This is a genomic window from Bradyrhizobium guangdongense, assembly GCF_004114975.1.
GTDB classification, from domain to species: Bacteria; Pseudomonadota; Alphaproteobacteria; order Rhizobiales; family Xanthobacteraceae; genus Bradyrhizobium; species Bradyrhizobium guangdongense.
Genome location: NZ_CP030051.1, coordinates 1,253,215 through 1,368,557 on the forward strand (window position 1 = coordinate 1,253,215; position 115,343 = coordinate 1,368,557).

At 61.9% G+C, this 115,343-nt stretch carries 98 protein-coding genes, 1 tRNA gene and 1 pseudogene (2 of these 100 only partly in view); 64 read left to right on the top strand and 36 right to left on the bottom strand.

Translation table 11 applies throughout. The annotated features are described in order from the left end of the window. The 16 genes from X265_RS06015 to X265_RS06090 form a co-directional block, all read left to right on the top strand. Nucleotides 1–825, top strand: the 3' portion of a protein-coding gene (locus X265_RS06015) for a lytic transglycosylase domain-containing protein (RefSeq protein WP_006018722.1). It extends 6 nt beyond the left edge of the window; 825 of the gene's 831 nt are visible here — the last part of the coding sequence; the start codon falls outside the window, past its left edge; its stop codon occupies nucleotides 823–825. 385 nt (nucleotides 826–1,210) lie between these two features. Then, on the top strand, nucleotides 1,211–2,974 hold the full coding sequence (locus tag X265_RS06020) for a relaxase/mobilization nuclease domain-containing protein (protein ID WP_006018724.1): 1,764 nt from the start codon (nucleotides 1,211–1,213) through the stop codon (nucleotides 2,972–2,974). Between the two features lie 36 nt (nucleotides 2,975–3,010). After that, nucleotides 3,011–4,999 carry a conjugal transfer protein TraG gene (locus X265_RS06025; protein WP_006018725.1) on the top strand — a complete coding sequence of 663 codons (1,989 nt, stop codon included), beginning with the start codon at nucleotides 3,011–3,013 and terminating at the stop codon, nucleotides 4,997–4,999. 6 nt (nucleotides 5,000–5,005) lie between these two features. Beyond that, a complete protein-coding gene (locus X265_RS06030; RefSeq protein WP_006018726.1) occupies nucleotides 5,006–5,431 on the top strand; it encodes a ribbon-helix-helix domain-containing protein in 426 nt (141 codons plus the stop codon). Nucleotides 5,432–5,564: 133 nt separating this feature from the next. Then, a complete protein-coding gene (locus X265_RS06035) occupies nucleotides 5,565–6,893 on the top strand; it encodes an MFS transporter (RefSeq protein WP_006018727.1) in 1,329 nt (442 codons plus the stop codon). A 228-nt stretch (nucleotides 6,894–7,121) separates the two neighbouring features. Further along, complete coding sequence (gene trbB, locus X265_RS06040; protein ID WP_006018728.1) at nucleotides 7,122–8,036, top strand: P-type conjugative transfer ATPase TrbB; 915 nt, start codon at nucleotides 7,122–7,124, stop codon at nucleotides 8,034–8,036. A gap of 1 nt (nucleotide 8,037) precedes the next feature. Beyond that, a complete protein-coding gene (locus tag X265_RS06045; RefSeq protein WP_006018729.1) occupies nucleotides 8,038–8,361 on the top strand; it encodes a TrbC/VirB2 family type IV secretion system protein in 324 nt (107 codons plus the stop codon). Continuing rightward, nucleotides 8,361–8,624, top strand: coding sequence for a VirB3 family type IV secretion system protein (locus X265_RS06050; RefSeq protein ID WP_006018730.1), 264 nt, complete (start codon nucleotides 8,361–8,363; stop codon nucleotides 8,622–8,624). Before X265_RS06045 ends, X265_RS06050 begins: the two co-directional genes overlap by 1 nt. Before the next feature lie 10 nt (nucleotides 8,625–8,634). Beyond that, nucleotides 8,635–11,076, top strand: a complete 2,442-nt coding sequence (gene trbE / locus X265_RS06055; protein WP_006018731.1) for a conjugal transfer protein TrbE — start codon at nucleotides 8,635–8,637, stop codon at nucleotides 11,074–11,076. Continuing rightward, nucleotides 11,073–11,801, top strand: coding sequence for a P-type conjugative transfer protein TrbJ (gene trbJ / locus X265_RS06060; protein WP_006018732.1), 729 nt, complete (start codon nucleotides 11,073–11,075; stop codon nucleotides 11,799–11,801). The genes trbE and trbJ overlap by 4 nt, the downstream gene beginning before the upstream one ends. Before the next feature lie 50 nt (nucleotides 11,802–11,851). Beyond that, nucleotides 11,852–12,172 (top strand): putative entry exclusion protein TrbK-alt, encoded by a 321-nt coding sequence (gene trbK-alt, locus X265_RS06065; RefSeq protein ID WP_347339907.1) that lies wholly within the window; start codon nucleotides 11,852–11,854, stop codon nucleotides 12,170–12,172. Beyond that, on the top strand, nucleotides 12,169–13,392 hold the full coding sequence (trbL, locus tag X265_RS06070) for a P-type conjugative transfer protein TrbL (RefSeq protein ID WP_006018734.1): 1,224 nt from the start codon (nucleotides 12,169–12,171) through the stop codon (nucleotides 13,390–13,392). The genes trbK-alt and trbL overlap by 4 nt, the downstream gene beginning before the upstream one ends. 100 nt (nucleotides 13,393–13,492) lie before the next feature. Next, complete coding sequence (gene trbF / locus X265_RS06075; RefSeq protein WP_006018735.1) at nucleotides 13,493–14,176, top strand: conjugal transfer protein TrbF; 684 nt, start codon at nucleotides 13,493–13,495, stop codon at nucleotides 14,174–14,176. Next, nucleotides 14,173–15,207: a P-type conjugative transfer protein TrbG gene (trbG, locus tag X265_RS06080; RefSeq protein ID WP_006018736.1), complete on the top strand. Its 1,035-nt coding sequence runs from the start codon at nucleotides 14,173–14,175 to the stop codon at nucleotides 15,205–15,207. The genes trbF and trbG overlap by 4 nt, the downstream gene beginning before the upstream one ends. Continuing rightward, nucleotides 15,204–16,415: a TraB/TrbI/VirB10 family type IV secretion system protein gene (locus X265_RS06085; protein WP_006018737.1), complete on the top strand. Its 1,212-nt coding sequence runs from the start codon at nucleotides 15,204–15,206 to the stop codon at nucleotides 16,413–16,415. Before trbG ends, X265_RS06085 begins: the two co-directional genes overlap by 4 nt. An 8-nt stretch (nucleotides 16,416–16,423) precedes the next feature. Then, entirely contained in the window at nucleotides 16,424–16,663 is a 240-nt protein-coding gene (locus tag X265_RS06090; RefSeq protein WP_006018738.1) for a DUF2274 domain-containing protein, read from the top strand. On the opposite strand, the gene X265_RS06095 is transcribed toward X265_RS06090, so the two are convergent. The 5 genes from X265_RS06095 to X265_RS06115 all read right to left on the bottom strand — a co-directional run bounded on the left by X265_RS06095 (nucleotide 16,636) and on the right by X265_RS06115 (nucleotide 22,570). Continuing rightward, complete coding sequence (locus X265_RS06095) at nucleotides 16,636–17,592, bottom strand: LysR family transcriptional regulator (protein ID WP_013500405.1); 957 nt, start codon at nucleotides 17,590–17,592, stop codon at nucleotides 16,636–16,638. The genes X265_RS06090 and X265_RS06095 overlap by 28 nt on opposite strands. Nucleotides 17,593–17,651: 59 nt before the next feature. Continuing rightward, on the bottom strand, nucleotides 17,652–18,281 hold the full coding sequence (locus tag X265_RS06100; protein WP_006018740.1) for an acyl-homoserine-lactone synthase: 630 nt from the start codon (nucleotides 18,279–18,281) through the stop codon (nucleotides 17,652–17,654). An 81-nt stretch (nucleotides 18,282–18,362) separates the two neighbouring features. Next, nucleotides 18,363–19,091 (bottom strand): LuxR family transcriptional regulator, encoded by a 729-nt coding sequence (locus tag X265_RS06105; protein ID WP_013500406.1) that lies wholly within the window; start codon nucleotides 19,089–19,091, stop codon nucleotides 18,363–18,365. 330 nt (nucleotides 19,092–19,421) lie between these two features. Then, nucleotides 19,422–21,014, bottom strand: a complete 1,593-nt coding sequence (locus tag X265_RS06110) for a GMC family oxidoreductase (RefSeq protein ID WP_006018742.1) — start codon at nucleotides 21,012–21,014, stop codon at nucleotides 19,422–19,424. Nucleotides 21,015–21,322: 308 nt separating this feature from the next. Next, the gene (locus tag X265_RS06115; protein ID WP_006018744.1) at nucleotides 21,323–22,570 is read right to left on the bottom strand and encodes a CaiB/BaiF CoA transferase family protein; all 1,248 of its coding nucleotides are present in this window, start codon (nucleotides 22,568–22,570) and stop codon (nucleotides 21,323–21,325) included. A gap of 187 nt (nucleotides 22,571–22,757) precedes the next feature. Between X265_RS06115 and X265_RS06120 the strand changes: the two genes are divergently transcribed. From X265_RS06120 to X265_RS06135, 4 genes are read left to right on the top strand one after another with little or no spacing between them, the layout of a single operon-like run. Beyond that, complete coding sequence (locus X265_RS06120; RefSeq protein WP_006018745.1) at nucleotides 22,758–23,918, top strand: ABC transporter ATP-binding protein; 1,161 nt, start codon at nucleotides 22,758–22,760, stop codon at nucleotides 23,916–23,918. Then, nucleotides 23,878–25,239 (top strand): ABC transporter substrate-binding protein, encoded by a 1,362-nt coding sequence (locus X265_RS06125; RefSeq protein WP_006018746.1) that lies wholly within the window; start codon nucleotides 23,878–23,880, stop codon nucleotides 25,237–25,239. Before X265_RS06120 ends, X265_RS06125 begins: the two co-directional genes overlap by 41 nt. Nucleotides 25,240–25,271: 32 nt before the next feature. Further along, the gene (locus X265_RS06130) at nucleotides 25,272–26,144 is read left to right on the top strand and encodes a carbohydrate ABC transporter permease (protein ID WP_006018747.1); all 873 of its coding nucleotides are present in this window, start codon (nucleotides 25,272–25,274) and stop codon (nucleotides 26,142–26,144) included. Next, complete coding sequence (locus tag X265_RS06135; protein ID WP_013500408.1) at nucleotides 26,141–27,127, top strand: carbohydrate ABC transporter permease; 987 nt, start codon at nucleotides 26,141–26,143, stop codon at nucleotides 27,125–27,127. Before X265_RS06130 ends, X265_RS06135 begins: the two co-directional genes overlap by 4 nt. Before the next feature lie 87 nt (nucleotides 27,128–27,214). Here the strand turns inward: X265_RS06135 and X265_RS06140 are convergent, their stop codons facing one another. Then, nucleotides 27,215–27,943, bottom strand: a complete 729-nt coding sequence (locus X265_RS06140) for a FadR/GntR family transcriptional regulator (protein ID WP_006018749.1) — start codon at nucleotides 27,941–27,943, stop codon at nucleotides 27,215–27,217. A gap of 202 nt (nucleotides 27,944–28,145) precedes the next feature. On the opposite strand from X265_RS06140, the gene gor reads away from it, so the two are divergent. The 7 genes from gor to glcF all read left to right on the top strand — a co-directional run bounded on the left by gor (nucleotide 28,146) and on the right by glcF (nucleotide 37,834). Continuing rightward, complete coding sequence (gor, locus tag X265_RS06145; protein WP_006018750.1) at nucleotides 28,146–29,531, top strand: glutathione-disulfide reductase; 1,386 nt, start codon at nucleotides 28,146–28,148, stop codon at nucleotides 29,529–29,531. A 215-nt stretch (nucleotides 29,532–29,746) separates the two neighbouring features. Next, complete coding sequence (locus tag X265_RS06150) at nucleotides 29,747–31,303, top strand: class I adenylate-forming enzyme family protein (RefSeq protein WP_006018751.1); 1,557 nt, start codon at nucleotides 29,747–29,749, stop codon at nucleotides 31,301–31,303. Between the two features lie 25 nt (nucleotides 31,304–31,328). After that, the gene (locus X265_RS06155) at nucleotides 31,329–32,783 is read left to right on the top strand and encodes an NAD-dependent succinate-semialdehyde dehydrogenase (protein WP_006018752.1); all 1,455 of its coding nucleotides are present in this window, start codon (nucleotides 31,329–31,331) and stop codon (nucleotides 32,781–32,783) included. A gap of 127 nt (nucleotides 32,784–32,910) precedes the next feature. Continuing rightward, the gene (locus X265_RS06160; RefSeq protein ID WP_006018753.1) at nucleotides 32,911–33,780 is read left to right on the top strand and encodes a VOC family protein; all 870 of its coding nucleotides are present in this window, start codon (nucleotides 32,911–32,913) and stop codon (nucleotides 33,778–33,780) included. 87 nt (nucleotides 33,781–33,867) lie between these two features. Continuing rightward, complete coding sequence (locus X265_RS06165; RefSeq protein ID WP_006018754.1) at nucleotides 33,868–35,304, top strand: FAD-linked oxidase C-terminal domain-containing protein; 1,437 nt, start codon at nucleotides 33,868–33,870, stop codon at nucleotides 35,302–35,304. A 15-nt stretch (nucleotides 35,305–35,319) separates the two neighbouring features. Next, nucleotides 35,320–36,510, top strand: coding sequence for a glycolate oxidase subunit GlcE (gene glcE / locus X265_RS06170; RefSeq protein ID WP_006018755.1), 1,191 nt, complete (start codon nucleotides 35,320–35,322; stop codon nucleotides 36,508–36,510). A 16-nt stretch (nucleotides 36,511–36,526) separates the two neighbouring features. Beyond that, the gene (glcF, locus tag X265_RS06175) at nucleotides 36,527–37,834 is read left to right on the top strand and encodes a glycolate oxidase subunit GlcF (RefSeq protein WP_006018756.1); all 1,308 of its coding nucleotides are present in this window, start codon (nucleotides 36,527–36,529) and stop codon (nucleotides 37,832–37,834) included. A 27-nt stretch (nucleotides 37,835–37,861) separates the two neighbouring features. Here the strand turns inward: glcF and X265_RS06180 are convergent, their stop codons facing one another. Genes X265_RS06180 through X265_RS06200 form a run of 5 tightly spaced genes read right to left on the bottom strand, consistent with a single transcriptional unit; the run spans nucleotide 37,862 to nucleotide 43,507 of the window. After that, nucleotides 37,862–38,902, bottom strand: coding sequence for an ABC transporter ATP-binding protein (locus X265_RS06180; protein ID WP_006018757.1), 1,041 nt, complete (start codon nucleotides 38,900–38,902; stop codon nucleotides 37,862–37,864). After that, a complete protein-coding gene (locus X265_RS06185; protein WP_006018758.1) occupies nucleotides 38,899–39,879 on the bottom strand; it encodes an ABC transporter ATP-binding protein in 981 nt (326 codons plus the stop codon). The genes X265_RS06180 and X265_RS06185 overlap by 4 nt, the downstream gene beginning before the upstream one ends. 21 nt (nucleotides 39,880–39,900) lie before the next feature. Beyond that, on the bottom strand, nucleotides 39,901–41,574 hold the full coding sequence (locus X265_RS06190; protein ID WP_237863166.1) for an ABC transporter substrate-binding protein: 1,674 nt from the start codon (nucleotides 41,572–41,574) through the stop codon (nucleotides 39,901–39,903). Nucleotides 41,575–41,631: 57 nt separating this feature from the next. After that, nucleotides 41,632–42,534, bottom strand: a complete 903-nt coding sequence (locus X265_RS06195) for an ABC transporter permease (protein ID WP_006018760.1) — start codon at nucleotides 42,532–42,534, stop codon at nucleotides 41,632–41,634. A 4-nt stretch (nucleotides 42,535–42,538) separates the two neighbouring features. After that, nucleotides 42,539–43,507: an ABC transporter permease gene (locus X265_RS06200; protein WP_230551318.1), complete on the bottom strand. Its 969-nt coding sequence runs from the start codon at nucleotides 43,505–43,507 to the stop codon at nucleotides 42,539–42,541. A gap of 359 nt (nucleotides 43,508–43,866) precedes the next feature. Here X265_RS06200 and X265_RS06205 point away from each other — a divergent pair, with 359 nt between their 5' ends. The 7 genes from X265_RS06205 (at nucleotide 43,867) to X265_RS06235 (ending at nucleotide 50,091) form a co-directional block, all read left to right on the top strand. Further along, nucleotides 43,867–45,519 carry an FAD-binding oxidoreductase gene (locus X265_RS06205; protein ID WP_006018762.1) on the top strand — a complete coding sequence of 551 codons (1,653 nt, stop codon included), beginning with the start codon at nucleotides 43,867–43,869 and terminating at the stop codon, nucleotides 45,517–45,519. Nucleotides 45,520–45,531: 12 nt separating this feature from the next. Then, complete coding sequence (locus X265_RS06210; protein WP_006018763.1) at nucleotides 45,532–46,212, top strand: glutathione S-transferase N-terminal domain-containing protein; 681 nt, start codon at nucleotides 45,532–45,534, stop codon at nucleotides 46,210–46,212. A gap of 35 nt (nucleotides 46,213–46,247) precedes the next feature. Next, on the top strand, nucleotides 46,248–46,589 hold the full coding sequence (locus tag X265_RS06215; protein ID WP_006018764.1) for a non-heme iron oxygenase ferredoxin subunit: 342 nt from the start codon (nucleotides 46,248–46,250) through the stop codon (nucleotides 46,587–46,589). A 184-nt stretch (nucleotides 46,590–46,773) separates the two neighbouring features. After that, the gene (locus X265_RS06220; RefSeq protein WP_237863165.1) at nucleotides 46,774–48,108 is read left to right on the top strand and encodes an aromatic ring-hydroxylating oxygenase subunit alpha; all 1,335 of its coding nucleotides are present in this window, start codon (nucleotides 46,774–46,776) and stop codon (nucleotides 48,106–48,108) included. A 9-nt stretch (nucleotides 48,109–48,117) separates the two neighbouring features. Continuing rightward, on the top strand, nucleotides 48,118–48,618 hold the full coding sequence (locus tag X265_RS06225) for an aromatic-ring-hydroxylating dioxygenase subunit beta (protein ID WP_006018766.1): 501 nt from the start codon (nucleotides 48,118–48,120) through the stop codon (nucleotides 48,616–48,618). A 146-nt stretch (nucleotides 48,619–48,764) separates the two neighbouring features. Next, nucleotides 48,765–49,946 carry an NAD(P)/FAD-dependent oxidoreductase gene (locus X265_RS06230; protein WP_006018767.1) on the top strand — a complete coding sequence of 394 codons (1,182 nt, stop codon included), beginning with the start codon at nucleotides 48,765–48,767 and terminating at the stop codon, nucleotides 49,944–49,946. A 76-nt stretch (nucleotides 49,947–50,022) separates the two neighbouring features. Continuing rightward, the gene (locus X265_RS06235; protein WP_244438006.1) at nucleotides 50,023–50,091 is read left to right on the top strand and encodes a DUF2274 domain-containing protein; all 69 of its coding nucleotides are present in this window, start codon (nucleotides 50,023–50,025) and stop codon (nucleotides 50,089–50,091) included. 313 nt (nucleotides 50,092–50,404) lie between these two features. Here the strand turns inward: X265_RS06235 and X265_RS06240 are convergent, their stop codons facing one another. Genes X265_RS06240 through X265_RS06255 form a run of 4 tightly spaced genes read right to left on the bottom strand, consistent with a single transcriptional unit; the run spans nucleotide 50,405 to nucleotide 53,324 of the window. Next, complete coding sequence (locus X265_RS06240; protein WP_013500415.1) at nucleotides 50,405–50,881, bottom strand: type II CBASS E2 protein; 477 nt, start codon at nucleotides 50,879–50,881, stop codon at nucleotides 50,405–50,407. Next, nucleotides 50,882–52,039, bottom strand: a complete 1,158-nt coding sequence (locus tag X265_RS06245) for a nucleotidyltransferase domain-containing protein (protein WP_244659255.1) — start codon at nucleotides 52,037–52,039, stop codon at nucleotides 50,882–50,884. A gap of 38 nt (nucleotides 52,040–52,077) precedes the next feature. Then, complete coding sequence (locus tag X265_RS06250; RefSeq protein WP_006018770.1) at nucleotides 52,078–53,094, bottom strand: CBASS cGAMP-activated phospholipase; 1,017 nt, start codon at nucleotides 53,092–53,094, stop codon at nucleotides 52,078–52,080. Between the two features lie 5 nt (nucleotides 53,095–53,099). Then, nucleotides 53,100–53,324, bottom strand: coding sequence for a DUF2188 domain-containing protein (locus tag X265_RS06255; protein ID WP_006018771.1), 225 nt, complete (start codon nucleotides 53,322–53,324; stop codon nucleotides 53,100–53,102). Nucleotides 53,325–53,458: 134 nt separating this feature from the next. Here X265_RS06255 and X265_RS06260 point away from each other — a divergent pair, with 134 nt between their 5' ends. After that, on the top strand, nucleotides 53,459–53,773 hold the full coding sequence (locus X265_RS06260; RefSeq protein WP_013500416.1) for a helix-turn-helix domain-containing protein: 315 nt from the start codon (nucleotides 53,459–53,461) through the stop codon (nucleotides 53,771–53,773). A 10-nt stretch (nucleotides 53,774–53,783) separates the two neighbouring features. Then, on the top strand, nucleotides 53,784–54,665 hold the full coding sequence (locus X265_RS06265) for an ImmA/IrrE family metallo-endopeptidase (RefSeq protein ID WP_006018773.1): 882 nt from the start codon (nucleotides 53,784–53,786) through the stop codon (nucleotides 54,663–54,665). Nucleotides 54,666–55,110: 445 nt separating this feature from the next. Here X265_RS06265 and X265_RS06270 read toward each other — a convergent pair whose 3' ends face one another. Next, nucleotides 55,111–56,481 (bottom strand): tyrosine-type recombinase/integrase, encoded by a 1,371-nt coding sequence (locus X265_RS06270; RefSeq protein ID WP_006018774.1) that lies wholly within the window; start codon nucleotides 56,479–56,481, stop codon nucleotides 55,111–55,113. A 211-nt stretch (nucleotides 56,482–56,692) separates the two neighbouring features. Beyond that, nucleotides 56,693–56,777 (bottom strand) — tRNA-Leu (locus tag X265_RS06275). 213 nt (nucleotides 56,778–56,990) lie between these two features. Between X265_RS06275 and X265_RS06280 the strand changes: the two genes are divergently transcribed. Continuing rightward, nucleotides 56,991–57,533, top strand: a complete 543-nt coding sequence (locus X265_RS06280; RefSeq protein WP_128964018.1) for a disulfide bond formation protein B — start codon at nucleotides 56,991–56,993, stop codon at nucleotides 57,531–57,533. Here the strand turns inward: X265_RS06280 and X265_RS06285 are convergent, their stop codons facing one another. From X265_RS06285 to X265_RS06295, 3 genes are read right to left on the bottom strand one after another with little or no spacing between them, the layout of a single operon-like run. Next, the gene (locus X265_RS06285) at nucleotides 57,534–58,265 is read right to left on the bottom strand and encodes an ABC transporter ATP-binding protein (RefSeq protein WP_128964019.1); all 732 of its coding nucleotides are present in this window, start codon (nucleotides 58,263–58,265) and stop codon (nucleotides 57,534–57,536) included. Beyond that, nucleotides 58,262–60,031 carry a branched-chain amino acid ABC transporter ATP-binding protein/permease gene (locus X265_RS06290; RefSeq protein WP_128964020.1) on the bottom strand — a complete coding sequence of 590 codons (1,770 nt, stop codon included), beginning with the start codon at nucleotides 60,029–60,031 and terminating at the stop codon, nucleotides 58,262–58,264. Before X265_RS06290 ends, X265_RS06285 begins: the two co-directional genes overlap by 4 nt. 5 nt (nucleotides 60,032–60,036) lie before the next feature. Continuing rightward, the gene (locus X265_RS06295) at nucleotides 60,037–61,077 is read right to left on the bottom strand and encodes a branched-chain amino acid ABC transporter permease (RefSeq protein WP_164938445.1); all 1,041 of its coding nucleotides are present in this window, start codon (nucleotides 61,075–61,077) and stop codon (nucleotides 60,037–60,039) included. A 178-nt stretch (nucleotides 61,078–61,255) separates the two neighbouring features. Here X265_RS06295 and X265_RS06300 point away from each other — a divergent pair, with 178 nt between their 5' ends. The 8 genes from X265_RS06300 (at nucleotide 61,256) to X265_RS06335 (ending at nucleotide 69,344) form a co-directional block, all read left to right on the top strand. Further along, the gene (locus tag X265_RS06300; RefSeq protein ID WP_128964021.1) at nucleotides 61,256–61,777 is read left to right on the top strand and encodes a MarR family winged helix-turn-helix transcriptional regulator; all 522 of its coding nucleotides are present in this window, start codon (nucleotides 61,256–61,258) and stop codon (nucleotides 61,775–61,777) included. 146 nt (nucleotides 61,778–61,923) lie between these two features. Beyond that, nucleotides 61,924–62,193: a transcriptional regulator gene (locus X265_RS06305; protein ID WP_128964022.1), complete on the top strand. Its 270-nt coding sequence runs from the start codon at nucleotides 61,924–61,926 to the stop codon at nucleotides 62,191–62,193. A gap of 40 nt (nucleotides 62,194–62,233) precedes the next feature. Then, nucleotides 62,234–64,234, top strand: a complete 2,001-nt coding sequence (gene hyfB / locus X265_RS06310; RefSeq protein WP_128964023.1) for a hydrogenase 4 subunit B — start codon at nucleotides 62,234–62,236, stop codon at nucleotides 64,232–64,234. After that, entirely contained in the window at nucleotides 64,231–65,187 is a 957-nt protein-coding gene (locus X265_RS06315; protein WP_128964024.1) for a respiratory chain complex I subunit 1 family protein, read from the top strand. Before hyfB ends, X265_RS06315 begins: the two co-directional genes overlap by 4 nt. 3 nt (nucleotides 65,188–65,190) lie before the next feature. Continuing rightward, nucleotides 65,191–65,853, top strand: coding sequence for a hydrogenase-4 component E (locus X265_RS06320; RefSeq protein ID WP_128964025.1), 663 nt, complete (start codon nucleotides 65,191–65,193; stop codon nucleotides 65,851–65,853). Beyond that, complete coding sequence (locus X265_RS06325; RefSeq protein WP_128964026.1) at nucleotides 65,850–67,286, top strand: hydrogenase 4 subunit F; 1,437 nt, start codon at nucleotides 65,850–65,852, stop codon at nucleotides 67,284–67,286. Before X265_RS06320 ends, X265_RS06325 begins: the two co-directional genes overlap by 4 nt. A gap of 3 nt (nucleotides 67,287–67,289) precedes the next feature. After that, nucleotides 67,290–68,816, top strand: a complete 1,527-nt coding sequence (locus X265_RS06330; RefSeq protein ID WP_128964027.1) for a hydrogenase large subunit — start codon at nucleotides 67,290–67,292, stop codon at nucleotides 68,814–68,816. Between the two features lie 3 nt (nucleotides 68,817–68,819). Continuing rightward, complete coding sequence (locus tag X265_RS06335) at nucleotides 68,820–69,344, top strand: NADH-quinone oxidoreductase subunit B family protein (protein WP_128964028.1); 525 nt, start codon at nucleotides 68,820–68,822, stop codon at nucleotides 69,342–69,344. Nucleotides 69,345–69,448: 104 nt separating this feature from the next. On the opposite strand, the gene X265_RS06340 is transcribed toward X265_RS06335, so the two are convergent. The 9 genes from X265_RS06340 to X265_RS06380 form a co-directional block, all read right to left on the bottom strand. Further along, complete coding sequence (locus X265_RS06340) at nucleotides 69,449–70,732, bottom strand: glycerate kinase type-2 family protein (protein ID WP_128964029.1); 1,284 nt, start codon at nucleotides 70,730–70,732, stop codon at nucleotides 69,449–69,451. A 185-nt stretch (nucleotides 70,733–70,917) separates the two neighbouring features. Beyond that, complete coding sequence (locus tag X265_RS06345) at nucleotides 70,918–72,147, bottom strand: ABC transporter substrate-binding protein (RefSeq protein ID WP_128964030.1); 1,230 nt, start codon at nucleotides 72,145–72,147, stop codon at nucleotides 70,918–70,920. A gap of 225 nt (nucleotides 72,148–72,372) precedes the next feature. Further along, on the bottom strand, nucleotides 72,373–73,599 hold the full coding sequence (locus tag X265_RS06350; protein WP_128964031.1) for an ABC transporter substrate-binding protein: 1,227 nt from the start codon (nucleotides 73,597–73,599) through the stop codon (nucleotides 72,373–72,375). A 120-nt stretch (nucleotides 73,600–73,719) separates the two neighbouring features. After that, entirely contained in the window at nucleotides 73,720–74,949 is a 1,230-nt protein-coding gene (locus tag X265_RS06355) for an ABC transporter substrate-binding protein (protein WP_128964032.1), read from the bottom strand. 39 nt (nucleotides 74,950–74,988) lie between these two features. Then, a complete protein-coding gene (locus X265_RS06360; protein ID WP_128964033.1) occupies nucleotides 74,989–76,008 on the bottom strand; it encodes a branched-chain amino acid ABC transporter permease in 1,020 nt (339 codons plus the stop codon). Nucleotides 76,009–76,010: 2 nt separating this feature from the next. Further along, a complete protein-coding gene (locus tag X265_RS06365; RefSeq protein ID WP_128964034.1) occupies nucleotides 76,011–76,889 on the bottom strand; it encodes a branched-chain amino acid ABC transporter permease in 879 nt (292 codons plus the stop codon). A gap of 12 nt (nucleotides 76,890–76,901) precedes the next feature. Next, nucleotides 76,902–77,615, bottom strand: coding sequence for an ABC transporter ATP-binding protein (locus X265_RS06370; RefSeq protein WP_128964035.1), 714 nt, complete (start codon nucleotides 77,613–77,615; stop codon nucleotides 76,902–76,904). Next, nucleotides 77,612–78,409 carry an ABC transporter ATP-binding protein gene (locus X265_RS06375; protein ID WP_128964036.1) on the bottom strand — a complete coding sequence of 266 codons (798 nt, stop codon included), beginning with the start codon at nucleotides 78,407–78,409 and terminating at the stop codon, nucleotides 77,612–77,614. Before X265_RS06375 ends, X265_RS06370 begins: the two co-directional genes overlap by 4 nt. Nucleotides 78,410–78,475: 66 nt before the next feature. Beyond that, entirely contained in the window at nucleotides 78,476–79,342 is an 867-nt protein-coding gene (locus X265_RS06380) for an IclR family transcriptional regulator (RefSeq protein ID WP_164938976.1), read from the bottom strand. A gap of 131 nt (nucleotides 79,343–79,473) precedes the next feature. Here X265_RS06380 and X265_RS06385 point away from each other — a divergent pair, with 131 nt between their 5' ends. From X265_RS06385 to X265_RS41240, 8 genes and pseudogenes are all read left to right on the top strand, one after another. Next, nucleotides 79,474–81,570, top strand: coding sequence for a 3-hydroxyacyl-CoA dehydrogenase NAD-binding domain-containing protein (locus X265_RS06385; RefSeq protein ID WP_128964037.1), 2,097 nt, complete (start codon nucleotides 79,474–79,476; stop codon nucleotides 81,568–81,570). A gap of 145 nt (nucleotides 81,571–81,715) precedes the next feature. Then, a complete protein-coding gene (pimA, locus tag X265_RS06390; protein WP_128964038.1) occupies nucleotides 81,716–83,392 on the top strand; it encodes a dicarboxylate--CoA ligase PimA in 1,677 nt (558 codons plus the stop codon). Beyond that, complete coding sequence (locus tag X265_RS06395; RefSeq protein ID WP_128964039.1) at nucleotides 83,389–84,576, top strand: acetyl-CoA C-acyltransferase; 1,188 nt, start codon at nucleotides 83,389–83,391, stop codon at nucleotides 84,574–84,576. Before pimA ends, X265_RS06395 begins: the two co-directional genes overlap by 4 nt. Before the next feature lie 17 nt (nucleotides 84,577–84,593). Beyond that, nucleotides 84,594–85,784: a pimeloyl-CoA dehydrogenase large subunit gene (pimC, locus tag X265_RS06400; protein WP_128964040.1), complete on the top strand. Its 1,191-nt coding sequence runs from the start codon at nucleotides 84,594–84,596 to the stop codon at nucleotides 85,782–85,784. A gap of 183 nt (nucleotides 85,785–85,967) precedes the next feature. Further along, on the top strand, nucleotides 85,968–87,110 hold the full coding sequence (pimD, locus tag X265_RS06405) for a pimeloyl-CoA dehydrogenase small subunit (RefSeq protein ID WP_128964041.1): 1,143 nt from the start codon (nucleotides 85,968–85,970) through the stop codon (nucleotides 87,108–87,110). Between the two features lie 163 nt (nucleotides 87,111–87,273). Continuing rightward, the gene (locus X265_RS06415) at nucleotides 87,274–88,047 is read left to right on the top strand and encodes an SDR family NAD(P)-dependent oxidoreductase (protein WP_128964043.1); all 774 of its coding nucleotides are present in this window, start codon (nucleotides 87,274–87,276) and stop codon (nucleotides 88,045–88,047) included. A gap of 251 nt (nucleotides 88,048–88,298) precedes the next feature. Beyond that, complete coding sequence (gene glpK / locus X265_RS06420; RefSeq protein WP_128964044.1) at nucleotides 88,299–89,804, top strand: glycerol kinase GlpK; 1,506 nt, start codon at nucleotides 88,299–88,301, stop codon at nucleotides 89,802–89,804. A 37-nt stretch (nucleotides 89,805–89,841) separates the two neighbouring features. Further along, nucleotides 89,842–89,961, top strand: a pseudogene (locus X265_RS41240) (GNAT family N-acetyltransferase); the annotation flags it as partial. Nucleotides 89,962–90,093: 132 nt separating this feature from the next. Here the strand turns inward: X265_RS41240 and X265_RS06430 are convergent. Next, the gene (locus X265_RS06430) at nucleotides 90,094–91,041 is read right to left on the bottom strand and encodes a threonine/serine dehydratase (protein ID WP_128964045.1); all 948 of its coding nucleotides are present in this window, start codon (nucleotides 91,039–91,041) and stop codon (nucleotides 90,094–90,096) included. Nucleotides 91,042–91,196: 155 nt separating this feature from the next. On the opposite strand from X265_RS06430, the gene X265_RS06435 reads away from it, so the two are divergent. Next, a complete protein-coding gene (locus X265_RS06435; RefSeq protein ID WP_128964046.1) occupies nucleotides 91,197–91,826 on the top strand; it encodes a glutathione S-transferase family protein in 630 nt (209 codons plus the stop codon). Nucleotides 91,827–92,089: 263 nt separating this feature from the next. Here the strand turns inward: X265_RS06435 and metH are convergent, their stop codons facing one another. Together metH and metF are read right to left on the bottom strand one after the other, a co-directional pair. Continuing rightward, nucleotides 92,090–95,941: a methionine synthase gene (gene metH / locus X265_RS06440; protein WP_128964047.1), complete on the bottom strand. Its 3,852-nt coding sequence runs from the start codon at nucleotides 95,939–95,941 to the stop codon at nucleotides 92,090–92,092. A gap of 7 nt (nucleotides 95,942–95,948) precedes the next feature. Then, nucleotides 95,949–96,869: a methylenetetrahydrofolate reductase [NAD(P)H] gene (gene metF, locus X265_RS06445; protein WP_164938446.1), complete on the bottom strand. Its 921-nt coding sequence runs from the start codon at nucleotides 96,867–96,869 to the stop codon at nucleotides 95,949–95,951. A 391-nt stretch (nucleotides 96,870–97,260) separates the two neighbouring features. Between metF and X265_RS06450 the strand changes: the two genes are divergently transcribed. Beyond that, nucleotides 97,261–98,277, top strand: a complete 1,017-nt coding sequence (locus X265_RS06450; RefSeq protein WP_128964049.1) for an LLM class flavin-dependent oxidoreductase — start codon at nucleotides 97,261–97,263, stop codon at nucleotides 98,275–98,277. Between the two features lie 126 nt (nucleotides 98,278–98,403). On the opposite strand, the gene X265_RS06455 is transcribed toward X265_RS06450, so the two are convergent. Both X265_RS06455 and X265_RS06460 read right to left on the bottom strand, forming a co-directional pair. Next, nucleotides 98,404–99,264: a prephenate dehydratase gene (locus tag X265_RS06455; RefSeq protein ID WP_128964050.1), complete on the bottom strand. Its 861-nt coding sequence runs from the start codon at nucleotides 99,262–99,264 to the stop codon at nucleotides 98,404–98,406. A gap of 21 nt (nucleotides 99,265–99,285) precedes the next feature. Beyond that, nucleotides 99,286–100,026 carry a 3-deoxy-manno-octulosonate cytidylyltransferase gene (locus X265_RS06460; RefSeq protein ID WP_128964051.1) on the bottom strand — a complete coding sequence of 247 codons (741 nt, stop codon included), beginning with the start codon at nucleotides 100,024–100,026 and terminating at the stop codon, nucleotides 99,286–99,288. Nucleotides 100,027–100,246: 220 nt separating this feature from the next. Between X265_RS06460 and X265_RS06465 the strand changes: the two genes are divergently transcribed. The 7 genes from X265_RS06465 (at nucleotide 100,247) to arsA (ending at nucleotide 111,192) form a co-directional block, all read left to right on the top strand. Beyond that, nucleotides 100,247–100,801, top strand: coding sequence for a c-type cytochrome (locus X265_RS06465; protein WP_128964052.1), 555 nt, complete (start codon nucleotides 100,247–100,249; stop codon nucleotides 100,799–100,801). Between the two features lie 212 nt (nucleotides 100,802–101,013). Continuing rightward, on the top strand, nucleotides 101,014–102,921 hold the full coding sequence (locus X265_RS06470) for an extracellular solute-binding protein (protein WP_128964053.1): 1,908 nt from the start codon (nucleotides 101,014–101,016) through the stop codon (nucleotides 102,919–102,921). 14 nt (nucleotides 102,922–102,935) lie between these two features. After that, nucleotides 102,936–104,807, top strand: coding sequence for an extracellular solute-binding protein (locus X265_RS06475; protein WP_128964054.1), 1,872 nt, complete (start codon nucleotides 102,936–102,938; stop codon nucleotides 104,805–104,807). A 2-nt stretch (nucleotides 104,808–104,809) separates the two neighbouring features. Beyond that, complete coding sequence (locus X265_RS06480) at nucleotides 104,810–105,919, top strand: microcin C ABC transporter permease YejB (protein WP_128964055.1); 1,110 nt, start codon at nucleotides 104,810–104,812, stop codon at nucleotides 105,917–105,919. After that, nucleotides 105,919–107,097, top strand: coding sequence for an ABC transporter permease (locus X265_RS06485; RefSeq protein ID WP_128964056.1), 1,179 nt, complete (start codon nucleotides 105,919–105,921; stop codon nucleotides 107,095–107,097). Before X265_RS06480 ends, X265_RS06485 begins: the two co-directional genes overlap by 1 nt. A 7-nt stretch (nucleotides 107,098–107,104) precedes the next feature. Next, on the top strand, nucleotides 107,105–108,742 hold the full coding sequence (locus X265_RS06490; RefSeq protein WP_164938447.1) for an ABC transporter ATP-binding protein: 1,638 nt from the start codon (nucleotides 107,105–107,107) through the stop codon (nucleotides 108,740–108,742). A gap of 692 nt (nucleotides 108,743–109,434) precedes the next feature. Continuing rightward, complete coding sequence (gene arsA, locus X265_RS06500; protein WP_128964058.1) at nucleotides 109,435–111,192, top strand: arsenical pump-driving ATPase; 1,758 nt, start codon at nucleotides 109,435–109,437, stop codon at nucleotides 111,190–111,192. 76 nt (nucleotides 111,193–111,268) lie between these two features. Here the strand turns inward: arsA and X265_RS06505 are convergent, their stop codons facing one another. Further along, nucleotides 111,269–112,123, bottom strand: a complete 855-nt coding sequence (locus X265_RS06505) for a C40 family peptidase (RefSeq protein ID WP_128964059.1) — start codon at nucleotides 112,121–112,123, stop codon at nucleotides 111,269–111,271. After that, nucleotides 112,116–113,489, bottom strand: coding sequence for a leucyl aminopeptidase family protein (locus tag X265_RS06510; RefSeq protein ID WP_128964060.1), 1,374 nt, complete (start codon nucleotides 113,487–113,489; stop codon nucleotides 112,116–112,118). The genes X265_RS06505 and X265_RS06510 overlap by 8 nt, the downstream gene beginning before the upstream one ends. Before the next feature lie 202 nt (nucleotides 113,490–113,691). Between X265_RS06510 and X265_RS06515 the strand changes: the two genes are divergently transcribed. Together X265_RS06515 and X265_RS06520 are read left to right on the top strand one after the other, a co-directional pair. Beyond that, entirely contained in the window at nucleotides 113,692–113,895 is a 204-nt protein-coding gene (locus tag X265_RS06515; protein ID WP_128964061.1) for a hypothetical protein, read from the top strand. Between the two features lie 269 nt (nucleotides 113,896–114,164). Next, a protein-coding gene (locus tag X265_RS06520) for a metallophosphoesterase family protein (RefSeq protein WP_128964062.1) crosses the window boundary here: on the top strand, nucleotides 114,165–115,343 show its 5' portion. The gene runs 330 nt beyond the window's last position; 1,179 of the gene's 1,509 nt are visible here — the first part of the coding sequence; it begins with the start codon at nucleotides 114,165–114,167; its stop codon lies off the right edge, out of view.

Genomic DNA, 115,343 nt, shown 5'->3' on the forward strand with positions numbered 1-115,343 from the left:
ATTCGACGTGTTCTCCTCGCCATGCCCTTGTTCGATCGATTGCGGGATCATTCCTCCGTCTCGATCGATGTCTGCAAGGCTGGCGCGAGCCCGACCGCGTGCTTGGGTCGGTTGGGCACGCGCGTTTGTGCAGTCGTGCCCGTGATGCTTCTTCTGACCGCGTTCGACGGTGCTGCTTTGGCCCAGAGCGGATCAACCGCCCAGCCGGCGATCAGTCAGACCGCTCACTCATTTGCCGGCTTCATCAATGAAGCCGCACAACGCTTTGCGATTGCGCCGAACTGGATCCGATCAGTCCAACGCATCGAGAGTGCTGGTGACGTGCACGCCAGATCGCCAAAAGGCGCAATGGGCCTGATGCAAATCATGCCAGCGACTTGGGCGGAACTTCGTGTGCGCTACAATCTCGGGAACGACCCCTACGACCCGCACGACAACATTCTGGCCGGTACGGCGTACTTGCGCGAACTGCTCGATCGGTATGGCTCGCCTGGCGTGTTTGCGGCGTACAATGCGGGACCATCTCGCTATGAAGAGCATCTTGCGGGCGGCTCTCTGCCAGACGAGACGCGAGCATACGTCGCAAAGCTTGCAAATCTGCTTGCCGTCGAACTGCCGCCGAGGTGGACGTCCGGCGGACAGTCATCAGCAGCTGCGACGCTATTCGTCACGCGATCCGATCTCATGAAGACGCGTGATCGGTTGTTGGCGCTCATGCCGTCTAGCGGTGTCACGACCGCGTTCTCGGCGCCCGATGTTTCGCCCATGGTCCCCCGGCCAATTGGCATGTTCGTCCCTCGATCGGATTCGGGAGTATCGCGATGACCAGGTGTGCGGGTTCGCAAGCTGATGGTGTATGGGCGATGCCTTCGGCCCGCGCTCTACTCGTCGCTTCGCTCCTCACCGAGCCACCCTTCGGGTGTCTCGGCCCTTCGGGTAACGATCGCTATCGCAAGCGCTCGGAAGCAGTGGGGGCTTCGCGAGTTGGCGGCCAGGTCGCGGTGGCTCTTTCGGGAACCGGCGACCCGGAGACCACGACGGCAGGACGGCGAGATAAAAGGGGCTCGCCGCTCGAACCGCAAGCCATTGACATGGCTTGGGTTCCGGCGTGCCGGTCGGTCGGGGCGCGTGCCGCGCCTTGGATTTTTAAGAATGAGATCAACTACATTTTCGGCACTCTACGCGTTTTGGCGTCCTTCGAGGCGCAGTCATGACCACGGGCGACAGCGATCTGCGTATCCGGCCCGGGCGCATCCGCAGTACCCGCGCGCCGAAGCCGAAAAGCTTCATCAATCAGGTGCTACGCGCGGCGAAGAAAACCGGACACACCTCGGGTCAGACCCCGGCCGGCAGGCGTTCCGCGGCCCATGGGCGTTCGACGTTTGGCCGCGGGCGCCTCGCCTTTAGCCGGGCGAGATTGTTCAGCCCGACGCGGCGCGTTGTGGTGAAGGCGCGCGTGGTTCGCCACAAAGGACGAGCCTTCCGCTCAGCGCCGCTGACGGCCCATCTCTCGTATCTGAAGCGCGATGGCGTGACCCGGAGTGGTGAGCGGGCCGAGATGTTTGATGCCCGCGGCGACGGCGCCGATAGCGCGGCGTTTGCCGAACGCTGCAAGGACGACCGTCACCATTTCAGGTTCATTGTCTCGCCGGAGGACGCCGGCGATATGACCGACCTGAAGGCCTTCACCCGCGACCTCGCCAAGCAGATGGAAGCCGACTTTGGCACGCGACTGGATTGGGTGGCTGTCGATCATTGGAATACCGACAATCCTCACGTCCATCTTCTCGTTCGGGGGGTCGACGAAGAGGGCGCTGATCTCGTGATCTCCCGCGACTACATCAGCCGGGGCCTGCGTTCACGCGCCGAGGAATTGGTCGCGATCGAACTGGGTCCAAAACCGGAGCACGAGATCCGCAATTCGCTGGAGAGGGAAGTCTCGGCGGAACGATGGACGCGGCTCGACCGGGAGGTCCGACTGGCGGCGGAAGAGACCGGGTATATCGATCTTCGACCCAAGAATCCCGGCAGCGCGGATCCTGAGATCCGCCGCCTGATGGTTGGCCGTCTTCAGCACCTCGAGAAGATGGGCCTTGCCGCATCCGCCGCACCAGGGGAGTGGATGGTCGGACTCGAGGCCGAGCGCAGCTTGCGCGACCTCGGCATGCGCGGCGACATCATCAAGACCATGCACCGCGCCTTTACCGAGCGCGGGGAAGCGCGCGGCGTCGCCGACTTCGTCATCGAGGGTGGACAGCCGACGTCTCAGCTTATGGGACGACTGGTCGAGCGTGGATTGCATGACGAACTGACTGGCGAGGCCTACGCCCTGATCGACGGGACCGACGGACGCGCGCACCACGTGCGCTTTCGAGGTATCGAGGCCTTCGAACATGCTCCGCCCGTTGGGGGAATCGTCGAAGTCCGACGCTTCGGTCAAGCCGGCGATCCACGGCCGACCGTGGTGCTCGCCATCCGCTCCGATCTCGATCTTGCCGAGCAGGTCACCGCAAAAGGCGCGACCTGGCTTGACCACAGGCTGGTCGAACGCGACTCCATGCCGCTTGCCATGGGCGGATTCGGCCGAGAGACGCGCCAAGCCATGGAAGCCCGTACCGAGCATCTGATCCGGGAGGGCCTAGCGCGGCGGCAGGGCCAACGCATCATCTTGCAGCGCAACCTCCTGAACACGTTGCGCCAGCTTGAACTGGACCAGGTGGCCGCAAAAGTCTCGGCCGACACCAGCCTCCCTTACGTGAAGTCCGAATCCGGGGAGCATGTGGCGGGGACATATCGCCAGCGTCTGACGCTCGCCTCGGGACGCTTCGCCATGATCGACAATGGGCTCGGCTTCCAACTCGTGCCCTGGTCGCGCGAACTCGAAAGGAGGCTCGGCCAACACGTCACCGGCGTCGTGAAGGACGGCGGTGGAATCGAATGGGGCTTTGGTCGCAAGCGCGACCTCGGTCTCTAACAATCGCACCAATCCAGCTGCGGAAGGGCGTTCGGGATGTCCGGAACCAAAATCCTTTGGGGGCAGGTGATCGTGGTCGGCCTGATCGTTTTGCTGGCCATCTGGGGAGCAACCGAGTGGACGGCCTGGCGGCTCGCCTGGCAACCGGAGCTTGGGCGGCCCTGGTTCGAACTGTTGGGCTTCAAGGTCTATTACCCGCCCGTCTTCTTCTGGTGGTGGTTCGTCTACGACGCCTATGCGCCACGGGTCTTTGTCGAAGGAGCCTTCATTGCGGCGTCGGGGACCTTCGTTTCGATCGCGGTGGCGATCGGCATGTCGGTTTGGCGGGCGCGCGAAGCCAAGAATGTCGCGACCTATGGGTCGGCGCGCTGGGCTGGTGCGGACGAGGTTCGAGCGGCGGGACTTCTCGGTCCGGATGGTGTGGTGCTCGGCAAGCTCGACCGCGACTACCTTCGCCACGACGGGCCGGAGCACGTGTTGTGTTTTGCACCCACCCGATCCGGCAAGGGTGTCGGTCTTGTCGTCCCCTCGCTCCTGGCTTGGCCCGGCTCGGCCATCGTTCACGACATCAAGGGCGAGAATTGGCAACTGACCGCGGGCTTCCGCTCGCGACACGGCCGCGTCCTGTTGTTCGATCCCACCAACCCAAAGTCCTCAGCCTACAATCCGCTGCTCGAGGTCCGGCGCGGGGAATGGGAGGTTCGCGACGTCCAGAACGTGGCCGACGTCCTGGTCGACCCCGAAGGCTCCCTCGACAAGCGGAACCACTGGGAGAAGACCAGTCATTCGCTCCTGGTCGGCGCCATACTCCACGTTCTCTATGCCGAGGCGGACAAGACCTTGGCCGGCGTCGCCGCCTTCCTGTCCGATCCGAAGCAGCCGATCGAGACCACGCTGAGGGCGATGATGACTACACCGCACCTTGGCGAGCAGGGCGCCCATCCCGTCGTCGCCTCGACCGCGCGCGAACTCCTCAACAAATCCGAAAACGAACGCTCCGGCGTCCTATCCACCGCGATGTCGTTCCTCGGGCTCTACCGCGATCCCGTCGTGGCCCAGGTGACCTGTCGCTGCGACTGGCGGATTGCCGATCTGATCGCAGATGGTCGCCCGACGACGCTTTACCTCGTGGTGCCGCCGTCGGATATTTCTCGGACCAAGCCGCTGATCCGTCTGGTGCTGAACCAGATCGGCCGGCGCCTGACCGAGGATCTACACGCCCGCGACCGTCGGCATCGAGTGCTAATGATGCTCGACGAGTTCCCGGCGCTGGGGCGGCTGGATTTCTTCGAGTCTGCGCTCGCCTTCATGGCGGGGTACGGCATCAAGAGCTTCTTGATCGCGCAGTCGCTCAACCAGATCGAGAAGGCCTACGGGCCTAACAACGCCATCCTCGACAACTGTCACGTCCGCGTCAGCTTCGCGACCAACGACGAGCGGACCGCCAAGCGGGTATCGGACGCGCTCGGGACCGCGACCGAGATGCGGGCCATGAAAAACTATGCCGGCCATAGATTGAACCCGTGGTTGGGGCACTTGATGGTCTCGCGGCAGGAGACGGCCAGACCTCTCTTGACCCCGGGCGAGGTCATGCAGCTTCCACCGATGGACGAGATCGTCATGGTGGCGGGTACGCCGCCGATCCGGGCGAAGAAAGTTCGCTACTACGAGGATAGGCGGTTCACCGAGCGGGTTCTGCCGCCGCCAAATCCGGCGAGCGCCGGCCGATCATCGAGAACGGACGGTTGGTCAGCGCTAGGACCATTGAAGCCGACGGCGGGTCCAACTGACAAAGCCGCGGAGGTCGAGGAAGACACGGCGAACAGCGGACTCCGTCGCGAGCCCGAACTCCCCGATCACGTCGCGATCGCCAAGGAGACGACCGAACCGACGCCGGCAGAAGAATTTGCCGCCGTTCTTGACGATGACGAGGATGGGGTCCGCCAGTCCCGGCTCATACGCCAGCAGATGCGCGGCGTTGCGCGTCAGGTCGCCATGGACCCGAATGACGGTATGGAGCTCTGAGGCATTATGCGCGACCGGATGAACGTCTACTTCCCGCCAGAACTGCTGAAACAGATCTCAGAGCTCGCCGATCGCAAAAGACTTTCTCGGTCGGCGATCGTGGAAGCGGCAGTTGTTTCGTTTCTGTCCCCGGATGGAGCGGACAGGCGAGAAGCGGCGTTTACCCGGCGCCTCGATCGGCTGTCGCGCCAGATGCAGCGGCTGGAACGCGACGTGGGCTTGACGGCCGAAAGCTTGGCGCTCTTCATCCGCTTTTGGCTGACGATCACGCCGCCGCTACCCAACGACGCACAGGCTGCCGCGCAGGCAAAGGGCAGGGATCGTTTTGAAGGATTTGTCGAAGCACTCGGGCGCCGTTTGCAAAAGGGGCAAAGCTTTCTCCGGGAGATTCCAGAAGACATCGGTCGTCAGGAACCGGCCGAAGAAACTTGAGAGAGCCACGTAGACAGACCATTTCGCGGATCCTTCTTATTCTACGCCACCCTACGACCGCAGGGATTTACCCGAACTGACGAAAAGCTGGTCGCGCTATCGGCTCGCACGAGCTGACAGCAAGAGGGCCAGCATGCAAATTTCCGGGACATGGCGTCTCATCTCGCGCGTTTTTCTCCCGTTTGCTGCTGGATACTATCTTTCGTATCTGTATCGAACGATCAACGCTTTGATCGCCAGTCATCTCAGCTCGGATACCGCGCTCGGGACTGCCGACCTCGGGTTGCTTACGTCAGTCTATTTCCTGATATTCGCGGCGGCTCAGATCCCTGTCGGTATATTGTTGGATCGCTTTGGTCCGCGTCGCGTCCAGAGTGTTCTGCTCTTGCTAGCCGCAGCGGGCGCCGGACTCTTCGCGATATCGACCGGTTTCCTGTCGCTTTTGATCGCGCGTGCAATGATCGGGCTTGGCGTGGCGGCGGCGTTGACCGCAGGACTGAAGTCGATCGTCCTTTGGTTCCCCAGAGAACGAGTTGCCTTGCTTAACGGCTACATGATCATGCTGGGATCGCTAGGAGCGGTGACCGCTACGGTTCCCGTAGAATACCTACTCGCTTGGATGAGCTGGCGGCAGCTCTTTGAGATCCTAGCGGCGGCGACCGGCGCGACGGCCATTTTCATCTATGTCGTGGTTCCCGAGCGGGGCATTGTCCCATCAGCAGCCTGCGCCACTCTTAGCTCCGTTTTCAGCGATCGGCGCTTCTGGCGAATGGCCCCGTTGTCGGCGACTTGCGTCGGATCAGCCTGGTCTCTGCAGGGGCTGTGGGCATCACCGTGGCTGATCGACGTGGAGAGGCTTGATCGCACAAGTCTCGTCAGACAGCTGTTTACAATGTCCGTCGTACTAAGCGGCGGTGCCTGGTTGTTCGGTATGGCCGTCCATTACATCAAACGCAAAGGAATCGGAGCGGAGGCTATATTAGTGGTGGTTGCAGTGCTGTTCATCGCAGCCGATTCAGCCTTGATCTTGCGAGCGCCCCTGCCGTCCATCCTGCCCTGGTCGGTTGTCGCAATTGCCGGAACGGCAACCGTGGTCAGCTTCGCGGTAATAGCGGATTACTTTCCGCCGGAGCTTGCTGGTCGTGCCAACGGCGTCTTGAACGTCCTGCACTTTGGTTGGGCATTTCTGGCACAATACGCGACAGGCCTGATCCTGGAGCAATGGCACACGATCGATGGCCATAGGTCCGTCCAGGCCTATCAGGTCGCGTTCGGCCTCAACGTAGCGCTGCAGATCGCAGCCTTGGTCTGGTTCGCGCTGCCTTGGCGTAGAGTCTGCGCTTCATGGATGAGTTTAACTTCCCGCTCCACGCCAGCCTCTGTTTCCAATGGTGTCAAGTCGGTCGGCTTGTACGAGAATTCGCCCATCCTGATACCCGCGGACGACGGCGCGGAGTGGTGAGCGATAGCTCTTAGCGGACTGGTACGATTGAGCAGGAGTCCAATATCAGTTCTCAGTCTTCCTTTTTCTACGCCAGTCTACGATCACCGAAAGCGCTTGTTGCGCCAACTCCATAGGTGCTTTTTCTAATCATCCCATCTGAGGGCCCTTTGCGGACGCTCTCACTGGGTGGGGACGACGGTGCCAAGCCATTCCATTCAATCGGAAGCGAATTCGCGCGGCGCGCGCATGCTTCGTAGTGCGCTTGGCACAGCGATTGCCGGCTACCTCGAAGATGAAGCGATCATCGAGGTGATGCTCAATCCGGATGGGCGGTTGTGGATCGACAGGCTGTCGAGTGGCTTGATCGACACAGGCAAAACTCTCTCCGCAGCGGATGGCGAGCGCATTGTTCGCCTGGTAGCGCACCACGTAGGTGCGGAGGTGCATGCCGGGGCGCCACGGGTTTCGGCAGAACTGCCTGGAACTGGTGAGCGCTTCGAAGGCCTTTTGCCTCCGGTCGTTGCCGCCCCGGCCTTTGCTATCCGCAAGCCAGCGGTCGCGGTGTTTACCCTCGACGATTACGTCGCCAAGGAAATCATGACCTCGGAGCAGGCCGAGATCCTGAAGAGCGCGGTCGCCGCACGGAAGAACATCCTCGTCGCCGGGGGAACGTCGACCGGCAAGACGACTCTGACAAATGCGCTCCTGGCCGAAGTGGCAAAGACTGCCGATCGGGTCGTGCTGATCGAAGATACGCGCGAACTGCAGTGCACAGCGCCCAACCTTGTCGCTTTGCGTACCAACGATGGCGTGGCGACGCTATCGGACCTCGTTCGCTCCTCGCTGCGACTGCGTCCTGACCGTATTCCGGTCGGCGAGGTCCGCGGTGCCGAAGCCCTCGATCTGCTCAAGGCCTGGGGTACCGGGCATCCCGGTGGCATCGGGACCATTCATGCTGGTACCGCGCTCGGTGCCCTGCGGCGGCTTGAGCAACTCATTCAGGAAGCCGTCATCACGGTTCCGCGTGCCCTGATCGCCGAGACCATCAACGTTATCGCCGTGCTGGCGGGGCGTGGCGCTGATCGTCGCCTCGTTGAGCTCGCGCTCGTCCGGGGGCTTGGAGCTGCCGGCGACTACAGCCTTTCAACAGCAGGAGACTGACATGCGTCAGCAAATTCGTTTTCTTCGAGGTGCATCGGTGGCCGCCTTCGGCACGGTGCTTTTGGCGGCGGCGCCGGCATGGGCCGCTGGTTCGAATATGCCATGGGAGCAGCCGCTCAATCAGATCCTGCAATCGGTTGAAGGTCCGGTTGCCAAGATCATCGCGGTCATCATCATCGTCGTGACCGGGCTCACGCTCGCGTTCGGGGATTCGTCGGGTGGTTTCCGCCGGCTGATCCAGATCGTGTTCGGCCTGTCGATCGCATTTGCCGCCTCGAGCTTCTTCCTATCGTTCTTCTCCTTCGGCGGCGGCGTGGTGGTTTGATGGATGAACCGGTCACAGGTTTTGTCGTGCCCGTTCACCGCGCACTCACTGAGCCGATTCTGATGGGCGGCGCGCCGCGGTCCGTCGCGATCGTGAACGGCACGCTTGCTGCGGCCCTTGGACTTGGATTGCGGCTCTGGATCGCGGGTCTCATCCTCTGGTTCATCGGCCACATGGCCGCCGTCTGGGCCGCCAAGCGCGATCCCGCATTTGTCGATGTCGTGCGCCGACATCTGCGCATTCCCAGCCACCTCAACACCTGAGCGCTCCGCCATGATGAACCTTGCCGAATATCGTCATTCCAACGCGCGTCTCGCCGACTTCCTGCCCTGGGCAGCTCTCGTCGACGAGGGAATCATCCTGAACAAGGATGGTTCTTTCCAACGGACAGCAAAGTTCCGGGGACCTGACCTCGACAGCGCGGTGCCGGCCGAACTCGTTGCCGTCGCCGGTCGTCTGAACAACGCCTTGCGCCGCCTCGGATCCGGCTGGGCCGTGTTCGTTGAGGCGCAGCGTCATTCTGCGGGCGCTTATCCTCCAAACACCTTTCCGGATGTCGCGTCTGCGCTGGTCGATGCCGAACGCAGAGCGCAATTCGAGGAGGCAGGTGCCCACTACGAGTCCAGTTATTTCCTGACCTTCCTCTATCTGCCGCCGGAGGAGGGAGCGGCTAAGGCGGAGCGATTGCTCTATGAAGGTCGCGACCGCACCGTTGGAGCAGATGCCCGGGAGGTGTTGCGCGGCTTTATCGATCAAACCAACCGCGTGCTGCAACTCGTCGAAGGGTTCATGCCGGATTGCGCCTGGCTCGATGATCAGGCCACGCTGACCTATCTGCACTCGACGATCTCGACTAAGCGTCACCGCGTTCGCGTGCCCGAAATTCCCATGTACATCGATGCGCTTTTGGCCGACCAGCCACTGACCGGCGGGCTTGAGCCGATGCTGGGTTCAGCGAACGTGCGGGTCTTGACGATTGTCGGCTTTCCGGGCGCGACGACCCCGGGGGTCCTGGACGACCTGAATCGCCTGGCATTCTCGTATCGTTGGTCGACGCGCGCAATCATGCTCGACAAGACCGATGCCACCAAGCTGCTGACCAAGATTCGGCGGCAGTGGTTCGCCAAGCGAAAATCCATTGGCGCCATTCTCAAGGAGGTCATGACCAACGAGGCGTCGACGCTGCTCGATACCGACGCCCACAACAAGGCGATCGACGCCGACGCGGCGTTGCAGGAACTGGGGTCGGATCAGATCGGACAAGCCTTTGTTACGGCCACCCTCACTGTGTGGGACCGAGATCCCAACGCTGCCGATGAAAAGCTGAGGCTGGTCGAGAAGGTCATTCAGGGCCGCGATTTCACCTGCATGATCGAGACGGTGAACGCTGTCGAAGCCTGGCTCGGTAGCCTGCCGGGACATGTCTATGCGAATGTGCGGCAGCCACCGGTCTCGACGCTCAACCTCGCCCATATGATTCCGATGTCAGCCGTGTGGGCCGGTGAGGCGAGGGATCTGCACTTCAAGGCGCCGGCACTCCTGTTTGGCAAGACTGAGGGATCGACGCCCTTCCGATTCTCTCTCCACGTCGGCGACGTCGGCCACACCCTCGTGGTGGGCCCGACCGGCGCCGGAAAATCCGTTTTGCTGGCTCTGATGGCGTTGCAATTCCGCCGTTATCCGAACTCTCAGGTCTTTGCGTTCGACTTCGGCGGTTCAATTCGGGCGGCTGCGCTCGCCATGGGTGGCGACTGGCATGATCTCGGCGGTGCATTGTCAGACGGGGACGAAAACCCCGTCGCCCTGCAGCCGCTGGCCTGGATTGAGGATCCTTCCGAGCGCGGATGGGCGACGGAATGGATCGGCGCGATCCTGGCACGGGAAAAGGTCGAGATCACCCCGGAGGTCAAGGATCATCTGTGGTCGGCACTGACATCTCTCGCTTCGGCGCCGAGGGAGGAGCGGACCCTGACGGGCTTGTCAGTCCTGCTCCAATCGAACTCTCTGAAACGCGCCTTGCAACCTTATTGCCTCGGCGGACCTTCCGGGCGCTTGCTCGACGCCGAATTCGAGCGCCTTGGCGAAGCCTCGGTCCAGGCGTTTGAGACCGAAGGTTTGATTGGAACGGGTGCTGCGCCGGCCGTGCTGTCGTACCTCTTCCATCGCATCGGGGGCCGTCTCGACGGCCGGCCTACACTCCTTATTGTCGATGAAGGTTGGCTTGCCCTCGATGACGAGGATTTTGCGGGGCAACTCCGGGAATGGCTGAAGACGCTTCGGAAGAAGAACGCGTCCGTCATCTTCGCCACACAGTCGCTTTCTGACATTGATGGCTCCGCGATAGCACCGGCGATCATCGAAAGCTGCCCGACGCGCCTGTTGCTGCCGAACGAACGGGCGATCGAACCGCAGATCACCGCCATCTACCGCCGCTTCGGACTCAACGATCGCCAGATCGAACTTCTGAGCCGGGCAACGCCAAAGCGCGACTACTATTGCCAGTCTCGTCGCGGCAACCGGATGTTCGAACTTGGCCTTGGTGAGGTTGCGCTCGCCTTCACCGCAGCCTCTTCCAAGACAGACCAGGCAGCCATCGCGCAGCTCCTTGCCGAACATGGACCTGACGGCTTCGTGCCCGCCTGGCTCCAGCACCGCGGCGTCGCCTGGGCCCTCGACCTGATCCCCAACCTCGTCAATCTGGAGAAATCGCAATGAGACCTCTTGGCCTATTGGCGACCACGGCCGCCTTCGCGCTGCTGCTTGGCGTCACGGTGCCTGCACGGGCGCTGATCGTCTTTGACCCCACCAACTACGTCCAGAATGTCCTGACGGCCGCGCGGGAGCTCCAGCAGGTTAATAATCAGATCACCTCGTTGCAGAACGAGGCACAGATGCTGATCAATCAGGCAAGGAATTTGGCAAGCCTGCCGTATTCATCGCTGCAGCAACTGCAATCATCGATCCAGCGGACCCAGCAATTGCTGGCCCAGGCCCAGCGGATCGCCTACGACGTTCAGCAGATTGATCATGCCTTCTCGACAAGTTACGCGCCAGCGACCAGCAGCCAATCGAACCAGTTGCTGATCTCCAACGCTCAGTCACGTTGGCAGAATTCCTATGCCGCAACGCAAGACGCGCTTCGCGTCCAGGCGGGCATTGTTGGCAACCTCGACACCAATCGCATCCAGACATCCGCGCTCGTAACGTCAAGCCAGGGTGCCAGCGGCGCGCTGCAGGCAACGCAGGCTGGCAATCAGATTCTCGCGCTGAACGCGCAGCAGCTCGCCGACCTCACCGCCGTCGTGACGGCGCAAGGTCGGGCGCAGAGCCTTGAAGCGGCTCAGCGCGCCTCGGCCCAGGATCAGGGACGAGAACAGCTTCGTCGGTTCCTGACTCCGGGACAGGGCTATCAGTCATCCAACGTACAGATGTTCCACTGATGACGGACATAAGGGCATTCAAGGCGTTGTCGCTGCTTACGACAATCGGCGTGTTGGTCGTCACTGCCTGCACGATTCAGCTTCGCGGTGGTGACGAGCAGCCCGCGCTGCCGAAGGCCGCGCAGACGACAGATGCAACCAGCTCTGACCTCGCACGCTGCCGCAGCGTCACTGCGGAGGAAACGGCAGGTTATCAGCATTGCAGGCAGGTCTGGGCCGAAAACCGGCGACGCTTCTTGGCCAAGAAATCTGGTGCCGCGGTTCGTGGCCAAGAAGAACCCGCCGCTGCGTTGGCGCCGGCCCCAAAGGATCAGAGCCGGATCCCGCAGGGATATCTGCTACCGGCGACACCTGAGGCGAGCAAGCCATGACGGGTACGGGGATTATCGACCAATTCCTGGAAACGTTCACGCGATATATCGACAACGGCTTCGGCCTGCTCGGTAGCGACGTCGGCTATCTCGCAACGACCCTTGCCGCGATCGACATCACGCTTGCTGCGTTGTTCTGGAGTTGGGGGCCGGACGAAGACATCGTCGCGCGCCTCGTCAAGAAGACGCTCTTTGTAGGCGTCTTTGCCTATCTAATCGGTAATTGGAACAGTCTGGCACGCATCGTTTTCGAGAGCTTTGCCGGCCTTGGGCTAAAAGCATCAGGCGCAAGTCTCTCCGCGTCGGACTTCCTTCGGCCGGGAAAGATCGCTCAAGTCGGACTTGACGCTGGCCGACCGCTGCTCGATTCGATCTCCAATCTGATGGGCTACATCAGTTTCTTCGAGAATTTCGTCCAGATCGTCGTTCTCCTGTTTGCCTGGATCGTGGTGCTGCTCGCCTTCTTCATTCTGGCGATCCAACTCTTCGTCACCCTGATCGAGTTCAAACTCACGACGCTGGCCGGCTTCGTGCTCATTCCCTTTGGGTTGTTTGGCAAGACAGCCTTCGCGGCAGAGCGGGTCTTGGGCAACGTCATCTCTTCAGGGATCAAGGTCTTGGTCCTGGCCGCCATCGTCGGCATCGGCTCGACTTTGTTCTCGCAGTTCACCGCTGGCTTTGGTGGCAATCAGCCGACCATAGAAGACGCGATGACCCTGGTCCTTGCGGCGCTCTCCTTGCTTGGCCTGGGCATCTTCGGTCCTGGAATCGCCAACGGCCTGGTGTCGGGTGGGCCTCAGCTCGGTGCCGGTGCCGCGGTTGGAACAGGCCTTGCTGCCGGTGGCATTGTTGCGGCGGGCGCGGGTCTTGCCGCCGGCGGTGTTGGTCTCGCTGGCGGCGCGATTGCGGGCGCCGCGCGCGGTGGTGGCGCTGTCATAAGGGGAGCGTCAGCCGCCTATCGAAGCGGCGGCCTTGCTGGCGTCGCTGAGGCGGGCAGCTCGGCTGCCATGAGTCCATTGCGTCGTGCAGCGGCTGCCTTCGGGGGCGAGCAAGCTGGCGAGCAGGCCGCAAGCGCTTCGGCCGAAGGGCTGCCCGATTGGGCGCGCCGCATGAAGCGCGCCGAGACTATTCGGCATGGTGCCTCGGCTGCTGGTCACGTCCGCTCGGGCGATCATGGTGGCAGCGGCTCCTCCGTCGATTTGTCCGAAGGAGAGCGCTGAGACGCATCACCGCACTTTCGCCACCCGCCACGCGGCAGCGCCTCAAACCCAGACACTACACGGCTCAAAGCCGATCACTTGATCTCAGGGGCAATCATCAATGATCAAACGACCATTAGTTCACTACGGGCGCATGCCCGAACCGATCACGCCTTATCAAAAAGCAGCCCAAGTTTGGGACGAACGCATTGGATCCGCCCGCGTGCAAGCCAAAAACTGGCGGCTGATGGCGTTCGGTTGTCTCATACTGTCAGCCGGTCTCGCTGGTGGGTTGGTCTGGCAATCAAGCCATGGGTCGATCACGCCCTGGGTGGTCGAAGTCGACCATCTTGGCCAAGCCCAGAGGGTTGCGCCGGCCAACTTCGACTATCAACCGACTGATGCGCAGATCGCCTACCATCTGGCGCGCTTTATCGAGGATGTCAGAGGTCTGCCGGCCGACGGCATCGTTCTACGCCAAAACTGGCTCCGGGCCTATGATTTTACGACCGATCGCGGCGCCGCTGCGCTCAACGACTACGCGCGGAACAATGACCCCTTTGCCAAGCTCGGTAAGGCGCAAATCTCCGTCGACGTCTCGAGCGTCATTCGCGCGTCGTCGGAAAGCTTTCGGGTCGCATGGACCCAGCGCACCTATGACAACGGTTCGCTGAGCTCGACCGAACGCTGGACCGCAATTCTCACCATCGTGATCGAGATGCCCCGCGATGCCGAACGCCTGCGCAAGAATCCCCTTGGCGTTTACGTCCGCGCCATCAACTGGTCAAAGGAGTTGAGTCAGTGACCAAGACGCCGTTTGACGTTTATTCGAAGCGCCCCGCCCCGGACTGCGGGATCGGTCCCACTTGGCCCGCGTTCTTGACCGCGAAGCGAGCAGTTTTGTTTGCTCTCCTGCTTGGTTCCTCGGCGCTCGGTGGGTGCGCGACCTACATTCCTCCGGAGATCAGCTATGACGCCGAAGTGCCTCCGTTACCGGCTACGCCGGTGGCTCTCGACGACAGATCGCGACCGCTTCACATTCCACCCCTCTGGAAGCCGGCTCTCGGCGGCAAGTCGGGAGGGAAGGAAGACGCTGAACCTGTGAGCCGGGTTGAGACAGCAAATAGCGCGGCCCGGGTCGAACCGCGCAAGCGAGGGTATTTCAACGCAGCGCAAATCTACGCCTACAGTCCTGGGGCGCTCTATCAGATTTACGCCGCGCCGGGGCAGATCACGGATATCGCGCTCGAGGAAGGAGAACTTTTGACGGGATCAGGGCCGATCGCGGCCGGAGATACCGTACGCTGGGTCGTGGGCGATACCGAGAGCGGGAGCGGCGACACACGGCGCGTCCATATCCTGGTCAAGCCGACCCGAGCCTCGATCGAGACCAACCTGGTGGTCAATACTGACCGGCGCACCTACCTGATTGAGCTCCGCTCTCGCGAGCGGCCGTACATGCCATCCGTTGCTTGGTACTATCCTGAGACGGTACGCGAACGGTCGCGTTCAGCTGCTCTGAAGCCCGTTCTTCCGGACCCAGCGCAGCGTATCTCCCGCTATTCCATCGAAGGCGACAGTCCTCCCTGGCGGCCGCTAGCCGCATATGACGATGGCCGCAAGGTCTACGTCGAATTCCCGCTCGGCATCGTGCAGGGCGAAATGCCTCCGCTCTTTGTCATCGGCCCAGACGGCAAGACAGAACTCGTCAACTATCGCGCCTACGGCAATGTGTTGATCGTCGATCGGCTGTTTGCGGCCGCCGAACTCCGGCTCGGCGGTGAGCACCAGCAGAAGGTCAGGATTGTCAGGACCGACGGGAGACCGTCGTCATGAACACCCGGAATGAAAACGATCACGAGCAAGCAGTTCCGCCGGAGACACAAGCGGAGCAGTCCGAAAGTTTCCGCTTGAGAGCGGAGCATCCGCGCGTGACGCGGTTGTCGCGGAAGGTCTTGGCTGGCGGGAGCGCGGTTGCCCTGCTTGTTATCGGCGGAGCAGTGTTGTGGTCACTTCAGAGCAATCGTGCTCGAAATCAGGCGGCCGATGAGCTTTACAGCACCGACCATCACAATGTTGCCGACGGCATTACGACCCTGCCGAAGGACTATGCTGGCGTTCCGCGCCAGCCAATCCCGCAGCTTGGTCCGCCGCTCCCCGGTGACCTCGGTCGACCGATCCTTGCCGCTCAAGGCCAGTCGCCGACGAGCGGCGCTGATCCGGACCAGCAGCGCCGGGATCAGGAGACCGAAGCAGCCCGCATCAGTCATCTGTTCGCTTCGACCAATGGACGAGAAGTGCGTCCGTCCGCGACTGCGGCTGTTGGAAGCGAGCGGGTCGTGCCACCGAACGCAACGAGCACCGGCGACGATGGATCTGTGCAAAACGGTCAGGACCGGAAGCTTGCCTTCGTCAACGCCTCTGTGGACCGTCGCACGGTAAGCCCTGACCGCATCACCAGGCCGGCCTCACCGTATGTCGTGCAGGCTGGGACGGTCATTCCGGGTGCCCTGATCACCGGGATCCGATCAGACCTTCCGGGCCAGGTTACAGCGCAGGTAACCGAAAATGTTTTTGATACCCCGACCGGCCGCTTTCTGCTTGTGCCTCAGGGAGCGCGTCTGATCGGCATCTACGATAGCCAGGTCACTTTCGGCCAGTCCCGCGTCCTGCTCGTCTGGACCCGGCTGATCATGCCGAACGGACGTTCTATCGTTCTCGAGCGGCAGCCTGGCGTTGACGCTGCCGGGTATGCAGGCCTCGAAGACCAGGTCGACAATCACTGGGGTGAGCTGTTCAAGGCTGCGGCCCTATCGACGTTTCTGGCGGTCGGGACCGAACTGGGTGCCGGCTCGGACACCAACAGCAACGACAGCGCAATTATCCAGGCCTTGCGACACGGCGCCTCGGACTCACTGAATCAAACCGGACAACAGGTGGTTCGGCGCAGTCTCAACATCCAGCCGACCCTGACGATCCGCCCGGGTTTTCCGGTTCGTGTCATCGTCAACCGGGATCTCCGCCTCGAGCCTTACACAGGATGACAACCTCAATGACGAAGCTGAAGATCGCCGCCGTCCCAGACGACAAGCCGGTGAAGGTGACCGCGGAGTTGCCTGCATCCGTCCACCGGGACCTTGCTGCGTACGCGGAGGCAATCGCGCGTGAAACGGGTCAGCGCGCCGATCCAACAAAATTGATCGCGCCGATGCTGGCGCGGTTCATGGCGGCTGACCGAGGATTCGCCCGTCTACGACGCGCGTGTCAATCGCCGAGAGATGGGGAGGAATAGCGCTCCGCCAGCATTTCGAGAAAGCGGTTGAGGGCTGGATTCTCGTTGTCAGCGCACCAGTGTGCAGAAAAGCCGATATGGCTTGATCCTGTCCCGTCCCGTAGTTCGCGATATTTCAGTCCGGCGAAACTCGCGCCCATATCGGACTCCATGACGAGGCTAATGCCTAGTTTCATACTGACGAGACCCTTGATCATGCTTCGGCTGACGTCGTGTCGGTCGATCTTGGGCCGATCGTCCGTAGATACAAATTTCGATATGATGAGATCTTCAAACTCGCGGCTGGAATCGTGATGGCTTAGTAGTACGGTTTCGTCGCGAAGATCGGTCCAATAAACCGCGTCGCGCGCCGCCAAAGGGTGATCCTCAGGCAATGCAACGAGGACGCGTTCGCTCCAGACCCTGAGCGTCTTGTTGTCCGATGATGGCGTGTCGCTCGTAACGATGAGAACGTCGAGTGTTCCGCTCCGGAGCGCGTTCATAAGCAAAGTGCGCGGCCGTTCGGCTATAGCGAGTTCGATCCGAGGAAATCTCGTTCTAAAGTCGAGGAGGGTAGTCCGCAGATTGCCTGCTGAAATCGACGTGCAGAAGCCGACCGAAAGGTGGCCAGTTTCGCCACGACCAATTGATCTGCCGGTTGCAACGAGTGTATCAACCTGCTCCAGCACCATTCTTGCGATCCGCACGACTACTTTACCAGCAAGTGTTGGCTGGACTCCCGCGGTCGACCGCTCAAACAAGCTGGTCCCGACTAGGCGCTCGAGTTGGCCAATGGAGCGGCTCACGACAGAATGTGGAATGGAAAGTAATTCAGCGGCTTGCCGAAGACTTCCACAGTCGTTGGCAACGACTGCAAACCGAAGCAGGCGCAGGCCGATGACGGGCATTCCGGTCGTGCGCTGCTGGTTGTCAATGTTGTTGATTTCCATCATGCCTGTAGCCCGTCAGTAGGCGAAACTGCGTCCCAGGGGTCCGCTGTGCGACCGTTCTAGGCGACGCGCAATACAGGCGCCCAGAGCACTGGCCCGGAAAGTCCGCCTGCCCCACGGAGTTTCGCGAGCGCCGCACTGGAGATATCCAGATATCCAGCGACGGCGAGAGTGTTCCCAATCTTAGAGGGAGCGCCGATTCGACGTAGCGGCCACCCAGCGCGCCGCAGGATCCTTTCCATTCGGGCGTCGGTAACGGTAACAATATCGCTCAGATGCCGCGAAAGCCCAAATTCCACCATGCCAGCAAACAACTCGTAGGTGGCACAAGCTATTCCGTGTTCTCCTTTTGGTGTGTCGAGTCTAGCGTCGATCGCAAAGCGGCTGCTTTCCCATATCTGCGGACTCATGGGCATCGGCTGACCATTCAGAAGCGCGGGAAATGTGTCGCGGAGCATCGTCGGTCCCTTGGTTGGAAGCAGGCGGACGCAGCCTTGTACCCGGCCGTCGTCCGAGAGTTGGGCGAGGTATGCCGGATGCAACGAGTCGAACTTGTCAACTTCCATGTCGCCGCTAATTTGAACGTCCCAGTCCATCCGGACCTTGAAGACGCGATGTCGTAGTTGGTGTATTGCAAAGAGCGTATGGGAGAATTCGCCGTACCAAGGCTCCGTGATGAGCTGAATCATGACATCCTCCAAGGTTGCCATGATTCTTTGAGGCGAAGTTACGCTAAGAAGCATCACCCCTAGTTGTGGGAGGAGTTCGCCTTAGTTTTGCTGTTCTCGTTTGGCAGCGGCCACGCGTAGTGCCGCTTGAACAACGGTTCGCACTCCCAATTTTGCTTTCGCGTTGTTCAGGTAAGAGATAGCAGTGTGATGCGATATTCCCAGAATGCGTCCGATGTCCCAAGCGCTCTTGCCGCGGGCGGCCCACTCCAGACATTCGAACTCGCGGGCGGACAAAGCTGCTCCATCAACACGAAGATCGCTCGCGAGTTTGCGGCGAACGTGTGAGTGGAAGAACATCGCCATCAACTGAAGCATTCGAGGGTTCGACGTGACGAAGCGTTCGAATTGAGCTTCCCGTTGGTTGCCGGCAAAGGTGACGGCGGCAACGGGGCCGTGTCCGTCATGGATAGGAACGGTGAATCCTAGCCGAATGCCATATTGGGAGGCTTCGTCCAGCAACCGCTTCTGTGCCGGCGAAAGATATCGTTCGGTCGATCCGATTCCCCAGCGAAACGGCTCGGTGTCCCGTAGCGCCTGCATGATAACCGGATCGATCCGTTCGTAGTGGCTCCTTAGGTAGTGTGAAGTCCACTCCTTTGGGTATGTCGACATAAGACGGGGTGTCCCATCGAGCTTTTGCGGTAGCGCGAGGTACGCAAAGCAAGACAGGTCGAGAGCCGCGGCTGTGACGGCCATGGCTCCCGAAAGCTCTGCTTGATCTTCAGCGCTCGAAAGATGATCAATGAAGTCTTGAAATATGCGATGCATGTCGAGCTAGGTTAGGTGGCGTCGGTACTTGATCTCCGGCACGGCTGTCCCGGTTAAACCTTCCTTATCGAACGGTCAGAGCAGCACGGACATCGTTGACGATTGCGGGTGATGTCCAAAAGGGTACTCAAATCCATAAAAGAAGCCCGGGACCCGTCATCGGACCCCGGGCAGTCTAGGGAGGACGCCCTCAGGCGCTTGCTGCCATTTACTGACACCTTCGCGTCAGACCGCCGACAACGAGCGGGACCACGGGAAATCAAGCGATGGCCTGTGCGATGAAAGGCAGGGTTTCAGATTGTTCCTGCCATTGAGGGAGAGAACATTGGGTCACTTCCCGGCAATCAACTCTGCAGCTTTCTCCGCCATAGCCATGATCGGCAGATTGGTGTTTCCGCTGATCACGGTCGGCATAAGTGAACCGTCGATAACGCGTAGATTGTCGATGCCCCGAACCCGAAGCTTGCTATCGACCACGGCGTCGCGATCCTCACCCATGCGACATGTTCCGACCGGGTGGTAGATCGTTTCTGCGCGGGCTCGTATCCACTTTTTGCGGGATTCCGTGCTGGTAAACGGATCGATATCGAGTTTGCGCTTAATGTGTTTTCGGAGCGCCGGCTGATCGATGATCTCGCACATCTGCCGAACGCCTTCTTGCATGCTGACGAAATCACTTTCATCGGATAGAAAGCGGGGGTCGATCGCCGGCGCGACGAAGGGATCGGCCGACCGCAGGCGCAGCGTTCCACGACTCTTCGGACGAAGCTGGCATACGCGAATGGCAAAGCCGTGCGGGACGCGCTCGCCCTGCGGCGGGTTTCGCAGCGCGACGATGAGATGAGCCTGCCACTCAGGCCACGATGAGGTTTTATCGGGCCCCCAGAAGGCTCCGGCTTCGACCCCCTGTGAGGTGCCGGGCCCCGTGCCTCGGAGCATATATTGTGCGCCGGCCAAGGCACCTCTGAACAATCCGATGTACGGCGTCAGTGTGATCGGCTGCGACGCCTCCAATCGAATTGCGCAATCCAAATGATCTTGCAGATTGCTTCCAACGCCGGCGGAATCGAGCACCGGCTTGATGCCGAGTGAACGGAGGTGATCGGCCGGTCCAATTCCTGACAGCATCAGTAATTGCGGCGAACCAATGGCCCCGGAAGTCAGCAAGACTTCTCGTTCGGCCGAAACGGTGACCTCACGCCCGTTGTGGTCAATGACAACACCCCGAACGCGCGTGCCTTCGACCGCGAGGCGCCGAACCTGAGTGTTGGCCATGATGGTCAGATTGCTTCGTCCTTTCCCCTGGTCGAGAAACTTGAAAGCACCTGAACGCTTGCCGTCTGAAATCGTAAGTTCGTAGAAGCCTGCGCCCATCTGAGACGGACCATTGAAGCCGTTGTTCTCGGGGAGGCCTGCCGACTTGGCGCTCTCAATAAATGCCTTCGAGATTGGATGCTGCAACACGCCATAAGAAAGTCGGATCGGACCCGAATAACCTCGGTCCTGATCGGGCTGGGACGTTACCTGGGCGGCGTCCTCGATTTTTCTAAGGTAGGGGCGGAGGTTTTCGTACCCCCACCCACGACAGCCTTGCGCTTCCCATGAGTCGTAATCCTGAGGATTTCCCCGGATCGCAATCATGGAGTTGATGGCGGACGACCCTCCCACCACCTTGCCACGGGGAATATAGATCTTGCGATTGTTGAGTTCGGTCTGCGGTTCGGTCCAAAATTGCCAGTTATGCTTCGGACTCGTGTAGAGCACGCGAATGCCCGCCGGCATGTGAACGAAGATTGAAGAAGAGGGACGTCCGGCCTCGAGCAGCAACACCTTGACGTTGGGATCTTCGCTCAATCGAGCGGCGAGCACGCATCCTGCCGATCCTGCGCCGACAACGATATAATCGTATTTCGAGAGCTTCATCCTCCGTCCCCTATTTCAAAAGCCGACGATCGGTTCGTTTTTGCGACCAGTTTCGCCAAGGTCAGGCCTTCCCGACTTGCAAAAGCCATCGCCAAACTATAATTGGTCCTACCAATCAGGTCGATCCAATTATAGCGACGAAGGCCTGGTAGTCAACGGAGAGCTCGTCTCATGTTTCAATACCGGAGGATCGTGGCCGCGTTCCTGCTCCTCGGCGCAGGGCTCGCCGTTTTGCTGCTCGCTCCTGCCAAACCTGCCATCCAGCCGGACCAAGAGACGATTCGACGAGTGATATGGGCTCTTGGCCCCTAGCCGACTTCGGGACGTCCGATATCGATGATCCGTCGCTCACTTAGATCTTGGATGGCCGCCGAGTCGTACTTCAGTATCGACTTGAGGATGTTTGCAGTATCCTCGCCTCGCCGCGGCGGTCCTTTGGCATATTCGATCTTCGTTCCGGAAAACTTTATCGGATTGGCGACGAGAGGGGCTGTTGTTCCGGAAGAATGAGGAAGATTGACCTGCATCTCCCGATGGATAACCTGAGGGTGAGCGAACACCTGATCCAGCCGGTTGATCGGTGCGCAAGGCACGCCCACGGGCTCCAGAATGGAAATCCAATGCTGGGTCGTCTGCTGTATCAGATGCGCATCGAGTAGGGGGATGAGTTGATCACGATTCTTAAGCCGGTCGGTGTTAGTGACGAAACGGCTATCGGTTGCCAGGCCGCTTAAACCAGTAGCTGCACAGAACTTCCGGAATTGCTGATCATTACCAACGGCGAGCACGAAGGAACCGTCGCTGGTTCTGAAGACCTGATATGGAACGATGTTTGGATGCGCGTTGCCGAACCGTTTCGGCGGCGTGCCGGTCGTGAGGAAATTCAAATTTTGGTTGGCGAGAACCGCGACCTGGACGTCCAGCAGTGCCATGTCGATATGCTGTCCTTCTCCGGTGCGTTCGCGATGCAGTAATGCGGAGATGACGCCGGCGGCGCTATACATGCCAGTGAGAATATCGACGATCGGAACCCCGACCTTCTGCGGACCCCCGCCTGGCTTGTCATCACTCTCTCCGGTAATGCTCATCAGGCCGCCGATGGCCTGAATGGCCATATCGTATCCTGCGACGTCCTTCATCGGGCCGGTCTGGCCATAGCCGGTGATGGAACAGTAAATGATGTCAGGCTTGACCCTTTTAAGCGCCTCGTAGTCGAGGCCGTAACGCGCCATGTCGCCGACCTTGTAGTTCTCGATCACGAGATCGGCTTGCTGGGCAAGTGCGCGCACAATGGCGCTACCCTCGTCAGTCGATATATCGACGCATATCGAATGCTTGCCGCGATTGGCGCTCAGGAAATACGCGCTTTCGGTCGTATCAATTCCACCGTCTTTCCGCAGAAAGGGCGGGCCCCACTGCCGCGTATCGTCGCCGGTGCCAGGGCGTTCGATCTTCCAAACCTCGGCTCCTAGATCAGACAGCAACTGCGCTAACCAAGGCCCCGCGAGGATTCTCGAAAGATCCAGCACTCGATAACCTGCCAACGGTCCAGCCATCACGCTTCCTTGAAGTCTGCGGGTCAAATAGCCGCGCGCCGTGCGAGGCCGCACTAACTATATGTGGAGCGACCAGATTGGTCAAACCAAATGCTGCTTGACACCGCGCATCACGCGACATACGGTCCTGCCAAATTGGTTTAACCAATTAATGAAAATACCGGGAAGAACGTGAAGGTCTGGCTGTATGGCGCGAGTAACTCTCCAGAATGTCGCGAAATCCTTTGGAGGAGATCGAGGGCCATGGGCCGTTCAGGACTTTTCGTTGGATATTGCCGATGGCGAACTGGTCGTGTTCGTCGGCCCGTCCGGCTGCGGCAAGTCCACGACGTTGCGAATGCTCGCCGGTCTAGATGACGTCACATTCGGCAAGATTCTGATCGACGGAAGGGACGTCACCGCGCTTCCGCCGAAAGATCGCAACATTGCGATGGTTTTTCAGAACTACGCTCTCTATCCACAGAAGACGGTCTTCGAAAACATGGCCTTCGGCCTTCGGGTCCGTAGGACGCCACAGCAGGAGATCGATCGTCGGGTGCGCAGCGCGGCATCAAGTCTCGGATTGGAGGCCCTGCTGGAGCGCAAGCCACGCCAATTGTCGGGTGGTCAGATGCAGCGCGTAGCGCTTGGTCGCGCGTTAGTCAGAGATCCCGACGTATTCCTCCTCGACGAACCCCTCTCGAACCTTGATGCGAAGCTGCGGGTCCGGACGCGAGAAGAGATTGCGACGCTACACGCCCGATTGGGCGCGACGATGATATTTGTTACCCACGATCAGGTCGAGGCCATGACGCTCGGCGATCGTATCGTGATCATGCGTGACGGATTCATCCAACAGGCGGGCAGTCCGCTTGACCTTTATGATCGGCCCGCGAACGCCTTCGTGGCGACTTTCATCGGGTCTCCAGAGATGAACCTGATTGATGGCGGGTTGATGCGCGACGGGGGCGCGCTCGTAATGCGCTCCGGCGGTTTGAGCGTCAACTTGCCTGCCCAGTCATTCTCCGAAGCGGAAAGGGATGTCACGCTTGGCATTAGGCCCGAGCACATCGAGCGCGCGGAAACCTCCACGGCTTTTGAGCTGGTAGTCGGCTTGGTCGAGCAAATCGGCGCGCAAACCTATGTGCTGGGTAAGATCGATGGCAACAAAATCCGCGCGGTATTTGCTCGGGACGATGCGCTGAGGGCGGGCGACCGAATTTTTGTGAATTTGTCTCAAGAGAAGTTGCACCTGTTCTCGCGCGAGAGCGGCAAGACACTGAGGCGGACCTCGACGAAAGGCGAAAATGGCAACGGGAGAGAACTTCATGGACAAGCTCAGCTTAGGCGCGCCGAGTTCCAAGGCTAACGTGAGCGACATCGATCGGCGGCGTTTTCTCAAAACGACGGCTGGTGCAGCGGCTGGCATCGCGGGCTCACTTTCCGCGCCCTATGTCAACGCACAGTCCGGGGTAACGCTTCGCATTTTGAACGCTGAAACGACTGCTGCGAGCCAATCGGCCTTGCGCGATGCGTGCAATGAATACGAGAGCAAGTTCGGCGTAAAAATCGTCGTCGACTCGACGCCGATTAGTGGTGGTTATGCGAAGTCGATGGCGGCCATCAATGCTGGCGCTCCTTACGATATCGCCACGGCGGGATACATTGCGCACATCTTGCAATACGCGATGGCGGGTCACATCGTGCCGTTGACGGATCTTGTCAAAAAATATTCGTGGGGGAAGCAGGGAACCTGGTCATATAAGGGAGAAAATTGGTTCTATCCCTATGACTACAATTTGGTGACGGTTTTCTACAGAAAAGATCTGTATCAGGAGAAGGGCCTGAAGGTTCCCAACACATGGGCCGAGTTCCTTGAGAATTGCCGGGCGCTGACTGTCGCGAAGGATGGCAACATAGAGCGAGGGGGGTGCGTCATACCGCTCGCGAGTGACAGTGCCACCAACTGGGCGAGCTTCGGCAACTTGTTTGCAGACGCGCCGAAGTTTTATGACGACAAGTGGAACGTCGTTCTCGATGCGCCGGGGAATGCCGGACCGACCGGCCGTTTTCTCGATCTATATGCCGATCTTTATAAAACGATGCCGGCTGGCATGAACACGGTCAGCTATGCTGAGCTGATGAGTCTTTTCGCGACGGGAAAGGTTGCGCATACCGTCTATTCGGGCCGCGTAGTCGAGGCGCTGGAAGCTCGCAATCCGGACCTCGCAAACAAGTATGGTATTTTCGCTTCTCCAGACAGTGCTGGTAAGCAGAACGCACTGTCCTTCGCCTTCGATGGCTTTATTCTTTACAAGACTAAGCAGACTGAGGCGGCCTTTAAGTTTCTACAATGGTTTATTGACGCGCACTATATTCGCTGGCTGCACTCCGCCTGGATGAATTTCCAACCGGCGCGATTGGACATTTACGAAGATCCACGGTGGAAAAATCATCCGATGATTCAGAAGCATTGGGCGACGATGGAGCAGATGAAGTCGTTCATTGATGAAGACAGCAAGACGGTTCTTAACTCAATAGATATGACGGGTCCGTCGTTTGATCTGCGACCGTGCAAGGTCTTTGATGCGAACATTATGCCGGAGATGCTGCAAAATCGGGTTCTTAAGAACATGTCGTCAAGCGACTGCGTGAAAGCCGCCGCCGATCGAATCCGAAAAATTGGCTGAGCATCGGAACTGGTGAATAGAGGCCCGAGGCTATGCGACAGGACTGGCGAATCATCGGTTTGTTCATCGGGGGTGTACTGGTACTCGGTACAATTGTTGGCGGACCTCTCCTCTATTCGATAAAGCTCTCCTTCTACACAGCGGCGTCGTTCATCGACCCGCCGCAGTGGGTGGGACTTGGCAATTACGTGAAGGTTCTTAGTGAGCCGCTGTTCTGGGGCTCGCTGTTAAACGGTGTCACGATCGCCATCTCGGCGATCGTGCTGCAAGTCGTTCTCGGCGTCACCATTGCGCTCGTCCTCAATAGGCAGTTTGTGGGGCAGACTGTCGTGCGGGCGCTGTCAATCGTGCCGTATTTTCTTCCGACGGTCGTCGCCTGCCTCATCACGCAGTGGATTCTTGATCCCAACTACGGCCTTCTCAAGAGTGTCTTCGCGTCATTCGGATATGGGATGTTCGATTGGGGAGGTAATTCAACGAGCGCGAAGGCGACTATTGTCCTTGTTAGCGTTTGGATCTGGACGCCGTTTGTCGTGACCTGTGTTCTTGCCGGCCTTCAATCCATTCCGGCTCAACTGTATGAAGCGGCCCGGGTCGATGGAGCAGGGGTTATGAAGCAATTCTGGCATGTCACGCTGCCAGGATTGAGGTCAGTGTTGATCGTGGTCATCCTCCTGAGAGGGATCTGGATGTTCAACAAGTTCGACGTGATCTGGCTTCTAACGAAGGGCGGACCGCTCAACGAAACCGAGACGCTTCCCACGTTGGCCTACCGAAAAGCGTTTCTCGAGTTCGACTTGGGAGGGGGGGCCGCTGTCGCCACCATCTCGTTCTTGATGTTGGCGAGCATTATCTTGATTTACCTCAGGGTTTTTCCGATCGACGAGGCCAAGCAGGGACGATGACGATGTCGACTCAAAATCAAGCCCGCTCTGCTGCCGCTGTCGTCGTTGGTTCACGAGCGGTGCGGATGTTGCATAGCTCTAGCGGCTCAGGAAGAGAAATCTCAGACTCCACACCTTCAGTCTCGCACGGGAAAACGACGCGGTATTACGGCAAGTCGCTGAAGCAGATTGCCGGCCGCGTCGGTTTGTATGCCGCGGTTGCGCTAATCTGCATCTATTCCTTCTTCCCGATCTACTGGATGATCCTCTCCAGTCTGAGGTCGCCCGAAAAGCTATTTCTGGATTCATCCTTGGTTTTCTGGCCACCCGATCTAAGCTCTTACAAGTCACTCTTGCAGCTTACGAACTATCCGGCGAATTTCGTTAATAGCGTCATGATGGCTATGGCTACGATTGCCGTGGCGACGACGCTGTCATCATTCATTGCTTATGGAGCGACGCGTTTACGGTTTCGGGGCAAAACGACGTTGGTCGCGTCCATGCTGTTCGCCTACATGTTTCCGCCATTGATGTTGGTTATTCCGATGTCCGCCTTGTTCCGAATAGCTGGCTTAGCCGATAGCTTGTGGGGCCTGCTAATCGCTCACCTGGCGATTTCGCTGCCGCTGGCGGTGTGGCTGCTATGGGGCTTTTTCAAATCGATGCCGTTCGATCTGGAGGAAGCGGCAATGGTGGACGGCTGTTCCCAATTCGGCGCCTTCATCAAGGTGGTCCTTCCGCTTTCGGCCCCCGGCTTGATTACGGTCGGCATCTTCTCGTTTTTGCTGTCCTGGGCGGACTACGTATTCGCGCTCATCCTCATCATGAGTGATGATCGCAAGACATTGCCCGTGGGCTTGGCATCAATGCTTGGCGCGCAAGATCTGCGTTGGGGTGAGATACTCGCCGGCGCAACCCTTATTGCTCTGCCGTTGTTCGTTATCTTTATGTTCTGCTATCGATATTTCGTCGCAGGGCTGACGGCGGGTGCGCTCAAAGGTTAGGCACTGTTCGAGCGAAGCACGTCCTCGTGCTTCGCGCTAGACCGTGGGTATTTCGCGTAGAGATGGCGGACGGGGTGCCCGGCAAGACTAACGTTTTGTGACTTTGGTTTCCCCTAGAAGCGATTGCCATGCCTCCACTGTTCGCGAGAGGTGAGCGTTCATCTGTTGTTCGGCTAGGCCTACCCGCCGCTCTTCGATCGCTTCCAAGATGGTGCAATGGTCCTCATAAGATTGTCGACCTCGATTTTGGTCGGCAAAGTAGACCTTCCGTCGATGCCTGGACAGTTCGTAGAACGATCTCGCCACGCGCAGCAAAATGTCGTTCTTGGTTGCAGCAAAAATCGCAAGATGGAACGCCTCGTCCTCGCGCTCTATGCTTTGCTTTTTGGATAGGCGCTTGTTGGTCTCTTCAAGTATGGCGGTGATCTCGCGAATGTTGTCCGCGGTCCTGCGTGTGCAGGCCAACCTGACCGCCTGCCCTTCGAGCATGCGCCGGACCTCCATGACGTCGGCGATTTCCTTGGCCTCGAATGGAACTCCGGATTCAGCATAAAGCACTAGAGCATCGATGCTGCTCTCTTCGATCTTTCGCAGATAGATTCCAGAATTTGGGCGCCGTTCTATCACTCGCATGGTTTCAAGTGCGGCCAGAGCCTCTCGAACCGCGCCGCGACTGGTGTCGAACTTTTCCGCAAAGTCGCGTTCTGATGGCAACCGTTCGGAGGGCTGATAGCGGCGCTCACGGATGAAGGAAAGGATCTTTCCGATGGCGTTCGAAGGAGCCTCAAGCTTGTCGGTTCGATTTCGCTCAGTCATCTAAAATATCCTGCCTGGTCCTGCCGACCACTTGATTTCGATTTCCTCGGTAGCTAATCATGGCCGACCAAATTGGTCGACCAGTACTTTGGAGGAACCTTGAGGATCTCGGTCGAATCCGCCCTGCTTCAGTAGATATCAGGTTGAGGAAATTGAAGCATCTGAAACGCGCCAAATCCACCTAAAGAATTGATTTCCCAGCATGGATAGCTTTGAGACGGATCTGTTTGTCATAGGTGGCGGCTCGGGCGGCGTGCGCGCCGCGCGGATCGCCGCTGGCCATGGCGCCCGCGTCATGATCGCCGAGGAATATCGGATGGGCGGCACTTGCGTCATTCGCGGGTGCGTACCGAAGAAGCTATTCGCCTACGCCTCGCATTTCAGCCACGACATCGCGGATGCCGCGGGCTTCGGCTGGACCGTTCCGCCGGCGACGTTCGACTGGGCCACCCTGATCGCCAACAAAGACAAGGAGATCGCCCGGCTGGAAGCGGCCTACACCACCAACGTGGAGAAATCTGGCGTGCAGGTGATCAAGTCGCGCGCCGTGTTCGAGGACCCGCATACGCTGGTGCTCGACGGCGGCAGGAGGGTGCGCTCGAAGTATATCCTGATCGCCACGGGCGGCGCACCGAACCACGGCAAGGCCATTCCCGGCATCGAGCATGTCATCTCATCGAACGAAGCATTTCATCTACCCGAATTGCCGAAGCGTATCCTGATCCAGGGCGGTGGCTATATCGCGCTGGAGTTTGCGTGCATCTTCTCGGGCCTGGGTTCCCTCGTGACTGTGGTCTATCGCGGCGACAACATCCTGCGTGGCTTCGACGACGACGTCCGCGCCCATGTCCGCGATGAGATGGAGAAGAACGGCATTACCATCCTGACCGGTTGCACGGTCGACGGGATTGAGAAGCACGACGATTGGTACACGTCGCACCTGTCGAATGGCTCCAGCATCGCGTCCGACAAGGTGATGTTCGCCATCGGCCGTCACCCCGCCGTCGCAAATCTCGGGCTGGAGAAAGCCGGCGTCGCCATCAACCCGGATAACGGAGGCATCGTCGTCAACGAAGCCTCGCAGAGCTCGGTGCCACATATCTATGCGGTCGGCGACGTCACCCATCGCTTCAATCTGACGCCGGTAGCGATCCGTGAGGGCCACGCTTTCGCCGATACGGTTTTCGGCAAGCGGGCGGTCAAGGTCGATCACATCGATATTCCGACCGCCGTGTTCACGCAGCCCCAGGTCGGCACCGTGGGCCTCACCGAGGCGCAGGCGCGGGCGCAGTTCGCTATCGTTGATGTCTACAAGGCGGCGTTCCGCCCGTTGAAGGCGACGCTGTCCGGCAGCGAGTCGCGGGTGTTGATGAAACTGGTGGTTGACGCGGGGAGCGACCGCGTCGTGGGTTGCCATATCGTTGGATCGGACGCGGCCGAATTGGTTCAGGTCATCGCCATTGCCGTAAAGATGAAGGCTACCAAGGCGGACTTCGACGCCACTATGGCGCTGCACCCGACCTCCGCCGAGGAACTGGTGACTATGCGTACCCGCACTGCACGTTACGTGCGCGACGCGGCGGCTTAGAAAGCTCAATTTCGATCGATTGTGCAAATTCAGGCCGTTGGCGCGCGCGTTATGCGGCGCCGCTCAAAACGCACTTGACAATACGATTGTGATCATACCAAACTGGTCCTACCAGTATCGGTGAAAATCCAGCAACAGACTAACCTCGCCATCCGCAGCCGCTTGTAGTCGAGGAGCTGGATGCGGAAGTTCTGGCGAAGAAGATTGGGCCCACCATGGAAGTGGATTATTTGACTAGCCTGCCGCGACGCATCCACCTCATTGTGGATGAGGGGGCCAAAGCAGGAGCATCCCGGCCGGCTCTTACTGACGAGCGGGGCATCGTTTGGTCCTATCGGAGACTGATCGATACGATCGAGGCCGTTGCAGGTGACTTGGCGCGTCTAGGGATCCGTCCCGGTGATCGGGTCATGGTGGTGGGCGAGAACTCAATCGGCGCCATCGTCCTGATGTATGCGGCGAGCCGGCTTGATGCATGGGCAGTGATGACGAGCGCACGGCTCGGCCCGCACGAACTGGACGCCATTGAGGGTGATTGCAAGCCCAGACGCGTATTCTATACGCATGGAATATCGGCGGAAGCAGATGCTGCGGCGTGCCGGCGCGGCGCGGAAGCCGAAGCGTTCACGGGGATTGGAGCGATCAAGGTCGGTAAGTTGGAGGCGAGCGCCGTTCCCGAGGAGGTCTATGAGGATCCCGCCCGTCAGGTTGCAGTTCTCATCTACACGACGGGGACTACCGGTCGCCCGAAGGGAGTGATGCTCAGTCATCGCAACCTCGCTTACGTGGCGGGCCGGGGCAAAAGAACCAACACGCTCTTTCCCGAGGACGTCACGCTTTGCGTTATGCCGATCTCTCATTCGTACGGGTTGACGTTGCTGCAAGGTATGTTGTTTGTCGGCGCACACCTGCGGATCATGCCGAGGTTCTCTCTCACGCAAGCAATCGACGCCGTCGTGAATGGTTCGTTGACCGCCTTCAATGCCGTCCCTGCGATGTTGTCGCGGATCATCGCTTACGTCGATCAGAACAATATCAAGCTCACGCCCAATAACCTTCGTTATGTCTATACCGGAACGGCACCGCTCGATCTGTCTCTGCGACAGAGCGTCGAGCGAGTGTTCGGCGTGGTGCTTCATAATGGTTACGGGCTGACCGAGACGTCTCCGACCATCAGTCGGACGCTGTATGCCATGGGAAGCAACGAAATCAACATCGGACCGCCAATCCCGGGAATCGAAACCAAGATCGTCGGACCTGATGGGCGGGAAGTACCCGATGGCGAAGCGGGCGAACTGCTCGTTCGCGGGCCCAACGTGATGTTGGGGTATTATGGTCAGCCGGACATGACCGCGGAGGCGATCGATCGCGAAGGATATTTGAAAACCGGAGATATCGTCAGCCGGTCGCCGGGCGGCGAACTGGTGGTCCAAGGCCGGTCGAAGGAGCTAATTATCAGGTCCGGCTTCAACGTCTATCCGCCCGAAATCGAGGCTGTCCTCAATTCTCATCCGGCGGTTCTCAATTCCGCGGTAGTCGGGCGATCAATCGAGGGCAACGAGGAAATCATCGCTTTCGTTGAGCCGACCCCTGGAAGCACCATCGAAGTGGCCGAACTGCTCGCGCTCGTGGAGCGGCAGCTCGCACCATACAAGAAGCCGCAGCAGATCATTGTCTTGCCGCAACTTCCGGTAGCCCCGAACGGGAAGATTAGAAAGCACGACTTGAAAAAGCGCGCCGAGGAGTCGCTGTCAGCGGCTACCTCAGTTTAACGAATTATAGACCGGACGGACGGAAATGGTGACAAGTCGCGAGCAGATGTACCCCGATACAAAGTTGTTCATCGATGGATCCTGGCGCGATGGAACGAGCGGAAAGGTCGAGCCCATCCTGAATCCGGCGACGGGAAAATTGATCGGAACAGTTGCGCACGCGTCTATCCCCGATCTCGACGACGCACTTGAATCGGCCGTGCGCGGGTTCGAATTGTGGCGGAGGACGTCTTCCTTCGAGCGATACAAATTGATGCGTGGGGCTGCCGAAAAGCTCCGCGAGCGAGCCGCCTCAATCGCGCGTATCATGACGCTCGAGCAAGGCAAGCCGCTGGGCGAGGCGAAGATGGAGGTGTTGCTCGGCGCAGACATCATCGACTGGTTCGCGGAGGAGGCGCGTCGATCCTACGGTCGGACCATTCCGTCACGTTCCGGCGCCGTACAGCAGGTCGTGATCCGCGAGCCAGTTGGGCCTGTCGCCGCCTTCACGCCGTGGAATTTTCCGATCAACCAAGCCGTCAGAAAGATATCAGCTGCGATGGCGGCCGGGTGCTCCGTGATTCTGAAGGGACCCGAAGAAACGCCGGCAAGTTGTGCAGCTCTGGTCAATGCTTATGTCGATGCCGGCTTGCCCTCCGGTGTCCTCAATCTCGTTTTCGGTGTGCCGTCCGACATATCGGAATACTTGATTGCCCACCCTGTCATTCGCAAGATTTCGTTCACGGGTTCGACGCCAGTCGGGAAGCGGCTTGCGGCTCTCGCTGGAAGTCACATGAAGCGCGTTACGATGGAGCTAGGTGGACATGCGCCTGCGCTAGTCTTCGAGGACGCAGATGTCAAACAAGCGGCAAAATTGCTGTCCGCGGCAAAGTTCAGGAATGCCGGCCAGGTTTGTGTTTCTCCGACCCGGTTCATGGTCCATGAACGGGTCTACGACGACTTCGTTGAACAATTCACCGCTGCTGCCAAAGCTCTCGTCGTCGGGGACGGCCTCGACGAAGCGACCCAAATGGGACCACTAGCTAATCTCCGTCGAGTCGAGGCGATGGACGCGCTGGTCTCGGACGCCGTTCAGCGCGGCGCGCGCATCCGGACAGGTGGAAGGCGCCTGCGCAACGATGGCTTCTTCTTTCAACCGACGGTTCTGACGGACGTGCCTCTGGACTCGCGCATTATGAACGAGGAGCCATTCGGCCCTGTTGTGCCAATCGCGTCGTTCTCGACATTCGAGGATGCCATGGTCGAAGCGAATCGGCTCCCTTATGGCCTTGCTGCATATGCGTATACGAAGTCAGCGGCGACGATCGGCGCGCTCGGCTCGATCGTGGAGAGTGGAATGGTGTCGATCAACCACCAAGGCCTTGCCTTACCGGAGACTCCCTTCGGAGGAATCAAGGACTCCGGATACGGTTCGGAAGGTGGTACAGAAGCGATGGACGCGTATCTCAACACTAAGTTCCTGACCCAGATGCACGGTTAGCATGCGCGATCGGCAATGCTGATACGCCGTCGCGGAGCATGCGTCGCGCAGGTCAAACCTCGCGACGGTCCTTCGCCGCGCCAGACTCTAGGGCCCAAAGATCCAACGCCTAAAGCGAGTTAGCGAAGTGTTGTTGACCATCGACCGCGTTCAGATCGCGACGCCGGATGCCAAAAGTGCCGCGGAGATGTGGCGTCGCCGATTGGGGGCGGAACAAGTCTCTGCGGATCGGGTCCGGGGATTGGGCGCCAAACGAGTGACATTGCGTGCCGGGACCGGCGAGATTGAGTTGTTGGAGCCGGAAGGCAACGGCGTTGTCGCGGACGAACTGGCAAGACGCGGGCGATCTCATCTATTCGGCGCCGGCGCGACCTCACTCGACCCGCGTGCACTGGTGCATCATGCCACGTCGGTCGGAGTTGAGCATCAGCACGAAAATGGCCAGGATTTTCTCCGGTTCGAAATCGAGGGGAAGCCGGTCCATTTCGTAATCTCTCCCCCGCGTACGGTGGAGCCGACCGGCGGGATTGATTTCCTTTATGAGGTGACTTTGCTCGCGGCCGACCAGGCAGCCGCGGTAACGCGCTTCGCCGAAGTCTTTCGTCTTGATACACGGAATTTCGTGACGATTACCTCGGAGCTCTTTGGCTATACGGGCGTCCTCACTCTCTTCGCGCCTGATCGCCTCGACCGATTTGAAGTCATCACGCCGACGGACTTCACCAAGACGCTCGGCAGGTATCACGCCCGCCAAGGCTCGTCTTTCTATATGGCGTATGCCGAAAGCCGAGAGATCGGTCGCATCGAAAGATCGGCGAAGGCGGACGACGTGGGACACACGCTGGATCCGCGCGAGGAGAAGCGGAGCGGTCGAGATCCGGAGCAACTCTGGCTTCATCCTCCGGCCCTTGGCGGAATGATGCTAGGGCTATCGCGGCCGACGCTTGGTTGGCGCTGGTCGGGCCACCCTGAGAGGGTCGTGGCGTTAGTGCAATAGAAGCTCGATGGTGGATGCGTCGGGCTTATGTCGATTGCATCAGGCCGCGACTGACCCATCGGAAAAATATCCGATGACGAGGATACGATGAGCAAAATTAGGTTCACCGAACCAAATCGAGAAATCCTCGCGCGCCGAGATTCAATCATAAACGATCTAACCCGCCTTGTTGACCCCGCTGGGCTAATAACGTCGACGGACGAGTGTCGGGCTTATGAGACAGATGCGTTGACGGCCTATCGCAAGATGCCGCTCGCCGTCGTCCTACCGAAGACGACCGAAGAGGTGAGTGCCGTTTTGAAATACTGTCACGACACCGGCGTCAAGGTCGTGCCGCGCGGCGCAGGTACGTCTCTCGCCGGCGGGGCAATTCCGAGTGAAGACGCCGTCGTTCTCGGACTTTCAAAGATGAATCGGGTGCTCGCGGTCAACTACGATGACCGCTTCATCCGCGTCGAAGCGGGAGTCACAAATTTGAGCGTAACGGCGGTGGTGGCGGAGAACGGCTTCTTCTATGCGCCAGACCCTTCCTCTCAACTTGCCTGCACGATCGGAGGCAACATTGCCAACAACTCCGGAGGCGCGCATTGCCTGAAGTATGGAGTCACGACCAATAACCTCCTCGGCGTAAGGATGGTACTGATCGATGGATCGATCATCGATCTCGGCGGTGACTATCTCGATAGCGCTGGACTCGATCTGCTGGGCCTGGTCGTCGGCTCCGAGGGGCAGCTCGGGATAGTGACCGAAGCGACCCTCCGAATTCTGAAATCGGCCGAGGGAGCGCGCCCGGTTCTGTTCGGTTTCCCGTCTTGCGAGGGAGCGGGCAAGGCGGTTGCGGACGTCATTGCCGCCGGTATCATTCCCGTAGCCATCGAATACATGGACAAGGCCGCCATCGAGATCTGCGAGGCCTTCGCCAAGGCCGGCTATCCGCTCGATGTCGAGGCCCTTCTGATTGTAGAGGTCGAAGGGTCCGACGCCGAGATGGACGCGACGCTGGCGGACATCACCGCCATCGCTCGTGCGAATGGTGCGACGACAGTGCGCGAGAGCAGGTCGGCAATTGAGACGGCGGCAATCTGGAAGGGGCGGAAGTCGGCTTTCGGTGCGACCGGGCGAGTCGCTGACTATTTGTGCATGGACGGCACGGTGCCGACCGGCAAGCTGTCGTACGTTTTGGCGGAGATCTCCAAGATCGTACAGCGACACGGATTGCGTGTCGCGAATGTTTTCCATGCCGGTGACGGCAACATGCATCCGCTCATCCTCTACAACGCGAACGATCCGTCGCAGCAGTCGAAGGCGGAAGCAGCGGGAGATGACATTCTCAGGCTCTGCGTTGAAGTTGGTGGGTGCCTGACGGGCGAGCACGGTGTCGGTATCGAGAAGCGTGATCTAATGCGCTGCCAGTTTGACGATGCCGATCTGGCTCAACAGATTCGGGTGCGCGCCGCGTTCGATCCGCGATGGCTGCTCAATACGGATAAGGTGTTTCCCCTCGATTTTCGATGTCAAGGTTAGGGTGACGGGAGTGTGATGACCGATTGCTATAAGCCGCGCGACGAGTGCGGACTGTCGTCTGCCATCAAGGATGCGGCTACAGCAAAGATGCCTCTCGTCGTGCGCGGCGCCGGCTCCAAGTCGGCGATGGGCCGACCGCTGGGTGGATACGCTATGCCTCTAACGACCGAGCGCATGCGCGGAGTTTCACTTTATGAGCCGACAGAGCTCGTCATCGGTGCTTTGCCTGGAACGCCGGTTTCCGAAATCGATCGGATGCTCGCCAAGCACAACCAGATGCTTCCGTTCGAGCCGATGGATCATCGTGTGTTGTTCGGGACGAGCGCAGAGCCGACAATCGGAGGTATTGTCGCCGGGAATGTTTCGGGTCCGCGTCGTGTCGCGGTCGGAGCTTGTCGCGACAGCCTGATCGGCGTTCGCTTGGTCACGGGCCGCGGAGACATCGTGAAATCCGGCGGGCGCGTGATGAAGAATGTCACCGGGCTCGATTTGGTCAAGCTGACCTGCGGTGCGTGGGGCACGCTCGGCGTTTTGAGCGAAGCCATCTTCAAGGTGTTGCCGAAGCCGGCGCGTTCCCTATCGCTGGGATTGCGCGGCTTGGACGACATGACAGCGATTTCGGCGCTAACCGCAGCGCTCGGGTCGACTTTCGCGGTCTCGGCGGCGGCGCATATCCCGGCGAGTATTGGGTCGGACTCGACTACGATCGTTCGACTAGAGGGGTCCGAGGGCTCGGTAGCCTACGGATCCCGCGAACTTGCCAGGCTCTGGTGCTCCTTTGGGCTGCCCGACCTGATCGAAGGGGATGAAAGCGCAAACTTTTGGTTGCGCATCCGCGACGCGCACTGGCTGGCTCAGCCAATGGATCGTTCCATTTGGCGGTTGTCCTTGGCCCCCTCCAAAGCGCCGCGTGCTCTTGCTGACATCCGGCGAAAACTCGGCGTGCGGTATTTCTACGACTGGGGCGGTGGTCTCGTGTGGCTCGCGGTCGTGGGCGCTGACGATGCGGGAGCGTCGGTCGTTCGGGAAGCTATGGTCAATACCGGTGGGCACGCCACACTCGTACGGGCTTCATCGGAGATTCGCCGCAGGATCGATGTGTTCGAGCCGCTTCCTCCTGCGGTGCTCAAGTTGACGCAGGAAATCAAGAAATCTTTCGATCCTGACCGCGTTCTAAATTTCGGCAGGATGTACGCCGGTATCTGAGGCGAGGCGGACTGGTATGCAAACAAACTTCTCGCTGACGGCCTTGGCCGATGCACATGTAAGCGAGTCAGAAAAAATCCTCCGTGCCTGTGTGCATTGCGGCTTTTGTACTGCGACATGCCCGACATATCTGCTTCTTGGTGACGAAGCGGACAGTCCGCGCGGGCGCATCTATCTGATCAAGGACATGTTGGAGGAGGAAAAGCCGGCGACCCCTCAGGTCGTCGAGCATATCGATCGATGTCTGACGTGTCTTTCCTGCATGACGACCTGTCCGTCCGGCGTGCACTACATGCACCTGGTCGATCACGCGCGAGCCCATATCGCCCGAACCTATACGCGTCCTCTGCCTGATCGGTTGCTTCGAGGCATGTTGGCGAAGGTGCTGCCGTTTCCGGGCCGACTTAGGTTGGCTTTACGCGTGGCTACCGTGAGCAGGCCGATCAGAAAGTGGCTCGCCAATCTTCCCGGCGGCGCGCAACTCGCCGCGATGATTGAACTTTCGTCGTCATTCAAGCGAAGAAGGCCGACCCGAAGGTTACCGGGCGCGACCGTCGATAGGCCGCGCGGTCGGGTTGCGCTTCTGAGCGGATGTGCCCAGCAGGTCCTCGGCCAGAACATCAACGAGGCTGCAATCCGGTTGTTGACGCGTCACGGTATCGAAGTAGTTCAACCGATCGACGAAGGGTGCTGCGGAGCTCTCGTGCAGCACTTGGGATACGAAAGTCGGGCGCTGGATGCGGCTCGACACAACGTGGATGTATGGACACGCGAAATCGAGAACGGCGGCCTCGACGCCATCGTGGTTACGACGTCCGGTTGCGGAACGGTCATTAAAGATTATGGCTTCCTACTTCGCAACGATAACGCCTACGCTCAGAAAGCCGTACGGATCTCGGCTCTAGCGCGGGACATCACAGAATTCTTGCATGAATTACCGCTTCAAGACGGTGTTCGGACTACCGGCCAGGTCGTGGCTTACCATTCGGCATGCTCGATGCAGCATGGACAGCAGGTTAGAGATCAGCCGAAGTCACTTTTGAGGCGAATGGGGTTTGTAGTGAGAGAAGTACCGGAAGGCCACATATGTTGCGGCTCCGCCGGAACATACAACGTACTGCAGCCTGAGATCGCCAATCGACTGCGCGCACGAAAGGTCACCAACATTGAGAAGGTCAAACCGCAAATCATTGCGAGTGGAAATCTCGGCTGCATAACGCAGATTGGTGCTGGAACACGCATTCCAGTCGTCCACACGGTGGAGTTGGTCGATTGGGCGATGGGCGGCCCGTTGCCTGACGTCCTAAAGGGGTGCTTGGGCTAGGTGCGGACAAGCGACCGCTCTGACGTCCTAGTTTGGATTGCCATTTCCGTCCATCGCGGCTTCGATTGCCTTATTGGCTGCTGTCTCATCATACAGATGGCAGGCGATCTGCCGATTGCCGTGCAACCGCAGCGGCGGAATTTCGCGGCTGCAGACCGGCATGGCGGACTGACAGCGAGGGTGAAATGGACAGCCGGGCGGGGGGGTGGCGACGCTCGGCACCTCGCCCTGAAGGAGCACGTGATCGCGGGCGCGCTCGATTTGCGGGTCCGGCACCGCTACCGCATCGAGAAGAATGCGCGTGTAGGGATGGAGCGGTTCGCCGTAGAGGTCGTCGCGCGTCGCGATCTCGACGATGCGTCCGAGATACATCACTGCGACCCGATCGCTCATGTGTCGGACGACGCCGAGGTCGTGCGAGATGAACAGATAGGACAAGCCGAACTGCTCCTTGAGGTCGGAAAACAAGTTCAGAACCTGGGCCTGCACTGAGACGTCGAGAGCTGAGACCGGCTCATCACAGATGAGCAGTTTCGGACGCAGTGACAGGGCGCGCGCGATGGCGACCCGCTGACGCTGGCCGCCGCTGAGTTGGTGCGGATAGCGGTCGAGGAAGCGAGTACCCATTCCGACCGTATCTAGGAGTTCGGCAGCCTTCGCGCGGCGCTCGTGGCCCGATCTGCCGACGCCCTGAATCGCCATCGGTTCGGCGATCAGGTCGGCGATTGTCATGCGGGGATTTAGCGACCCGAACGGATCCTGGTAGATGATCTGCATCTCACGCCTTAGCGGTCGCATCTGGCGATGACTGAAGCCCGTGATATCGCGTCCGTCGAACACGACCCGGCCGCCGCTCGGCGGCGTCAGTTGTAGTATGGCCATGGCCGTGGTGGATTTGCCGCAACCGCTTTCGCCGACGAGCGAGAGAGTTTCGCCGCGCTGGAGTGTGAGGGATATGCCCTTGACAGCTCGAACGGAGGGGGCGCCCGTTACGCCGAAAGAGGTTGTGCTTGCATAGTCGACGCACAGGTCCGAGACCTCGAGAATATTCGTTGCTACGTCGTTCATAGCGGATTCCAGCACGCGAACAGATGGCCGTTCCGTGTGCGTTCGTCGCCGCTAAGCGGAGGGCGTTCGTCGCACCGTTCGGTCCGACGTGGGCAGCGCGGTGCGAAGGCGCAGCCCCCGGTTCCGTCGGAGGGGGCGGGTGGCTGCCCAGCGATCGACTCGAGCCGATGAGCGATCGGACCGACGATCTTGGGCACGGAGGCGAGGAGGGCGTGCGTATAAGGATGGCGCCCATCGCGATAGAGGTCGTCGGCCGCCGCTGTCTCGACGATGCGGCCGGCATACATCACGTTGACCCAGTCGGCGTAGCGCGCCACGACGCCGAGATCGTGCGTGATGAGAAGCAGCGCCCCGCCCAATCCGCGGGTAAGGTCAGTGAGAAGCGTCAAAATCTGCGCCTGCACGGTGACGTCGAGTGCTGTCGTCGGCTCGTCCGCGATGATGAGTCTTGGCTCGCAGGAGATCGCGATAGCAACCATGACACGCTGGCGCATACCCCCACTGAGCTGGTGAGGATAGGCCTCGGCTTTGGTCTCTGCATCCGGGATGCGGACCTTCTTGAGAAGGTAGATCGCCTGCGCTTTGGCGGCGCTCCAGGACATCCGGCGATGACGCACCAGCGGCTCGGCGATCTGGCGCCAGATGCGCAGGCTTGGGTTCAGCGCTGTCATCGGCTCCTGGAAAACGATGCCGACCTCGTTGCCTCGGATGTCCCTGATCTGTTTTGGTGACTGCGTCTGCATATCACGGCCGGAGAGGCGTATTTCGCCGGCCGTGATCTTGATCGGTGGCATTGGCAGTAGATGGGTGAGCGACATCGCGGTGATGCTCTTGCCCGCGCCGCTTTCGCCTACGAGCGCCACGACCTGGCCTGAATAGGCCCGGAACGAAACGTCTGCGACAGCACTCAGCTCCGTCTTGCCCGACCAGATGCCCACGCAGAGCCCGCGTACATCCAGTATCGGGGGCCCCGACATTTCCAAAGTTCCGTGCATCGATCAGAAGCCCATCGACTTCTTTAGATCCTGATCGATCCAAGCGCGCGCCCAGACCGGCGCATCACGCCGAGCGGAGACCGAAATCTCACCATAGTAATTCTTGACCCACGGCCACCATACCGTGAACGAGCGCGGCCTGGGCAGAAACAGGAATGGCGCTCGCGCGGTCATCTCATTGGTGAGCGCGGCGACGCCCTTCTTGACCTTGTCCGGGTCCCTCTCCTGCTGGATGGTGTCGAGTGCCGCATCGACCTTCGGGTCGTTGACGCGGGCCGAATTCCAGACGGAAGAGGACCGGTACAGTTTCTCGATTGAGGCCGTCGGATTGCTCATGCCTGCGAAATGCCAATAGCCGGGGCCGTGCTTGCCGGTGGTCATCAGACTGAGAAACGCTCCATACTCCTTTGGCTCGATGGTCATCTTTACGCCGATTGCCGACAGATATCCGGCTACAATCTGCGCTTTCTTTAGCTGCTCAGGGAAGCTCGGAACCTGTGCCTTGAACTCGAAACCATTCGCAAGACCCGCTTCGGCGAGGAGCTTCTTGGCCTTGGCCGGATCGTACTGGAGAACCTCCCGGGCATCGTTCGGCATCTTTTCGGGCGGCGTGAAATAGCCTTCCCAAGTTTCGTCCATCGGCAGGTGCGGAAAGTCGGCGTGGCCGCCATAGATCTGCTTCGAGATGGCGGCCCGGTCGACCGCGAGATTCAAGGCGAGACGCACCTTCGGGTTGTCGAAGGGTGGTGCATCGACCCGCATTGCCAGTGCCTCACCCGCATAGTCGGGGTGTTCGATGACTTTGATTTTATCTTGGATCGGCGCCAGTGACTTGAGTTCGTCCCAGTTGATATTCGCCATGACATCGATCTTGCCGGTGCGGAAGGCGGCTAGGCGTGTCTGTGAATCCCCGATCGTCCGCATCACAAGGTTATCGACGAATGGGATCTTGTAAGGTTTGCCGTCGATCGTCTCGCGGTCCCAGTACTCCTTGTTAGCCTGATAATCCCCGAAGGCCCCGGCCTCATACCGCGTCAACCGGAAGGGACCCGTGCCGCAGGCATTCTGCCAGTTGCCAGCACCGCCGTTAGGGGCCTCCGTGATCTCTTTGGGATAGATGCCGGCGTAATAGCCGTAGCCGAGGCGGTACTTCCACTCCGAGTTGTACTCCTTCAGGAAGAAGGTCACCTGGTGCGGTCCCGTCTCCTCGGCCCTGTCGATGAAGGAAAAATAGACTTTGTTCGCCTTCGGACTAGCGACGAGACGGTTATACGCGAACACGACGTCTTTGGCGGTAAAGTCGCGCGCTTCCATGATGCCTTTGCAGGCCTGCCATTTCACGTTCTTGCGCAGGTTGATAACGATCGAGAGCGGTTTGTCGACGACCTCCCAGCTCTCTGCGAGTTCGCCGCGCAGCACGTCGTCGCTGAGCCAGGCCTCGCTGAAAAAGTTGTTCTTCCCGCCGCCACGTACGCCTTTGCTTAGATCGCCCACCATCAACTGCTCCATGTAGGGCCCAGCATCGATAGAGACCTTCCAGTTCCAGTCGGCGGGATCCCACGACAACGCCGCAATCCCCGGGGAGTAAGGAACGATGGTCAGCGTGCCACCGTATTTGGGTTCCTGGGCGCTCACGGCTTGGGTCGCAATCACAGTCCCGAGCGCGATAACCGCCATAGTTCCGAGATGTCGGCCTACCATTCCTTGCTCCTCCTTAGTGTTATGGTTTTTCGCTCAATTGCGCACTATTCCGCGTGGATCGAGAAGATCGCGGAGAGAGTCTCCGAAGATGTTCACGCAAAAAACGATCAGAGTTATCGCGAGGCCAGGGGCCGCGACCATCCAGACGTTCTCGAACATGTAAGGGCGGGCATCGCTCAGCATACGGCCCCACGCGGGTGCGGGCGGTGGCACACCAAGACCAAGGAAGCTGAGACTCGATTCGGCCAGGATCACGCCGCCGAGGCGCGTGGTGTAAAGCACGATGAGGGGCGCGGCGATCGTCGGCAGGATGTGCCGGAGAATAATGTGCCAGTTACCGGCGCCGAAGGAATGGCCCGCCTGCACGTACAGTTGCTCGCGCGCCGACAGGACCGCGCCGCGTACGATGCGCGAACCGGCAACGCCGTAGAGGATGCCGAGGAGGGCGATGATCTGCACGATCCCGGGGCCGAGAACCGCGACGCCCGCGATCAGCACGATTAGGTCGGGAAAGCTCTGCCAGGTATCGACGAACCGCTGAACCAGGGCATCGAGACGTCCGCCGAAATACCCGGACAGAACCCCGAGCGTGACCGATAGGGCGAGCGATAGCAGCGCGGCGGTGATACAGACGATAACGGAAGTACGGGCTCCATAGATGATGCGGCTGAGGATGTCGCGTCCGAGTTCGTCTGTGCCGAGGTGGTGCGACCAGGACGGCCCTTGCATCAGCGATGTAAGGTCGATCGCGTCGAAGTCGTACGGTGCGATCCAAGGTGCCAAGAGTGCGCAGACCACGATCGCGGCGAGAAGGCCGGCGCAAACCGTTCCGAGGATATCCTGCTTAAAAAGGCGACTGAAGAAAGTCCTGACGGGTGCTGCCCAAGCGCCTCGCCCGGGACCTGTTTCGATCTTCAGAGGTGACTCGATAGTCATGCGTTCAGCCCTGACGAATCTTGGGATCTAGGAGGGCGTAGCTGATGTCGACGAGCAGGTTGATCGTCATTACGCCGACGCCCACGAGAAGAAAGATGCCCGTAATGACCGGATAGTCCCGCTGCGACACCGCCATCAGGAGTAGTTGGCCCATACCGGAGATCACGAAGATCTGCTCAATCACGACCGCGCCACCGATCAGCAGGGGCAACTGCAACCCGACGATGGTTATGACCGGCAGAAGCGCGTTTTTGAGGACATGGCGCAGGACGACCGTCCGCTCGTCGAGACCCTTGCTCCAAGCTGTACGGACATAATCCTGGCGCATGACTTCGAGGACCATGGTGCGGGTCATCCGCATCGTCACTCCCGACAAGGCGATGCCGAGGACGATGGCGGGCGGCACCATCTGGCGGAGGCTAAGGAGGGGATCGTCGGTCAGCCGAACATATTGCACGGTCGGAGCGATCCCCCAGAGCATCGCCGGCACGACCACCACTAATGTCCCGAGCCAAAAAGGCGGGACGGACAGGGCCGTGATGGCAAAGACACGGCCGAGATAATCGACCGGCTTGTTTTGCCGGATCGCCGAGATGATCCCGACGGGCAGCGCGATCAAGAGCGCGAATATCATGGCCAGCACGCCTAGATACAGAGTAATCGGCATGCGCTCGGCGACGAGGCGGGTGACGCTATCTCCCGTCCAAAGCGAGCGACCGAAATCTCCGTGGAACACAATCGAGCTGATCCAGTGCCAATATTGTACAAGGACCGGCTGATCGAGCCCGAGTGCCTTGATAAGATCTTCGCGGGTCTGGACGCTGGCCGAGATGTCGTTCTGCGACATCATCATGTCGATCGTGTTTCCCGGTATCAGGCGAATGGCCGAGAACACAATAACGCTCGCTAACAGGAACGTCGGCACAAGGGCGACAAGGCGACGAATTAGATATCTCAGCATGACGCGGTCCATTGGAGGGCGCGCTCACCATGCAGATTGGCTTGGTCCGACAGCACCACGCTCTTGTCCCTCTCTATGTGAAAAAGGCCGCTGAACGCCCGCTCATCAAAAAATGAGGTGAGTTCTCTATTTGCAGATCAGTTGCAATCTGGCACATCCAATCTGGTCATACCATTCAAGCGTGCTCTTGGCGGCGGTGTCAAGGCGAATGTTGTCGCGGTGGCGTAGCTCCGGGGTGCTTATCTACTCCGAGAACCATTGACCGACCGAATTGGATATGCCAATTTGGTCGAACCAGATCGCGATGTCTACCAAAACGCATGCGCACCTGGATGGTTGATTTACGTCGAAAATCTCGAAGGAGAAGCGCTGTGGCGAAGGAAAAGAGTGGCTACTACGGCCAGCGAAGGAAGTTCTGGTCGTGGGGATATGAAGGTGAAGCTAATTCCAAGGACGAAATCCGAACCATGCGAGACCGCGTGGAGCAGCGGCTTGGAATTAAAGACATCGAAATTCTGTCAGACCCGACTCTGGACGAGATTGAACTTTATGCGTCGCGCATAAAGATCCCGCGAACGCTGGAGGATTTCTGTACCTCGGAAAAATGGGACAGAATTGTTCATACGTACGGTAAGGGTTTCAAGGACATGACCCTTATCTACCGGCGCGATTTCAAGAAGGCTCCGGACGTCGTGGCCTATCCGCGCGACGAAGAAGACATCGCTGCCATCTTCGACTGGTGCGGGGAAAATAGTTATGCATGCATCCCGTATGGCGGCGGATCGAGCGTCACCGGCGGCTTCTGGGGTCCCGAGCGCGACGCCTTTCCCGGGGTCGTCGTAATCGACTTGGGCAACCTCAACAAGATTCTCGAAGTCGACCCCGTGTCGCGCTGCGCGCGGATCCAGGCGGGCATTCTCGGTCCGGCTCTGGAAGAACAACTGAAGCCGCATGGCCTCACCTTGCGCCATATTCCGCAATCGTGGGAATTCTCATCGCTGGGCGGTTGGATCGCAACCCGCTCGTCCGGTCACTATGCGACCCATCTCACGCATATTGACGACATGGTGGAAAGCCTGCGCGTGGTCACCCCGGCGGGAACGATCCAGAACCGCCGCCTGCCAGGCTCGGGTGCGGGACCCAATCCGGATCGGCTGTTCATCGGGTCTGAGGGCTCGCTGGGCATCATCACCGATGCATGGATGCGTCTACAGGGGCGTGTGAAATTCCGTGCGAATGCGTCGATCTCCTTCAAGACGTTCTATCAGGGTGCCAAGGCCGTCCGTCAGATCACCCAAGCAGGACTGTTCCCGGCGAACTGTCGCTATCTGGACGAGCAGGACGCCAAATTCTACGGCGCTGGAGACGGCACCGATTCGGTCCTGTTGCTGGGCTTCGAATCCGCCGACCATCCGGTGGACGCGTGGCTGGAGCGTAGTCTCGAAATCTGCAAGGACTTCGGTGGCGTCGTGAAGCAACAGGCGGGAACTGCGGACAACGCGCTGGAGACCAGCCGTAGCGGGCCGCAGGGTAACTGGCGGCACCAGTTCAGATATCTGCCCCGGTTGATGCATACGCGCGCAGCGATGGGAATCGTCAGCTTCACGTTCGAAACTGCCTACACTTGGGATCGGTTCGAAGAAGTCGATACCGAGATCATGCGTCGCATCCGGAAGGCCCAGAAGGAAAATCTTGGCGGCGGCATCGTCTGCCGCAGGTTCTCCTTCCTGTATCCGGACGGCCCGGCTCCTTACTATTCGATCATGGCTCCTTCGACGCACGCCAACAGCCTTGAAGCCTATAAGATGCTCCACGACGTTGCGTCGGACGCGCTAATCGAACTCGGCGCAACCATCACGCACCACCATGCTGTCGGAAAATCGTTCCGTCCTTGGTACGACAAGGAAGTCGATCCGTTGTTCCGCCGTGTGCTGGCAGCCGCCAAGACCGAACTGGACCCGAAGTGGATGTTGAACCCTGGGCTGATCGTTGACAAGCCAGCAGGGCTCAAGATCGTCGGATAGGAGTCCTCTGCGATGATTGATCTATACTTCTGGCCAACCCCGAACGGGTATAAAGCAGCCATAATGCTGGCAGAGTTGGACTTGGAGTATCGTGTAGTTCCGGTTGATATAACGGCAGGTGAGCAGTTTCATCCGGAATTTCTGAAGATCAATCCAAATAACAAAGTGCCGGCCATCGTGGATCACGATGGCCCGCACAACAAGCCATATGCAGTTTTTGAATCCGCGGTCGTTCTTATCTATCTCGCGGAAAAGTCCGGTAGATTTCTCTCTCAGGATCCTGAAAAGCGCTACGATACGCTAAAGTGGCTTGTATTTCAGAATACGACGATGGGTCCAATGCTGGGCCAAGCGCACCACTTCATGGTGTATGCGACTGAGAAGATCGATTACGCGATCGAACGTTATGATCGGGAAGTTGGTCGAATATACAACATTCTCGAGAAGCGCCTTGGCGAATTTGAATATCTCGCCGGCGAGTATTCCATCGCTGACATCAGCACATTCCCTTGGGTTCGCACGCGAAAGCTGCATCGACGTGACTTGTCGGAGTACCCGAACATTGATCGATGGTACCAGGCGATCAAAGACCGTCCGGGGGTTAGGGCGGGCATAAATACGTTGTCCGACAGCAAACAATGGGAAGCGAAGCCGGGCACCGAGGCCTGGAAGAATATGTTCGGAAAGAACTGAAGTTCGCAACAATCCAAAAGCGAGCGTCGACTCGAATGACTAACTGGGTAAAAGCCGCTCTTACGAAAGATGTGTCGGATGACAGCATTCAGCAGCTCAATATCAACGGATGCAAAGTTGCGCTCTACCGCTGCGGCGAAGAGTATTTTGCCACGTCTGACGTTTGTACTCATGCCTATGCACTTCTGTCCGACGGTTGGCTCGATGGTTACGAGATCGAGTGCCCGCTTCATGGCGCCCGCTTCGATGTTCGAACGGGCGCGGCGTTGACCTCACCAGCAGAAACGGCCCTGGCAACCTATCCTGTTCGTGTCGCCGGTGATGCTGTGGAAATCGATGTCACCTCGGCACCGTCTAATCCCGACGCGTCAACCTAACTTAACGGCAAGGGGGGCGACGATGTCGCCATTTTGTGTGACGCCCCCATCTCGTCCGAAATAGCCGCTCCGCTTTGCTACAAGAAAAATAGAGGAGGTCGAATTGACCAGCTTCAGGTCGGAAGTACCCAGCCCTGTGAGGCCGAGCGACGGTGGTGTCAGAGGTGGGCCAATCACACCCGAAATGGTTTCGAAGCTGCTGGACGATCGACCCGATGACGGAATATTTCGGGTAGATCGGACGGTGTTCACCGACCAGGATATTTTTGAGCGCGAACTTACTCACGTTTTCGAGGGGACTTGGGTTTTCGTCGGGCTGGAAAGTCAGTTACGCAAGCCGAATGACTTCGTGACGACGTACATCGGGCGCCACCCCGTCCTGATTACAAAGGACGGGACTGGAGAAATTCGATGCTTCTTTAACACCTGTCGCCACCGCGGGGCGATCGTTTGCCCCTTTAAGAAGGGCAATCAGAAATTCCATGTTTGTCGCTATCATGGGTGGTCGTACGATAGTGCCGGCAAGAATGTTTCGATGACCGATGAGAAGGATGGCCAGTATCCGCCGTCCTTTCTTGCGGATGATCATGGCCTCAAGCCTGTTCCCAAGATTGCAAGCTATCGAGGGCTTCTGTTTGCAAGCGTGTCGCCCGACGTGCCGACGCTAGAGGAGCATCTTGGTGACGCGCGCGCGTTTATCGATCTCGTTGTCGATCAGGGCATCGAAGGGCTGGAGTTCGTTGACGGAAACGTAAGCTACACGTTCGACGCCAATTGGAAGCTTCAGTTCGAGAACGGGCTTGATTATTACCACTTCGCTTCAACGCACAGTTCGTATATCGACGTTCTCAAGAAGCGTGAAGTGCGGAGAGGACCGCTAGAAGTAAAGCCGTGGAATCCGACAGAGACCGACCCCGACGCGCAAGGAAGCTTCAGCCTGGCGAGGGGGCACGCGATGATGTGGTCCATTCATGCGTCAAGGGTTTATAAGCTCCGCCCTCTCAATCAGGATGGCAAACTTCTGTCGACGGTTCAGGGGCAGACTCGGGAAGACAAGCTCAAGTGGATGTTTCGTCAGCGCAATCTCACGATTTATCCTAACCTGCAGATCGTTGATATCGGCACGCTGCAGTTGCGGACGTGGCGGCCATTGGCTCCGGACAAGACGGAGATTACGTCTCACTGTCTTGCCCCAGTTGGTGAAAGTGACGAGGCGCGCCGCGTTCGCATCCGTCTGTATGAGGATTTCTTCAATCCGAGCGGTCTTGCGACGTCCGACGACAACGTCATGTACGAGCTTTGCCAGACCGGCTACGGAGCTCGTTTCGCTGGTCCTACGCAGGGGTATGCGCGAGGCTTGAGGCCGAAGTCCGGCGAGGCACTCAACTACTCTTCCGAATTGCAGGTTTCACCTGATCGGTGGACCTATGGAGCGCCCCTGTTCGGCGATGAGACATGCTTTCATTCCGGTTACCGGGAATGGCTGCGCCTTATGACTCGTGATCCCTCGGAAGGCTAGGTTAGCGACATGTCAGAGGATGATTACCTGAAGATTGCTACTCGCGTTCTCTTCACGGAGGCAAGACTTCTGGATCAGAAGAAATTCCGCGATTGGGTCAAGCTCTACGCTGACGATGCGATTTTCTGGGTGCCGGCCTGGAAGGACGAGTACGAGACGACGTCCAATCCGAACCGCGAGCTTTCAATGATATATCATGAGAACTCATATGGGCTGAGTGACCGAATTGACAGGATACAGTCGCGAAAGTCCATCACGGCGATGCCGCTTCCGCGCACGGTTCATTCCTATACGAACATCATGGTCGATGCGGCCTCGACGGATTCGATCGAGGGAAATGCCTGCTTCACGGTTCATACGTACGATCCGCGCGCTTGTAAAAGCCATACCAACTTCGGACGCCTTGAATTTCGGCTGCGCCGTCTTGGAGAGGCTTGGCTGATCGGATTCAAAAAGATTTCCCTTACGAACGATCAAATGGCCACTGCGCTCGATTTCTACAGCGTCTAGCAAGTGCGTCGCAGATGAATATCAGCAGAATCTGCCAACTAGCCTTCGGCTGAAGGTATTGAATGTGAGAGTGCTCGGCGCCTGTCAACGGCGGATAAGGAGGACGGGCGCGCCGAATGTGCCCTTCCCCTACAGGGAGCGCTAAAATGCGTTTTGTGATTGTCGGAGCAGGCCTCGCGGGGCACACAGCCGCCGTGCATCTTCGCGAGTTGGCGCCACAAGCCAAGATCGATATTCTCGGAGACGAACTCGGCCTGCCGTATGATCGCCCGCCGCTGTCCAAAGAAGTCCTTGGCGAGGGCGCACCGCGCTATCTGGCAAACGCGGAGACCTATCATGAGAACGGTATTTCGTATCATCCCGGACAAACCGCGACGCAGATCGATCGAAACCGCTCCGAAATTCTAACCGCTTGCGGAAATGCTTATGCTTACGATCGGCTACTCCTCGCGACCGGATCGCGGGCGAGAAAATTGCCGGATAGCGTCGGGCAAAGCTCGAAAATTCTCTATCTGCGAACGCTTGAAGACGCGGTTCGCTTGAAATCCGTGCTTCGGGAATCGCGTCGAATTGCTGTGATCGGCGGCGGGTTCATTGGGTTAGAGGTTGCTGCCGCCGCTCGAGCGATGGCCTGCGAGGTTTTTCTGTTTGAGATGACGGATCGGATACTATCTCGCGGCATGCCTGCTATCCTGAGCCGTTGGGCTGAGAAATTGCATCGCCTGAACGGAGTCCAGTTCGAATTTGGCTCAAAGATCGATTCAATTCATCATCAGGATGATGGTTCGTTGCGATTGCGCTGGAATGCATTCGCAGATGTCGACGCAGTCGTTGTCGGGATCGGGGTTCAACCCAACACCCAACTTGCATCGGACGCGGGGCTGGACGTCGATGATGGTATTGTCGTGGATGATCGCTGCCAGACATCTGATCCGGCGATCTTCGCTGCGGGAGAGGTGACGTCACACCCCGTCTTAGGCGGCGCGTTTCGTCAGCGACTTGAGTCCTGGAAGGTGGCCTCGGGCCAATCGCTGGTCGCGGCGAAATCCATGGCAGGGATTGACTCGCATTATGCGGAGCCGCCGTGGCTATGGTCGGACCAGTTTGGACACAACATTCAGTCGTTAGGAGTGCTGCAAAATGCTGACCGCAGTGTCGTGCTGGACGATCCTGAAACGAACAATTGGACGGCAATCTTCCTCGATAGTCACGATAAAATTGCCGGCGCAATCGCGGTGAACAACGGCCGTGATATTTCGATGCTAAAGCGTGCCTTGCTTCATGACGGAATCATTCCAGAGAAACTGCTCAATAGAGCCGCCAGATAGCGCTCCTATTACGTGTTCATCATGAGAACCGAGATACCGAGCGATATGCTTGGCTTCGACCAAACTCATTGCGCCTATGTTGGCGCGGTTCATGGCGACGGACAGAAGCTTTTTTGAAGGCTCGCCGAGTGCGTCATTTCGCTAAGCGAGCCGAAGGGTAGCCCTCGGAGAGCATCCTCAGGAAAGAGTCAGAGCGGGGTTCCCATTGTCGGCTCTCCAATAGGCCGAATAGTAAAGCCGGTTTGGGCCCGCGCCATGCGCAGTTTTCGTTGCCTATTCCGAAGCTCTAGCCGGGACCGCGTTCGCAGCCGCGCCTTCCCGATCCGGCTAAGCTGGTCCCGCCGATGTTCAAGTGCGTCATGGCGGCGGATAAGGGGCCGGAAGGCGAGAGGAAGTTGTCAGTTAAGGTAGATAGCATCAAAGCAGAAGGGGACGCCGCATGTATTGTAATATAGCCGTCAGATCCTCGGTTGCCGCGTCGCGCGACGCACCCGTCGACCATAACGCTCGTTATCCGTCGGATCGGGGTGCTTGCCGCCGCCCTTCCAGTCGTCGGAGATCAGCCAGTCCTCGAAATAGTAAAGCCACGTTGTGGCCCAGGGTACGAATGTCTGATCGATCCGCATCGTGCCGGTCCACTCGCGCGTTCCTGGCAACGTGAGGCACAGGCGCAGGGGATCATGATAGACGTGCGGCAGGGGCCGCTCACCCGCCAAAGCCGAAAGCTCGGGGTCCGTGACGAAGACGCTTGGTGTTTCGCCCCGCTGAAATGTAATGCGCATGGAGTATTCACGGCTAAGGGGCGTCGGCCTGTCACGATAATCCCAAATAAAGCCAGTCGCGTGCAGCCGGCCTGTCCCCGTACAGATGGGATTGGCGCGCAGAAACATAAACTGCTGCGCGGGCGTCAGGTCTGGGCGGTCACGCGAAAACACCTAGTCACCGAAGAACGTGTTGGAGCGAACCGGCGTCGCATTGGCCGCGCTGGACAGCGTGAGCCCGACCGTCGGCGCGACGTAGAGCTTCTTGGCCGTGCGTGCCTGCGAAATGCTGTCGGTGCGAGCATCGATAACTTTGCGAACGACCGAACTCCCGAGGCTTCCTTCCAAGCTCTTGCCGATAACGTCGATGCCCTGCAAATCCGGAAGGGCCTCGAAGTCCGCCAGTGCCTTCGCATGCCACTCGTAGAAGGCGGCGGCGCGAGCCGGCTCAGTATTCCAGCGCTCGGCGAAGTTCTCGCCGACCGTGGTTTCGTTGGCCACCACATAGATCCGCCGACCATTGACGACCGGCTTATCGATGAAGTGTGGCATCAACCGAATGGTCGCGATCAGAACGTCAAGTTCGGAATCGAAAACAAAGCTCTTGACGCAATACTCATACGACTGTGCCGCGAGCGTGGTGATGATGATGGAGATCGGTGCGATCTCCTCGACGACTTCCAGGAAATGCACATCACGATGCCGCTTGAGGATCTGCACCGTCCGCCGCAGGATGCCTTTGGCGGTGCCATGCACAGGGAAGGGCTCGACGGCCGCACGGTCCTCGGCAGCGAGAGCCTTTTGCATCCGCAAGGTGGGGATTAGGGCTGCCCTGCGTTCAAAGAGCGCCTTGTAGCCTTTCGGATTCGTCGGTTTGAATTCCCGCAGCTTCTTGTCGGGAACCAATTCGCCGCCGTTGGCGCATTTGGCATTGTTGATCGTCGGCGAGATGTCGAGATGATATTCGCGTGCGTAGTTCAAGCGCCAGCAGCGCTTCTTCTCTTCGAGCATGGCAGCGTAGCGCGCGTTCTCCTTCAGGCGATCGCCGACAATGCGTTTCAACTCTGCCGGTGGCCGGTCAGCGGTAAAGCGCAGCACCTTGCAGATGAGATCGACGTCGAAATCTTCGCGCCCGATCGGTTTGACCGTCGTGCCGAGGCCGGTCGAGCCGTGAGCATAAATATCGATCCACTTCAGAAGAGGGTTGTCCGACCCGGAGAGCCATTCCGCGACAGCCTCGTAGCTCGTCCGCGCAGCCTCAAGCTGAGCAGCGGTCAACTCCAGCGCTTGGCAAATCTGATCGAGGAGCGAGTAAACCTCGGCTTTGCGCAAAAGCAGATGCGTCTGGGGAGGCGCCGTGAACATCTGATTCATGGCTCAATTCCTTTCACGGTGTAGATAGGTTTGAACGATTCGGCAGTTTCCGTCAGAAAAACGGGTTCAATGCGAGGACGCTCCTTACGAGCTGATGAGGCGCCCATGCCTTTGAGTTGCGCGATCTTGCGCGTGTCATCGAGATTGAAGAAATCCTTCGGCACATCCGGGCAGCACCGGAAAATCGCCTCACGTTCGTATTGATGGCCGGTAAGCAACTTCGCCATACCAAGCGCGCCATGCGACTGGCCGTCCATGAACAGGCGGGTCACATCCTTTGCGAGACCGCCCCAACCAGGCGCCTCGCCGATCATGTAGACCTCGTTGACGCAGCCCAGGCTCAGCACTCGCAGACTGCTGGCCGGCCAGTCGAGCAAAGTGACGGCCTCGACCACCGCCAACGCGATCGGGTTGTTGGCCCATACGCCGCCGTCGAGCAGACCGACATCCTCGGCGGTCCGGTGGCGCTTGTAGTAGGTGGGCGCGGCGGCCGTCGCCATCGCGGCATCGACGGCGAGGCGCTTGTAATCGGTCTTGAGGCGGGGATGATGCGCTGTCTTGAAAATATAGACACCGCGATGGTCGGCATCCCATGCGGGAATCACCAGTCGCGTTCTCGCATCCCCAATGCGCCTGCTGCCGAGAACTGTAGAGAGTTCGCTCCGCAGCAGATCAGCGTCATGCTTCGGGGTGACGATGTGCTTGAGGCGACGCCACGCGTCGCCGGCGAAGCTCGCCAGAGCGCCGCCCGACTGTCCAAAAATGTGTGGGCCGCGACGGACATAGAGGTCAAGGAGATCACGCGCGGGAAGACCCATCGCCAATCCGATCGCCAGAATGCCGCCCGTGGACGTTCCTGCGATCAGATCGAAATACTCTCCGATGGGCCGGTCGAGATCCTCTTCCAGAGACGTAAGAAAGGACGCCGGCTGCGTTCCCATGATGCCGCCGCCGTCAATCGAGAGAATTCGACGAATCGGCGGTTTATCTGAAGGAACTGCAACCTGCGTCATGTCGCTTAGCCCTTCGGAGGATAGGGATCGTGCCCGTAGGAATTCTTGTCGCGAATCCGACCGTCCGGCCGATGAATGACGACTTCGCTCTGCTGGTTGATCGCGATCTCCCGTGCAGCCCGTTCGGCATCTCCCTGGGTCGGATGGATCGAGGTTGCCCTCTCATTCCTTTCGCCACGCACGGCCCATTCGTCACCGTGCGGAACGACATGCTGATTCTTGCCTGCCATGCTCACAACTCCTGATTCCTTGACCTGATTCGCAAATCGTAATAAGTAGCTATACGCTCTGTCATAGCCTGAGCCGAAGAAATAGCCCCGCGGGGCTGTCGACGATCTAGACATGGAACTCTATACGATCTGTCATGGCCGAGTCAAGCGCACCAAAAGACTTCGCCTCTCGCCTGCGCAAAACGCGCGAAACGCGGGAGCTAAGCCAATCCGAACTGGCCAGGGAAGCCGGCATGCAACCTTCGGCCATCGCCCATTTTGAGGCTGGGCGCCGCAAGCCGTCGTTCGACAACGTGCGAGCGCTCGCGAAGGCGCTGAAGGTCTCGGCCGACTACCTACTCGGGGCGCAAGCCGCGACGACCGCCTTTCGCGACGAAGACAAGCTGAGCGCAAAAGATCGACTTTTTATTCAGAACATCATCGACACAATGATTAAGGACAAGAAATAGGGGGCGAAACATGGCGGGCTTTCGGTTGAAGATGGCAACCCAGCACGGCGAAAAGGTCGCTGAGGAATTTGGCTTCAATCAGTTTCCAGTTAGACCTCGAGAGATCGCCAAGGCCAGGGATATTGTCATCCAGGCGAAACCAGCCGAAGTGACGGGCGTGTCCGGCGCGATCATCTTCGCCGGTGATTCGGCCACCATCATCTACTCCACCGAGCACGGCAACGAAGGCTTCGAGAATTTCTCCATTGGCCATGAGCTGGGGCATTGGTTCCTGCCGGGCCATCCCGAGGAGATTATCAAGGCCGGCGGCGCGCACATGTCCCGCGCCAATTTTACACAGAATACGTCGATCGAGCTGGAGGCTGACCACTTCGCCAGCGGCCTTCTCTTGCCGTCCAATCTCACACGCAACCTGCTCTCCAATTATCAGATCGGCCTCGACGGCATTCTCAAGCTGGCTGAGAAGGCCCATTGTTCGATCACGGCTGCCGCGATTCGGGCCGCGGAGTGCGGCAGCTATCCGATGGCGATCATCGTCAGCAAGGGCAACGAGATCGCATATGCGTTTACCTCGGAGTCTTTCAAGAATCTCGGCAAGCTAGCGTTCTTGCGAAAAGGCGCTCCTTTGCCCGACGGAGCGACGCAGAGGTTCAACGCGGATGCGGCGAATGTCCTTCGCGCCGAACGCGCCGTTGGTGAAACCGACTTGGCGACATGGTTCGACGGCCCGGGTCGGATCACTCTTGATGAAGAGATCATCGGCCTTGGCAAATACGGCTACACCTTGACCGTGTTGACCAGCGAGGGGCTGCCCGAAGCCCCTCTCGATGAGGAGGATGAGGATGCTGAATTGGAGCGAAGCTGGACACCCCGCTTCGCTTATGGCCGGTAGCCACATCCGACATTGGGCCGATTAGCAGGGCCATGCTGCGGGCCGTGGGATTGCCCTCGAACTAATACGGGTGTTGCACCCCCCGCAACCATCCCCTCTTCGAAACAGTATTATGACCCTTCCGGTAATTTCGGCTGCCGGAGATGATATTTCGGACGTGGCCGTAGTCCAGGAAGGTCGAAAATGCTTTATCTTTCAGCGGGGGCTGACTGACACTCTCTCCGTCGCACTGCTTCTCCATTGTATCCGGCCGTTCGAAGCCACGGCAAAGCATTGGATCTAGGCGACAACGGCTGTTGCGGTTATCTCAGGCGGACAAGCGCAACGCGATGCAACGGATGCGAAATCGATCCTTCCAGCACGAGATGCACAAGCGTCGACGATTATCACATGAGCTTTGCGACGGGTTGAATTGGGCAACTTAACAGGCCTGATGATAGGCGACTCAAGCCTGCGCGCCTCCCTTGATCGGCATCACCTTCTTGGGATCGAGCCAGTGGTCGATCCGATCAGCCCAATGCTGCATCAGCTTCGTGCGCGAGCCGATCAGCGCGAGGGGTCCGTGCTTCTTGTAGAGACCTTCCACAGTAGAGTTATCGAGATGTGCGAGCTGCAGCTCGACGACATCGCCATCCCATGCCTTGGCGTCCTTGATCTCTTCGTGGTGAGATAGAGTCGAGAACGTGGTCCGGAATCCGTGGGCACAATGATCAGTCTTGGTATCAATGCCAAGCAGCCGCAAGCGCTTGTTGAGCGTATTGTTTGATAGCGGCGCGTCCTTCGAGCAGGAAAACGCGTACCGGCGATGGCCGGTCAGCTTCTGGACGCTACGCAGGATCGCGAGTGCCTGTCGTGACAAGGGCACAACATGGTCCCAACCGGTCTTCATCTTGGGAGCTGGAACAGTCCAGCGTTTGGCATCCCAATCGACCTCGCCCCATTCCATTTCATTGACCATGCCGGGGCGGGGAATGGTCAGCGCATTGAAGCGCAAGGCAAGGCCAACGACGTCACCAAATCTCGCTCTCGTCCACGGTGCGCTGATAAGTTTGAAGACGCGCGTGACGTCGCGTGGTTCGGTGACACCGGGACGCGGCGTCGAAATGTTGGCAATCATCTGTCCATTCAGGTTGCGGAATGGATTGTAGCCGTCGCCTTCGACGTCGGCATAGTCGCAGATCTGCTCGCCGATGCTGCGCACTCGGTCCCGGGTTTCCAGCCTTCCCTCTGCTTCATATGAACGCATGAAAGCGAGCACGTCGGGACGCTTGATGTCCTGCCTGCACAGCTTGCCGAAGCGAGCCTTGACGTAGCCGACGCGCAGCTCGAGCACCTCGACGGTCTTGGGGTCGCGCACTGCGACGATCCTGCCGCGCTTGACTTTCTCCACCTTCTTCTTGGCGAGCCACTCATCGGCCCATTGCGCGAAAGGCCGGGCGGCGGCCTGCTTGTGCTTGTCGAGCTGCTTCTCGATGCTCGGGTCTTTGCCTTCCTTGAGCAGGTCTTTGGCCTTGTCGCGCTCGCGCCGCGCGTCTGCGAGCGAGAACGTGCCATCCCTGCCGTTGCCGTAGGGGCCGATGGAGTAGGTTTTCTGGCGGCCGTGGAAACGGTAGTCCATCCGCCAGAGCTTGGAGGCAGCGTTGCCGGGCCTGCTCACGTCCGGCGTGACGAAGAGATAGAGCCAGCCGCCGGTCACGTCGGAAATCTTAGCGGGACTCCACGCGCCATTGTCGAATTTCGGTCGGGCGGCGCGGCAGTCGACGTCGGTCTTAATCTGCTTGGGATTGGCGCACGCGCCGTCGTTCTTGCCGCCCATCGGCTCAATTCCTTCATTCGGCAAAGCGAAAGTCGCCGTGAACGTTTGTTCTCCCGATACCAGCAAAAATACCAGCAAATCGGGCGGCTGGGATCGGAGGAGAACAAACGGTGACGAACTAGAACGTACGCGGAAGTGCCTATTTTTCAAGGCTTTCCGAGCACGGTGCGGACGGTTGCGGACGTTTCGGAACGGGCTTGAACAGCCTGGTTGGTGCCCCTGGCCGGAATCGAACCAGCACTCCTTGCGGAACTCGATTTTGAGTCGAGCGCGTCTACCAGTTCCGCCACAGGGGCCCTCGGTCGGCCCCTCCAGAGGAGGGCGTCGCGAAGCCGGCGGACTATAGCCATGGCAAGGGCGGGGTCAACCCGCGCCAAAGTGATCCCCGGCGTTCTCGACAGGCCCTTGGGTCGGGGTTAGAGCCTAAGAGCGTTTTCGAGCGAACTGCATCCCGGTTCGCGTCAGGAACACGCGTGAATATAGCGCCACGCCCACCCGAAGAGGCCGCCGTGACGACCCAGAGTGCAGCAATACCCGCGTTTCGCCCCGCTGCCGGGGGCCCTGCGCTGACCGCCTCGCTGGCCGTCACTCTGATTGCGACGGCGACGATTGCGGGCGCCTGGTTCTTCCAGCTCGTCCTGGAGATCCTGCCCTGTCCGCTCTGCCTCGAGCAGCGCTATGCTTATTATCTCGCGATTCCGGTCGGGCTGCTGACCGTGCTTGCGGCGCGGAGCGGCGCGCCGCGGCCGCTGCTGCTGGCGGGGCTCGCGATCCTCGCCCTGGTGACGCTCGCCAATGCCGGGCTCGGCACCTACCATTCCGGCGTCGAATGGGGGCTCTGGAAGGGCCCGACCGATTGCACGGGTCCGGTCGTCAATCTCGGCAATGCGGGCGATCTGCTGTCGCGGCTCGACACCGTCAAGGTGGTACGCTGCGACGAGGTGCAGTGGCGCTTCCTCGGCCTCTCGCTCGCCGGCTACAACGTGCTGATCTCGCTGCTGATGGCCGCGATCGCCGCCTGGGGTTTCGTGCGGACGGCGAAGCGAGCCTGATCAGATCGCGCTCGCGCCTTCGTGCTGGAAGCCGAGATAGCTCGCCGCGACGCGCTCGTTCGCCGCGATATCGCTGGCCTTGCCGCTCAGCACGAACTCCCCGAGCTCCATCACATAGGCATGGTCGGCGATCTTCAGCGCGGCCTGTGCGTTCTGCTCGACCAGCAGCACCGAGACGCCGCTGGCACGCAGCTCGGTGATGATGCGGAAGATGTCGGCGACGATGATTGGTGCGAGACCGAGGCTCGGCTCGTCCAGCATCAGCAGTTTCGGCGCGCCCATCAGCGCGCGGCCCATCGCCAGCATCTGCTGCTCGCCCCCCGACAGCGTGCCGGCGAGCTGCTTGCGTCGCTCCTTCAGGCGCGGAAACAGCGTATAGACCTGCTCGATCGAGGCCTTGGCCTTGCTCCGCTCGATGCGGAAGGCGCCCAGCTCGAGATTGTCCTCGACATTCATGGTGACGAACAATTCGCGGTGTTCAGGCACGAGCCCGAGCCCCATCGCGACGCGGTCCTCGATGTCGAGCCGGGCGAGGTCCTGCCCGGCAAAGGCGACGCGCCCCTTCAGCGGCAGGATGCCCATGATGGCCGAGAGAAGCGTTGTCTTGCCGGCACCGTTGGCGCCGACGATGGTGACGATCTCGTTCTCGCCGACCTCGAGCCCGACCGAGCGCACCGCCTCGACCTTGCCATAGGCGACATGCGCGTCGGTGACTGACAACAGCGCGCTCATGCCGCCACTCCGAGATAGGCCTTGATCACTTCGGGATTGGTCTTGATCGTGGCGGGCGTGCCTTCCGCGATCTTGGTGCCGAAATCGAGCACCACGATGCGATCGGCCAGGTTCATCACGAAGCCCATGTCGTGCTCGACCAGCAGCACGCTCATGCCGCCGTCGCGCAAATCGCGCAGCAGCTTCGCCAGCTGCTGCTTCTCCATGTGGCGCAGGCCCGCGGCAGGCTCGTCGAGCAGCAGCAGCATCGGATCGACGCAGAGAGCGCGCGCGATCTCGACGATACGCTGCTGGCCGAGCGAGAGACTGCCCGCAAGCTGATGCATCTGCTCGGTGAGACCGACGCGCTCGATCTGACGGGCGGCCTCCGCGAGCAATCTCGCCTCATCGGCGCGATCGAGCCGCAGCATCGAGGCGAGCGGCCCGGACTGGCCGCGCAGATGCGCGCCGATCGCGACGTTCTCCAGCACGGTCATGTCGGGGACGAGCTTGACGTGCTGGAAGGTCCTGCTGATACCGAGCTCGACGATCTCCTGCGGCGGCGCGCGATCGACCTTCTTGCCGAGCACCGAGATCGAGCCCGAGGTCGCCGACAACACGCCGGTGATCAGGTTGAAGGTGGTGCTCTTGCCGGCGCCGTTCGGTCCGATCAATGCGACGATCTCGCGGGCCTGGACGTCGAAGGAGACGTTGTTGACGGCGACCACGCCGCCGAACTGCTTTCGCGCCTTCTCGACCTGGAGCAGCACGCTTCCCTGGCCGGGCGAGCGGGTGCGGGTTTCGAGCTTCAGCGAGGTGTCTGGCTTCCTGCCGCCGGTGCGCTCGGGGAAGAAAGACATCAGCCACGGCCAGACGCCGCCGGGCGCGAGCTGGAGCAGCGTCACCAGCATGATGCCGAACACGATGGTCTCGACCTGGCCGGATCCGGGCAGGATCAGCGGCAAATAGCTCTGCAGCACCTCTTTCAGGATCACGACGATCGCTGCGCCGAGCACGCCGCCCCAGACATAGCCGGCGCCGCCGACGACCGCGATGAAGAGATATTCGATGCCGGCATGGGCGCCGAACGGTGTCGGCGTCACCGCGCGCTGCAGATGGGCGTAGAGCCAGCCGGACAGGCCGGCGAGCACGGCGGCGTGGATGAACACCAGAAGCTTGGCGCGCGGCGTGTGCACGCCGAACGCCTCGGCCGCGACATGGCCGCGCCTGAGTGCGCGGATGGCGCGGCCGGTGCGGGAGTCCAGGAGGTTCATCGTGAGCAGCGCCGAGATCAGGACGGCCGCCCAGATCGCGTAATAGATCGAGTCCGGCGAGAGCATCCTGAACGCGCCGATCGACAGCGGCGGGATTGCCGAAATGCCGTCGTTACGCCCGAGGAATTCCAGCTTGCTGAAGAGATAGAACAGGCCGAGCCCCCAGGCCAGCGTGCCCAGCGGCAGGTAATGGCCGGAGAGGCGGACCGTGATCAGGCCGAGCAGCACCGCAAACAGCCCGCTGACCACGAGCGACAGCGGCAGCGTCAGCCAGGGGGACAAGCCATAGCTCGTCGTCAGCACCGCGGTCGTGTAGGCGCCAAACCCAACGAAGGCGGCTTGGCCGAACGAGGTCAGGCCGCCGACGCCGGTGAGCAGCACGAGGCCCATCGCGACCAGCGCGGCGAGGCCGATATTGTCGAGCAGCACGATCCAGAATGGTGGCATGCCCGGGATGAACGGGATCGCCGCCATGAGAGCTGCGAAGACGAGGATGGGAAGCCGGCTCTGCATGCGCCTCAGTCCTTCTCTTCTTCGACCGCGGGCGCGGCCAGCGAGCGCAACAGCAGCACGGGGATCAGGAGCATGAACACGATCACCTCCTTGTAGTTGGAGGCATAGAAGGACGAGAACGCCTCGACGATGCCGACGAAGAGGGCCGCGACGGCGGTCAGGGGATAGCTGACGAGGCCGCCGATGATCGCGGCGACGAAGCCCTTCAGGCCGATCAGGAAGCCCGAGTCGTAGTAGAGCGTCGTGATCGGGACGATCATGATGCCCGACAGCGCGCCGATGACGGACGCCAGCAGGAAGGCGATCTGGCCCGACAGCGTGGTGCGGATGCCGGCGAGCCGGGCCCCGAGCCGGTTGACGGCGGTGGCCCGCAGCGCCTTGCCGTACAGGGTCAGGCCGAAGAACAGCCAGAGCCCGACGATGAAGGCGATGGTGATGCCGTAGACCGTGAGGCTCTGGCCGGTGAAGCGCAGCGAGCCTGCGGTGAAGGCGCCGGAAAGCACCGCCGGTCCGCGCTGGCCCTCGGCCCCGAAGAACAGCAGGCCGAGCCCCTGAAGCGCCAGATGCACGCCCACTGATGCGATCAGCAGCACCAGCACGGAGGTGTGCGCCAGCGGCTGGAAGGCGATGCGGTAGAGATAGAGGCCGATCATCGCGACAATCAGCAGCGACAGCGCGATGCAGACCGCGACCGGCGGCTTCTGAGCCGCGAAGTAGATCGTCAGGGCCAGCACGATGGCCGGCAGCACGATATTGGCGAGGACGCTGCGCAGGATCAGCCGGCCGTGCAGCGTTTTGCGGGCCACGAACAGGTCGAAGGCGCAGGCGGCGACGCCCATGGCGAGCGCGAGCCTGGCGGTGCCCGGCATCTGGCCCGACGCCAGCGAGGCATAGGTCAGTGCGCCATAGGTGACGAATTCGCCCTGCGGGATGAGGATGACGCGGGTGACGGCGAACACCAGCACCAGCGCGAGGCCGAGCAGCGCGTAGATCGCGCCATTGGTGATGCCGTCCTGCAGCAGGAACAGCATGATGGTGGTGTTCAAGACCGGACGCTCCCCCTTGTCGATCCGGACCCGCCTCGCGCGATTGCGGTGGATGGTCCGTTTACAGCCATTGAAATACGCTGACGATATTTGATATGGTCCATAACAATTATCAAATATAACATCAAGGGTGGGGAACGACCCGTCCCGAATTTAGCGGGATTGCGAGCATGAGGCGATGACCGTTTCGAAAACCGCTGAGAAGTCCTCCGAGAAATCCGGTGAGGCGACCAAGGGCCGCAAGGACGCGCCCGAGACGCTGCCCGAAGCCCTGCAGCTCGGCGAGCTCTCGGAACAGCTCGGCTATGTGCTGAAGCGGGCGCAGCTCAAGGTGTTCGAGAACTTTCTGCGCTGCATGGCTTCGCTCCAGCTGACGCCTGCGCAGTTTTCGGTGCTGCTGCTGGTCGAGAAGAATCCGGGCCGGAATCAGACCGAGATCGCCTCGACCCTCGGCATCCTCAGGCCGAATTTCGTCGCGATGCTCGACAATCTCGAGAGCCGCGATCTCTGCGCCCGGATCCGCTCCACCAACGACCGCCGCTCGCACATCCTGGTCTTGACCGACAAGGGCAAGGCCGTGTTGGCCCGCGCCAAGAAGCTGGTCGCCACCAAGCACGAGGCCCGGCTCAACGAGCTGCTCGGCCAGGCTAACCGCGAAGCCCTGCTGGGCATGCTGTCGAAGATCGCCAACGAGTTCTGAGCGGGGCAGTCATTCTTGAGCGCGCGCGAGCGCGCCCCCGGAATCTGGCGCCGCTACAATGATGCGTTGCATATACAAAATGATGCTTGAAACATCATTTTCCCTGCTCTAAGCTTGGGAAATCAATCGCTGTAACTGCCACGAACATGATCACTGCCGCGCAGCTTAGAGCCGCCCGTGCCTTGCTCAGGATCGACCAGCGCGAGCTCGCGCAGCTCTGTTCGCTGTCGCTGCCGACGATCCAGCGCATGGAGGCCTCCGAAGGGCTGATCCGCGGCAATGTCGATTCCCTGGTGAAGCTGGTCGAGGCGCTATCGGTTGCCGGCATCGAACTGATCGCCGAGGGGGCGACGTCGAGCGCCGGGGGCCGCGGTGTGCGGCTGAAGTCTCCATCCCCGAGCGCGGGCGGCCCATAGCAATGACGACGCGCGCGCAGATCATGATCGAGGAGCGGCCATGATCGCCGTGGCGCTATGGTCAGTGGCGGCTCTGCTGGCGCTGGCGCCTGCAGGGATCGTGCTGTCGACGCGACCGCGCGGCTCGATCATTCTCTATGGCGGATGCCTGCTCGCCACCTCGACGCTATGCGTCACGGCGCTGTCCGATCTGCTCTATGCCCCTCATCTGACGCAGAGCGCGACATTGCCGATCGGACTGCCCTGGCTCGGAGCCCATTTCCGGCTCGATGCGCTGTCCGCCTTCTTCCTTGTCGTCGTCAATCTTGGCGGCGTCGCTGCGAGTCTGTTCGCGCTCGGCTACGGCCGCCACGAGGATTCCCCCGGCCGCGTGTTGCCATTCTATCCGGCCTATCTCGCAGCGATGAACGTCGTCGTGCTGGCCAGCGATGCCTTCAGCTTCCTGGTCGCCTGGGAATTCATGTCATTGACGTCCTGGGCGCTGGTGGTGTCGCATCACCGGGCAGCCGAGAATGTCCGCGCCGGCTATGTCTATCTCCTGATGGCAAGTTTCGGCACGCTGACGCTGCTGCTCGCCTTCGGCCTGCTCGCGAGCGGTGCCGGTTACGATTTCGATGCGATCCGAGCCTCGCATCCTTCCGCTGCGCTGGCCGGCATGGTGGTGATCCTCGTGCTGCTGGGCGCCGGCTCCAAGGCCGGCCTGGTGCCGCTGCACGCCTGGCTGCCGCTCGCCCATCCCGCCGCACCCAGTCACGTTTCCGGCCTCATGAGCGGCGTCATGACGAAAGTCGCCGTCTACGGCTTCGTGCGCATCGTCTTCGATCTTCTGCCCGAACCGGTATGGTGGTGGAGCATGGTGGTGCTGCTGGTCGGCGGTCCGACGGCGACGCTGGGCGTGCTCTATGCGCTGATGCAGCGCGATATCAAGCGCGTGCTCGCCTATTCGACGATCGAGAACATCGGCATCATCTTCACCGGCCTCGGGTTGGCGCTGGCCTTCAAGGCGGAAGGTCTCGACTGGGTGGCAGCGCTCGCTTTCACCGCGGCGATGCTGCACGTCTTCAATCATGCGCTGTTCAAGAGCCTGTTGTTCTTCGGCGCCGGCGCGGTGCTGGGAGCAACCGGCGAGCGCGACATGGAGAAGCTCGGGGGGCTGATCCATCGCATGCCGACAACGGCGGTCGCGGTGCTGGTCGGCTGCGTCGCGATCTCGGCATTGCCGCCGTTCAACGGCTTCGTTTCGGAATGGCTGACCTTCCAGGCGATCCTCCTCTCGCCGCACCTGTCGTCCTGGGGGCTCAAGCTGGTCATTCCGGCAGTCGGCGGTTTGCTGGCGCTGGCGGCCGCCTTTGCCGCGGCCTGCTTCGTCAAGCTCTATGGCATCAGCTTCCTCGGCCGGCCGCGCTCGGACGTCGCCGCGGCGGCGCATGAGACCGACCGCTTCTCGCTGACCGCAATGCTCATGCTTGCCGCCTTCTGCCTCGTCGCCGGCATTCTGCCCGGGCTGTTCATCGATGCGCTGGCGCCGGTGAGCAGGACTATGGTCGGCAATGTCATGCCGCATCAGGTCGGAGTGCAGTGGCTCACCGTCGTGCCGATCGCGGAAAGTCGCAGCTCCTATAACGGTCTTCTGGTGTTCGTGTTCGCGGCACTCTGCGGCACGGCGGCGGCCTCGGCCATTCACCGTTTCGCCTCCGATCGCTTACGCCGTGCGCCGGCCTGGGATTGCGGCTATCCCGATCCGAACCCAACCATCCAGTACTCGGCCTCCAGCTTCTCGCAGCCGATCCGCCGCGTATTCGGCAGCGTCGTCTTTGCCGCGCGCGAGATTGGCGAGATGCCGCCGCCATCTTCGCCGCTGCCCGCGCGATTGCAGGTCGAACTGCGCGATCTGATCTGGGATGGGTTGTACGCGCCGGTTGCGATCGTCATCGATTTTGCGACGGACCGCATCAATATCCTGCAGTTCCTCAGTATTCGTCGCTACCTGACGCTGGTTTTCGTGGCGCTCATCGTGCTGCTGCTGGTGGTGGCCTTATGAGCGCGCTGCGCGATATCGTCTCCCAAGGCGCCCAGATGTCGCTGGTGCTGGGGCTCGCGCCGCTGCTGACGGGTTTCGTGCGGAAGGTGAAGGCTCGGTTGCTGCGCAGGCGGGGGCCTCCGCTGCTCCAGCCCTATCGCGACCTCATTCGTCTGATGCGCAAGGACGTCGTGCTCGCGGACAACGCATCCTGGCTGTTCCGCGTCATTCCCTATCTGATGTTCGCGGGCACCTGGGTTGCGGCCTCGCTGGTGCCGACTTTCGGCAACGGCCTGTTGTTCTCCTGGACCGCCGACCTCATCGCCATCATCGCGCTGCTCGGCAGCGCGCGCTTCTTCCAGGCGCTCGCCGGTATGGATGTCGGCACTGCCTTCGGCGGCATCGGCTCCAGCCGTGAGGTCATGATCGCCTCGCTCGCCGAGCCTGCGATGCTGATCACCGTCTTCTCGGTGGCGATGATCGCGGGATCGACCCAGCTCGCTTACGTCGCCGAGTTCATGGGCTCGGACGCGGTCGGTCTGCGCGTCTCGCTCGGCATGGCGTTCGTCGCGCTGACCATCGTGGCGCTGGCGGAGAATGCACGTATTCCCGTCGACAACCCCGCCACCCATCTCGAGCTCACCATGGTGCATGAGGCCATGGTGCTGGAATATTCGGGCCGTCATCTCGCGCTGGTCGATCTGTCGTCGCAGCTCAAGCTCCTGCTCTACGTCTCGCTGATCGCCTGCGTGTTCCTGCCATGGGGCACCGCAACTGCAGATGCGAGCGTTGCGAAACTCGTTTCCGGTGCGCTGCTCTACTTCGGCAAGCTGACGGTCCTTGGCTTTCTGCTCGCCGTGTTCGAGACGTCGATCGCCAAGATGCGCGTGTTCCGGATTCCGGAGTTCCTGGGTGCGGCATTGATGCTGGCATTGCTTGCCACCCTGCTGCGCTTCGTGTCGGGGAGCCTCTGAGAGATGAGCAGCCTGCAATTCGACATCGCCCATCTGCTCGCCGGCTCCCTCGTGCTGGCGAGCTTCATGATGCTCTACCAGGACCGGCTCTATGCGCTGCTTAATGTCTATGCGCTGCATGCCGGCGTGCTGGCACTGTCGGTGGCGTGGCAGGCCTATGTGCAGCAGGCGCCGCATCTCTATGTCACGGCGCTGATCGCGCTGGTCTTCAAGGCCATCATCATCCCGGTCGCGCTGCACCGGATCATCAAGAAGCTCGGCATCCACCGCGAGATCGAGAACGTGATCGGCGTCGGGCTGACCATGATGGCCGGCATCGGCCTCGTCGCGCTCTCGATGGTGGTGATGCTGCGGGTGACGCCGGGCGCGGATGCGCTCGCCCGCGAGGACCTTGCCTTTGCGCTGTCAGTGGTGCTGCTCGGACTCCTGATCATGGTCACGCGCCGAAACGCGGTGAGCCAGGTCGTCGGCTTCATGTCGCTGGAGAACGGGCTGGTGCTGGCCGCAACCGGGGCCAAGGGCATGCCGCTGGTGGTCGAGATCAGCGTCGCCTTCTCGGTGCTGATCGCCTTCATCGTGATCGGCATCTTCCTGTTTCGCATTCGCGAGCGTTTTGACAGCGTGGACGTGCAGGCGCTCGATCGTTTTCGCGGAGAGCGGCGATGATCGACGCCCTCAGCGCAATCCTCTTGATCCCGGCCATCTCGGCCGCGCTGCTCGCGCTCCTGCCGGGCTACAAGCTGACGGCGAAGCTCAACGTCGTTGCGGCGCTCGCGACCTTCCTCACCTCGCTGACGCTGTTCGTGATCGAGCCGACGTCAGGCCAGTATCTGCTGCTTGACGACCTCAACAAGGTCTTCATCGTGCTGACGACGTTCGTCAGCTTCACGACTTCAGTGTTCAGCGCGAGCTACATCCATCACGAAATCGAGACCGGACGGCTGACGCCGGCCTTCCTGCGCTTCTACCACGCGATGTACCAGATGCTGATGTTCGCGATGAACCTCGCGCTCATCGCCAACAACATCGGCCTGATGTGGGTCGCGGTCGAGATGGCGACGCTGACGACCGTGCTCATGGTCGGCATCTACCGCACCCATGAGGCGCTGGAAGCCGCCTGGAAATATTTCATCCTGGGTAGTGTCGGTATCGCGCTCGCGCTGTTCGGCACGATCCTGGTCTATATGGCGGCGCGCCCCGTGGTGGGCGAGGGAATGGACGGCATGGTGTGGACGGTGCTGGTGAAGCACGCCGCGCAGTTCGACCCGGCGTTGCTCAACGTCGCCTTCGTCTTCCTCCTGCTCGGCTACGGCACCAAGGTCGGCCTCGCACCGCTGCACGCCTGGCTGCCCGACGCGCATGCCGAGGGCCCGACGCCGATCTCGGCGGTGCTCTCCGGCCTGCTGCTCAATGTCGCGCTCTATGCGCTCCTGCGCTTCAAGATGATGCTCGCGGTCAACTCCGCGGCGATCACGCCTGGTCCGCTGATGGTGACCATGGGCCTGATCTCGGTGATCTTCGCGGCGCTGATGCTGTACCGGCGCCGCGACATCAAGCGGATGTTTGCCTATTCCTCGATCGAGCATATGGGCATCATCGTCTTCGCCTTCGGCATGGGCGGGCCGCTCGCGAACTTCGCCGGGCTGCTGCACATGACCATGCATTCGCTGACCAAGTCGGCCATCTTCTTCGCGGTCGGCCATATCGCACAGGTCAAGGGCACACAGAAGATCGCCGAGATCGGCGGGCTCACGGCGACCAGCCCCGCGCTCGGCTGGAGCCTGATGCTCGGCGTCATTGCCATCGTCGGGCTGCCGCCGCTCGGCATCTTCATGAGCGAGTTTCTCGTGGTGAGTTCGACCTTCGCCCGCGCGCCGTGGCTGACGGTGATCCTGGTGCTCGGCATCATCATCGCGCTCGGCGGGCTTTTCTTGCGGATCGGCCCGGTGATGTTCGGCGAGCCCAAGGGCAAGACGGCGCCCGCGGAGGCCTCCTACGTGCCGATGTTCACGCATCTCGGATTGGTGCTGATGGCCGGCGTCTATCTGCCGCCGGTGCTGGTCACCGGTTTCCAGAACGTTGCGAAGCTCCTGGGGTAGGCGATGGGCATCCTCGACAGCATCCCCCATGTCAATGCGGTGTTGTCGCACCGCCCCTGGCCGCGCGCGGCCGTGACGGAGACGGGTTGGCAGGCCGCGGTCGATCGGCTGGTCGAGGGAAGCCTCACGCTGCTTGGCTTCTGGGGCGAGCCGGCCGCGGTGCATTTGGCGCTGCTCGACGGCGGCTCGGCCGAGATCGCGGTCGTGACCTACGCGTGTACGGCCGGCACATTTCCAAGCGTGGCCAGCCGCCATCCGCCGGCGCTTCGGTTGGAACGGACCATTCATGACCTGTTCGGGCTTGTTCCGGTTGCCGCTGACGATCTGCGGCCAGATCTGCGCCCTTGGCTCGATCACCATGTCTGGGGCAAACCCTATCCGCTGTCAGGCCGCAACGCCTCGCGCGACGCGCTGCCATACCAGTTCCTCCCCGCCGAGGGTGAGGCATTGCATCAGGTGGCGGTCGGCCCCGTTCACGCCGGGATCATCGAGCCCGGCCATTTCCGCTTCACCGCCAATGGCGAGCATGTCGTGCGGCTGGAGCAGTGGCTCGGCTACACCCACAAGGGCATCGAGCAGCTGATGCAGGGTGCGAGCCTCGAGGCGGCGGCAAAACTCGCCAACCGCACCTCCGGCGACAGCGCCGTCGCCTACGCTTTCGCCTTTGCGCGCGCTGTCGAGGCCGCGCTGGACGTGCAGGCGCCGCAGCGCGCGACCTGGCTACGCGCCCTGATGGCGGAACTGGAGCGGCTCGCCAATCATCTGGGCGACATCGGGGCCATCTGCAACGACGCTTCGTTCGCGCTGATGCATGCCCAGACCGGTATTCTGCGTGAGCGCTGCTTGCGCGCGGCTGATGTCGCGTTCGGCCATCGCCTGATGATGGACGTCATCGTGCCCGGCGGAGTGAGGCGTGACATCACGCCGGACGGCGCTTCCGCGCTACGCGCGTTGCTTGCGGAGCTGCGTAAAGTCTTTCCGCGCCTGATCGAGCTCTATGACAATACGGCGTCGTTGCAGGACCGCACCGTCACCACGGGCATCGTGAAGGCGGACTACGCGCGCCTGTTTGGCGCCGGCGGCTATGTCGGCCGCGCTTCGGGCCGCAATTTCGATGCACGGCGCACGCTTGCTTACGCGCCCTACGATCAATTGTCGTTCGAGGTGCCGGTGCTGGACGCCGGCGACGTGAACGCGCGGGTCTGGATCCGAATCCGCGAGGTCGAGCAGAGCGTCGAGCTGATCGAGCAGATCCTCGACCGGCTCGGGCCGGGAGAGCTCGGGACCGCGCTGCCTCCCGGTGTCGGTCGCGGTGCCTGTGAGGGCATGGCGCTCGCCGAGGCGTTCCGGGGCGACGTTCTGGTGTGGGTGCGGCTCGATGGCGAGTTACGCGTCGAACGCTGCCATCTGCGCGACGCGTCGTGGTTCCAGTGGCCGCTGCTGGAGACGGCGATCGAGGGCAATATCATCGCCGACTTCCCGCTCTGCAACAAGTCGTTCAATTGTTCCTATTCCGGCGCGGACCTCTGAGCCATGCGCAACACGCTGCTCGAAAGCCTCACCCACGGTTCGCTGACGGAGCCTGCGCCGGCGCCGGACCAATCTGCGCTGGCGGAGCTTGCCACGAAGGTCGACCGCGCCGCCCAGGCCAGGCTTGGTCGTTCGCTTGCCATTCGCGAGGTCGATGCCGGGTCCTGCAACGGCTGCGAGCTGGAGATTCACGCGCTGTCCAACGCTTTCTACGACCTCGAGCGTTTCGGCCTGCGCTTCGTCGCCTCGCCGCGCCATGCCGACGTGCTGCTGGTCACGGGCCCTGTGACGAAGAACATGCGACAGGCGCTGGAGCGCACCTACAACGCGACGCCCGATCCGAAATGGGTCGTTGCGGTCGGTGGATGCGCGATCGATGGTGGGATTTTCAGAGGCAGTTACGCCTGCGTCGGGGGCGTATCCGAGATCGTTCCGGTGGATTTGCACATCAAAGGTTGCCCGCCGTCGCCGACGGACTTGTTGAAGGGCCTGCTCGCCCTGCTGGAGCATGTTGGCGCCAAGCGGTGAGGCGCATCCACACCTTCGGTCGTTGCGAGGAGCCACGGGTCCGGCCTTCGGCCGTCCCAGTGGCTCGCGAGATCGATGTGATGCACGGCTAACGCCTTGCCCGCTCAATCCACCAGGATCACCCTGATGTCGTTGACATTGGTGAGCGTCGGGCCGGGCTGCAGCAGGTCGCCGGTCGCCTCGAAGAACGTCGTCGCGTCGTTGTTGTCGAGATAGGCCTGCGGCTGGAGCGCCAGCGCCTTCATCCCGGCAAACGTCGCAGCGTCGATCAGCGCGCCGGCGGGGTCGGTTGGGTGGCCGGCGCCACCGTCGGCGCCGTCGGTATCGCCGGCAAGCGCCGCAATATCGGGCGTGTCCTTCAACAAAGCGGCGAGCGCCAGCGCGTATTCCTGGTTGGGGCCGCCGCGCCCTTGGCCGCGCACGGTCACGGTGAGCTCACCGCCGGAGAGGATCGCAACGCGCCTGCCTTGGGCGCGGGCCTGAAGCGCCAGCCTGGCGTGATCGGCGGCGACCTCGCGGGCCTCGCCCTCGAGATCGGCGCCGAGATCGATGGTCTCGTAACCGGCCTCCTTCGCGAGCTTCACCGCGGCGTCGAGCGATTGCCTGGGCCGCGCGATCAGTTCGAAACGTGCGCGCGCGAACGCGGCGTCATCAGGCTTGCAGCTTTCATTCCGGGGATCCTCGAGCGCACGCCGCACCGCATCGTCGACAGCGAGCTTGTATTTCGCGACGATCGCGCGCGCATCGGCCAGCGTGGTCGGATCGGGCACGGTCGGGCCCGAGGCGATAGCGGATGGATCGTCATGTGGCACGTCGGAGATCGCGAGCGTCACGATCTCGGCGGCGTTCTTGCCGGCCCGCGCCAGGCGGCCGCCCTTGATGCGCGACAGATGTTTTCTGACGACGTTCATTTCGCCGATCGGCGCGCCCGAGCGCAGCAGCGCCTTGTTGACCGCCTGCTTCTGCGCGAAGCTGATGCCGTCGCTAGGTGCGATCCAGTTCGCCGAGCCGCCGCCGGTGAGCAGCACCAGCAAGAGATCGTCAGGGCCGGCCTCGCTTGCGAGCGCGAGCGTGTCGGCGGCACCTTTCAGGCCGGCTTCGTCAGGCACGGGATGGCCGGCCTCGACGACGCGGATGCGGCGCGTCGGCACGCCATAGCCGTGGCGCGTGGTCGCGATGCCGACGAGGCGCTCCGGCGCGAGCTCGAGCGTGTCGAGATAATGCCGTTCCGCAGCCGCGGCCATCGCGGCGGCGCCCTTGCCGGCGGCGAGGCAGATCACGCGTCCCTTCGGAGCCGGCCGCAGACGCGGTGCCAGAATCGTATTCGGATGCGCGGCGGCAACGGCTGCGTCGTAGAACGCGCGGAGCAGGGGACGGCGGTCGGTCATGACGATGGCCTTCGGAGTGGTGGCGGCGAGCCCGCCATCTCACCTGCCTACCCCATCGCGCGCAAAAGCGTAAGCACGCTTTACCATCATTCGATTGTGCAATCGCGTGATCATAATCGACCGGCCAAGCAAGAGCCCCCTGCAATCGTCTCGCAGGGGGCCCATTGTCGTCGCAAGCGAGGCGGCTAGCCGCCGGCGTCGGCGCTGATCACGTCGCCGAACAGCTCCCATTTCTCTCCCTTGAACCGCTCGAGCCGCAGCTGGCTGATCGGAGCAAAGTCGGTTGCGGAGGTGTTGATCTGGATGCCGGGCAGCAGCACTTCGGTCCGGTAATCCTTCAGGCTGGCGGCCTGCTTCATGACGTTCGCGCGGGTCAGATCGTCGCCGCATTGCTTCAGCACCTGGACGAGCGTCTGCGCCACGCCGTAGCCGACGATGGTGCCGTGGTCGAGCTTGTCGCCGTCAGGGAAGTACTTGGTCATGAAGGCCAGGAAGTCCTTCATGCCGGGATCATTGTTCCACTCGGGATCCGAGACGTCCTTGAGATAGTCGGCGGAGATGATGTCCTGGGAGTTCTCGAAGCCAGCGGGCTTGAGCACGCTGCCGACGGAGGCCGAGACGTTGTTGAGGAAGTGCAGCGGCTTCCAGCCGATCTCGGCGTTCTTCTTGATCGCCTGCGCCGCGAATTTCGGCGTGGTGATATTCATGAAGACGTCGGCGCCGGTCGACTTCAGCTTCACGATGTGGTTGTCGATCGTCGGCTCGGAGGTCTCATAGCTCTCCTCGGCGACGATCATCGAGGACGCCTTGGAGCCGAGGCCGTCCTTGAGGCCCTTCAGATAGTCCTTGCCGTAATCGTCGTTCTGATAGAGCACGGCGATCTTGGCGTCAGGCTTGTTCTTGAGCAGCCACTTTGCGTAGATCTGCGTCTCGCTCTGGTAGTTGGGCTGCCAGCCCATGGTCCAGGGGAACTCCTTCGGGTCGTTCCACTTGGTGGCGCCGGTAGCGACGAACAGCTGCGGCACCTTCTTCGAGTTCATGTATTTGTGGATCGCCGAGTTCGGCGGCGTGCCGAGCGAGTTGAAGATGAACAGCACCTCGTCGCTCTCGACCAGCTTGCGCGCCTGCTCCACCGTCTTCGGCGGCGAGTAGCCGTCGTCATAGGAGATGAAGTTGATCTTGCGGCCGTTGATGCCGCCTTCGTCGTTGATCTTCTTGAAATAGGCGGCTTCGGTCCGCCCGATGATGCCGTAGGCGGAGGCCGGTCCGCTGTAGGGCATGATGTTGCCGACCTTGATCTCGGTATCGGTCGCGCCGGTATCGTATTTCTTCTGGGCCGATGCGATGGAGGTCGAGGCCGCGATGAGCGCGAACGCGAGTGATGCGGCCGCTAGCTTGCCGGTGACAGCGGGCATTCCAATCTCCCTATTTTCTTGGTGTGTGTGCGCTCCTTTTCTTGACGCAATTGTTCTTGGCGACGCGGCCCAATTCAATACGATTTGGCCGACGGCTTCAACAGAAAGCCCCCGCGACGTCGTCGCAGGGGCTGCGTCTTTAGTAGTCAGGGACGCCTGTGCAACTGCGAGAAGGCGAGACTGTCTTGAGTTGCTGCGCCAATTCCGAGCTATTCTGAGTTGCCGTCAGTGCTCGACCTCACTCGAGATGACGTCGCCGAACAGCTCCCACGACTTGCCCTTGAAACGCATCATCTGGAGCTGCTCGATCGGGGCGAAATTGTCGGGAGCGGTGTTGATCTTGATGCCCGGCAGCAGAGTATCAGGCGCGAAATCCCTCAACGACGCTGCCTGCTTCATGACATTGTCGCGCGTGAGATTGTCGCCGCACATTTGCAGCACCTTCACCATGGTTTGTGCGGCCCCATAGCCGAACACCACGCCGGCATCGAGCTTGTTGGCCTTCGCATCGTACTTCGCGACGAACTCGTAGAACTTCTTCATGCCATCGTCGGCGTTCCATTGCGGGTCGGAGCCGTCCTTGATGTAGGTCGCCGACAGGATGCCCTGCGAGATCTCGAAGCCTGCCGGCTCGAGCACGCCGCCGACCGAGGCCGAGACATTGGAGAGGATGTGCATGGGGTGCCAGTTGATCTCGGCCGCCTTCTTGATCGCCTGGGCCGCGAATTTCGGCGTGGTGATGCTGACGAAGACATCGACGCCCGCTGTTTTCAACTTCACCACATGCTCGTCGATCGCAGGCTCCGAGGTGTCGTAGGCTTCTTCCTGCACGATCATGGAGGCCTTGGCGCCGAGGCCGTCCTTCAGTCCTTTCAGATAGTCCTTGCCGAAATCGTCGTTCTGGTAGAGCACGCCGATCTTCGCGTCCGGCTTCTCCTTCATGATGTACTTGGCGTAGATCTTCGCCTCGCTGGCGTAGCTCGGCTGCCAGCCCATGGTCCAGGGATAGGTCTTGGGATCGTTCCACTTCGAGGCGCCGCTCGCCACGAACAATTGCGGCACTTTCTTCTCGTTCATGTATTTGCGGATGGCGCCGTTGGTCGAGGTGCCGAGGGAGCCGAAGATCAAGAGCACATTGTCGCTCTCGACCAGCTTGCGCGCCTGCTCCACCGTCTTCGGCGGCGAATAGCCATCGTCATACGAGATGAACTTGATCTTGCGGCCGTTGACGCCGCCTTCGGCATTGACCTTGTTGAAATAGGCTTCTTCAGCCTTGCCGATCACGGCATAGGCGGAGGCCGGACCGCTGTAGGGCATGATGTTGCCGATCTTGATCTCGGTATCGGAGGCGCCGCTGTCGTAGGCCTTCTGCGCCGATGCGGGATTGCTCATTGCAGTGCACAACGTGAATGCGGCGGCAACCGCCGCAACCTGAAATCGAACGACCGTCATTGCTCTCCTACCCCACCTGGATCGGCGCAGCATTGAACAAGATTGATGCACGACGTCAACAAAAAGCCCCCCGCAATCGCTCGCGGGGGGCTCGTCAGTTCGGATGATGGCGTCAACCCATCACTCGGAGGGGACGTCGCCGCTGATGATCTCGCCGAACAGTTCCCATTTCTCGCCCTTGAAACGCTGCATCTGGAGCTGCGAGATCGGCGCGAAGTCGGTGGCGCTGGTGTTGATCTTGACGCCGGGCAGCAGGGTGTCCGGTGCAAAGTCCTTCAGGCTCGCCGCCTGCTTCATCAGATTGGCGCGGGTGAGATCGTCACCGCACATCTCCAGGACCTTGGCCAGCGTCGAGGCCGCACCATAGCCGTACACCGTGCCGGTGTCGGTCTTGTCGGCGCCCGGCATGTACTTGTCGATGAACTCGTTCCACTTCTTCATGCCGGGATCGTTGTTCCACTGCGGATCCGTCGAATCCTTGGCATAAGCCGCCGACAGCACGCCTTGCGAGGCCTCGAAGCCGGCCGGCTTCACCACGCTGCCGACCGAGATCGAGACGTTGGTGAGGATCTGGAGCGGCTTCCAGTTGAGCTCGGCGGTCTTCTTGATAGTCTGGGCCGCGAATTTCGGTGTCGCATAGATCAGCAGCACGTCGGGATTGGCGGCCTTGATCTTGACGATGTGGCCGTCGATCGACGGCTCGGAGACCTCGTAGCTTTCCTCCATGATGATCATGGACGAAGCCTTGGCGCCCAGACCGTCCTTGGTGCCCTTGAGGTAGTCTTTGCCGAAATCGTCGTTCTGATAGAGGATCGCGACCTTGGCGTCGGGCTTCTCCTTCATCAGCCACTTCGCGTAGATCTGAGCCTCGCTCTGGTAGGAGGGCTGCCAGCCGATGGTCCAGGGGAAGTTCTTCGGGTCGTTCCACTTGGTGGCACCGGTCGCGACGAACAGCTGCGGGATCTTCTTGGCGTTGAGATATTTCTGGATCGCGCTGTTCGAGGGCGTGCCGAGCGGATTGAACACGGCCAGCACCTCGTCGCTCTCGACCAGCTTGCGGACCTGCTCGACCGCCTTCGGCGGCGAGTAGCTGTCGTCATAGGTCACGAAGCTGATCTTGCGGCCGTTGATGCCGCCCTTGTCGTTGATCATCTTGAAGTAGGCTTCCTCGGTCTTGCCGATGATGCCGTAGGCCGACGCCGGACCGCTGTACGGCATGATGTTGCCGATCTTGATCTCGGTATCGGACGCGCCGGTGTCGTATTTCTTTTGGGCGAGTGCTGCGCCGGAGGTGAGTGTCGCGACCGCCGTTACCAGTGCGGCGGCTCGTAGTGTTCTTTCGAAAAGCAATTTGGTCTCCTTGGTTGAAACAACAGTCTTGATGATGGCTTAGTTTCGTCTGAACCGTCCGGCGAATTGCTGGCCCAGGATCGCGACCTGCCTTGCGCCATGCGGCACGAGGTAGATGACGAGGAACAGAATCACGCCGAACACGGCGCCGGAGAGGCCCTTGGAGATGCCTTCCGCGATGTTCGGCACGAAGATGATGAAGGCTGCGCCGACGATCGAGCCCGGCAGCCAGCCGACACCGCCGACGACCATGCCGAGGAACAGCTGGATCGCGAGCGTGATGGTGAAGCTGTCGGGAGCGACGAACTGCACCGCGATGGCGCTGAGGCCGCCGGCGACGCCGGTGATGCCGGCGGAGACACCGAAGGCGAGCGTCTTGTAGAGTGCGACGTTGACGCCCATCGCGGAAGCCGCAATCTCGTTGTCGCGGATCGCCATGAAGGCGCGGCCCGAGCGGGAGCGCAGCAAATTCACCGAGAAGATGTAGATCGCAAGCACGACGAGAAGCGTGAAATAATACAGCCACATGTCCTGCGACATCTTCAGGCCGAACGGCGCGTCGGGCTTGGTGACGACGAGACCCTGCACGCCGCCGGTCCAGGGCTCGAGGAAGTTCAGCTTGAGCAGCTGCGGCATCGCGGTCGCGAGCGCGAAGGTCGCGAGCGCGAGGTAGACGCCGGAGAGCCGCAGCGCCGGCTGGCCGAACAGGAAGCCGACGCCGAAGCAGAGCACGCCCGCGACCGGCAGGCAGAAGAAGTAGGGGATGTTGAACTGCTCCATCATCACAGCGGTGACGTAGGCCCCGATGCCGTAGAACGCGCTCTGGCCGAGCGAGAACTGGCCACTTCCGCCGGTCAGAATGTTGAGCGCCAGCACGGCGAGGCCCAGATACAGGAGCTGGGTCAGCTGGAAGATCACGAAGTTCTTGGCGAACAGGGGGACGGCGATGAGAAGCAGCAGCACCACGACCGACGTGCCCGTGCCCATCGTCATGGCTCGCTTCGGAACGGCTTCGACCGCCTCGTTGCCTTCGGTGACGACTTCTTCGGCTGCGCTCATGATCAAACTCGCTTGACGATGTGCCGGCCGAACAGGCCAGCGGGTTTGACGACCAGGACGGAGATGATCAGCGCGAGCGCGATCGGGAGTTTCAGCTCGTTGCCGACGCCGGGAATGTAGGTGCCGGCGAGATTCTCGAAGATGCCGACCAGGAAGCCGCCGACCACGGCGCCGAACGGGCTGGTGAGGCCACCGAGCACGGCCGCGGCAAAGCCGTAGATCAAGACGCCGCCCATCATGTTGGGCTCGAGGAACACCACGGGGGCAATCAGCATGCCGGCGATGGCGCCGATCGCGGAGGCCATGCCCCAGCCCAGCGCGATCATCCAGGAGGTGTTGATGCCGACGAGGCGAGCCGATTCAGGCACCGAGGCGGCCGCGCGCATCGCAAGGCCGATCCTGGTGTACTGGAAGAAGAAGTAGAGGCCGAGCAGCAGCAGCACGGTGACGCCGATCATGCCGGCCTGGTGGGTCGACACGAGCTGGCTGCCGAGAAACGGTGAGGAGCCGAACGGCGTCGGATATTGCTTGATGGTGAAGTCCCAGATCAGGCCGGCCGACGAGTTGATGATGGAAAACAGCGCGATGAAGCCGGCGACGTTGGTGAGAACAGGCGCTTTCGCCAGCGGCTTGAACAGGATGCGCTCGATCGCGATGCCGCCGATGAACGAGAGCACCAGCGTGATCACGAACGCACCCCAATAGGGCACGCCCCATTGCATCAGCTGCCACGAGATGAAGGTCGAGAACATCGCCATCTCGCCTTGCGCGAAGTTGAGATGATCGATCGCCTGGTAGATCATGACGACGGCGAGCGCCATGCAGGCATAGATGGCGCCGGTGGCAATGCCGGCCAGCACCTGGTTGGTAAACAGCTCCATCGTGCCGGCTCCTCAGTAACCCAGATAGGATTTGCGGATTTCTTCGTTGTTCGCGATGTCCTTGGCGTTGCCGGACATCACGATACGGCCGGTCTCGATCACATAGGCCTGGTCGGCGAGTTCGAGCGCGAGCTGGGCGTTCTGCTCGACCACCAGGATCGACACCTTGTCCTCGCGGTTGATCTTGCCGAGGATGCCGAACAGGTCGCGCACCACCAGCGGCGCGAGGCCGAAGGACGGCTCGTCCAGCAGCATCAGCCGCGGCCGCAGCATCAGCGCACGGGCGACCGCGAGCATCTGCTGCTCGCCGCCCGACAGCGTGCCGGCCTGCTGGGTGTGCCGCTGCTTCAGGACAGGGAAATGCGCATACATCCGCTCGATGTCGGAGACAATGCCGGCATTGTCCTTGCGGGTGATGGCCCCGAGCTGGAGATTCTCCTCCACCGTCATGGTGGTGAAGGTGCCGCGGCCCTGCGGCACATGGGCGATGCCGAAGCGCACGATGCTCTCGGTCGAGCGGTTGTTCAGCGGCTTGCCGTCGAACTCGATGCCGCCGGTGGAGCGCACCATGTTGCAGATCGCGCGCAGCGTCGTGGTCTTGCCGGCGCCGTTGGCCCCCAGCAGCGTCGTCAGCGAGCCCTCGTTGAGCGAGAAGGAGAGGCCATGAAGGGCCTGGACCTGACCGTAATAGGCGCGCAGGTCCTTGACCTCGAGCAGAACAGTCATTGGTCCTTGCTCCCGAGATAGGCCTTGATGACGTCGGGGTCCGCCTGCACCTGGGCCGGCGTGCCTTCCGCGAGCTTCTTTCCGAAATTCAGGGCGACGACGTGGTCGGCGATCGACATCACGAGACCCATGTGGTGCTCGACCAGCAGCACGGTCATGTGGCGTTCGTCGCGGATCTTGCGGATGAGGTCGCCGAGCACGTAGACCTCTTCATGGTTGAGGCCGCCGGCGGGCTCATCGAGCAGCAGGATCTTCGGATCGGCGGCCAGCGCCCGCGCCAATTCGACGCGCTTCTGCGTGCCGAACGGCAGGCCGGACACGGTGGTGTGGGCGACGTCCTCGAGGTCGAGATAGGCGAGGATCTCGTGCACCTTCTTGTTCACGCTGGTTTCGCTCTTGCGAATCCAGGCGAGGCGCAGTGAATCGCTGATGATGTCGGACGAGGTGCGCGCATGTGTGCCGACGCGGACATTGTCCATCACCGACAGGTTCGGAAACAGCGCGACATTCTGGAAGGTGCGGCCGATACCGATCTCGGCGATGCGGTGTGGCGGGCGGGACAGAATGCTGACGCCTTCCATCAGGATGTCGCCGGAGGATGGTTGATAGAGCCGCGACAGGCAATTGAAGAGCGTGGTCTTGCCGGCGCCGTTGGGGCCGATCAGTCCGAGGATCTGGCCCTTGTGCATGTCGAAGGACACGCCATTGAGCGCGACGATGCCGCCGAACACGACGCTGACGTCGCGAACGGCGAGCAGAGGCGATGTCCCCTGCGCGAGCTGTGCCTGCGTCATCTCGTCTCGCCCACACCATTCAGTGAGCGATGGAGCGATGCGGACCGCTCCCGATGATCACAAAGGCTATCTGAACCCCTCGGCCACACGAGCAACTTTTCCTCCTGGTTTCAGCTTTTTGCTGATTTCTTTTTTGGATTGCGGCACCAGACCCCCAAGCACCGCTTCGATGTTCCTTACCATCGCGAGCAGACGTGGTCCAATGTCGTTGATGAGACGTTCTTCCGTGAAGCGGAATGCAGGTGCGCCGCAGTTGAATGCGTAAGGTCCGGTTCCGTCATTGAGCTTGAGCGCGACACCTGCGGCGCCGATGTCGTCGTGCCAATCGCCTACCGACATCGCGAAACCGTATTTCGCGACGGTCTCGCCGGAGCGTTCCAGTCCGTCGCGCATCTTGGGCCAGCGGCTGCCGTAATGTTCGCGCAGGACGCGCGACAGCTCGGCGCGATCATCCTCCGCGAGCGCCCAGAAGTACGCGCGGCCCATCGCGCTGGTTGCAATCGGCACGCGGGAGCCGACGTCAAGTTGCACGCCCACCGTCTCGCTGCCGCGGCTCTGTCCGAAATAGATCATGCTGTGACGGTCGCGGCCGCCGACGGCGACGGCTCCTCCCGTCGCGCGCATCAATTCTTCGCGGAACGGTTCGGACAAGTGCCGAACGCCTAGATTGGCGAGTGCGGCGTAGCCGAGCGACATCGCGGCCGGCGTGAGCTGGTACTTCTCGAAGCGGGGAACCGGCGCGAGATAGCCGAGCTTGGTCAGCGTGTAGGTCAGCCGCGACACGGTCGGCTTCGGCAGATTGGTGCGGGCCGCAATCTCCTGATTGCCGAGCAGGCCGTCATTGGGTTGGAAAGCGCGCAATACGTCCAGTCCGCGGGAAAGCGCGACGACGAAATTCCGATCGGTCGCTGTCTTCTTTCCTGTACGCTTCATCCCTGATCTGCTTCTTGCGCGGAGTCGTTGACAAGCCACGTGCTTCAAAATAACCCTGCCGTCAAGATGCGGAATTAAATTCCGCATCGCGAAATCGAACAAAAGTAAATTCCCCACCAAGGAGGGACACCGTGAGCGAAGTGGTCAAGCTTGAGCGTCATGACGAAGTCGGGATCGTCACGGTCGACAGCCCTCCGGTCAACGCGCTGAGTGCCGCAGTCCGCGGCGGTATCCTCGAATGCATCAAGGCCGCGGTCGCCGATCCCGCCATCAAGGGCATCGTGCTGACCTGCGCCGGCCGCACCTTCATCGCCGGTGCCGACATCACGGAATTCGGCAAGCCGCCGAAGCCGCCGGCGCTCAATGACGTGCTCGCCGAGATCGAGAATTCGCCCAAGCCCGTCGTGGCCGCGATCCACGGCACCGCGCTCGGCGGCGGCCTCGAGGTCGCGCTCGCCTGTCATTTCCGCGTCGCGGTCAAGGAGGCCAAGCTCGGTCTGCCCGAAGTGAAGCTCGGCCTGCTGCCGGGCGCCGGCGGCACCCAGCGCCTGCCGCGCGCGGTCGGTCCCGAACTTGCCGTCAAGATGATCGTCGGGGGTGATCCGATCGGCGCGGCTGAGGCGCTGAAGAGCGGCCTGATCGAGGAGATCATCGAAGGCCCGGCCTCGGGCGGCGAGGCTTTCGTGCGCAAGCTGCTCGCCGAGAAGCGTCCGCTGCGCCGCCTGCGCGACGATGATTCCAAGATCGCGGCAGCCAAGGCCGACCGCTCGATCTTCACCAATGCGGTCGCCGCCATGACGAAGAAGTCGCGCGGCCTCGAGGCGCCGTTTGCGGCCGCCGATGCCGTCGGCTACGCCATTGACCTGCCCTTCGACGAAGGTCTGAAGAAGGAGCGCGAGGGATTCCTCAAGCTCGTCGCCAGCGACCAGTCCAAGGCGCAGCGCTACGCCTTCTTCGCCGAGCGCGAGGCCAACAAGATCGCAGGCGTGCCCGAAGGCACCAAGGGCCGTGCCGTCAACCGCGTCGCCATCCTCGGCGCCGGCACCATGGGCGGCGGCATCGCGATGTCCTTCGCCAATGCCGGCATTCCCGTCACCCTGATCGAGACCGGCGAGGAGCAGCTCAAGCGCGGCATGGGCATCATGCAGAAGAACTGGGAAGCGACCGCTGCGCGCGGCGGTATTCCCGCGGATGCGCCCGCCAAGCGCATGGCGCTGATCAACGGCGTCGTCGGCATCGAGAATGTCGGCGATGCCGACCTCGTCATCGAAGCCGTGTTCGAGACCATGGCGGTGAAGAAGGAGGTGTTCGGCAAGCTAGACCAGTACGTCAAGCCGGGTGCCGTGCTCGCCTCCAACACCTCGTATCTGAACATCGACGAGATCGCGAAAGCGACCAAGCGTCCGCAGGACGTGCTCGGCATGCACTTCTTCTCGCCGGCCAACGTGATGAAACTCTGCGAGATCGTGCGCGCCGACAAGACCGCACCGGACGCGCTGGTCACCGCCGTCACCATCGCGCGCAAGATCGCCAAGGTGCCGGTCGTGGTCGGCGTCTGCGACGGCTTCGTCGGCAACCGCATGCTGGCCCAGCGCAGCAAGCAGTCCGAAAAGCTGTTGTTCGAAGGCGCGCTGCCGCAGCAGGTCGACGCCGTCGTCACCAAGTTCGGCATGCCGATGGGGCCGTTCGCGATGGGCGATCTCGCCGGCCTCGACATCGGCTGGCGCTCGCGCAAGGATCGCGGCATCAAGTCTGAGATCGCGGACGCGCTCTGCGAATCCGGCCGCTTCGGCCAGAAGACCGGCAAGGGCTACTACAAGTACGAAGCCGGCAGCCGTTCGCCGCTGCCGGATCCCGAGGTCGAGAAGCTGATCGACGAGACGCTGCTGCGTCTCGGCCGCAAGAAGCGCGTCGTCAGCGACGAGGAGATCCTCGAGCGCATGATGTATCCGATGATCAACGAGGGCGCGAAGATCCTCGAAGAAAACATCGCGGCGCGTCCGTCCGACATCGACGTGGTCTGGCTCTACGGCTACGGCTGGCCGATCTACCGCGGCGGCCCGATGTTCTGGGCCGACAGCGTCGGCCTCAAGCACATCGCCGACCGTCTGTCCGTCTACGCCAAGGAGACCAACGATCCGAGCCTCGAGCCTGCCCCGCTGCTGAAGAAGCTGGCTGCCGAAGGCAAGACGTTCGCATCACTGGCCGCAGCGTCGAAAGCGGCTTGATGGGATGGCGCACTCTCGGCGTCATTCCGGGATGGCCCGCAGGGCCAGGCCCGGAATCCATTTCGCCCCTGAGTGCGCTGCCAGATGGATTCCGGGTTCGCGACTTCGTCGCGCCCCGGAATGACGACGGATTGTGATGCAGAGAATGACCCATCCCGGCGAACAATTTTACCCTGAGGGCGTGCATTGGGGCGACAGCATCGCCCAGGGCACGCTGCCTGACCTGCTGGCGACGGCGGCTGCAAATTACGGCCCGCGCACCGCGTTGGAATTCCGCGATCGTCCGATCACCTATACCGAGCTCGCGAGCATGGCCGAGCGCGCGGCGGCGGCCTTCCTGCGCGCCGGCTGCGGCCAGGGAACGTCGATCGCGCTGTTCCTCGGCAACACGCCCGATCATCCCGTCAATTTCTTCGGCGCGCTCAAGGCCGGTGCCCGGGTCGCGCATCTGTCGCCGCTCGACGGCGAGATCGCGCTGACCCACAAGGTCTCCGACTCGGGCTCGCGCCTGCTGGTCACCTCGAACCTCCAGGCGCTGCTGCCGACGGCGCTGAAATTCCTGGAGAAGGGGCTGATCGACCGCCTCGTCGTCTGCGAGGATGATGATTGGGGCAGGGTCGGCACGCCGCAGGCGGCGATCCCGAGTGACCCCCGCATCGTCACCTTCAAGGCCTTCGTCGAGGGCGCGCCGCTGCCAGCGCAATGGCCGGCTGTTGCCGTCGATGACGTCGCGCTGCTGCAATATACCGGCGGCACCACCGGCCTGCCCAAGGGCGCCATGCTGACGCACGGCAATTTGACTTCGGCAGTGTCGATCTACGACGTCTGGGGCAAGCCGGCACGGGCCGCGCGCGGCGACGTGGTCGAGCGCGTCATCTGCGTGCTGCCGTTGTTCCACATCTATGCGCTCACCGTCGTGCTGCTGTCCTCGCTCCGCCGCGGCAATCTGATCTCGCTGCACCAGCGCTTCGATGTCGAAGCCGTGATGCGCGACATCGAGGTCAAGCGCGCCACTTACTTCCCGGGCGTGCCGACCATGTGGATCGCGATCGCCGCGCTGCCCGATCTCGACAAGCGCGATTTCTCCTCGCTCACCGCCATTGGCTCCGGCGGTGCGCCGCTGCCGGTCGAGGTCGCGAGCTTCTTCGAGCGCAAGGTCGGCAAGAAGCTGAAGAGCGGCTGGGGCATGACCGAGACCTGCTCGCCCGGCACCGGCCATCCGCCTACCGGGCCCGACAAGCCCGGCTCGATCGGGTTGATGCTGCCCGGCATCGAGCTCGATGTGGTCGCGCTCGATGATCCCAGGCGCGTGCTGCCGCCGGGCGAAGTCGGCGAGATCCGCATCAAGGGCCCGAACGTCACCAAAGGCTACTGGAACAAGCCGGAAGGGTCCACGGAGGCCTTCGTCGACGGTCGCTTCCTCACCGGCGACATCGGCTATGTCGACACCGACGGCTATTTCTTCCTGGTCGACCGCAAGAAGGACATGATCATCTCCGGCGGCTTCAACGTCTATCCGCAGATGATCGAGCAGGCGATCTACACCATTCCGGGCGTGCACGAGGTGATCGTGCTCGGCATTCCCGACCCCTATCGCGGCGAGGCCGCAAAGGCCTTCATCAAGCTCAAGCCCGACGCAAAGCCGTTCTCGCTCGACGAATTGCGTGCCCAGCTCGCCGGCAAGCTCGGCAAGCATGAATTGCCCGCGGAGGTCGAATTCGTCGACGATCTGCCGCGCACGCCGGTCGGCAAATTGTCGCGCCACGAATTGCGCCAGCAGCGAAAACCATCACAATCCAACCAACCAGGAGGTCGTTCTTGACCGACGCCGTCATCGTTTCCACCGCCCGCACGCCGATCGGCAAGGCCTATCGCGGCATGCTCAACGCCACCGAGGGCGCCACGCTGCTGGGCCATGCCATCGGCGAAGCCGTCGCGCGCGCGAAAGTCGATCCGAAGGAGGTCGAGGACGTCGTGATGGGCGCTGCGCTCCAGCAGGGCGCGACCGGCGGCAACATCGCGCGCAAGGCGCTGCTCCGCGCCGGCCTTCCCGTCACCGTCGCCGGCACCACCATCGACCGGCAATGCGCCTCGGGCCTGCAGGCGATCGCGCTGGCCGCGCGTTCGGTGATCTTCGACGGTGTCGAGGTTGCGGTCGGCGGCGGAGGCGAGTCGATCAGCCTCGTGCAGAACGACAAGATGAACGGCTTCCACGCCCAGGACCCGGCGCTGCTCAAGATCAAGGGCGAGGTCTACATGCCCATGATCGACACGGCCGAGATCGTTGCCAAGCGCTACGGCATCTCGCGCGAACGTCAGGACGAATATTCGCTGGAGAGCCAGCGCCGCACCGCCGCCGCGCAGCAGGCCGGCAAGTTCAGGGACGAGATCGCGCCGATCACGACGCAGATGGCGGTCACCGACAAGGCGACCGGCACTGTCTCGATGAAGGAAGTCACGCTGTCGCAGGACGAAGGCCCGCGCCCCGAGACCACCGCTGAAGGCCTTGCGGGCCTCAAGCCCGTGCGCGGCGACGGTTTCACCGTCACCGCCGGCAATGCCAGCCAGCTCTCCGACGGCGCCAGCGCGACCGTCATCATGAGCGACAAGGAAGCCGTCAGGCGCGGGCTCAAGCCGCTCGGCATCTTCCGCGGCTTCGTGTCCGCCGGCTGCGAGCCTGACGAGATGGGCATCGGCCCCGTTTTCGCGGTGCCGCGCCTCTTGAAGCGCCACGGCCTCACCGTCGACGACATCGGCCTCTGGGAGCTCAACGAAGCCTTCGCGGTGCAGGTGCTGTATTGCCGCGACAAGCTCGGCATCGACCCCGACAAGATCAATGTCGACGGCGGCGCGATTGCGGTCGGCCATCCCTACGGCATGTCCGGCGCGCGGCTCACCGGCCACGCCCTGATCGAGGGACGCCGCCGCAAGGCCAAATATGCGGTCGTCACCATGTGCGTCGGCGGCGGCATGGGCGCGGCCGGCTTGTTCGAAGTGTTGCAGTAATTCTAAGGGAGGATCCGATGGATCTCGCATTCACGAAAGAAGAGCAGGCGTTTCGCGAGGAAGTGCGGTCATTCTTCCGCGACAACGTGCCGCCTGATACGCGGCGCAAGCTGGTCGAGGGCCGTCACCTCACCAAGGACGAGATGGTGACGTGGTGGCGCATCCTCAACAAGAAGGGCTGGGGCGTCAGCCATTGGCCCACGCAGTATGGCGGCACGGGCTGGACGTCCGTGCAGCACTACATCTTCAACGAGGAGCTGCAGTCCTACCCGGCGCCGCAGCCGCTCGCCTTCGGCGTCAGCATGGTCGGCCCGGTCATCTACACCTTCGGCAACGAGGAGCAGAAGAAGAAGTACCTGCCGCGCATCGCCAATGTCGACGATTGGTGGTGCCAGGGCTTCTCGGAGCCGGGCTCGGGCTCTGATCTCGCTTCGCTGAAGACCAAGGCCGAGCGCAAGGGCGACAAGTGGATCATCAACGGCCAGAAGACCTGGACCACGCTGGCGCAGCACGCCGACATGATCTTCTGCCTCTGCCGCACCGATGCGTCCGCCAAGAAGCAGATGGGCATCTCCTTCATCGTATTCCCGATGAAGTCGAAAGGCGTCACCGTGCGCCCGATCCAGACCATCGACGGCGGCCATGAGGTCAACGAAGTGTTCTTCGACGACGTCGAAGTGCCGTACGAGAACCTGATCGGCGAGGAGAACAAGGGCTGGGACTACGCAAAATTCCTGCTCGGCAACGAGCGTACCGGCATCGCCCGGGTCGGCGTCTCCAAGGAGCGGCTGCGCCGCATCCGCGATCTCGCCGGCAAGGTCGAATCATCAGGCAAGCCGATCATCCAGGATCCGGCGTTCCGCGAGAAGCTCGCAGCCTGCGAGATCGAGCTGAAGGCGCTCGAGCTGACCCAGCTTCGCGTCGTCGCCGACGAAGGCAAGCACGGCAAGGGCAAGCCCAATCCGGCCTCCTCGGTGCTGAAGATCAAGGGCTCCGAGATCCAGCAGACCACCACCGAGCTCCTGATGGAAGTGATCGGCCCGTTCGCCGCGCCCTACGACGTGCATGGCGACGACGGCTCGAACGAAGCCATGGACTGGACCGCCCAGATCGCGCCGAGCTACTTCAACAACCGCAAGGTCTCGATCTACGGCGGCTCCAACGAGATCCAGCGCAACATCATCGCCAAGGCGGTGCTGGGGCTGTGATCTACTCCCTCTCCGCGGAGGCGGGGAGGGCAATGTTTCCACCGTCATTCCGGGGCGCGACGACGTCGCGAGCCCGGAATCCATCGGGCCCCATATGCTGAGGCGAAATGGATTCCGGGCCTGGCCCTTCGGGCCATCCGGGAATGACGAAGCCAAATAGTCCGGGTACGAGGAACCAAAGAAATGGATTTTGATCTGAACGAGGAGCAGCGGCTTCTCAAGGAAAGCATCGACGGCCTGCTCACCGACTCCTACGATTTCGAGAGCCGCAAGAAATACATGAAGGAGAAGGGCGGCTGGAGCAAAGCCGTCTGGCTCAAGCTCGCCGAGCAAGGTCTGCTCGGTTTACCCTTCAGCGAGGCCGATGGCGGCTTCGGCGGCGGCGGCGTCGAGACCATGATCGTGATGGAAGCGCTCGGCAAGGCGCTGGTGCTCGAACCGTATCTGGCGACGGTCGTGATCGGCGGCGGCTTCCTGCGCCACGCCGGCACCGACGCGCAGAAGGCCGCGCACATTCCCGGGATCATCGACGGCAGCAAGACGCTCGCCTTCGCCCAGCTCGAGAAGAACTCGCGCTACGATCTGTTCGACGTCTCCACGACGGCGAAGAAGAAGGGCGACGGTTGGGTGATCGACGGCGAGAAATTCGTCGTGCTCAACGGCGAGAACGCCGACACGCTTGTCGTCACTGCCCGCACCAAGGGCAATCGCCGCGATACGGGCGGCATCGGCGTGTTCCTGGTGCCGGCGAATGCCAAGGGCGTCACGAAGAAGTCCTACCCGACCCAGGACGGCCTGCACGCCGCCGACATCACCTTCACCGGCGTCGAGGTCGGCAGCGATGCCGCGATCGGCAATCCCGAGGACTCGCTCGCGCTGATCGAGCGCGTGGTGGACGAAGCCCGCGTCGCGCTCTGCGCCGAGGCGGTCGGCCTGATGGACGAATCGCTCAAGACCACGGTCGAGTACATCAAGACGCGCAAGCAATTCGGCGTCGCGATCGGCTCGTTCCAGTCTCTGCAGCACCGCGCCTCCGACATGTTCGTCGCGGCCGAGCAGGCGCGTTCGATGTCGATGTTCGCGACCATGGCCGGTGATTTCGAGGACGCCAAGGAGCGCGCCAACGCCATCGCCGCGGCCAAGGCGCAGATCGGCAAGTCGGCCAAGTTCGTCGGCCAGCAGTCGATCCAGCTCCACGGCGGCATCGGCATGACCATGGAGGCCAGAATCGGCCACTACTTCAAGCGCCTCACCATGATCGAGAACACCTTTGGTGACACCGACTACCACCAGCGCCGCGTCGCGGATTCGGGCGGGTTGATTTGAGTTGATCTGAACCACACGAGGACTGTCATGCCCTGGCTGGACCGGGGCATCCAGTATTCCGCGGCAGCAGTTCGTTCACGCAACTTTCGCCGCGGACCACTGGATCGCCCGATCAAGTCGGGCGATGACACTGACCAAGCGGCATCAGAGGAGCCCAACACCCATGAAAAACACCCCGTTCGATCTCACCGGCAAGGTCGCCGTGGTCACCGGCTCCAGCCGCGGCATCGGTCGCTCCTCGGCTGAACTCCTCGCCAGGCTCGGCGCCAAGGTCGTGGTCTCCTCGCGCAAGGCCGAGGCCTGCAAGGAGGTCGCCGATGGCATCAACGCCTCCGGCGGCGATGCCACCGTCATCCCCTGCAACATCGCGCGCAAGAATGAGGTCGAAGCGCTGATCTCCGGAGCCACGAAACACTACGGCAAGATCGACATCCTCGTCTGCAACGCCGCGGTGAACCCGTATTACGGCCCGCTGCTCGACATCACCGACGAGGCCTTCGACAAGATCATGGGCTCGAACGTGAAGAGCAACATCTGGCTCTCCGCGCTCGCGATCCCGCAAATGGCCGAGCGCGGCAAGGGCTCGGTGGTCATCATCTCCTCGATCGGGGGCTTGCGTGGCTCGACTGTGATCGGCGCCTACGGTATCTCGAAGGCCGCGGACTTTGCGCTATGCCGCTCGCTCGCCGGCGAATGGGGCCCGAAGGGCGTCCGCGTCAATTGCATCGCGCCCGGCCTCGTCAAGACCGATTTCGCCCGCGCGCTGTGGGAAGACGAAGCCAACCTGAAGCGCCGCACCGCCACCACGCCGCTGCGCCGCATCGGCGAGCCCGACGAAATCGCCGGCGCGGTCGCCTATCTCGCTTCGGACGCGTCGAGCTTCATGACCGGCCAGACCATCGTCATCGACGGCGGCGTCACCACGGCGGCGGTGTAGGCGCGGTCTACTCCCTCGCCCCGTTCTTACGGGCAGAGGGTTGGGGTGAGGGGCCTCTCTCCGCGCACGAGATCGTCGTGAGACCTGTACCCCCTCACCCGGAATCCGCGCTTCGCGCGAATTCCGACCTCTCCCCGCAGGCGGGGCGAGGTGAAACAAGGCCGCACCGCTGGTATTGACCTTCCGGCTCCAATCCGCTCCCTTTGGCGCGACACAATGACCCCTCCAGGGCAACGCCAAGGTAAACCGCCATGTCTTTCGTCCTCGCCATCGACCAGGGCACCACCTCCTCGCGCGCGATCGTGTTTCGCGGCGACATCTCCATCGCGGCGAAGGCGCAGGCCGAGTTTCCGCAGCACTTTCCGGCCTCGGGCTGGGTCGAACACGAGCCGGAGGACATCTGGACCTCGACCGTGATGGTGTGCCGCCAGGCGATCGAGCAGGCCGGCATCACCGCAAAGGACATCGCCGCGATCGGCATCACCAACCAGCGCGAGACCACCGTGGTGTGGGATCGCGCGACCGGCCAGGCCGTGCACCGGGCCATCGTCTGGCAGGACCGCCGCACCGCCGACATCTGCGCGAAACTCAAGGCCGAGGGCCGCGAGCCCCTGATCTCGCAGAAGACCGGCCTGATCATCGATCCCTATTTCTCCGGTACCAAGGTCGCCTGGATCCTCGACCACGTTCCCGGCGCGCGGGCGCGTGCTGCGCGCGGCGAATTGATGTTCGGCACCGTCGATTGCTACCTGCTGTGGCGCCTGACCGGCGGCAAGGTGCACGCCACCGACGCCACAAACGCCTCGCGGACGCTGCTGTTCAACATCCATACCGGCCAGTGGGACGACGAGCTCCTGGAAATCATCGGCGTGCCGCGCTCGATGCTGCCGGAAGTGAAGGATTCCTCCGCCCGTTTCGGCGAGAGCACGCCCGACTTGTTCGGCGGCCCGATCGCGATCTCCGGCATCGCCGGCGACCAGCAGGCCGCGACCATCGGCCAAGCCTGCTTCCGCCCGGGCATGATGAAGTCGACCTACGGCACCGGCTGTTTCGCGCTGCTCAACACCGGCACCACGCCTGTCGTCTCCAAGAACAAGCTGCTCACCACCGTCGCCTACCAGCTCGACGGCAAGCGCACCTATGCGCTCGAAGGCTCGATCTTCGTCGCAGGCTCGGCGGTGCAATGGCTGCGCGACGGTCTCGGCATCATCAAGCACGCCGCGGAAACCGGACCTCTCGCCGATCAATCGGACTCGATGCAGAGCGTCTATCTCGTGCCTGCTTTCGTCGGCATGGGCGCGCCGTACTGGAATCCGCGCGTGCGCGGCGCGCTGTTCGGCCTCACCCGCAACACCGGCCCCGCCGAGCTCGCGCATGCGGCACTGGAGAGCGTCTGCTACCAGACCTTCGACCTCTGGGCCGCGATGCGCGCGGACTGGCCGAGCTCGGAAACCGCGAGCGTCGTGCTCCGCGTCGACGGCGGCATGACCGCCTCCGACTGGACCATGCAGCGCCTCGCCGATCTGCTCGACGCGCCGGTCGACCGTCCCGTGATCCAGGAGACGACGGCGCTCGGCGCCGCCTATCTCGCCGGCCTCAATGCCGGCGTCTATCCCGAGCCGACCAAATTTGCCGACAATTGGCGCCTCGAGCACCGCTTCAAGCCGAACATGAGCGAAGCGACGCGCGAACGAAAGCTCGCCGGCTGGGCGCGCGCGGTGAAGGGCGTGCTCGCGAGCGACGAGGGGGAGGGGTAGGCGGACTCTTGTAGCCCCGGACGGAGTCAACGGGTCGGCGCGCTACCAGCGCTCCGGCTTCCGCCCCTTCCGCCGCCAGATCGAGGTGGCCGATGATCCGCGGCTCGACGGCACGCTGCCGCGCGATGCAGCGAAGCATGTGCCGATCATCGAATAGCGGGCTACGCGGCTCCCTCCGGACGTCATTGCGGGGTGCCCCTGCGACGAAGCAATCCAGTCTGTCTCGGCGGAAAGATTCTGGATTGCTTCGCTGCGCTCGCATGACGGAGTGTGGGAACCATAGCCCCCTCTATCCGTCGAAATTCACCGCCGTCGTATTCGCCCCACAGAGCAGCACCGCAATCCGCTCGCCGGGCGAGGGTTGATAACGCCCCGAGAGCAGTGCTGCGAACGCGGCCGCGCCGCCGGGTTCAGTGACCAGCCGCAGGCGCGACCATAGCGCGGCCTGCGCCTGCCGGATCGCATCGTCGCTGACCAGCACGACGCGCTCGACGTGCGCGCGCGCGATGGGAAACATCAATTCGCCGACGCGCCGCGGCGCGAGGCTGTCGGCGGCGAGGCCGCCGGCTGGCGCGTCGACCGGGGCGCCTGCCGCGAACGCGCTGTGCAGCGTCGGCGATTGCTCCGGCTCCACGGCGATGATGCGGGTCCTGCCGGCGCTCCACGCCGCGATGCCGCCGATCAGCCCGCCGCCGCCGACGGCGACCAGCAGCGTGTCGATATCGGGTGCGTCCTGCTCCAGCTCCAATCCGACACTGCCCTGGCCGAGCAAGGTTTCGGGCTGATCATAGGCGTGCACGGCCATCGCGCCGGTGCGCGCAACATGCGCTTCGCTGGCGGCAAGCGCATCGGCGTAGCGGTTGCCCGCGATCACGAGCCCGGCGCCGTAGCCTCTGATCCGTTCGGCCTTGGCGGGCGAGGTGATGTCGGGCACGAAGATCGTGGCGGGAATGCCGAGCCGCTGCGCCGCATAGGCGACCGCCGCGCCGTGATTGCCGCCGGAGGCCGCGACGACGCCCGTTTCGGGCACCTGCCGCAGCAGCAGATTGGCGAACGCGCCGCGCGCCTTGAACGATCCGGAATGCTGCAACAGTTCGAGCTTGAAGCTGACCGGGGCTGCCGGCAGGCCGAAATCGGCGAGGTCGGCCGCAAGCAACGGCGTGCGCCTGATGTGCGGGCGAATGACGGCCTCGGTCGCCGCAATCCGCTCGCGATTGATGTCTGATGTCGCTGTCATGATGTCGTCCGTGATAGCGCATCGGGGCGACGCTGTCGCGGGGCGCTTGCATTAGCTGCAATGCTCCATTTCCAACATCGTCCTTGCGCCGCGCCGATCTTCTCGCGGAAACTGATCGGCCCCGCCTCATCCAGCGACTGAGAAGAGCGAGAACCATGTTCCTGATCGGCCAATATGATTCCCCCTTCGTCCGCCGCGTCGCGATTGCGCTGCGGCTCTATGGGCTCGCTTTCGAGCACAAGCCGTGGTCGACCTTCGGCGATGCCGACAGGATCGCGCCGTACAATCCGCTGCGCCGGGTGCCGACGCTGGTGCTCGACGACGGCGAGGCGCTGATCGAGAGCACGATCATCCTCGACTATCTCGACGAGCTCGTCGGCGCGGAGAAGGCGATGTTGCCGCGCAGTGGCGCCGAGCGCCGCAGGCACCTGCGCATCTGCGCGCTCGCCACTGGCCTGGGCGACAAGGCGGTCAGCCTGCTCTACGAGCGCGTGCTGCGCAAGGAGCAGCTCGCGCTGTGGGTCGAGCGCTGCCAGGCGCAGATCGGCGACGTGCTCGCCGTGCTGGAAGCCGAGCGCGCGAAGGTGACGACGCCGTACTGGCTGGGTGACCGCATCGGTCACGCCGACATTGCGGTTGCCTGCGTCGTCCGCTTCACCCGCGAGGCGCATCTGGAGCTGTTCGACGCGGCACGCTACCCGGCGCTGTCTGCGCACGCCGAGCGCTGCGAGGCGCTGCCACCGTTCAAGGAGATCGTGCAGCCGCTGGCGCCGCCGAAGGGGTGAGGCGCTGCCGTCATTCCGGGGCGCGCCCCTTGGCGCGAGCCCGGAATCCATTTCTTCACGTCACCGCCGCACGATGGAGTCCGGGCTCGCGCTCCGCGCGCCCCGGAATGACGACGGTGGCAAGGTGGCCGATCCTGCCTTGATACACCTGTTTTGCCCGACGGAGCAAGCGATTTTCGACAATACCGAAAAATCGCCAGCCGCTTCAAACCCCATCCCTACTGTGCATGGGGTTGTTTTCGACTTTCGCTTTCGAGGCGCGCCTATCCCGCGCCCGCGCGCTTCTTCTGCCAGACGAGATGCACCGCGCAGGTGCAGCCCGGCGGATGCGAGGCGAGGTCGTTCGAAGCCTCGTCGTTCGCGGGCGTTGCAGTGAACGCCTTGTCGGCCCCTTGCTGCGACGGGATGTAGTTCAGCACCGGCGCAAGCCAGCGCTCGGTCTCGGCGACCGTCATCCCCTTGCGCGCAGCGTAGTCCTCGACCTGGTCGCGCTCGATCTTGCCGACGCCGAAATAATAGCTCTCGGGATTGGCGAAATAGAGCCCCGACACCGAGGAGCCCGGCCACATCGCAAAGCTCTCGGTCAGCTTCACGCCGGCGGTTGCTTCCGCATCCAGCAGTTCGAACAGCGTCGCCTTTTCGGTGTGATCAGGCTGGGCGGGGTAGCCGGGCGCGGGGCGGATGCCCTGATATTTTTCGAGGATCAGATCCTCGTTGGAGAGCGCCTCGTCGGGCGCATAGGCCCAGAACTCGCGGCGCACGCGGGCATGCATCCGCTCGGCAAAGGCTTCGGCCAGACGATCGGCCAGCGCCTTGCACAGGATCGAGGAGTAATCGTCGTTCGCCATCTTGAAGCGGTCGACAACCGCGTCCTCGCCGATCCCCGCGGTGACCACGAAACCGCCGATATAGTCGGGCACGCCCGAAGGCGCGATGAAGTCAGACAGCGCGGCGTTGAAGCGGCCCTCGCGCTTCTCGAGCTGCTGGCGCAGCGTGTGCAGCGTCGCGATCCGCTTGGTCCTGTTCTCGTCGGCGTAGACCGCGATGTCATCGCCTTCGGCATTCGCCGGCCAGAAGCCGATCGCCGCGCGCGCCCGGAACCATTTCTCCCTCACGATGGTGTCGAGCATCTTGCGCGCATCGTCATAGAGCGAGCGCGCGACCTCGCCGACCTTGGCATCGTCGAGGATCGCAGGGAAGCGTCCGGCGAGCTCCCAGGTCTGGAAGAACGGCGTCCAGTCGATGCAAGGCACGAGCTCGGCGAGATCGTAATCGTCGAAGCTCTTGATGCCGAGGAAGGTCGGCTTCACCGGCCTGTTCTTGGCAAAATCGACCGGCACGCGGTTGGCACGGGCGTCCGCCAGTTTCAGCCGTTTCTTGTCGGCCTGCGCACGCAGATGCGCCTCCGAGATCTTGGCGTATTCGGCCCGCACCTCGGCGGCATAGGCCTCGCGCTTCTCGGGCGAGAGCAGTGAGGAGGCGACGCCGACGGCGCGGCTGGCGTCATTGACGTGGACGACGGGACCGGCGCGATAACTCGGGTCGATCTTCACCGCGGTGTGCACGCGGCTCGTTGTGGCGCCGCCGATCAGCAGCGGCAGCTTCAGGCCCTCACGCTGCAATTCGCCGGCGAAGAACGCCATCTCGTCGAGCGAGGGGGTGATCAGGCCCGACAGCCCGACGATGTCGGCCTTCTCGGCCTTCACGGTCTCGACGATCTTGGCTGCCGGCACCATGACGCCGAGATCGATCACCTCGTAATTGTTGCACTGGAGAACGATGCCGACGATGTTCTTGCCGATGTCGTGGACGTCGCCCTTCACGGTCGCGAGCACGATCTTGCCGGCAGACGAGGAGCCCTCGGTGCCGATACCGCTTGCCAGGTTGCGCGCCTTCTCCTCTTCCATGAACGGCATGAGGTAGGCAACCGCCTGCTTCATCACGCGGGCGGACTTCACCACCTGCGGCAAGAACATCTTGCCGTCGCCGAAGAGGTCGCCGACCACGTTCATGCCGGCCATCAGCGGACCTTCGATTACGTCGAGCGGACGCGAGGAGTTCTTGCGGGCTTCCTCGGTGTCCTGCTCGATGAACTCGGTGATGCCGTGGACCAGCGAATGCGACAGCCGCTTCTCCACCGGCCATTCGCGCCAGGCGAGATCAGCTTCCTTGCTTTCCGTCTTCTTGCCGCGGAATTTCTCCGCCAGCGCCAGCAGTCGCTCGGAGGCATTCGGGTCCCGGTTGAGGACGACGTCCTCGCACACTTGCCGCAGCTCGGGATCGATATCGTCATAGACGATCATCTGCCCGGCATTGACGATGCCCATGTCCATGCCGGCCTTGATGGCGTGATACAGGAACACCGAGTGCATGGCCTCGCGTACCGGCTCGTTGCCGCGGAACGAGAACGACAGGTTGGAGACGCCGCCCGAGATGTGCGCGCCCGGCAGGTTCTGACGGATCCACCGCGTCGCCTCGATGAAGTCAACGCCGTAATTTTTGTGCTCCTCGATGCCGGTCGCGATCGCGAAGATATTCGGATCGAAGATGATGTCCTCGGGCGGGAAGCCGACCTTGTTCACCAGGATGTCGTAGGCACGCTTGCAGATATCGGTCTTGCGCGCGAAGGTGTCGGCCTGGCCGACCTCGTCGAACGCCATGACCACGACGGCCGCGCCGTGCCGGCGGGCGATCTTGGCCTCGTGGATGAACTTCTCCTCGCCTTCCTTCATCGAGATCGAGTTGACGACCGGCTTGCCCTGCACGCATTTCAGGCCCGCCTCGATCACCGAAAACTTCGAAGAGTCGACCATCACGGGGACACGGGCGATGTCGGGCTCGGCGGCGACGAGATTGAGGAAGGTCACCATCGCGGCTTCCGAATCCAGAAGCCCCTCATCCATGTTGACGTCGATGATCTGCGCGCCGTTCTCGACCTGATCGCGTGCGACCTGCAGTGCCGCGGTGTAGTCGCCCGCGGTGATCAGCTTGCGGAAGCGGGCCGACCCGGTGACGTTGGTGCGCTCGCCGACGTTGACGAAGGGGATCGCGTCCGTCAGCACGAACGGCTCGAGGCCGGAGAGCCGCAAGCGTTGTTCGATCTCCGGCACGATGCGCGGCTTGTGCGGGGCCACCGCTGCGGCAATCGCCGCGATATGATCCGGCGTGGTGCCGCAGCAGCCGCCGACGATGTTGACGAGGCCGTCGCGGGCGAACTCGCCGATCAGGCGGGCCATATATTCCGGCGTCTCGTCATACTGGCCGAATTCGTTGGGCAGGCCGGCGTTCGGATAGGCGCAAACCAGCGTATCGGCGACGCGGCCGATATCGGCGATATGCGCGCGCAGATCTTCCGCACCGAGCGCGCAGTTGAAGCCGATGGTGACGGGTTTTGCGTGCCGCACCGAATTCCAGAACGCCTCCGGCATCTGGCCCGAGAGCAGGCGGCCGGATTTGTCGGTAATGGTGCCCGACACCATCACCGGCATGTCGATGCCGAGCTCTTCGGTGATCTCGGCAATCGCGTAGAGCGCCGCCTTGGCATTCAGCGTGTCGAAGATGGTCTCGACCAGCAAGAGATCGACGCCGCCGTCGATCAGGCCCCGGATCTGCTCGCCATAGGATTTGCGCAAGTCGTCGAAGGTGACGGCGCGATAACCGGGATTGGAAACGTCAGGAGAGATCGAGGCGGTGCGGTTGGTGGGACCGATGGCGCCGGCAACAAAGCGCGGCTTGCCGTCTTCGGCGGCGACGCGGCGGGCGGCATTGCCGGCGAGACGGGCGCCTTCGCGCGCCATCTCGTAGACGATGTCGGTGAGGTCGTAGTCGGCCTGCGCGATCGAAGTCGTCGAGAAGGTGTTGGTGGCGACAATGTCGGCGCCTGCGCGCAAATACGCCGCATGGATGTCCTCGATCGCCTGCGGCTGGGTCAGGATCAACAGGTCGTTGTTGCCGCGCAGGTCGCGATGGAAATTCTTGAAGCGCTCGCCGCGAAAGGCGGCCTCGTCGAGTTGCAGGTTCTGGATCATCGTGCCCATGGCGCCGTCGAGCACGAGGATGCGCTCGCGCGCGGCGTTGAGCAGGGCAATTCGTTTGGGCGAGGGAGATACGGTCATGGTGTCTTTACGCTGCCTTCTGCGCGCTGTTGGCGCGGATGCCGAGCAGATGGCTGATCGCGAACACGAGATCGGCGCGGTTCATGGTGTAGAAGTGGAAGGTATCGACGCCGTGCTTTGCCAATTTCTGCACCTGGCCGGCGGCGACGGTTGCTGCCACCAGCTTGCGGGTCTCGGCGTCGTTGTCGAGACCCTCGAATTTCGCGGCGAGCCAGTCTGGCACGCTGGTGCCGTTCCGGGTGACGAAATTGCGCGCCTGCTTGAAATTGTGCATGGGCATGATGCCCGGCACGATCGGAATGTTGATCCCGCGGGCACGGACGCGGTCGAGATAGCGGAAGTAAAAGTCGTTATCGAAGAAGACTTGCGTGATCGCGCGCGTCGCGCCGGCATCGACCTTGGCCTTCAGTGTATCGATATCGGCGTCGAAGTCGCGCGCCTCGGGGTGCTTCTCGGGATAGGCAGACACGCTCACTTCGATGTCGGCGTGCCGCTTCTTGATTCCCGCGACGAGGTCGGCGGAGCTCTGATAGCCGTCGGGATGGCTGGAGTAGGGTGTGCCGATGCCGCCGGCGGGATCGCCGCGCAACGCCACGATGTGGCGGACGCCGATCTCGTGGTAGCGATCGACGATCTCGTCGATCTCGCCGCGCGAGGCGCCGACGCAGGTCAGATGCGCCGCCGGCAGCAGCGCGGTCTCCTTGAGGATGCGCGCGATGGTCGAGTGAGTGCGCTCCCGGGTCGAGCCGCCGGCGCCATAGGTCACCGAGACGAATTTCGGCTCGAGCGGCGCCAGCCGGTTGATGGTCTCCCAGAGATTGCGTTCCATCTCTTCCGTCTTGGGCGGAAAGAACTCGAATGAAATCGCAGGCCGCTTCAGGTGCCCGTTTTGCCCGTCGGCTGTCGCGGACGTCGTCAGGTCGGTCATGGCACCACTCACTCCAGGAATATCGCTAAGCCTCGGCGGCCGACGGTCAGGTCTCAAGGTGCCAAAATAAGCCAAAGCCGTCGCACTCGACAGCCCATCGGGTGTGGGAAGTGGCCCACTTTAGGCCAGAAGCGTAAAATTATAGTGGTGGTAGACCTGTCGGTGGGAAGGGCGGTATATAGATAATAATTCATATAATTCAATAATTTACTTGTTTCGCGTTGCCTTGCTGAACGAGATTAGCGGATGGGCAATGTGAAACTAAGATTTAACTCGCTGTTTTGGTCCCACCACGACAGGTTGGACGGCGGTGGCCCGGGCTCGCGACGCGCGCCAGACCTGCGCCAACGGCCCATTGCCGCCGCGCGCCCCTCCACTACCTTAGCCCGCCATGATCCCGCTCTCCGTCCTCGACCTGTCCGTCGTCACCACCGGCACAAAGCCCGCTGCCGCGCTGCGCAACAGCATTGACCTGGCACGCCATGTCGATGGGCTCGGCTATGTCCGCTACTGGCTCGCCGAGCATCACAACCTCGCTTCGGTCGCTAGCCCGGCGCCCGACGTGATGATCGGGCAGATCGCGGCTGTGACGAAGCACATCCGCGTCGGCTCCGGAGGCGTGATGCTGCCCAACCACGCCCCGCTGGTGGTCGCCGAGCGCTTCAAGATGCTGGAAGCATTGTTTCCCGGCCGTATCGACCTCGGCCTCGGCCGCGCGCCGGGGACTGATGGTGCCACGGCCTATGCGCTTCGCAGCCGGCTCGATCGCCGCGAGGGCGACGATTTTCTGGAGCGGCTGCATGAGCTGATTTTGTGGGAGACCCGCGAGTTTCCCGCAGGCCACCCCTATCACACCGTGGTCGCGATGCCGGATGACAGTCCGTTGCCGCCGATCTGGCTGCTCGGCTCCAGCGACTATTCCTCGGAGCTCGCGGCGCAAGTCGGCATGGGCTTCGCCTTCGCACATCACTTCGCATCCCACGATGCGGTCGATGCGATGGTGCATTATCGCAACCGCTTCCAGCCCTCGGCCTGGCGGGCAACCCCGCACGCGATCCTCGCCGCGGCTGTCATCGCGGCGGACACCGACGAGGAGGCCGAAAAGCTCGCCGCCTCGTTCGATCTCAACCGCCTGCGCCGCGACCGCGGCCAATATCTGCCGCTGCCGAGCGTCGAGGAGGCGCTGGCCTATCCTTACTCCGAGGCCGAGCGGGTCTCGATCGCACGCAACCGCTCGCGCCTGTTCGTCGGCAATCCAGCGACGGTGCAGAGAAAGCTTCAGCCATTGATCGAGGCGAGCAGGCCGGACGAATTGATGGTGATCACGGCCGTGTACGATCACGAGGCGCGGAAGAAGTCGTATGCGCTGCTGGCCGAGGCGTTCGGGCTTGTGAAGCAGGTAGCGTGAGCTGCTCCCGTGCCCCGGACGTAGCGCAGCACGCAGTGATGCGCTGCTGAGCCGGTGCCCATCGCAGCCCCGAGCGTCGCAGCCTCTCGCGTCCCGGCTCGCGCTTCGCGCGTCCGGGACGCGAGTTCAATCCTGCTGCGTCTCGCTGAACGTCGCGCGGAACGGGTGGCCCGGATACACGCCGACGATGCGGAATTCGCGCGAGAAGAATTTCAGCTCCTCGATCGCGAAAGCAAGGCCCTTGTCTTCAGGATGGCCGTCGACATCGGCGTAAAACTGCGTGGCAAAGAAATTGCCGTCGACCATATAGCTTTCGAGCTTGGTCATGTTGACGCCGTTGGTGGCAAAGCCGCCGAGCGCTTTGTAGAGCGCCGCGGGCAGGTTGCGCACCCGGAATACAAAAGTGGTGACCAGCGGCCCGGAGGCTTGCGGCGCCCATTTCGGCTCGCGCGCCAGCACCACGAAGCGCGTGGTGTTGTGGGACTCGTCCTCGATGTCCTCGGCGAGGATGTCGAGGCCGTAGATCTTTGCGGCGAGGCGCGAGGCGATCGCAGCGACGGTCTTGTCGTTACGCTCGGAGATGTCGCGGGCGCTTCCGGCGGTATCGGCGTGCACGATGGGCTTGATGCCGAGCTTGCGGATGACGCGGCGGCACTGGCCGAGTGCGTGGACGTGGCTCTCGACGCTCTTGATGTCCTCGAGCCTGGTCCCCTTCACCGCCATTAGCTGATGCCGGACCGGCAAGAACCATTCGCCGATGATGAAGAGGCCGGAGGCCGGCAGCAAATGATGGATGTCGGCGACGCGGCCGGCGACCGAATTCTCGATCGGGATCATGCCGAGATCGGCCTCGCCCGAGGAGATCGCCGACAGCGCGTCCTCGAAAGTGGCGCAGGGCATCGGCTCGGCCTCGGGGTAGGCCTCGACGATGGCGATGTGGGAATTGGCGCCAGGTTCGCCCTGGAATGCGATTTTCAGCTTGCTCATGGTCGGCCTTGTAGCAGCGGCTCAGGATTTGGAAAGGATGCCGCGGGCGGTCTCGAGGTCCGCCGGCGTGTCGACCCCGCGGGGGACGGTATCGACGATGGTGAAGTCGATGCGCATCCCGGCCTCCAGCGCGCGGAGCTGCTCGAGTTTCTCCTGCAATTCCAGCGGCGAGGGCGGCAGCGAAACGTAACGCTCCAAGGCGGCGCGGCGATAGGCGTAGAGGCCGATATGATGGTAGCGCGGTCCGTCGCCGGTCGGCGCGGTCGCGCGGGTGAAATAAAGTGCGCGCATGCGCCGACCACCGAGCGAGGTTCCGATCGCCTTCACGACGCTCGGGGCGAGGTCCTCCTCCTCGGTATGGATCTGTGAGGCCAGCGTGGCGATGTCCACTTCAGGGTCTTTCAGCGGCGGCAGCACCTCGCGGATGTTGTCGACCGTGATGGTCGGGAAATCGCCCTGGAGATTGACCACGATTTCGGCTTTCCCCGCCGGATCGAGCTTCTGCATGGCCTCGTGGATGCGGTCGGAGCCCGAAGGGTGTTCCGGGCGGGTCATCACGGCCTCGCCGCCATGGGCGGTCACGACTGCGGCGATTTCCGCCGTGTCGGTTGCCACCGCGACCCGGCCGATATCGGCCGCCACGGCGCGCCGCATCACATGGACGATCATCGGCAGGCCCGCGATATCGGCGAGCGGCTTGCCGGGCAGGCGGGTGGCGGCCATGCGGGCCGGGATCAGCACCAGGATGCGGGAATCAGTCATCAGTTCAAGGGCCTGGAAACGGAGCGTTTTCCGCACCGAGAAATGGGTGGGGACGGGCTGAAAGCGGGACCGCTTATACGGGTTGCCAGACCCCGGGCAAACCGATATCTCAATGGCAAAACTCGGGGAAACAATCAGGAACGCTTTTGATTCTCCCGAGGCTCGTCCTGGCGGCCGCCCGGCCGCTTTTTCCTTCTTGCGGTGTGGGGCCTAGCCGGAAATGGACTCTTTCGAACTCAACAAGATTCTCGGTGCCGTGCTCGGCACCTGTCTCATCCTGCTGGTGACGAGCTTCACCGCGAATGCGCTGTTCTCGCCCAAGATGCCGGAAAAGCCGGGCTTCGAGATCGCCGTGAAGGAAGAGGCCGGCGACAAGGGCGGCGCGCCCGCGGCCGCTGCCTCCTCCGAGCCGATCGAAAAGCTGCTCCAGACCGCCTCCGTCGAGAAGGGCGCCGCCGCCGCCAAGAAGTGCGCCGCCTGCCACACTTTCGAGAAGGGCGGTCCCAACCGCGTCGGTCCGAACCTCTACGGCATCGTCGGCGACCACCGCGGTGAAGGCCGCAACGGCTTCAACTTCTCGGCCGCGATGAAGGCCAAGGGGGGCACCTGGACCATCGACGAGCTGAACAAGTTCATCGCCAATCCGAAGGGCGACATCCCCGGCACCGCGATGGGCTTCGCCGGCATCCCGAAGGATAGCGAGCGCGCCGACGTCCTTGCCTACCTGAACAGCCTCTCCGACAACCCGAAGCCGCTCCCGACTGCGGCGAAATAAGGCGCTTCAATCTTCGATCTCGGACATGCGGCCAGGCCCCAAAGCCTGGCCGTTTCCCTGTCCGGGCCTCGCAGCGCCGTGATCGGGGCGTTTGGTCGCATCGAAGAGGCCGCCCGGCCTTCCAAGATGAGGAAAAAGCAACATATTCGGTCGAAACCTCGCCTATATTGGGAACTTAAAGGAGTAGCCTCCTTCAAGACAGGGATGTTGATTTGGCCATTACCCGACGCGATCTTCTGCTCACCGGCGCGGCCGCTGCCGCGCTTCCCGCCCTCGGTTCTGCGGCGGGTGTTCCCCTGGTCGGATCGGCGGAAGCGCAGACCGGAGAACTGGCTTCAAATGGGCTGCCTTGGCGCCACGCGCTGTCACTGTTCGGCGACATCAAGTACCCGGCGGGTTTCAAGCGTTTCGACTATGTCAATCCGGATGCGCCCAAGGGCGGCGTCGCGCGGCTGATCTCGCTCGGGACCTTCGACAATTTCAATCTCGCTGTTGCCGGCATCAAGGGGTCTCTCGCGCCGGCCGCCGCGCTGATTTACGAAACGTTGATGGCGCGTGCTCAGGACGAGGTTGCGACCGAGTATGGCGAGCTCGCCGAATCCGCGCAGCATCCGGACGATTTCTCGTGGGTGACCTATCGCCTGCGAAAGGAGGCGCGCTGGCACGATGGCAAGCCGGTGACGCCGGAGGACGTGATCTTCTCGTTGGAGACGTTCAAGAAGCAGTCGCCTATGTACGCCTCCTACTACCGTCACGTCGTGAAGGCGGAGAAAGTCGCCGAGGGCGAAGTCAAGTTCACCTTCGATGCCCCGGGCAACCGCGAATTGCCGACCATCGTGGGCGAGCTGACGGTGCTGCCGAAGCATTGGTGGGAAGGCACCGATGCGCAGGGGCGCAAGCGCGATGTCAGCGCGACCACGCTGGAGCCGCCGCTCGGCTCCGGTCCCTACAAGATCAAGGAATTCGTGGCCGGACGTTCGATCAAGCTCGAGCGGGTGAAGGATTATTGGGGCGCCAACGTCCCGAGCCAGATCGGCCAGAACAATTTCGACGAGCTGCGTTTCGAGTTCTTCCGCGACAACCTCGTCGCGCTGGAAGCCTTCAAGGCCGATCAGGCCGATTGGATCGCGGAAAACTCCGCCAAGCAGTGGGCCACGGCCTATGATTTTCCGGCGGTGGCAGACAAGCGCGTGATCAAGGAAGAATTCCCGATCAACGATTCCGGACGGATGCAGGCCTTCGCCTTCAACATCCGCCGCGATCAGTTCAAGGACGCGCGACTGCGCCGCGCCTTCAACTACGCGTTCGATTTCGAAGAGATGAACAAGCAGCTCTTCTACGGCCAGTACAAGCGCATCGCCAGCTATTTCGAGGGCACGGAGCTCGCTTCGTCCGGCCTGCCGCAGGGGCAGGAGCTGGAGATTCTTCAGGCCGTGAAGGACAAGGTGCCGCCGGAGGTCTTCACCACGGTCTACCAGAACCCGGTCGGCGGCAGTCCGGAGGCCGTGCGGAGCAATCTGCGCGAGGCGGCAAGACTCCTGAAGGAGGCCGGCTTCGAGGTCAAGGACCACAAGCTGGTCGATAGCACCGGCAAGCCGCTCACGGTCGAGATCCTGGTGCAGGATCCGTCGTCCGAGCGCATCGCGCTGTTCTATAAGCCCTCGCTGGAACGCATCGGCGTCAGCACCTCGATCCGCGTCGTCGACGACGCGCAGTACCAGAACCGTCTGCGCAGCTTCGACTTCGACATGATCATCGATCAGTGGGGCGAATCGCTTTCGCCCGGCAACGAGCAGCGCGAGTTCTGGGGCTCGCAGGCGGCCGACATGCCCGGTGCGCGCAACACCATCGGCATCAAGAATCCTGCGGTCGATGCGTTGATCGAGAAGGTGATCTACGCCAAAAATCGCGCCGAACTGGTTGCCGCGACCCACGCGCTCGATCGCGTGCTGTTGTGGAATTTCTACCTCGTCCCTCAGTTCACCTACGGCTTCTCGCGCTACGCTCGCTGGGACCGCTTCAGCCATGCCGATCCGCTGCCGAAATACGGCCGGTCCGGCCTGCCGACGCTGTGGTGGTACGATGCTGAGAAGGCGGCGCGGATCGGAAAACGCTCTTGAGGAAGCAATTGCGCATGGCGCAGCTTTCACGCCGGCATGTGCTGGTCCTCGGTGTCGGCGGCGCGCTTGGCGCCGGCGCACTCCGCAAGGTGAGGGCGTCGGAGGCGGTGGCGGAAGCGCACGGCATCTCGGCGTTCGGCGACCTCAAATATCCGGCCGACTTTCACCATCTGGACTACGTCAACCCCGACGCTCCGAAGGGCGGAACGTTCTCGTTGATCCCGTCGGTGCGATCGTACAACCAGTCCTATTTCACGTTCTCCTCGCTCAACGCCTACATCCTGAAGGGCGAGGGCGCGCAGGGCATGGATATGACCTTCGCGGCCTTGATGGGACGCGCCAACGACGAGCCCGATGCCATGTACGGGCTCGCCGCCAAGTCGGTCCGGATCTCGCCGGACAAGCTGACCTATACCTTCACGATGCGTCCCGAGGCCCGTTTCCACGACGGCTCGAAGTTGACAGCGCATGATGTCGCCTTCTCGCTCAATGTCCTCAAGGAGAAGGGGCATCCGCTGATCGTCGTGCAGCTCCGCGATTTGGTGAAGGCCGAGGCGATCGACGACGCCACCGTCGCCGTCACCTTCGCGCCGAACCGCGCGCGCGACGTGCCGCTCTATGTCGCCGGCCTTCCGATCTTCTCGAAAGCGTATTACGCCACGCGCGCCTTCGATGAATCGACGCTCGATACGCCGCTCGGCTCCGGCCCGTACAAGGTTGGCAGATTCGAGGTCAACCGTTACGTCGAATACGACCGGGTCAAGGACTGGTGGGGCGCCGATCTGCCGCTCTGCCGCGGCAGCTTCAATTTCGATACGGTGCGCTACGAATTCTATCGCGACCGCGACGTCGCCTTCGAAGGCTTCACCGGCAAGAACTATCTGTTTCGCGAAGAGCTCACCGCGCGCATCTGGGCCACCCGCTACGATTTTCCCGCCGTCAAGGACGGCCGCGTCAAGCGCGAGCAGCTGCCGGACGAGACGCCGTCCGGCGCGCAGGGCTGGTTCATGAACCTCAGGCGCGACAAGTTCAAGGATCCGCGCGTGCGCGAGGCGCTGATCTACGCCTTCGACTTCGAGTGGACCAACAAGACCATCATGTACGGCGCCTATGCGCGTACGCGCTCGCCGTTCCAGAATTCCGACATGATGGTATCGGGCCCGCCTTCGCCCGAAGAGCTCGCATTGCTGGAGCCCTTCCGCGGCAAGGTGCCCGACGAAGTGTTCGGTCAGCCCTTCGTGCCGCCGGTGTCGGACGGCTCGGGGCAGGACCGTACTCTGCTGCGCAAGGCGAGCGAGCTGCTCAACGAAGCCGGCTTCGTCATCAAGGATCGCAAGCGGGTTCTGCCCAATGGCGAGCCGTTCACGATCGAGTTCCTGAACGACGAGCCCTCGCTCCAGCCGCATCACGGCCCCTACCTGAAGAACCTCGCAACGCTCGGCATCGATGCCACGTTCCGCCTGGTCGATGCCGTGCAATATCGCGCGCGAGTGGAGGATTTCGACTTCGACATGACCATGGAGCGGTTCTCGATGTCTGCGACACCGGGTGACGCCATGCGGCCGTTCTTCTCCTCGCAGGCAGCCAACACCAAGGGCTCGTACAACCTCGCCGGCATCTCCGATCCCGTGATCGATGCTCTGATCGAGAAGATCATCGCGGCCCAGAACCGGGCAGAGCTGACGACCGCCTGCCGTGTCTTCGACCGGGTGTTTCGCGCCGGCCGCTACTGGGTGCCGCAATGGTACGCCAATTTCCATCGCGTCGCGTATTGGGATCAGTTCAGCCATCCGGACAAGCCGGCGAAATATGCGCAAGGCGTCGGCGCGCCTGAAAACTGGTGGTACGATGCCGCCAAGGCGGCCAAGCTCGAGCAGGCGAAATAATCATGAGCGCCTATATCGCCCGCCGCATTCTCCTGATGATTCCGACATTGCTCGGAATCCTGTTCGTGTCCTTCGTCGTTGTGCAATTCGCGCCGGGCGGTCCGGTCGAGCGCGTCATCGCGCAGCTCTCGGGCGCCGATACCGGCGGCAGCTCGCGCATCTCGGGCGGCGGCGACTTTGCGCAGCGCGCGCCGGGGCAGCTCGGCGGCGGCGGCGATGCCATCAACTCGAAGTACCGTGGCGCTCAGGGGCTCGACCCCGATTTCATCAAGAAGCTCGAAGTGCAATTCGGCTTCGACAAGCCGGCGCCGGAGCGCTTTGCGCTGATGGTGTGGAATTTCGCCCGCTTCGATTTCGGCAAGAGCTATTTCCGGGACGTCAGCGTGATCCAGCTGATCAAGGAGAAGCTGCCGGTTTCGATCTCGCTCGGCATCTGGCTGACGCTGATCACCTATCTGATCTCGATCCCGCTCGGCATCCGCAAGGCGGTGAAGGACGGTACGCGCTTCGACACCTGGACCTCGGCGATCATCATCATCGGATTCGCGATTCCCGGCTTCCTGTTCGCGATCCTCCTGATCATCCTGTTCGCCGGCGGCTCGTTCTTCAACCTGTTCCCGCTGCGCGGCCTGACCTCGGACGGCTGGTCGCAATTTCCCTGGTACTGGAAGATCATCGACTATTTCTGGCACCTCACCTTGCCGCTGATCTCGATGGGCCTCAGCGCATTCGCGACCATGACGCTGCTGACCAAGAACTCGTTCCTCGACGAGATCCGCAAGCAATATGTCATGACCGCACGGGCCAAGGGCTGCAGCGAGAACCAGGTGCTCTACGGCCACATCTTCCGCAACGCGATGCTGATCGTGATCGCGGGCTTTCCGGGCGCCTTCATCCACGCCTTCTTCTCCGGCTCGCTGCTGATCGAGACGATCTTCTCGCTGGACGGGCTCGGGCTGCTCAGCTTCGAGAGCGTGCTCAACCGCGATTACCCCGTCGTGTTCGGCACGCTCTACATCTTTTCGCTCGTCGGTCTCGTGGTCAATCTGATCTCCGATCTGACCTATATGTGGATCGATCCGCGGATCGACTTCGAGGCGAGGGAGGTCTGATGACGCTGACCGCTCCGACTCCGATCGAGACCTCGGCCAAGAGTCCGCTCGGTGCGGCCGTGCCGATCACGCGCAAGCCGTTCGCGCCGTCGCCGCTGAACAAGCGGCGCTGGGAGAATTTCAAGGCGAACCGGCGCGGCTACTGGTCGTTCTGGCTCTTCATGGTCCTGTTCGTGGTGTCGCTGTTTGCCGAGCTGATCGCCAACGACCGGCCGTTCCTGATCAAATATGACGGTCATCTCTACTGGCCGGCCTTCGTCACCTATTCCGAGACGACCTTCGGCGGCGACTTCGAGACCGCGGCCGACTACCGCGATCCGTATTTGCAGAAGCTGATCAAGGACAAGGGCGGCAGCATCGTCTGGCCTTTGATCCGCTACTCCTACGACACCCACAATCTCGATCTGCCGACGCCGGCTCCGTCGCCGCCGACCTGGATGCTGACGGAAGCCCAGTGCAAGCCGGTGGTCGAGAAGAAGGGGCTGAAGAGCTGCCGCGACCTCGAATACAACTGGCTCGGCACCGACGATCAGGGCCGCGACGTGGTGGCGCGGTTGATCTACGGCTTCCGCATCTCGGTGCTGTTCGGCCTCTGTCTCACCATCGTCTCCTCGATCGTCGGTGTCGCCGCCGGCGGCATCCAGGGCTATTTCGGCGGCTGGATCGATCTCACCTTCCAGCGCTTCATCGAGATATGGACCGCGATCCCTTCGCTCTATCTGCTGCTGATCCTGTCCTCGGTGCTGGTGCCCGGCTTCTTCGTTCTGCTCGGGATATTGCTGCTGTTCTCATGGGTGTCGCTGGTCGGCCTGGTGCGCGCGGAATTCCTGCGCGGACGCAATTTCGAATATATCCAGGCGGCGCGGGCGCTCGGCGTTTCGAACGGGGTCATCATGTTCCGGCATCTGTTGCCCAACGCGATGGTGGCGACCATGACGTTCCTGCCCTTCATCGTCTCGAGCTCGGTGATGACGCTGACGGCGCTGGATTTCCTCGGCTTCGGCCTGCCGCCCGGCTCGCCCTCGCTCGGCGAGCTGTTGTCGCAGGGCAAATCCAACGTGCAGGCGCCGTGGCTCGGTTTCACCGGCTTCTTCTCGGTCGCGATCATGCTGTCGCTGCTGATCTTCATCGGCGAAGCCGTGCGCGATGCCTTCGATCCGCGCAAGACGTTCAAGTGAGGGCGTGATGGACGCGATCAACCAGCCATTGCTTGCCGTTCGCGATCTTTCGGTGGCCTTCCATCAGGGCGGCAACACGACGCTGGCGGTCGACAAGGTGTCGTTCCAGATAAAGCGTGGCGAATGCGTCGCGCTGGTCGGCGAGTCCGGCTCCGGCAAGTCGGTCAGCGCGCTCTCGATCCTGAAGCTCCTGCCCTATCCGACCGCCTCGCACCCCTCGGGCAGCATCCGTTTCAAGGGGCAGGAGCTGATCGACCGGTCCGAGCAGCAGATGCGGGAGATCAGAGGCAGCGACATCTCCATCATCTTCCAGGAGCCGATGACCTCCCTCAATCCGCTGCACACGATCGAGGCGCAGATCGGCGAGATCATCCAGCTGCATAATCCGTCCAGCAACTCGGAGGCGCGCAGGCGAACGCTGGAGCTGCTGACGCAGGTCGGCATCCCCGAGCCGGAGACGCGGCTGAAGAGCTATCCGCACCAGCTCTCCGGCGGTCAGCGCCAGCGCGTGATGATTGCTATGGCGCTTGCCAACGAGCCGGACCTCCTGATCGCGGACGAACCAACCACGGCGCTCGATGTCACGGTGCAGGCGCAGATCCTGGCCCTGCTGGCCGAGATCAGGTCGCGTCTCGGCATGAGCCTGCTCTTCATCACCCACGATCTCGGCATCGTGCGCCGCATCGCCGACACCGTCTGTGTGATGAAGGGCGGTGAGATCGTCGAGCAGGGGCCGGTCGAGCAGGTCTTCAAGACCCCGAAGCATTCCTATACGCGCGATCTGCTTGCGGCCGAGCCGAAGCCGGATCCGGCCCCGCCGCAGCCTGACGCCCCGGTGGTGATGTCGGCCGACGATTTGAAAGTGTGGTTTCCGATCAAGCGCGGCCTGATGCGCAAGACGGTCGGCCATATCAAGGCGGTCGACGGCGTCAGCATCGCCGTGCGCAAGGGCGAGACGCTCGGTGTCGTCGGCGAATCCGGCTCGGGCAAGACCACGCTGGGCCTGGCGCTATTGCGGCTGATCTCCTCGAACGGGCGCATCGTGTTCCTGGGCAAGGACATCCAGGGCCTCCGCTTCAAGGAGATGCGCCCGTTCCGGCGCGACATGCAGATCGTGTTCCAGGACCCGTTCGGCTCGCTCTCACCGCGCATGTCGATCGCGGACATCGTAGCCGAAGGTCTCTCGGTGCATCAACCCAACCTGTCGCGCGAGGAGCGCGAGGCGCGCGTCGTCAAGGCGCTCGAGGATGTCGGACTGAAGCCGGACACGCGCTTCCGCTACCCGCACGAGTTTTCCGGCGGCCAGCGCCAGCGCATCAGCATCGCCCGCGCGGTGGTGCTGGAGCCTGACTTCGTCGTGCTGGACGAGCCGACCAGCGCGCTCGACATGCTGTTCCAGGCCCAGATGGTGGAGCTGTTGCGCGAGCTCCAGCGCAAGCGCGATCTCACCTACATGTTCATCTCGCACGATTTGCGCGTCGTCGCCTCGCTCGCCAGCCATCTCATCGTGATGCGGAGCGGCAAGGTGGTCGAGGAAGGCCAGGCCGCCGAGCTGTTCAAGAATCCGAAGACGGATTACACCCGCGCGCTGTTCGCGGCGGCGTTCCGGCTGGAGACGGCGGGGAACGGGGCGGTGGCGACTTAGCTTTCGTCGGATGGGTTAGGCGAAAACCCACCAAGTCTCTCCGCGGAAGTCGAAGAAGTCCCCACGCGCCATCGCATTCGCTCTGCGCGCAATCCTGGCTTTTCCGTGTTCCGCGTCACCGTTGAAACGGGATCGGCACCTTCGCACATCGTCGCTGCCATGTTGAAGGCAGTCACCTCACTCAGCGGCATTTCCTCGTCAATCGTAATTCGCGTTGCTCGTACGTGACGAAAGGCAACTTGTGGTGCAAAGCGGACATCCAGTCCGACGCTCAGGTCCCCGAAGGGCCAGAAAGAGCAGCGTGCTTCTCAGCATCGGCGATCCGGCATGCGCAAGATCGGTCCTTGCGTTAGATCAATCCGCGCGTTTGTGTTGGGACTTATCAATTGGCGGCTCCTAACACATGGCGGAAGGAAGCTGACATGAAATCAAATCCGCTGAGGCCGCACACCCCTGATGATGATCCGGAACCCGGAACGCCAGGTACTGCCGAGGACCTCTGTCCCGAATGCGCGGGGACCGGCAGAGTGGCAGACAAGGCGACCGGCAAAGAGAGTGCTTGCGAACGCTGCGACGGTACGGGCCTCATCGTTCAGGGCGTCGGATAGCGCTCCACGCGCCGCAGTCCTCGGGCCGCCACTTCCACGAGGGTGCATCCCGCATCACCGCACGCGACCGGGGGATTATTTTTGATGCTTCACTTTCACGCGCTGGACGCTCCAACACCATTTCTGTTCTTTACTGGTAAGGGCGGCGTCGGCAAGACCTCGCTGGCCTGTGCTACCGCCATCGGTCTCGCCGACCGCGGCTCGCGTGTCCTCCTCGTCAGCACTGATCCTGCCTCGAACCTCGACGAGATGCTGGATGTCCGGCTAAGCGACAATCCGGTGCCAGTGCCGAACGCCGCCGGGCTGTTCGCGATGAACATCGATCCGGAGGCAGCAGCCGAGAGCTATCGAACCCGTGTGCTCGACCAGCTCGGGCCCGCGGTTTCCCCTGAGGAAAGATCGACCGTTCGCGAGCAACTTTCCGGCGCTTGCACCACCGAGATAGCTGCCTTCGACGAGTTCGTCGGCCTGCTGGATGGCGACATGGCGGGCTTCGACCATATCATTTTCGATACGGCCCCGACCGGCCACACATTGCGGCTTCTCAGCCTGCCAAAGGCATGGACCGGCTTTCTGAAGGACAACGACCGGGGGGCATCCTGTCTCGGTCCTCATTCAGGTTTGAAGATGCAGGAGAATCGCTTTCGCCAGGCGCTCCAAGCGTTGGGCGATCCCAAGCGGACGACGGTTGTCCTGGTCACTCGCGCCGATCGGAGCGCGATCCGCGAGGCGGCTCGAACGTCGGGTGAACTCGACGCGCTCAATCTCTCGAACCAGACTCTCGCCGTGAATGGACGTTTTCACGCGGCGGACCCTGCCGATGTTGTGGCGGTTGCCCTTGAGCGGGACCAGGACGAGTCTCTCGCCTCGATGCCGGCGTCGTTGACGAAGCTGCCGCGAGACGAAATTCCATTGTTTGGATTTGACATCGTGGGCCTCCCGGCACTGAGGCGGATGCTGGCGTCATCCAATCCACGGGATCCGAATGACGCCGGCGAGCGAGATGCCGAGCCAATCGACCTGCCGGGCCTCAACCGGTTGGTCGACGACATCGCCCAAGGCGAGCATGGCCTCATCATGGTCATGGGCAAGGGCGGCGTCGGAAAGACGACGATTGCCGCGGCCATCGCCGTGGGTCTCGCCAAGCGCGGACATGCCGTGCACCTCAGCACGACAGATCCTGCAGCGCATGTCAATTTCGTGGTCGATGGCGTGATGCCGGGCCTCACGGTAGACAGGATCGATCCCCGGGTTGAGACGGAACGCTATGTCTCGAAAATACTGGCGAGCCGTGGCCGCGACCTGGATGATCAGGGTAAGGCGCTACTGCTCGAAGACCTGGCTTCGCCATGCACTGAGGAGGTCGCTGTGTTTCACGCCTTCTCGCACGTTGTCGCCGAGGCGCGAAGCGCCTTTGTGGTCCTCGATACGGCTCCGACAGGCCACACCTTGCTGCTGCTGGACGCGACCGGCGCTTATCATCGTCAGATGACAAGCCAACTAGAACCGAGCGGACCGGGGCGTATCGTGACCCCGCTGATGAGGCTGCAGGATCCCACTCACACCCGGGTGATCCTGGTAACTCTGCCGGAGACAACTCCGGTTTCAGAGGCCGCTGCTCTTCAGCAAGACCTGCGGCGCGCCGGTATTGAGCCATTCGCTTGGGTCATCAACAAATGCCTGATCGCGTCGGGAACTCACGATCCCCTGCTGCGGTTGCGGCTCGCAGGCGAGCGGACGCAGATTGCTCGCGTTCAGGACGGTCTGGCGAAGCGGTCATACATGATTGGCTGGCGAAGCAAGCCTCCTGTAGGTGTTGAAGAGCTTGAGGCGCTGTCATGATTGACCCGATTTTTTGATGATGCCGCTCCGGGTCCGCCTTCCCAGGCTGGCGTAGCAAAGCATTCGCCGACGCGAGCTACATCCGCTTTATTGCGATAACCTCGCTCCCACCCGCCTTGATCCGCGCAATCGCCGGTTCGATCGGCTCGACCACCGTCGCCATGTGATGCGCGTTGGCGTGAACCATGGTGCTTCCGTCGCGCACGATGGCGACGTGGCCCTTCCAGAAGATCAGATCGCCGCGCAGCAGGCTGCTTCGCTCATGCGGTTCCAGTGCGCGGCCGAGGCCGGCCTGCTGCATGTCGCTGTCGCGCGGACACCCGGTGCCTGCGGCCGTCAGCGAAACCTGAACCAGGCCGGAGCAATCGATGCCGAGGCTGCTCTTGCCGCCCCAGAGATAGGGCGTGCCGACGAAGCGTTCGGCGACCGCGACGAAGTCCGGCTCGCGAGACTCGAGGGGGACGAGATGAGCCTTCGGCAGGAACGCGCCGTCGCGCGTGACAGCGAAAGGGCCGTCCTCGCGCGCAATCGTGAGCTTCGACCCCAGCACCAGTGCGTCGGCCGGCGGCAGCTTGATCGAGGGGCCAGGAAAGACGAGCGTCCGCAGTGCGCTCACCTTGTGCGTCGGCGCGGCCGCCGGCTTCATCAGTGCGGCATCCGGCAGCCACCCGACATAGCCATCGCTGTCGAGTTGGCCCCAGGCCCAGCCCTCGCCGTTGCGGTCGTAGACCGTCACCCGCTCGCCGCGCAGCGCTTCCGTCATCAGCATGGCGTTCGAGGAGGGCTGTTCGCGCGCCGGCGCGATCGGCGCGGTGACCTCGAACTCCTCGCCCACGACGAAGCGATCGGCTTGCACCTGGCCTTCGAGATATTTTGCGGCGAGGTCGCCGCGCGCGGGCGTCAGCCGCGGATCGTGGCTTGGATCAAGCATAGCGCTCGCTCAGCACCTTGTAGATGGCGCGGGCGGCTTGGCATTCGCCGCCCTCGGGCCGCGCGGGCTTCGCCGACGGCGTCCAGCCATAAATATCCACGTGAAGCCAGCTCTTGGCCTGCTCGACGAAGCGCTGCAGGAACAGCGCGCAGGTGATCGAACCGGCGAAGCCGCCCGATGGGGCGTTGGTGATGGTGGCGGTCTTGGAGTCCAGCCACGCATCGTAAGGCGGCCACAGCGGCATGCGCCACAACGGATCGTTCTCCTGCACCGCGCAGCGCGCGACGTCGGCGGCCAGCGCCTCATCATTTGTGTAGAAGGGCGGCAAATCCGGCCCCAGCGCAACGCGCGCGGCACCCGTCAATGTGCCGAGATCAATCAGCAGATCGGGTGTCTCCTCATCGGCCAACGCCAGCGCGTCGGCGAGCACCAGCCGTCCTTCCGCATCGGTGTTGCCGATCTCGACCGTGATGCCTTTGCGCGATGTAAAAATGTCGAGCGGGCGAAAGGCATTTCCGGCGACCGCGTTCTCCACGGCCGGAATCAGCACGCGCAGCCGGACCTTCAGCTTCGCGTCCATCACCATGCGCGCCAGCGCCAACACATTGGCCGCGCCACCCATGTCCTTCTTCATGATCAGCATGCCGCTCGACGGTTTCAGATCGAGGCCACCGGTGTCGAAACAGACACCCTTGCCGACCAGCGTCACTTTGGGATGGCTGGGATCGCCCCAGCCGATATCGATCAGCCGCGGCGCACGGCTCGAGGCCATGCCGACGGCATGGATCAGCGGAAAGTTTGTCTCCAGCTCCGCGCCGATGGTGCAGGCGTAGCTGGCGCCGAATTCGGCCGCGAGCTCTTGCGCGGCAGCGGCGAGTTCCTCCGGCCCCATGTCGTTGGAGGGCGTGTTGATGAGATCGCGCGCCAGCATCGCGGCATCGGCCATGCGGTTGATCTCGGCGGGATCGATACCGTCAGGCGGCACCAGCCGGGCATCGGGCCTGTCGGCCTTGCGATAGCGTGCGAAGCGATAGGCGCCGAGCGCGAAGGCGAGCGCCGCCAGTCGTGCATCGTGCGGTGCATTGGCAAAGCGATAGATACCCGGCGGCAGCAGGCCGGGCAGGGCGCCCGGCCTGAACGGATCACGCGACCTGGCGCCATCCTCTTCGAGGCCGAACAGCACTTGCGCGATCGTGCCGTCCGGCGCCGGGAGCGCCAGATAGCCGCCCGGCTTGGCGGCGTAGGCGCTCGCCACGGCGAACTGGCGTTGCGCCGGCGGTAGCGACTCGCGCACGGTCTCCCAGCTCGATTTGGTGACGAAGGTGATCGGGGTGGCAGTCGAGGACGTCTCGAACACGGAAGGCATTGGCGGGCCCGCAAGGTCATTCGGTTGGAGGAGACTTCGCAGAGTTTTGCCGTGGCCGCAATCGGCTTTGCGGTCACCGCCCGGTGAGCAGCTACTCGCAGATCAGGAGCCGTGCTAGGTTCCGGCAACGGTTGCGGGTCGGCTTGTCACCTGTCTAGGGACGGCAGCGGCCGAAGACGAAGCGTGCCGGGAGGAAACGCGAATGGAATTTGTGTGGAGCGTGGTCACATTCATCGGCCAGGCCATCGAGGCAGTCTTTGGCTATGTCGAGCATCACCACTGGGTATTTGCGTTTCTCGCCGGCGGCTACGTCTTCTACCTCCATGACCGTTCGATTCATGCGCGCTTCGATGCGCTCGACAAGCGCATCGACGAAATCCGCAAGCGTCTCGCCATCGAATATTGATTTGACTGTCTGAACCATCTGCGGCCGCGCTCGCATCTGGTTTGAGGCTGCCGTTCACGCGTGCGCGGGCGCAGGACTTTACTAGCGCTGCGGTTGTGGCATTATTGTCGAATATATTGTGGTTGTGCGGCGCGTCTCTGCACGCATGGAGCGCAAGAGCGCCGCTGACTCCCTGACGATACCGATACCAGACGTTATCTGCCTGAACTCTTCGAAGGCATTTCTCTCAATCGTTTGGGCGGCGCAACATTCGTTGTGACCGGCGCAAAATGAATAGATCGTTTGTCATTGCGCAGATCTCCGACCTGCATCTGGATGGGTCAGGCCGGTTGCTTCCGGCCATCGAGACTCTCATCGCTGCGCTACGCGAGCGGATGGCTGCCTTCGCGGACGTGCCGGACCGTATCCTGCTGATCACGGGCGACATCGTGAACGACCCGACCCCGCTCGCGCTCGACGAAGCGCTCGCGGTGATCGCCTCTTTCAGGCAGACGGGATTATTCACCGACATCCAGGCGGTCGCAGGCAATCACGATGTCAAGCGTCCGAGCCAGCGCGGCGGCCGGCACGACGCCTATGATTATCTGCGCCTGCCGCGGACCTCGAAGAGCGTCTACTACCGCGAGGCCGGTCTCGACCTGGTGCTGCTCGACTCCAACAGCGCAAGCCTCACGACGCTTGCCAGCGGCAACATCGACGAACAAGCTTACCATGCGATGGTCGCGCAGTCCGCCCGGCTGAGCGTCGAGCTTGCGGGCAGCATTGGTTCGGCCGGACGAGCCTGTTATTCCGAGCCTGCGGAAAGCCTGGTGCGCGTGCTGGCGCTACATCATCATCCGCTGCCGCAGGCGACCGGCGAGGGCAAGCGGTTTCTCGGCGTTCCGGACGAGCCGCTGATGTATCTCGCCGCACCCGCGACTTTTTTGGAGGCGGCGACCTCGCTCGGCGTCACCATGATTCTGCATGGGCATCGCCATGTCGAGGGCCTCAGTCGCTACTCGATTCCCGATCCGCGTGCGATGCGGAGCGGCGGGGAGGATTTCTGGCGCACGATCTATGTGCTGTCCTGTCCGTCCTCCACCGGGCATGGCGGCGACGACGCCGGCTTCAACATCGTCCATTTGGGGCCGACATCCGGGTCCGAGCGCTGCGAGTATCGGTTCACGATCGCCCGCTACTCCCAGCCACGCAACGATGCCGGTTTCAGGCCGCTCGATTCGAATCTGCCGGACGGGCTGATCAGACTGCCGGCGGGGCGGGATCTGTCCCGCGATCCCGCCGTCCAGTCGGTGATCGAGATCGCCTCATCCACGTCGCTGTCGCGGGACCAGGTTCTGGGGCTGGTCCGGCGGCTGCTGTCGCGCCCTGCGTTCTACGACGCCGGCGGGCAGGATTGGACGGACATGCTCTACACCTATCTCGTCACGTTTCACGCCTGGGCCGATCTC

What these genes read in the sequence shown, in the direction of transcription:
- X265_RS06020 (WP_006018724.1), top strand. Translation starts at nt 1,211, where the DNA reads ATGACCACGGGCGACAGCGATCTGCGTATCCGGCCCGGGCGCATCCGC.
- X265_RS06025 (WP_006018725.1), top strand. Translation starts at nt 3,011, where the DNA reads ATGTCCGGAACCAAAATCCTTTGGGGGCAGGTGATCGTGGTCGGCCTG.
- X265_RS06030 (WP_006018726.1), top strand. Translation starts at nt 5,006, where the DNA reads ATGCGCGACCGGATGAACGTCTACTTCCCGCCAGAACTGCTGAAACAG.
- X265_RS06035 (WP_006018727.1), top strand. Translation starts at nt 5,565, where the DNA reads ATGCAAATTTCCGGGACATGGCGTCTCATCTCGCGCGTTTTTCTCCCG.
- trbB (WP_006018728.1), top strand. Translation starts at nt 7,122, where the DNA reads ATGCTTCGTAGTGCGCTTGGCACAGCGATTGCCGGCTACCTCGAAGAT.
- X265_RS06045 (WP_006018729.1), top strand. Translation starts at nt 8,038, where the DNA reads ATGCGTCAGCAAATTCGTTTTCTTCGAGGTGCATCGGTGGCCGCCTTC.
- X265_RS06050 (WP_006018730.1), top strand. Translation starts at nt 8,361, where the DNA reads ATGGATGAACCGGTCACAGGTTTTGTCGTGCCCGTTCACCGCGCACTC.
- trbE (WP_006018731.1), top strand. Translation starts at nt 8,635, where the DNA reads ATGATGAACCTTGCCGAATATCGTCATTCCAACGCGCGTCTCGCCGAC.
- trbJ (WP_006018732.1), top strand. Translation starts at nt 11,073, where the DNA reads ATGAGACCTCTTGGCCTATTGGCGACCACGGCCGCCTTCGCGCTGCTG.
- trbL (WP_006018734.1), top strand. Translation starts at nt 12,169, where the DNA reads ATGACGGGTACGGGGATTATCGACCAATTCCTGGAAACGTTCACGCGA.
- trbF (WP_006018735.1), top strand. Translation starts at nt 13,493, where the DNA reads ATGATCAAACGACCATTAGTTCACTACGGGCGCATGCCCGAACCGATC.
- X265_RS06085 (WP_006018737.1), top strand. Translation starts at nt 15,204, where the DNA reads ATGAACACCCGGAATGAAAACGATCACGAGCAAGCAGTTCCGCCGGAG.
- X265_RS06090 (WP_006018738.1), top strand. Translation starts at nt 16,424, where the DNA reads ATGACGAAGCTGAAGATCGCCGCCGTCCCAGACGACAAGCCGGTGAAG.
- X265_RS06095 (WP_013500405.1), bottom strand. Translation starts at nt 17,592, where the DNA reads ATGGAAATCAACAACATTGACAACCAGCAGCGCACGACCGGAATGCCC.
- X265_RS06100 (WP_006018740.1), bottom strand. Translation starts at nt 18,281, where the DNA reads ATGATTCAGCTCATCACGGAGCCTTGGTACGGCGAATTCTCCCATACG.
- X265_RS06105 (WP_013500406.1), bottom strand. Translation starts at nt 19,091, where the DNA reads ATGCATCGCATATTTCAAGACTTCATTGATCATCTTTCGAGCGCTGAA.
- X265_RS06110 (WP_006018742.1), bottom strand. Translation starts at nt 21,014, where the DNA reads ATGAAGCTCTCGAAATACGATTATATCGTTGTCGGCGCAGGATCGGCA.
- X265_RS06115 (WP_006018744.1), bottom strand. Translation starts at nt 22,570, where the DNA reads ATGGCTGGACCGTTGGCAGGTTATCGAGTGCTGGATCTTTCGAGAATC.
- X265_RS06120 (WP_006018745.1), top strand. Translation starts at nt 22,758, where the DNA reads ATGGCGCGAGTAACTCTCCAGAATGTCGCGAAATCCTTTGGAGGAGAT.
- X265_RS06125 (WP_006018746.1), top strand. Translation starts at nt 23,878, where the DNA reads ATGGACAAGCTCAGCTTAGGCGCGCCGAGTTCCAAGGCTAACGTGAGC.
- X265_RS06130 (WP_006018747.1), top strand. Translation starts at nt 25,272, where the DNA reads ATGCGACAGGACTGGCGAATCATCGGTTTGTTCATCGGGGGTGTACTG.
- X265_RS06135 (WP_013500408.1), top strand. Translation starts at nt 26,141, where the DNA reads ATGACGATGTCGACTCAAAATCAAGCCCGCTCTGCTGCCGCTGTCGTC.
- X265_RS06140 (WP_006018749.1), bottom strand. Translation starts at nt 27,943, where the DNA reads ATGACTGAGCGAAATCGAACCGACAAGCTTGAGGCTCCTTCGAACGCC.
- gor (WP_006018750.1), top strand. Translation starts at nt 28,146, where the DNA reads ATGGATAGCTTTGAGACGGATCTGTTTGTCATAGGTGGCGGCTCGGGC.
- X265_RS06150 (WP_006018751.1), top strand. Translation starts at nt 29,747, where the DNA reads ATGGAAGTGGATTATTTGACTAGCCTGCCGCGACGCATCCACCTCATT.
- X265_RS06155 (WP_006018752.1), top strand. Translation starts at nt 31,329, where the DNA reads ATGGTGACAAGTCGCGAGCAGATGTACCCCGATACAAAGTTGTTCATC.
- X265_RS06165 (WP_006018754.1), top strand. Translation starts at nt 33,868, where the DNA reads ATGAGCAAAATTAGGTTCACCGAACCAAATCGAGAAATCCTCGCGCGC.
- glcE (WP_006018755.1), top strand. Translation starts at nt 35,320, where the DNA reads ATGACCGATTGCTATAAGCCGCGCGACGAGTGCGGACTGTCGTCTGCC.
- glcF (WP_006018756.1), top strand. Translation starts at nt 36,527, where the DNA reads ATGCAAACAAACTTCTCGCTGACGGCCTTGGCCGATGCACATGTAAGC.
- X265_RS06180 (WP_006018757.1), bottom strand. Translation starts at nt 38,902, where the DNA reads ATGAACGACGTAGCAACGAATATTCTCGAGGTCTCGGACCTGTGCGTC.
- X265_RS06185 (WP_006018758.1), bottom strand. Translation starts at nt 39,879, where the DNA reads ATGTCGGGGCCCCCGATACTGGATGTACGCGGGCTCTGCGTGGGCATC.
- X265_RS06190 (WP_237863166.1), bottom strand. Translation starts at nt 41,574, where the DNA reads ATGGCGGTTATCGCGCTCGGGACTGTGATTGCGACCCAAGCCGTGAGC.
- X265_RS06195 (WP_006018760.1), bottom strand. Translation starts at nt 42,534, where the DNA reads ATGACTATCGAGTCACCTCTGAAGATCGAAACAGGTCCCGGGCGAGGC.
- X265_RS06200 (WP_230551318.1), bottom strand. Translation starts at nt 43,507, where the DNA reads ATGGACCGCGTCATGCTGAGATATCTAATTCGTCGCCTTGTCGCCCTT.
- X265_RS06210 (WP_006018763.1), top strand. Translation starts at nt 45,532, where the DNA reads ATGATTGATCTATACTTCTGGCCAACCCCGAACGGGTATAAAGCAGCC.
- X265_RS06215 (WP_006018764.1), top strand. Translation starts at nt 46,248, where the DNA reads ATGACTAACTGGGTAAAAGCCGCTCTTACGAAAGATGTGTCGGATGAC.
- X265_RS06220 (WP_237863165.1), top strand. Translation starts at nt 46,774, where the DNA reads ATGGTTTCGAAGCTGCTGGACGATCGACCCGATGACGGAATATTTCGG.
- X265_RS06225 (WP_006018766.1), top strand. Translation starts at nt 48,118, where the DNA reads ATGTCAGAGGATGATTACCTGAAGATTGCTACTCGCGTTCTCTTCACG.
- X265_RS06230 (WP_006018767.1), top strand. Translation starts at nt 48,765, where the DNA reads ATGCGTTTTGTGATTGTCGGAGCAGGCCTCGCGGGGCACACAGCCGCC.
- X265_RS06250 (WP_006018770.1), bottom strand. Translation starts at nt 53,094, where the DNA reads ATGACGCAGGTTGCAGTTCCTTCAGATAAACCGCCGATTCGTCGAATT.
- X265_RS06255 (WP_006018771.1), bottom strand. Translation starts at nt 53,324, where the DNA reads ATGGCAGGCAAGAATCAGCATGTCGTTCCGCACGGTGACGAATGGGCC.
- X265_RS06260 (WP_013500416.1), top strand. Translation starts at nt 53,459, where the DNA reads ATGGCCGAGTCAAGCGCACCAAAAGACTTCGCCTCTCGCCTGCGCAAA.
- X265_RS06265 (WP_006018773.1), top strand. Translation starts at nt 53,784, where the DNA reads ATGGCGGGCTTTCGGTTGAAGATGGCAACCCAGCACGGCGAAAAGGTC.
- X265_RS06270 (WP_006018774.1), bottom strand. Translation starts at nt 56,481, where the DNA reads ATGGGCGGCAAGAACGACGGCGCGTGCGCCAATCCCAAGCAGATTAAG.
- X265_RS06285 (WP_128964019.1), bottom strand. Translation starts at nt 58,265, where the DNA reads ATGAGCGCGCTGTTGTCAGTCACCGACGCGCATGTCGCCTATGGCAAG.
- X265_RS06290 (WP_128964020.1), bottom strand. Translation starts at nt 60,031, where the DNA reads ATGCAGAGCCGGCTTCCCATCCTCGTCTTCGCAGCTCTCATGGCGGCG.
- X265_RS06300 (WP_128964021.1), top strand. Translation starts at nt 61,256, where the DNA reads ATGACCGTTTCGAAAACCGCTGAGAAGTCCTCCGAGAAATCCGGTGAG.
- X265_RS06305 (WP_128964022.1), top strand. Translation starts at nt 61,924, where the DNA reads ATGATCACTGCCGCGCAGCTTAGAGCCGCCCGTGCCTTGCTCAGGATC.
- hyfB (WP_128964023.1), top strand. Translation starts at nt 62,234, where the DNA reads ATGATCGCCGTGGCGCTATGGTCAGTGGCGGCTCTGCTGGCGCTGGCG.
- X265_RS06315 (WP_128964024.1), top strand. Translation starts at nt 64,231, where the DNA reads ATGAGCGCGCTGCGCGATATCGTCTCCCAAGGCGCCCAGATGTCGCTG.
- X265_RS06320 (WP_128964025.1), top strand. Translation starts at nt 65,191, where the DNA reads ATGAGCAGCCTGCAATTCGACATCGCCCATCTGCTCGCCGGCTCCCTC.
- X265_RS06325 (WP_128964026.1), top strand. Translation starts at nt 65,850, where the DNA reads ATGATCGACGCCCTCAGCGCAATCCTCTTGATCCCGGCCATCTCGGCC.
- X265_RS06330 (WP_128964027.1), top strand. Translation starts at nt 67,290, where the DNA reads ATGGGCATCCTCGACAGCATCCCCCATGTCAATGCGGTGTTGTCGCAC.
- X265_RS06335 (WP_128964028.1), top strand. Translation starts at nt 68,820, where the DNA reads ATGCGCAACACGCTGCTCGAAAGCCTCACCCACGGTTCGCTGACGGAG.
- X265_RS06340 (WP_128964029.1), bottom strand. Translation starts at nt 70,732, where the DNA reads ATGACCGACCGCCGTCCCCTGCTCCGCGCGTTCTACGACGCAGCCGTT.
- X265_RS06345 (WP_128964030.1), bottom strand. Translation starts at nt 72,147, where the DNA reads ATGCCCGCTGTCACCGGCAAGCTAGCGGCCGCATCACTCGCGTTCGCG.
- X265_RS06350 (WP_128964031.1), bottom strand. Translation starts at nt 73,599, where the DNA reads ATGACGGTCGTTCGATTTCAGGTTGCGGCGGTTGCCGCCGCATTCACG.
- X265_RS06360 (WP_128964033.1), bottom strand. Translation starts at nt 76,008, where the DNA reads ATGAGCGCAGCCGAAGAAGTCGTCACCGAAGGCAACGAGGCGGTCGAA.
- X265_RS06365 (WP_128964034.1), bottom strand. Translation starts at nt 76,889, where the DNA reads ATGGAGCTGTTTACCAACCAGGTGCTGGCCGGCATTGCCACCGGCGCC.
- X265_RS06370 (WP_128964035.1), bottom strand. Translation starts at nt 77,615, where the DNA reads ATGACTGTTCTGCTCGAGGTCAAGGACCTGCGCGCCTATTACGGTCAG.
- X265_RS06375 (WP_128964036.1), bottom strand. Translation starts at nt 78,409, where the DNA reads ATGACGCAGGCACAGCTCGCGCAGGGGACATCGCCTCTGCTCGCCGTT.
- X265_RS06380 (WP_164938976.1), bottom strand. Translation starts at nt 79,342, where the DNA reads ATGAAGCGTACAGGAAAGAAGACAGCGACCGATCGGAATTTCGTCGTC.
- pimA (WP_128964038.1), top strand. Translation starts at nt 81,716, where the DNA reads ATGACCCATCCCGGCGAACAATTTTACCCTGAGGGCGTGCATTGGGGC.
- pimC (WP_128964040.1), top strand. Translation starts at nt 84,594, where the DNA reads ATGGATCTCGCATTCACGAAAGAAGAGCAGGCGTTTCGCGAGGAAGTG.
- pimD (WP_128964041.1), top strand. Translation starts at nt 85,968, where the DNA reads ATGGATTTTGATCTGAACGAGGAGCAGCGGCTTCTCAAGGAAAGCATC.
- X265_RS06415 (WP_128964043.1), top strand. Translation starts at nt 87,274, where the DNA reads ATGAAAAACACCCCGTTCGATCTCACCGGCAAGGTCGCCGTGGTCACC.
- glpK (WP_128964044.1), top strand. Translation starts at nt 88,299, where the DNA reads ATGTCTTTCGTCCTCGCCATCGACCAGGGCACCACCTCCTCGCGCGCG.
- X265_RS06430 (WP_128964045.1), bottom strand. Translation starts at nt 91,041, where the DNA reads ATGACAGCGACATCAGACATCAATCGCGAGCGGATTGCGGCGACCGAG.
- X265_RS06435 (WP_128964046.1), top strand. Translation starts at nt 91,197, where the DNA reads ATGTTCCTGATCGGCCAATATGATTCCCCCTTCGTCCGCCGCGTCGCG.
- metH (WP_128964047.1), bottom strand. Translation starts at nt 95,941, where the DNA reads ATGACCGTATCTCCCTCGCCCAAACGAATTGCCCTGCTCAACGCCGCG.
- metF (WP_164938446.1), bottom strand. Translation starts at nt 96,869, where the DNA reads ATGACCGACCTGACGACGTCCGCGACAGCCGACGGGCAAAACGGGCAC.
- X265_RS06450 (WP_128964049.1), top strand. Translation starts at nt 97,261, where the DNA reads ATGATCCCGCTCTCCGTCCTCGACCTGTCCGTCGTCACCACCGGCACA.
- X265_RS06455 (WP_128964050.1), bottom strand. Translation starts at nt 99,264, where the DNA reads ATGAGCAAGCTGAAAATCGCATTCCAGGGCGAACCTGGCGCCAATTCC.
- X265_RS06460 (WP_128964051.1), bottom strand. Translation starts at nt 100,026, where the DNA reads ATGACTGATTCCCGCATCCTGGTGCTGATCCCGGCCCGCATGGCCGCC.
- X265_RS06465 (WP_128964052.1), top strand. Translation starts at nt 100,247, where the DNA reads ATGGACTCTTTCGAACTCAACAAGATTCTCGGTGCCGTGCTCGGCACC.
- X265_RS06475 (WP_128964054.1), top strand. Translation starts at nt 102,936, where the DNA reads ATGGCGCAGCTTTCACGCCGGCATGTGCTGGTCCTCGGTGTCGGCGGC.
- X265_RS06480 (WP_128964055.1), top strand. Translation starts at nt 104,810, where the DNA reads ATGAGCGCCTATATCGCCCGCCGCATTCTCCTGATGATTCCGACATTG.
- X265_RS06485 (WP_128964056.1), top strand. Translation starts at nt 105,919, where the DNA reads ATGACGCTGACCGCTCCGACTCCGATCGAGACCTCGGCCAAGAGTCCG.
- X265_RS06490 (WP_164938447.1), top strand. Translation starts at nt 107,105, where the DNA reads ATGGACGCGATCAACCAGCCATTGCTTGCCGTTCGCGATCTTTCGGTG.
- arsA (WP_128964058.1), top strand. Translation starts at nt 109,435, where the DNA reads ATGCTTCACTTTCACGCGCTGGACGCTCCAACACCATTTCTGTTCTTT.
- X265_RS06505 (WP_128964059.1), bottom strand. Translation starts at nt 112,123, where the DNA reads ATGCTTGATCCAAGCCACGATCCGCGGCTGACGCCCGCGCGCGGCGAC.
- X265_RS06510 (WP_128964060.1), bottom strand. Translation starts at nt 113,489, where the DNA reads ATGCCTTCCGTGTTCGAGACGTCCTCGACTGCCACCCCGATCACCTTC.
- X265_RS06515 (WP_128964061.1), top strand. Translation starts at nt 113,692, where the DNA reads ATGGAATTTGTGTGGAGCGTGGTCACATTCATCGGCCAGGCCATCGAG.